Annotated in this window: 105 protein-coding genes, 1 tRNA gene and 5 pseudogenes (2 of these 111 running past the window's edge); 58 read left to right on the forward strand and 53 right to left on the reverse strand. The window is 68.1% G+C overall.

All coding sequences use genetic code 11. From position 1 onward, the window contains the following. A protein-coding gene (locus NQV17_RS10490) for a sodium:proton antiporter (protein WP_257772044.1) crosses the window boundary here: on the reverse strand, window positions 1-1,111 show its 5' portion. The gene continues 212 nt to the left of window position 1, outside the view; only the first 1,111 of its 1,323 coding nucleotides appear in the window; its start codon is at window positions 1,109-1,111; its stop codon lies beyond the left edge, outside the window. A 42-nt stretch (window positions 1,112-1,153) separates the two neighbouring features. Next, window positions 1,154-1,510, reverse strand: a complete 357-nt coding sequence (locus tag NQV17_RS10495; protein WP_044843392.1) for a DUF3175 domain-containing protein — start codon at window positions 1,508-1,510, stop codon at window positions 1,154-1,156. A gap of 149 nt (window positions 1,511-1,659) precedes the next feature. Here NQV17_RS10495 and NQV17_RS10500 point away from each other — a divergent pair, with 149 nt between their 5' ends. From NQV17_RS10500 to NQV17_RS10520, 5 genes are all read left to right on the forward strand, one after another. Then, a complete protein-coding gene (locus NQV17_RS10500; RefSeq protein WP_257772048.1) occupies window positions 1,660-2,220 on the forward strand; it encodes a hypothetical protein in 561 nt (186 codons plus the stop codon). Between the two features lie 88 nt (window positions 2,221-2,308). Beyond that, window positions 2,309-2,674 (forward strand): DUF3022 domain-containing protein, encoded by a 366-nt coding sequence (locus NQV17_RS10505; RefSeq protein WP_257772050.1) that lies wholly within the window; start codon window positions 2,309-2,311, stop codon window positions 2,672-2,674. 323 nt (window positions 2,675-2,997) lie between these two features. Further along, window positions 2,998-3,546, forward strand: coding sequence for a type 1 glutamine amidotransferase domain-containing protein (locus NQV17_RS10510; RefSeq protein ID WP_044843395.1), 549 nt, complete (start codon window positions 2,998-3,000; stop codon window positions 3,544-3,546). Between the two features lie 3 nt (window positions 3,547-3,549). Next, complete coding sequence (locus NQV17_RS10515; RefSeq protein WP_044843396.1) at window positions 3,550-3,891, forward strand: DUF1488 domain-containing protein; 342 nt, start codon at window positions 3,550-3,552, stop codon at window positions 3,889-3,891. A gap of 274 nt (window positions 3,892-4,165) precedes the next feature. Next, a complete protein-coding gene (locus tag NQV17_RS10520) occupies window positions 4,166-4,390 on the forward strand; it encodes a hypothetical protein (RefSeq protein ID WP_257772054.1) in 225 nt (74 codons plus the stop codon). 16 nt (window positions 4,391-4,406) lie between these two features. Here NQV17_RS10520 and NQV17_RS10525 read toward each other — a convergent pair whose 3' ends face one another. Further along, window positions 4,407-5,657 carry a phosphatidylserine decarboxylase family protein gene (locus tag NQV17_RS10525; RefSeq protein ID WP_257772056.1) on the reverse strand — a complete coding sequence of 417 codons (1,251 nt, stop codon included), beginning with the start codon at window positions 5,655-5,657 and terminating at the stop codon, window positions 4,407-4,409. 119 nt (window positions 5,658-5,776) lie between these two features. Between NQV17_RS10525 and NQV17_RS10530 the strand changes: the two genes are divergently transcribed. From NQV17_RS10530 to arsN2, 6 genes are all read left to right on the forward strand, one after another. Next, on the forward strand, window positions 5,777-6,028 hold the full coding sequence (locus tag NQV17_RS10530) for a hypothetical protein (protein ID WP_257772058.1): 252 nt from the start codon (window positions 5,777-5,779) through the stop codon (window positions 6,026-6,028). Window positions 6,029-6,099: 71 nt separating this feature from the next. Then, window positions 6,100-6,435 carry a helix-turn-helix transcriptional regulator gene (locus NQV17_RS10535; protein WP_257772060.1) on the forward strand — a complete coding sequence of 112 codons (336 nt, stop codon included), beginning with the start codon at window positions 6,100-6,102 and terminating at the stop codon, window positions 6,433-6,435. Window positions 6,436-6,457: 22 nt separating this feature from the next. Next, window positions 6,458-6,952, forward strand: coding sequence for an arsenate reductase ArsC (locus NQV17_RS10540; protein WP_257772062.1), 495 nt, complete (start codon window positions 6,458-6,460; stop codon window positions 6,950-6,952). A 67-nt stretch (window positions 6,953-7,019) separates the two neighbouring features. Beyond that, window positions 7,020-8,090 carry an ACR3 family arsenite efflux transporter gene (arsB, locus tag NQV17_RS10545; protein WP_257772064.1) on the forward strand — a complete coding sequence of 357 codons (1,071 nt, stop codon included), beginning with the start codon at window positions 7,020-7,022 and terminating at the stop codon, window positions 8,088-8,090. Between the two features lie 20 nt (window positions 8,091-8,110). Continuing rightward, window positions 8,111-8,833, forward strand: coding sequence for an arsenical resistance protein ArsH (gene arsH / locus NQV17_RS10550; RefSeq protein WP_124528718.1), 723 nt, complete (start codon window positions 8,111-8,113; stop codon window positions 8,831-8,833). 39 nt (window positions 8,834-8,872) lie between these two features. Further along, on the forward strand, window positions 8,873-9,301 hold the full coding sequence (arsN2, locus tag NQV17_RS10555; protein WP_257772068.1) for an arsenic resistance N-acetyltransferase ArsN2: 429 nt from the start codon (window positions 8,873-8,875) through the stop codon (window positions 9,299-9,301). Window positions 9,302-9,373: 72 nt separating this feature from the next. On the opposite strand, the gene treY is transcribed toward arsN2, so the two are convergent. The 12 genes from treY to NQV17_RS10615 form a co-directional block, all read right to left on the reverse strand. Beyond that, a complete protein-coding gene (gene treY / locus NQV17_RS10560) occupies window positions 9,374-12,142 on the reverse strand; it encodes a malto-oligosyltrehalose synthase (protein WP_257772070.1) in 2,769 nt (922 codons plus the stop codon). Then, window positions 12,139-14,475 carry a 4-alpha-glucanotransferase gene (gene malQ, locus NQV17_RS10565; protein WP_257772072.1) on the reverse strand — a complete coding sequence of 779 codons (2,337 nt, stop codon included), beginning with the start codon at window positions 14,473-14,475 and terminating at the stop codon, window positions 12,139-12,141. The genes treY and malQ overlap by 4 nt, the downstream gene beginning before the upstream one ends. Further along, window positions 14,472-16,361, reverse strand: coding sequence for a malto-oligosyltrehalose trehalohydrolase (treZ, locus tag NQV17_RS10570; protein WP_257772074.1), 1,890 nt, complete (start codon window positions 16,359-16,361; stop codon window positions 14,472-14,474). The genes malQ and treZ overlap by 4 nt, the downstream gene beginning before the upstream one ends. Before the next feature lie 9 nt (window positions 16,362-16,370). Beyond that, window positions 16,371-18,485, reverse strand: a complete 2,115-nt coding sequence (gene glgX, locus NQV17_RS10575) for a glycogen debranching protein GlgX (RefSeq protein WP_257772076.1) — start codon at window positions 18,483-18,485, stop codon at window positions 16,371-16,373. Window positions 18,486-18,517: 32 nt separating this feature from the next. Further along, complete coding sequence (gene glgB, locus NQV17_RS10580) at window positions 18,518-20,719, reverse strand: 1,4-alpha-glucan branching protein GlgB (protein WP_257772078.1); 2,202 nt, start codon at window positions 20,717-20,719, stop codon at window positions 18,518-18,520. Continuing rightward, window positions 20,716-24,126 (reverse strand): maltose alpha-D-glucosyltransferase, encoded by a 3,411-nt coding sequence (gene treS / locus NQV17_RS10585; protein ID WP_257772378.1) that lies wholly within the window; start codon window positions 24,124-24,126, stop codon window positions 20,716-20,718. The genes glgB and treS overlap by 4 nt, the downstream gene beginning before the upstream one ends. Further along, entirely contained in the window at window positions 24,126-27,518 is a 3,393-nt protein-coding gene (locus NQV17_RS10590) for a maltotransferase domain-containing protein (RefSeq protein WP_257772080.1), read from the reverse strand. The genes treS and NQV17_RS10590 overlap by 1 nt, the downstream gene beginning before the upstream one ends. Window positions 27,519-27,702: 184 nt before the next feature. Beyond that, entirely contained in the window at window positions 27,703-28,191 is a 489-nt protein-coding gene (locus NQV17_RS10595; RefSeq protein ID WP_257772082.1) for a phage protein NinX family protein, read from the reverse strand. Between the two features lie 12 nt (window positions 28,192-28,203). Then, the gene (locus NQV17_RS10600) at window positions 28,204-29,019 is read right to left on the reverse strand and encodes an endonuclease/exonuclease/phosphatase family protein (RefSeq protein ID WP_257772084.1); all 816 of its coding nucleotides are present in this window, start codon (window positions 29,017-29,019) and stop codon (window positions 28,204-28,206) included. After that, entirely contained in the window at window positions 29,010-31,232 is a 2,223-nt protein-coding gene (locus NQV17_RS10605) for a VTT domain-containing protein (RefSeq protein WP_257772086.1), read from the reverse strand. Before NQV17_RS10605 ends, NQV17_RS10600 begins: the two co-directional genes overlap by 10 nt. Further along, window positions 31,229-31,567, reverse strand: a complete 339-nt coding sequence (locus NQV17_RS10610; protein WP_257772088.1) for a hypothetical protein — start codon at window positions 31,565-31,567, stop codon at window positions 31,229-31,231. The genes NQV17_RS10605 and NQV17_RS10610 overlap by 4 nt, the downstream gene beginning before the upstream one ends. After that, entirely contained in the window at window positions 31,564-32,259 is a 696-nt protein-coding gene (locus tag NQV17_RS10615; RefSeq protein WP_044843417.1) for an MgtC/SapB family protein, read from the reverse strand. The genes NQV17_RS10610 and NQV17_RS10615 overlap by 4 nt, the downstream gene beginning before the upstream one ends. A gap of 179 nt (window positions 32,260-32,438) precedes the next feature. Between NQV17_RS10615 and NQV17_RS10620 the strand changes: the two genes are divergently transcribed. Next, window positions 32,439-32,681 carry a DUF6566 family protein gene (locus tag NQV17_RS10620; RefSeq protein WP_044843418.1) on the forward strand — a complete coding sequence of 81 codons (243 nt, stop codon included), beginning with the start codon at window positions 32,439-32,441 and terminating at the stop codon, window positions 32,679-32,681. Between the two features lie 163 nt (window positions 32,682-32,844). Here NQV17_RS10620 and NQV17_RS10625 read toward each other — a convergent pair whose 3' ends face one another. Continuing rightward, entirely contained in the window at window positions 32,845-33,519 is a 675-nt protein-coding gene (locus NQV17_RS10625; protein WP_044843419.1) for an HAD family hydrolase, read from the reverse strand. A 201-nt stretch (window positions 33,520-33,720) separates the two neighbouring features. Here NQV17_RS10625 and NQV17_RS10630 point away from each other — a divergent pair, with 201 nt between their 5' ends. From NQV17_RS10630 to NQV17_RS10635, 3 genes are all read left to right on the forward strand, one after another. After that, a complete protein-coding gene (locus tag NQV17_RS10630; RefSeq protein ID WP_044843420.1) occupies window positions 33,721-34,905 on the forward strand; it encodes a sugar transporter in 1,185 nt (394 codons plus the stop codon). 272 nt (window positions 34,906-35,177) lie between these two features. Continuing rightward, the gene (locus NQV17_RS38040; protein ID WP_135801138.1) at window positions 35,178-35,501 is read left to right on the forward strand and encodes a polymorphic toxin type 22 domain-containing protein; all 324 of its coding nucleotides are present in this window, start codon (window positions 35,178-35,180) and stop codon (window positions 35,499-35,501) included. Window positions 35,502-35,688: 187 nt separating this feature from the next. Continuing rightward, on the forward strand, window positions 35,689-37,449 hold the full coding sequence (locus tag NQV17_RS10635; protein WP_257772379.1) for a ShlB/FhaC/HecB family hemolysin secretion/activation protein: 1,761 nt from the start codon (window positions 35,689-35,691) through the stop codon (window positions 37,447-37,449). Window positions 37,450-37,635: 186 nt separating this feature from the next. On the opposite strand, the gene NQV17_RS10640 is transcribed toward NQV17_RS10635, so the two are convergent. From NQV17_RS10640 to NQV17_RS10650, 3 genes are all read right to left on the reverse strand, one after another. Then, on the reverse strand, window positions 37,636-38,901 hold the full coding sequence (locus tag NQV17_RS10640) for a helix-turn-helix domain-containing protein (RefSeq protein ID WP_257772094.1): 1,266 nt from the start codon (window positions 38,899-38,901) through the stop codon (window positions 37,636-37,638). A 184-nt stretch (window positions 38,902-39,085) separates the two neighbouring features. Continuing rightward, window positions 39,086-40,213: an NAD(P)-dependent alcohol dehydrogenase gene (locus NQV17_RS10645; protein WP_257772096.1), complete on the reverse strand. Its 1,128-nt coding sequence runs from the start codon at window positions 40,211-40,213 to the stop codon at window positions 39,086-39,088. A 14-nt stretch (window positions 40,214-40,227) separates the two neighbouring features. Then, the gene (locus NQV17_RS10650; protein WP_257772098.1) at window positions 40,228-41,700 is read right to left on the reverse strand and encodes a benzaldehyde dehydrogenase; all 1,473 of its coding nucleotides are present in this window, start codon (window positions 41,698-41,700) and stop codon (window positions 40,228-40,230) included. An 830-nt stretch (window positions 41,701-42,530) separates the two neighbouring features. Here NQV17_RS10650 and NQV17_RS10655 point away from each other — a divergent pair. The 4 genes from NQV17_RS10655 to NQV17_RS10670 all read left to right on the forward strand — a co-directional run bounded on the left by NQV17_RS10655 (window position 42,531) and on the right by NQV17_RS10670 (window position 48,608). Further along, complete coding sequence (locus NQV17_RS10655; RefSeq protein WP_257772100.1) at window positions 42,531-45,311, forward strand: type VI secretion system Vgr family protein; 2,781 nt, start codon at window positions 42,531-42,533, stop codon at window positions 45,309-45,311. 82 nt (window positions 45,312-45,393) lie between these two features. Further along, window positions 45,394-47,247 (forward strand): GPI inositol-deacylase, encoded by a 1,854-nt coding sequence (locus NQV17_RS10660; RefSeq protein WP_257772102.1) that lies wholly within the window; start codon window positions 45,394-45,396, stop codon window positions 47,245-47,247. A gap of 98 nt (window positions 47,248-47,345) precedes the next feature. Next, the gene (locus NQV17_RS10665) at window positions 47,346-48,305 is read left to right on the forward strand and encodes a T6SS immunity protein Tli4 family protein (RefSeq protein WP_257772104.1); all 960 of its coding nucleotides are present in this window, start codon (window positions 47,346-47,348) and stop codon (window positions 48,303-48,305) included. Between the two features lie 15 nt (window positions 48,306-48,320). Continuing rightward, window positions 48,321-48,608 (forward strand): PAAR domain-containing protein, encoded by a 288-nt coding sequence (locus tag NQV17_RS10670; RefSeq protein WP_257772106.1) that lies wholly within the window; start codon window positions 48,321-48,323, stop codon window positions 48,606-48,608. A gap of 80 nt (window positions 48,609-48,688) precedes the next feature. Here the strand turns inward: NQV17_RS10670 and NQV17_RS38045 are convergent. After that, a pseudogene (locus NQV17_RS38045) lies at window positions 48,689-49,081 on the reverse strand (transposase); the annotation flags it as partial. Between NQV17_RS38045 and NQV17_RS10680 the strand changes: the two are divergent. Beyond that, window positions 49,001-49,653: pseudogene (locus tag NQV17_RS10680) on the forward strand (transposase); the annotation flags it as partial. The pseudogenes NQV17_RS38045 and NQV17_RS10680 overlap by 81 nt on opposite strands. A gap of 108 nt (window positions 49,654-49,761) precedes the next feature. Here the strand turns inward: NQV17_RS10680 and NQV17_RS10685 are convergent. After that, window positions 49,762-50,019 (reverse strand): hypothetical protein, encoded by a 258-nt coding sequence (locus NQV17_RS10685; protein ID WP_257772108.1) that lies wholly within the window; start codon window positions 50,017-50,019, stop codon window positions 49,762-49,764. A gap of 1,124 nt (window positions 50,020-51,143) precedes the next feature. On the opposite strand from NQV17_RS10685, the gene NQV17_RS10690 reads away from it, so the two are divergent. From NQV17_RS10690 to NQV17_RS10730, 9 genes and pseudogenes are all read left to right on the forward strand, one after another. Then, window positions 51,144-52,280: a muconate/chloromuconate family cycloisomerase gene (locus tag NQV17_RS10690; protein WP_257772110.1), complete on the forward strand. Its 1,137-nt coding sequence runs from the start codon at window positions 51,144-51,146 to the stop codon at window positions 52,278-52,280. A 45-nt stretch (window positions 52,281-52,325) separates the two neighbouring features. After that, window positions 52,326-52,616 (forward strand): muconolactone Delta-isomerase, encoded by a 291-nt coding sequence (gene catC, locus NQV17_RS10695; RefSeq protein WP_044843427.1) that lies wholly within the window; start codon window positions 52,326-52,328, stop codon window positions 52,614-52,616. 74 nt (window positions 52,617-52,690) lie between these two features. Further along, window positions 52,691-53,635 carry a catechol 1,2-dioxygenase gene (catA, locus tag NQV17_RS10700; RefSeq protein WP_257772113.1) on the forward strand — a complete coding sequence of 315 codons (945 nt, stop codon included), beginning with the start codon at window positions 52,691-52,693 and terminating at the stop codon, window positions 53,633-53,635. Window positions 53,636-53,751: 116 nt separating this feature from the next. Then, window positions 53,752-55,110 (forward strand): Rieske 2Fe-2S domain-containing protein, encoded by a 1,359-nt coding sequence (locus NQV17_RS10705; RefSeq protein WP_257772115.1) that lies wholly within the window; start codon window positions 53,752-53,754, stop codon window positions 55,108-55,110. Further along, window positions 55,107-55,595, forward strand: a complete 489-nt coding sequence (gene benB, locus NQV17_RS10710; RefSeq protein WP_044843430.1) for a benzoate 1,2-dioxygenase small subunit — start codon at window positions 55,107-55,109, stop codon at window positions 55,593-55,595. Before NQV17_RS10705 ends, benB begins: the two co-directional genes overlap by 4 nt. Window positions 55,596-55,634: 39 nt before the next feature. Next, window positions 55,635-56,657, forward strand: a complete 1,023-nt coding sequence (gene benC / locus NQV17_RS10715; protein ID WP_124891871.1) for a benzoate 1,2-dioxygenase electron transfer component BenC — start codon at window positions 55,635-55,637, stop codon at window positions 56,655-56,657. Beyond that, window positions 56,654-57,430, forward strand: a complete 777-nt coding sequence (benD, locus tag NQV17_RS10720; protein WP_257772123.1) for a benzoate diol dehydrogenase BenD — start codon at window positions 56,654-56,656, stop codon at window positions 57,428-57,430. Before benC ends, benD begins: the two co-directional genes overlap by 4 nt. A gap of 119 nt (window positions 57,431-57,549) precedes the next feature. Continuing rightward, the gene (locus tag NQV17_RS10725) at window positions 57,550-57,948 is read left to right on the forward strand and encodes a RidA family protein (protein WP_257772125.1); all 399 of its coding nucleotides are present in this window, start codon (window positions 57,550-57,552) and stop codon (window positions 57,946-57,948) included. A gap of 80 nt (window positions 57,949-58,028) precedes the next feature. Continuing rightward, window positions 58,029-58,208 (forward strand): annotated as a pseudogene (locus tag NQV17_RS10730) (4-hydroxybenzoate transporter); the annotation flags it as partial. Between the two features lie 44 nt (window positions 58,209-58,252). Here NQV17_RS10730 and NQV17_RS10735 read toward each other — a convergent pair. Genes NQV17_RS10735 through coxB form a run of 4 tightly spaced genes read right to left on the reverse strand, consistent with a single transcriptional unit; the run spans window position 58,253 to window position 63,972 of the window. After that, the gene (locus tag NQV17_RS10735) at window positions 58,253-59,857 is read right to left on the reverse strand and encodes a cytochrome c (RefSeq protein ID WP_257772127.1); all 1,605 of its coding nucleotides are present in this window, start codon (window positions 59,855-59,857) and stop codon (window positions 58,253-58,255) included. Continuing rightward, complete coding sequence (locus NQV17_RS10740) at window positions 59,848-60,249, reverse strand: cytochrome C oxidase subunit I (RefSeq protein ID WP_257772129.1); 402 nt, start codon at window positions 60,247-60,249, stop codon at window positions 59,848-59,850. Before NQV17_RS10740 ends, NQV17_RS10735 begins: the two co-directional genes overlap by 10 nt. Continuing rightward, a complete protein-coding gene (ctaD, locus tag NQV17_RS10745; protein WP_257772131.1) occupies window positions 60,246-62,885 on the reverse strand; it encodes a cytochrome c oxidase subunit I in 2,640 nt (879 codons plus the stop codon). The genes NQV17_RS10740 and ctaD overlap by 4 nt, the downstream gene beginning before the upstream one ends. A gap of 13 nt (window positions 62,886-62,898) precedes the next feature. Continuing rightward, window positions 62,899-63,972, reverse strand: coding sequence for a cytochrome c oxidase subunit II (gene coxB / locus NQV17_RS10750; protein ID WP_257772133.1), 1,074 nt, complete (start codon window positions 63,970-63,972; stop codon window positions 62,899-62,901). Between the two features lie 250 nt (window positions 63,973-64,222). On the opposite strand from coxB, the gene NQV17_RS10755 reads away from it, so the two are divergent. Further along, window positions 64,223-64,468 carry an SDR family NAD(P)-dependent oxidoreductase gene (locus NQV17_RS10755; protein WP_257772135.1) on the forward strand — a complete coding sequence of 82 codons (246 nt, stop codon included), beginning with the start codon at window positions 64,223-64,225 and terminating at the stop codon, window positions 64,466-64,468. A gap of 5 nt (window positions 64,469-64,473) precedes the next feature. Beyond that, on the forward strand, window positions 64,474-66,249 hold the full coding sequence (locus NQV17_RS10760) for a glycoside hydrolase family 15 protein (protein ID WP_257772138.1): 1,776 nt from the start codon (window positions 64,474-64,476) through the stop codon (window positions 66,247-66,249). Window positions 66,250-66,323: 74 nt separating this feature from the next. On the opposite strand, the gene NQV17_RS10765 is transcribed toward NQV17_RS10760, so the two are convergent. After that, window positions 66,324-68,150 (reverse strand): thiamine pyrophosphate-requiring protein, encoded by a 1,827-nt coding sequence (locus NQV17_RS10765; protein ID WP_257772140.1) that lies wholly within the window; start codon window positions 68,148-68,150, stop codon window positions 66,324-66,326. A 189-nt stretch (window positions 68,151-68,339) separates the two neighbouring features. Here NQV17_RS10765 and NQV17_RS10770 point away from each other — a divergent pair, with 189 nt between their 5' ends. The 3 genes from NQV17_RS10770 to NQV17_RS10780 all read left to right on the forward strand — a co-directional run bounded on the left by NQV17_RS10770 (window position 68,340) and on the right by NQV17_RS10780 (window position 70,328). Continuing rightward, complete coding sequence (locus NQV17_RS10770; RefSeq protein WP_257772142.1) at window positions 68,340-68,735, forward strand: DUF305 domain-containing protein; 396 nt, start codon at window positions 68,340-68,342, stop codon at window positions 68,733-68,735. A 511-nt stretch (window positions 68,736-69,246) separates the two neighbouring features. Beyond that, the gene (locus NQV17_RS10775) at window positions 69,247-69,729 is read left to right on the forward strand and encodes a BON domain-containing protein (protein ID WP_044843441.1); all 483 of its coding nucleotides are present in this window, start codon (window positions 69,247-69,249) and stop codon (window positions 69,727-69,729) included. 113 nt (window positions 69,730-69,842) lie between these two features. Then, complete coding sequence (locus NQV17_RS10780) at window positions 69,843-70,328, forward strand: DUF1641 domain-containing protein (protein WP_257772144.1); 486 nt, start codon at window positions 69,843-69,845, stop codon at window positions 70,326-70,328. Window positions 70,329-70,421: 93 nt separating this feature from the next. Here NQV17_RS10780 and NQV17_RS10785 read toward each other — a convergent pair whose 3' ends face one another. The 3 genes from NQV17_RS10785 to NQV17_RS10795 all read right to left on the reverse strand — a co-directional run bounded on the left by NQV17_RS10785 (window position 70,422) and on the right by NQV17_RS10795 (window position 71,749). Next, complete coding sequence (locus NQV17_RS10785) at window positions 70,422-70,976, reverse strand: GNAT family N-acetyltransferase (RefSeq protein ID WP_257772146.1); 555 nt, start codon at window positions 70,974-70,976, stop codon at window positions 70,422-70,424. Window positions 70,977-71,188: 212 nt separating this feature from the next. After that, the gene (locus tag NQV17_RS10790) at window positions 71,189-71,410 is read right to left on the reverse strand and encodes a hypothetical protein (RefSeq protein ID WP_257772148.1); all 222 of its coding nucleotides are present in this window, start codon (window positions 71,408-71,410) and stop codon (window positions 71,189-71,191) included. 75 nt (window positions 71,411-71,485) lie between these two features. Then, entirely contained in the window at window positions 71,486-71,749 is a 264-nt protein-coding gene (locus tag NQV17_RS10795; protein ID WP_257772150.1) for an HPr family phosphocarrier protein, read from the reverse strand. Between the two features lie 365 nt (window positions 71,750-72,114). On the opposite strand from NQV17_RS10795, the gene NQV17_RS10800 reads away from it, so the two are divergent. Both NQV17_RS10800 and NQV17_RS10805 read left to right on the forward strand, forming a co-directional pair. Continuing rightward, window positions 72,115-72,459, forward strand: coding sequence for a zinc ribbon domain-containing protein YjdM (locus NQV17_RS10800; RefSeq protein WP_044843445.1), 345 nt, complete (start codon window positions 72,115-72,117; stop codon window positions 72,457-72,459). Between the two features lie 46 nt (window positions 72,460-72,505). Beyond that, a complete protein-coding gene (locus NQV17_RS10805) occupies window positions 72,506-73,342 on the forward strand; it encodes a spermidine synthase (RefSeq protein WP_257772155.1) in 837 nt (278 codons plus the stop codon). A 22-nt stretch (window positions 73,343-73,364) separates the two neighbouring features. On the opposite strand, the gene NQV17_RS10810 is transcribed toward NQV17_RS10805, so the two are convergent. After that, window positions 73,365-73,550: a ribbon-helix-helix protein, CopG family gene (locus NQV17_RS10810; protein ID WP_044843447.1), complete on the reverse strand. Its 186-nt coding sequence runs from the start codon at window positions 73,548-73,550 to the stop codon at window positions 73,365-73,367. 373 nt (window positions 73,551-73,923) lie between these two features. Here NQV17_RS10810 and NQV17_RS10815 point away from each other — a divergent pair, with 373 nt between their 5' ends. Then, window positions 73,924-74,274 (forward strand): hypothetical protein, encoded by a 351-nt coding sequence (locus tag NQV17_RS10815; protein ID WP_257772158.1) that lies wholly within the window; start codon window positions 73,924-73,926, stop codon window positions 74,272-74,274. Then, window positions 74,271-74,483, forward strand: a complete 213-nt coding sequence (locus tag NQV17_RS10820; protein WP_044843449.1) for a DUF2909 domain-containing protein — start codon at window positions 74,271-74,273, stop codon at window positions 74,481-74,483. Before NQV17_RS10815 ends, NQV17_RS10820 begins: the two co-directional genes overlap by 4 nt. Window positions 74,484-74,693: 210 nt before the next feature. Here NQV17_RS10820 and NQV17_RS10825 read toward each other — a convergent pair whose 3' ends face one another. From NQV17_RS10825 to hyfB, 7 genes are all read right to left on the reverse strand, one after another. Further along, entirely contained in the window at window positions 74,694-74,891 is a 198-nt protein-coding gene (locus NQV17_RS10825; RefSeq protein ID WP_257772380.1) for a DUF2970 domain-containing protein, read from the reverse strand. Window positions 74,892-75,092: 201 nt separating this feature from the next. Beyond that, window positions 75,093-75,608, reverse strand: coding sequence for an NADH-quinone oxidoreductase subunit B family protein (locus tag NQV17_RS10830; RefSeq protein ID WP_044843451.1), 516 nt, complete (start codon window positions 75,606-75,608; stop codon window positions 75,093-75,095). Beyond that, complete coding sequence (locus NQV17_RS10835; RefSeq protein ID WP_257772164.1) at window positions 75,608-77,170, reverse strand: NADH-quinone oxidoreductase subunit C; 1,563 nt, start codon at window positions 77,168-77,170, stop codon at window positions 75,608-75,610. Before NQV17_RS10835 ends, NQV17_RS10830 begins: the two co-directional genes overlap by 1 nt. Window positions 77,171-77,173: 3 nt before the next feature. After that, the gene (locus tag NQV17_RS10840; protein WP_257772166.1) at window positions 77,174-78,637 is read right to left on the reverse strand and encodes a hydrogenase 4 subunit F; all 1,464 of its coding nucleotides are present in this window, start codon (window positions 78,635-78,637) and stop codon (window positions 77,174-77,176) included. Beyond that, window positions 78,630-79,289, reverse strand: coding sequence for a formate hydrogenlyase (locus tag NQV17_RS10845; protein ID WP_044843454.1), 660 nt, complete (start codon window positions 79,287-79,289; stop codon window positions 78,630-78,632). Before NQV17_RS10845 ends, NQV17_RS10840 begins: the two co-directional genes overlap by 8 nt. After that, window positions 79,290-80,240, reverse strand: a complete 951-nt coding sequence (locus tag NQV17_RS10850; protein ID WP_044843455.1) for a respiratory chain complex I subunit 1 family protein — start codon at window positions 80,238-80,240, stop codon at window positions 79,290-79,292. Then, window positions 80,234-82,237, reverse strand: a complete 2,004-nt coding sequence (hyfB, locus tag NQV17_RS10855) for a hydrogenase 4 subunit B (RefSeq protein WP_257772170.1) — start codon at window positions 82,235-82,237, stop codon at window positions 80,234-80,236. The genes NQV17_RS10850 and hyfB overlap by 7 nt, the downstream gene beginning before the upstream one ends. A 246-nt stretch (window positions 82,238-82,483) precedes the next feature. Here hyfB and NQV17_RS10860 point away from each other — a divergent pair, with 246 nt between their 5' ends. Continuing rightward, complete coding sequence (locus tag NQV17_RS10860; RefSeq protein ID WP_044843457.1) at window positions 82,484-83,251, forward strand: YoaK family protein; 768 nt, start codon at window positions 82,484-82,486, stop codon at window positions 83,249-83,251. A 168-nt stretch (window positions 83,252-83,419) separates the two neighbouring features. Then, entirely contained in the window at window positions 83,420-83,617 is a 198-nt protein-coding gene (locus NQV17_RS10865) for a ribbon-helix-helix protein, CopG family (RefSeq protein ID WP_044843458.1), read from the forward strand. 321 nt (window positions 83,618-83,938) lie between these two features. Here the strand turns inward: NQV17_RS10865 and NQV17_RS10875 are convergent. Continuing rightward, window positions 83,939-84,250: pseudogene (locus tag NQV17_RS10875) on the reverse strand (alkylphosphonate utilization protein). Between the two features lie 249 nt (window positions 84,251-84,499). Between NQV17_RS10875 and NQV17_RS10880 the strand changes: the two are divergent. From NQV17_RS10880 to NQV17_RS10905, 6 genes are all read left to right on the forward strand, one after another. Further along, window positions 84,500-84,946 carry a hypothetical protein gene (locus NQV17_RS10880; protein ID WP_257772173.1) on the forward strand — a complete coding sequence of 149 codons (447 nt, stop codon included), beginning with the start codon at window positions 84,500-84,502 and terminating at the stop codon, window positions 84,944-84,946. Window positions 84,947-84,981: 35 nt separating this feature from the next. After that, the gene (locus NQV17_RS10885; RefSeq protein ID WP_124485845.1) at window positions 84,982-85,245 is read left to right on the forward strand and encodes an HPr family phosphocarrier protein; all 264 of its coding nucleotides are present in this window, start codon (window positions 84,982-84,984) and stop codon (window positions 85,243-85,245) included. Between the two features lie 5 nt (window positions 85,246-85,250). Further along, window positions 85,251-86,063, forward strand: coding sequence for a fused MFS/spermidine synthase (locus NQV17_RS10890; protein WP_124485846.1), 813 nt, complete (start codon window positions 85,251-85,253; stop codon window positions 86,061-86,063). Between the two features lie 49 nt (window positions 86,064-86,112). Further along, window positions 86,113-86,334 carry a hypothetical protein gene (locus tag NQV17_RS10895; RefSeq protein WP_082088431.1) on the forward strand — a complete coding sequence of 74 codons (222 nt, stop codon included), beginning with the start codon at window positions 86,113-86,115 and terminating at the stop codon, window positions 86,332-86,334. Between the two features lie 182 nt (window positions 86,335-86,516). Beyond that, the gene (locus tag NQV17_RS10900; protein WP_257772177.1) at window positions 86,517-86,996 is read left to right on the forward strand and encodes a hypothetical protein; all 480 of its coding nucleotides are present in this window, start codon (window positions 86,517-86,519) and stop codon (window positions 86,994-86,996) included. 96 nt (window positions 86,997-87,092) lie between these two features. After that, the gene (locus NQV17_RS10905) at window positions 87,093-87,515 is read left to right on the forward strand and encodes an ACT domain-containing protein (protein ID WP_257772179.1); all 423 of its coding nucleotides are present in this window, start codon (window positions 87,093-87,095) and stop codon (window positions 87,513-87,515) included. A gap of 541 nt (window positions 87,516-88,056) precedes the next feature. Here NQV17_RS10905 and NQV17_RS10910 read toward each other — a convergent pair. From NQV17_RS10910 to NQV17_RS10930, 5 genes are all read right to left on the reverse strand, one after another. Continuing rightward, window positions 88,057-88,130, reverse strand: a tRNA-OTHER gene (locus tag NQV17_RS10910). Between the two features lie 47 nt (window positions 88,131-88,177). Further along, a complete protein-coding gene (locus NQV17_RS10915) occupies window positions 88,178-88,741 on the reverse strand; it encodes an Hsp20/alpha crystallin family protein (protein ID WP_257772181.1) in 564 nt (187 codons plus the stop codon). A 50-nt stretch (window positions 88,742-88,791) separates the two neighbouring features. After that, entirely contained in the window at window positions 88,792-89,073 is a 282-nt protein-coding gene (locus NQV17_RS10920) for a DUF6566 family protein (RefSeq protein ID WP_257772183.1), read from the reverse strand. A gap of 81 nt (window positions 89,074-89,154) precedes the next feature. Next, complete coding sequence (locus NQV17_RS10925) at window positions 89,155-89,562, reverse strand: Hsp20/alpha crystallin family protein (RefSeq protein WP_044843463.1); 408 nt, start codon at window positions 89,560-89,562, stop codon at window positions 89,155-89,157. Window positions 89,563-89,577: 15 nt separating this feature from the next. Then, the gene (locus NQV17_RS10930) at window positions 89,578-90,018 is read right to left on the reverse strand and encodes an Hsp20/alpha crystallin family protein (protein ID WP_124528629.1); all 441 of its coding nucleotides are present in this window, start codon (window positions 90,016-90,018) and stop codon (window positions 89,578-89,580) included. 249 nt (window positions 90,019-90,267) lie between these two features. Here NQV17_RS10930 and NQV17_RS10935 point away from each other — a divergent pair, with 249 nt between their 5' ends. Next, complete coding sequence (locus NQV17_RS10935; protein ID WP_257772187.1) at window positions 90,268-90,651, forward strand: hypothetical protein; 384 nt, start codon at window positions 90,268-90,270, stop codon at window positions 90,649-90,651. Between the two features lie 174 nt (window positions 90,652-90,825). Here NQV17_RS10935 and NQV17_RS10940 read toward each other — a convergent pair whose 3' ends face one another. Together NQV17_RS10940 and NQV17_RS10945 are read right to left on the reverse strand one after the other, a co-directional pair. Beyond that, window positions 90,826-92,130 (reverse strand): HipA domain-containing protein, encoded by a 1,305-nt coding sequence (locus NQV17_RS10940; protein ID WP_257772381.1) that lies wholly within the window; start codon window positions 92,128-92,130, stop codon window positions 90,826-90,828. Beyond that, a complete protein-coding gene (locus NQV17_RS10945; RefSeq protein WP_257772189.1) occupies window positions 92,120-92,404 on the reverse strand; it encodes a helix-turn-helix domain-containing protein in 285 nt (94 codons plus the stop codon). Before NQV17_RS10945 ends, NQV17_RS10940 begins: the two co-directional genes overlap by 11 nt. A gap of 383 nt (window positions 92,405-92,787) precedes the next feature. Here NQV17_RS10945 and NQV17_RS10950 point away from each other — a divergent pair, with 383 nt between their 5' ends. Further along, entirely contained in the window at window positions 92,788-93,498 is a 711-nt protein-coding gene (locus NQV17_RS10950; protein ID WP_257772191.1) for an MgtC/SapB family protein, read from the forward strand. Between the two features lie 89 nt (window positions 93,499-93,587). On the opposite strand, the gene NQV17_RS10955 is transcribed toward NQV17_RS10950, so the two are convergent. Next, window positions 93,588-95,777 (reverse strand): ATP-binding protein, encoded by a 2,190-nt coding sequence (locus NQV17_RS10955; RefSeq protein ID WP_257772193.1) that lies wholly within the window; start codon window positions 95,775-95,777, stop codon window positions 93,588-93,590. A gap of 361 nt (window positions 95,778-96,138) precedes the next feature. Between NQV17_RS10955 and NQV17_RS10960 the strand changes: the two genes are divergently transcribed. From NQV17_RS10960 to NQV17_RS10985, 6 genes are all read left to right on the forward strand, one after another. Then, window positions 96,139-97,068, forward strand: a complete 930-nt coding sequence (locus NQV17_RS10960; RefSeq protein ID WP_257772195.1) for a TauD/TfdA family dioxygenase — start codon at window positions 96,139-96,141, stop codon at window positions 97,066-97,068. A gap of 43 nt (window positions 97,069-97,111) precedes the next feature. After that, window positions 97,112-98,167: an ABC transporter substrate-binding protein gene (locus NQV17_RS10965; protein ID WP_257772197.1), complete on the forward strand. Its 1,056-nt coding sequence runs from the start codon at window positions 97,112-97,114 to the stop codon at window positions 98,165-98,167. 127 nt (window positions 98,168-98,294) lie between these two features. Next, window positions 98,295-99,236, forward strand: coding sequence for an ABC transporter ATP-binding protein (locus NQV17_RS10970; RefSeq protein ID WP_257772199.1), 942 nt, complete (start codon window positions 98,295-98,297; stop codon window positions 99,234-99,236). Beyond that, window positions 99,233-100,120 carry an ABC transporter permease gene (locus NQV17_RS10975; RefSeq protein WP_124485860.1) on the forward strand — a complete coding sequence of 296 codons (888 nt, stop codon included), beginning with the start codon at window positions 99,233-99,235 and terminating at the stop codon, window positions 100,118-100,120. The genes NQV17_RS10970 and NQV17_RS10975 overlap by 4 nt, the downstream gene beginning before the upstream one ends. A gap of 170 nt (window positions 100,121-100,290) precedes the next feature. Then, window positions 100,291-101,508, forward strand: a complete 1,218-nt coding sequence (locus tag NQV17_RS10980) for an acyl-CoA dehydrogenase family protein (protein ID WP_257772204.1) — start codon at window positions 100,291-100,293, stop codon at window positions 101,506-101,508. Window positions 101,509-101,547: 39 nt separating this feature from the next. Next, window positions 101,548-102,912: an LLM class flavin-dependent oxidoreductase gene (locus tag NQV17_RS10985; protein WP_257772207.1), complete on the forward strand. Its 1,365-nt coding sequence runs from the start codon at window positions 101,548-101,550 to the stop codon at window positions 102,910-102,912. 2 nt (window positions 102,913-102,914) lie between these two features. Here the strand turns inward: NQV17_RS10985 and NQV17_RS10990 are convergent, their stop codons facing one another. The 3 genes from NQV17_RS10990 to soxC all read right to left on the reverse strand — a co-directional run bounded on the left by NQV17_RS10990 (window position 102,915) and on the right by soxC (window position 106,024). Beyond that, window positions 102,915-104,114: an LLM class flavin-dependent oxidoreductase gene (locus NQV17_RS10990; protein ID WP_257772209.1), complete on the reverse strand. Its 1,200-nt coding sequence runs from the start codon at window positions 104,112-104,114 to the stop codon at window positions 102,915-102,917. Window positions 104,115-104,223: 109 nt separating this feature from the next. Continuing rightward, on the reverse strand, window positions 104,224-104,772 hold the full coding sequence (locus NQV17_RS10995) for a c-type cytochrome (protein ID WP_257772211.1): 549 nt from the start codon (window positions 104,770-104,772) through the stop codon (window positions 104,224-104,226). Beyond that, entirely contained in the window at window positions 104,765-106,024 is a 1,260-nt protein-coding gene (gene soxC / locus NQV17_RS11000) for a sulfite dehydrogenase (protein WP_257772213.1), read from the reverse strand. The genes NQV17_RS10995 and soxC overlap by 8 nt, the downstream gene beginning before the upstream one ends. On the opposite strand from soxC, the gene NQV17_RS11005 reads away from it, so the two are divergent. Then, window positions 106,023-106,175 carry a hypothetical protein gene (locus NQV17_RS11005; RefSeq protein WP_257772215.1) on the forward strand — a complete coding sequence of 51 codons (153 nt, stop codon included), beginning with the start codon at window positions 106,023-106,025 and terminating at the stop codon, window positions 106,173-106,175. The genes soxC and NQV17_RS11005 overlap by 2 nt on opposite strands. Here NQV17_RS11005 and NQV17_RS11010 read toward each other — a convergent pair. After that, window positions 106,150-107,334, reverse strand: coding sequence for a porin (locus NQV17_RS11010; RefSeq protein ID WP_257772217.1), 1,185 nt, complete (start codon window positions 107,332-107,334; stop codon window positions 106,150-106,152). The two genes, NQV17_RS11005 and NQV17_RS11010, sit on opposite strands and share 26 nt — an antisense overlap. Window positions 107,335-107,812: 478 nt before the next feature. Here NQV17_RS11010 and NQV17_RS11015 point away from each other — a divergent pair, with 478 nt between their 5' ends. Then, on the forward strand, window positions 107,813-108,157 hold the full coding sequence (locus NQV17_RS11015; protein WP_257772219.1) for a DUF3088 domain-containing protein: 345 nt from the start codon (window positions 107,813-107,815) through the stop codon (window positions 108,155-108,157). A 67-nt stretch (window positions 108,158-108,224) separates the two neighbouring features. Then, a complete protein-coding gene (locus tag NQV17_RS11020) occupies window positions 108,225-109,223 on the forward strand; it encodes an ABC transporter substrate-binding protein (protein WP_257772221.1) in 999 nt (332 codons plus the stop codon). A 50-nt stretch (window positions 109,224-109,273) separates the two neighbouring features. Here NQV17_RS11020 and NQV17_RS11025 read toward each other — a convergent pair whose 3' ends face one another. Continuing rightward, window positions 109,274-109,594 carry a hypothetical protein gene (locus NQV17_RS11025; protein WP_257772223.1) on the reverse strand — a complete coding sequence of 107 codons (321 nt, stop codon included), beginning with the start codon at window positions 109,592-109,594 and terminating at the stop codon, window positions 109,274-109,276. Between the two features lie 303 nt (window positions 109,595-109,897). Between NQV17_RS11025 and NQV17_RS11030 the strand changes: the two genes are divergently transcribed. After that, window positions 109,898-110,668, forward strand: coding sequence for a class I SAM-dependent methyltransferase (locus tag NQV17_RS11030; RefSeq protein ID WP_257772225.1), 771 nt, complete (start codon window positions 109,898-109,900; stop codon window positions 110,666-110,668). Here the strand turns inward: NQV17_RS11030 and NQV17_RS11035 are convergent. Further along, window positions 110,665-110,964 carry a hypothetical protein gene (locus NQV17_RS11035; RefSeq protein WP_257772227.1) on the reverse strand — a complete coding sequence of 100 codons (300 nt, stop codon included), beginning with the start codon at window positions 110,962-110,964 and terminating at the stop codon, window positions 110,665-110,667. The genes NQV17_RS11030 and NQV17_RS11035 overlap by 4 nt on opposite strands. Before the next feature lie 176 nt (window positions 110,965-111,140). Beyond that, window positions 111,141-111,289, reverse strand: a pseudogene (phaZ, locus tag NQV17_RS11040) (polyhydroxyalkanoate depolymerase) (its annotated part continues 1,060 nt past the right edge of the window); the annotation flags it as partial.

Consider the following 111,289-nt stretch of genomic DNA (forward strand, 5'->3'; position numbering starts at 1 on the left):
GCGTCGCGCGCGAGCCGGCGAGCGCCGGCAGCACCGCGAGCGGCCGCACGGCGACGAACAGCCCGACGGCGAGCGCGGCCGAGCCCCACGTGAAGAGCGGCGTCGTCAGCGTGGCGAGCACGCCGCCGATCATCGTCATCACGAGCGCCTCGGCGATCCGCTCGAGCTCGATCGTGAAGTCGAGCACCGATTCGGTCATGAACGCATGCGCCTTCTCCGGATGCTTCTCGGTCGCGACCACGTCTTCCGAATCGATCCTGCCGATCACTTCGCGCGGCCGGCGGTCACCGCTCGCGCGATGCTCGACGCGGCGCATCGCGACGCCCGCGGCGAACGTCGCGATGAAGCCGAACGTATGCGCGAGCTGCGCGGCACCGAACGACAGCACGATCAACGCGAGCGCGAAGAAGCCTTCGAAGCCGAGTGCCTGCGCATGACGGGTGCGCAGCCAGCCGATCGCCGTGGTGGTCGCCGCGCCGAGCATGCCGCCGATCGCGGCGGCGCCCGCGATGCCCCACAGCGCGGCCAGTGCGAACGTGCCCGACAGCGGCGGCGGCCCGTGCGGAGCATCGGACGCGCCGCACAGCGCGAGGCCCGCGAGCGCGAACGGCAGCGCGATGCCGTCGTTCAGCCCGCCTTCGCCGGACAGCGCGAAGCGCACCAGGTCGCGGTCGCCGGGATCATGCACCTGCACGTCGTGCGCGAGCACCGGGTCGGTCGGCGCGAGGATCGCCGCGAGCAGCAGCGCGGGGCCCCAGCCGAGCCCGAGCGTCAGTACCGCGCAGCCGGCGAGCAGCGGCACCGTGACGATCATCGCGAGCAGGCCGAGCCGGCACGGCACGCGCCACAGCGGGTCGGACAGCGGCACGCGCAGCCGCAGCCCGATCGCGAACAGCGATACCAGCAGTGCGACCTCGACGATCTCGCGCAGCAGCGGCGCGTCGCGCTGGATGTCGAGATGCAGGAGCCCGGCGCCGGACGGGCCGAGCGCGACACCGAGAGCAAGATAGATCATCGCGCTGCTGCACGGCAGATGACGCAGCGCCGACGTCACGATGCCCATGCCCATCAGCACCGCGCCGATGATCAGATACCACAGCGTTTCATGCATGCGGGCAGGCCGGGCAGGTCGACGGCGAACCGGCGGGGGCCGTCACGGCTTGCGGCCGAACGCCTCGCGCAGTTTGCGCTTCGCGCGTTCGAGCGTCGCGCGGCGCGTTTTCGGCAGGTTGCGGCCCGCGCGGTTCACGTAGAAGTTCAGCATCGACATCGCCGACTGGAACGGCGTCCCCTTGCGGCGGCGGCTGTGTTCGGCCGAGCGCTTGAGCGACGCGGCGATCTTGCCCGGGTCGTCGGACTTGAAGATCTCGGGCTCGATGTCGAGCGCATCGCTTCTTTGCATGACATCGGCGGACCAGCGCTTGCGGTGCTGCGGATCGTTGCTGCGCGCACGGCCCGGGCGGCGCGTCGCGCGTTTGCCGTGCGGATGGGAAGCGGAAGCTGAGGGCATGGCAGGGCTCTCCCTATGAAATCGGGATGGATCGCGGGTCTTGGGTATGGCCGCAATTCGCGTGCCGCCTATCGGTGGCGGCACGGGCCTTGCTGAATCGAAGGCGCAGGCCATTCCACTACGGCGGTTCCATTGAGGGAGAGCGCTCCATGAACCCAGCATCCGAATCGAAATCTGCCGCGCGCCGGATCCTCGCGTGCGCGGCCGTCGCGCTCGTCGCGGCCGCACCGGCCGCGTGGGCACAGAACTCGCAGCGTTCCGACGAGGGCACCGGTGCGCCGATCCTGTCGCCGCCGGACGCGTCGGCGCAGGGCAGCGGCGGCAACTTGTCGAACGGCAATACGGCGGCGCCGCCGCCCGCGACCCGCATGCAGGCGCCGCGCGGCACGGGTTCGCGCCGTCAACCGGACGTGCGCACCAAGCCCGGCGGCACGACCGGCGGCATGACAGGCGCCGGGACCGGCAGCATGGGCGGCGGCGCGACCGGCGGCACCGGAATGGGTAGCACAGGCAGCGGTACCGGTAGCACCGGAATGGGCACCCCCGGTACGGGCAGCACCGGTACGAGCGGTGCCGGCGGCAGCGCGGGCATGGGCGGTGCCGGTGCGGCCCCGGGCGGAACTGGCGCGGGCGCCGGCAATAGCCGCTTGCCGGGGGCGACCGGCTCGGGCGGTGGCAGCACGGGCAGCGCGGGTTCGAGCGGCTATTGACGATCACGGCGTCGCGCCGGCGCCCGGCGCGGCGCGCTGGCGGCGCTGCCCGCGAGGCCGGCCTGCCGCCACTACGCAGGAGGACAACATGCAAGCGAATTCCCGGATCTCGCTCGACGACGATGCGCTGGACGCCGACGCCGCCGAGACCGAGGGTCTCGATACGACGGTTCATGTCGACGTCGCGACCGGCAGGATCATGTTTCATGCGGCGTGGGCGCTCGCGCCCGATGCGCCGCGCGATACCGCGCGGCACGCGGTCGTGCTCGCGCTCGACTGCGACACGATGGAGCGCTATGCGGACCTCGACGAGGCCGCGCGGATGCGCGTGCACGCGATGCTGCACGACAGCGTGCAGGCCACGCTCGACGCGCTGCCCGACGTCACCGAAGACCTGACGCTGACGATCGAGCTGACCGACGCGATGCTCGACGCCGCGCGTCACCTGCAGTGAGCGCGGCGGACCGGCACCGGCCGGCGGCGGGTACGTCCCCGCATGCAGGCCGCCGGTCGGCTGCCGCCGGCAGCCGTCGGCGTCGCAGGCGTCGCGTTACATCCCGTTGAAATCTTTGCAGGCGCCGCGCGGCGTTATCCAATGGGCGGCGCACGCATCACGCCACGGCGCGCGGGCGCGCCGCCAACCGCCGATCGCGGGTCCGATCCCTTCAAGCGGCACCCCCGCGGGCCGCCATCCCGGTGGGCGCGGCACGCCGATTGCTGCAGACCGGTACGACAGATACGGCACATGCGGTGCCACAACACGACAGGGAGCGATCCATGATCGGCAAGCTGGATCATTGCAAGGTAGCGATACTCGCGGTCGACGGCTTCGAGGAAGCCGAGCTCGTCGAACCGCAGCGCGCGCTGACGGCAGAGGGCGCGCAGGTCGACGTGATTTCGCAGAAGCGCGGCGAGATCCAGGGGTTCAGGCACGTCGACAAGGGCGATCGCGTGAAGGTCGACCGCACGTTCGACGATGCGCGCGAAGGCGATTACGACGCGGTCGTGCTGCCGGGCGGCGTGGTCAACGGCGACGCGATCCGGATGCTGCCGGCCGCGCGCGAATTCGTGACCGCGGCCGTCGGCGCGGGCAAGCCGATTGCCGCGATCTGTCACGGCGGCTGGCTGCTCGTGTCGTCCGGGCTGGTGGACGGCCGCACGATGACGAGCTGGCCGAGCCTGCAGGACGACATCCGCAACGCGGGCGGCAAGTGGGTCGACCAGGAGGTCGTGCGCGACGGCAACCTGATCACGAGCCGCAAGCCCGCCGACCTGCCCGCATTCAACGGCGCGCTGGTGCAGTGCCTCGCGTCGCGGGGGCCCTGAGCGATGCCGGCCGAACCCGTTCGTCACGTGACGCTGACCGACGCGCCGCCCGAGTTCGACGGCGCGGCGCTGCTGATGCGTTTCGTCGTCGAGGTCGACGGAAAGCCGCAAACCTGCACGATCACGGTCGAAGCGCTCGAGGATCATTTCGGCGCGCGCTCCGCGCTCGAAGCCGACTTGCGCGACGCGTTCGAGCGCGGCCGCGCACGCATCGAGGCCGCGTGCGCGGACGTGCTGGTCGACGGCAAGGGCGGCGTGGAACTCCACAGCGGCTACTTCCGCGTGCGCGACAAGGCGGCGGGCAAAACCGCCCGCGCCGGGATGTTCCGTTCGCGGAAGTCGTGAGCCGTGCGGCGCATGCCGCTGCCGTGCCGCGGTGCGCCCGTGCCGTTCCATTCGCACCATGGGGCTCCATTACACGCCGTTGAAAACTTTGCAGCGGCGCCCGGGCGGCTTCAAGTGACACATCGCGCCGCGCGCCGGCCGGGCGCGGGGCGGCTTCGTCCCAAATACTGGCACGCTCCCTGCATGTTTCCCGAGATCGCGGCGCACGCTTCGCGCCTGCGCCGGCGCGATGCCATCGTCGTATCGCGTCAAGCCGTCAAATGGGGGAGACAACATGCTGACCGCACATGAATTTGCCGCACTATTCCTGGTCCATCGCGCGCCGGAACAGATCCAGGCCGACCGCGAAGATATCGTCTCGTTGGTGGAACAACACCTGATCGAGATGCGCGCCGACGCATCGGGCGCGAGCCGGCTCGCGCTGACGCCGGACGGGCTGTCGATCGTGCAGCGCATGCTGCGGCACGCCGGGCGCGGGTTCGGCAGTGCCGACGTGTGATGCCGCAGCGCGCGGCTCAGTGCGCGATCGCGACCGGCGCGTTGACCTGCACGGCCGGCGTATCGCCGTCGAACGGCGGCGCGCACTGGAAGCGGTCGATCACGCCCGGTTCGAACAGCAGGCAGCAGGTCGAGCCGCCGTACTGGAAATAGCCGATCTCGTCGCCCTTGTCGATCCGCTGCCCCGGCACGACCTCGATCACGCACGACGACACGTCGCCCATCCCGACGAACACCGCGGCTACCGTCCCGATCCCCGGATCGTCGCAGTCGATCGCGACCACCGCGCGCGCGGCGACGGCCGTCATGTAGCCCTGCGAGTCGTTGAGCCCGGCCGGGTCCGGGCCTTCCGCTTCCGCGACCGAGTAGTAGGTGCCGTCGACCCGGTACGCGTGCGTGACGGTGCCGCGCACCGGCGCGTGCCAGCGGTGATAGTTGTACGCGCTCAGATACGCCTGGTAGAGGTCGCCGCCGACGAAGCGCTCGGCGAGCGGCAGCCGCGCGGGCGTGAAGATGTCGCGCAACGAATACGGCTGCCCCTTGATCCAGAACCTGTCGCGGATCTTCACGCTGGATTCGGTGTGATACGGCGCGGCCTCGCACGCACTGACGATCACGTGCGGATCGTCCGGCGCCGCGACCGGCCGCGCATCCGCGCGAAAGCGCCGCGTGAAGAAGTCGTTCCACGAGTCGAAGCCCCAGTACGGCTGGTCCTCGCGATACTGGAACTGCGACAGGCCGAGGCGCGTGCGCGCGGCATCGCAGAACCAGCCGTCGGGCGGCGACGTGTCGAGATGCGCGCGCGAATGCGGGCCGCCGAGGAAGTCGCACCACACGTTCAGCACCTGCTTCAGGTGCGCGTTGACCGCCGCGTCGCGAAACACCGCATGGCCCGACGGCATGCACATCGGCCAGTCGAGAAACGCGTTCAGCGGGCACACGACCAGGCTCGTTTCGCTGAACGGCGGCGTGTAGGTCATCAGGTGGTCGATCACGGTCATCAGTTCGCCGATCGATGCGTAGCCGAGCATGCGGCCCGCTTCGAGCGCCTCGTCGATCGCGCGGGTGAGGCTCATGCGCAGCACCGCGTGGTCGTCGAACAGCCGCGCGAGTGCCTGCACGGCCGGCGTGCGCAGCTGTTCGCCGGCCTGCGCGCGCGCTGCGTTCGCGATGTTGGCGCGGTACCCGGCCATCTGCGATTCCTCGCGGGCCATCCATTCGCCGAGACGGTGACGCGTTGCGGGCGGCGTGCTGCGGTCGATCGGCATGGTCGGCTCCGGAAAGGGTTGGGTACGAAACGGGGGAGCAAGGCGCTTGCCCGACAGGCGGCACCCGAATTGCTGCGCGTTTCGACGAAGGTCTCTTTCAATGAGCCGGGAGGGCACACATGAACGCAGCTTCGAATGCGCGACAGACCCAGGACGCGGCGTCGACCGACGAGCGCCGCGGCAGCGAACAGCGGACCGTCGCACCGACCCGCACGCGGGCGCGCGTGCGCGCGGCGACTTCCCGCGACGGCACGCGGCGAAACGAACGCAGCAGCGGGAACGGGCCGGTGGCGCCGACCCGCAAGGAAGATGCGGGCGAGCCGCAGTGGGAGGATGACGGCGGCGCGATGCCGCCCGAAGAATGGTCGTGACGGTGTGACGCGCGGCGGCGGGATGCGATGCATTCCTGCCATCGTTTCCACATTTCGAGTATTATCGAAAAATGGAAACGAACCAGACCATCGCCGCGCTGGCGGCACTCGCGCATGAGTCGCGCCTTGCCGTCTTCCGCGCGCTCGTGCAGGCCGGCCCGTCTGGCTTGCCGGCCGGGCAAATCGCGACGCTGCTCGACGTGCCGCCGTCGTCGCTGTCGTTTCATCTGAAGGAACTGGCCCATGCGCAGCTCGTCACGAGCCGCCAGGAAGGCCGCTTCGTGTTCTATTGCGCGAACTTCGCGACGATGAACGGGCTGATCGGCTACCTCACCGAGAACTGCTGCGGCGGCAATCCGTGCACGCCGGCGTCCGCCTGTTCGACTTCCTGCTCCGACCAAACCTGAGCATGCATTCACCCGCCCGCCGATGACCACCAACGTCCTGATTCTCTGTACCCACAACTCCGCGCGCAGCGTGCTTGCGGAGGGAATGCTCAACCACTGGGCCGGGAAACTCGGCCGCGACGTGCGCGCCTACAGCGCCGGCAGCGCGCCGAGCGGCCGGCTCAATCCGTTCGCGCTGGATGCGCTCACGCGCGCCGGTGTCGACGTCACCGGATACCGCAGCAAGAGCTGGGACGAATTCGTCGGCGACGGCGCGCCGCACCTGCGCATCGTCATCACGGTATGCGACAGCGCGGCCGCGGAGGCCTGCCCGTACTGGCCCGGCAGCCCGGTGAAAGTGCATTGGGGCTACGCCGATCCGTCGAACGCCGCGGGCGGCGATGCCGGCAAGCGGCTCGCGTTCGAACTGACGCGCGAGGCGCTCGGCTACCGGATGCTGCAACTGCTGGCGCTGCCGCTCGAGCGCATGAGCGACGCCGAACTGCAGGCGGCGTTGACCGCCATCTCGCGAAACTGAGCGCTCGCACGGCGGCGCGCGTGAACCGGCGCGCCGCGTGCGTTGCTCCCGCACGGAATCCTCTTCGATGAACACGTCCAACGCGATCCCGCCTCGCCATGCCATTGCGAAGCCCGCGATCAATTTCTTCGAACGCTACCTGACGGTCTGGGTCGCGCTGTGCATCGTCGCCGGCATCGCGCTCGGCCAAGTGCTGCCCGGCCTGTTCCAGCAGATCGGCCGCATGGAGTACGCGCAGGTCAATCTGCCGGTCGGGCTGCTGATCTGGGTGATGATCGTGCCGATGCTGGTCAAGGTTGACTTCGGGGCGTTGCATGAAGTGCGTCAGCACGTCAAAGGCATCGGCGTCACGCTCGTCGTGAACTGGCTGGTCAAGCCGTTCTCGATGGCGTTTCTCGGCTGGCTGTTCATCCGGCATCTGTTCGCGCCGATGCTGCCGGCGGACCAGCTCGACAGCTACATCGCCGGTTTGATCCTGCTGGCCGCCGCGCCGTGCACGGCGATGGTGTTCGTGTGGAGCCGGCTGACCGGCGGCGATCCGCTGTTCACGCTGTCGCAGGTCGCGCTGAACGACAGCATCATGGTGATCGCGTTCGCGCCGCTGGTCGGGCTGCTGCTGGGGATGTCCGCGATTACCGTGCCGTGGGCGACGCTGCTCACGTCGGTCGTGCTCTACATCGTGATTCCGGTGATCCTCGCGCAGATCTGGCGCAAGGTGTTGCTCGCGAACGGGCAAGCTGCGTTCGACGCCGCGATGACGAAAATCGGCCCGTGGTCGATCGCCGCGCTGCTGGCCACGCTCGTGCTGCTGTTCGCGTTCCAGGGCGAAGCGATCCTGAAGCAGCCGCTGGTGATCGCGCTGCTCGCGGTGCCGATCCTGATCCAGGTGTTCTTCAACTCCGCGCTCGCATACTGGCTTAATCGTGCCGTGGGCGAGAAGCACAACATTGCATGCCCGTCGGCGCTGATCGGCGCGTCCAACTTCTTCGAGCTGGCTGTCGCGGCCGCGATCAGCCTGTTCGGTTTCCATTCCGGCGCGGCGCTCGCGACCGTCGTCGGCGTGCTGATCGAAGTGCCGGTCATGCTGCTGGTGGTGCGCATCGTGAACCGGTCGAAGGGCTGGTACGAGCGCACTTGAGCAAACCACGGAATCCATCCATGACCGACCGACTGACCGACCTGCCGCAACTCGACGCCGAACTCTTTCGCGTACCGGACGCGAGCCGCTTGCGGCCGGCGTCGCCGTCGACGCATCCGCCGCGTTTCCTGCTGCTGTACGGCTCGCTGCGCGAGCGTTCGTTCAGCCGCCTGCTGGTCGAGGAGGCCGAGCGCCTGCTCACGGCGATGGGCGCCGAGGTGCGCGTGTTCAATCCGAGCGGCCTGCCGTTGCCCGACGATGCGCCCGAAAGTCACCCGAAGGTGGTCGAATTGCGCGAGCTGGTAATGTGGTCGGAGGGGATGGTCTGGTGCTCGCCGGAACGACATGGCGCGATGACCGGCATCATGAAGTCGCAGATCGACTGGATTCCGCTGTCGGTCGGCGCGGTGCGGCCGACGCAGGGCAAGACGCTCGCGGTGATGCAGGTCAGCGGCGGCTCGCAGTCGTTCAATGCGGTGAACCAGATGCGCGTGCTCGGACGCTGGATGCGCATGCTGACGATCCCGAACCAGTCGTCGGTGGCCAAGGCGTTCATGGAATTCGACGAAGCGGGGCGGATGAAGCCGTCGGCCTATTTCGATCGCGTCGTCGACGTGATGGAGGAACTGGTCAAGTTCACGCTGCTGACGCGCGACATCGGCCCGTATCTGGTCGACCGGTACAGCGAACGGAAGGAAAGCGCGGAGGCGTTGTCGAAGCGGGTGAATCAGCGGGGGATTTGAACCGTACGGGTACCGCCCATTCAATCGGGAATCGATGTCATGCAACTTCGTTCTGCAGCGTTATCCGACCTGGCCGCGATCGAGGCATTGCTTCGCGCGTCGAACCTGCCGACTGCGGGTGTCGCGGAGCATCTGGAAAACTTCATCGTGCTCGCCGATCCGCCCGCGTTGACCGGATGCGGCGGTATGGAATACCACGAAGATTTCGCGCTGATCCGGTCGATCGTCGTCGCACCGCGCGCGCAAGGGAGCGGCGTCGGCCGCGCAATCGTTGCGCGGCTGATCGCGACGTGCCGCGCACGCTCGGTCCATGCGATCGGGTTGCTGACGACGACCGCGGAGGACTATTTCGCCGGTTTTGGTTTCGTGCGCGTCGCCCGCGAGGATGTACCGCGCGCGTTGCTGGCGTCCAGCCAGTTTCAAGGCGTGTGTCCGGACGCTGCCACTGCCATGTTGTTGGCGTGTTGAGCGGAAATGCTGGAACGCGGTGAGATGGTTCACCTCGGGGCGCCGACCGTCTTTGCACAAATCCGATTACCGCTACCGGCTCATCGTATCGGCTGCCACCAGCGCCGCGACCGGCAACGCGGCAAGACAGCGATCGAGCCGCAGCATGCCGTCCGGCGCCTCGATTTCGCTCCCGTCGTTCAGCCAGTCGAGCCACCGCTCGCTCGCGCCGCGCGGCAACACGATCGCGGTATCGCCCCATTCCGCAGGCGCGATGCGCGGCACCCCCGGCACTTCGCCGAGCAACCGGCATGCGAGCCGCGTCACGACGACCACGACCGTCGCCGTCGCGTCGCAGCGCGCGAGCGCGAGCGCATGCCGCCCGAGCCTGCCGCGCACGCGCAGCGGCACATACGCGCCATCCGAGAACGTCGCCGGCCAGCGGGCGCGCAGCGCGAGCATCCGCTCGACGAGCGCGCGCTTCACGCGTGCGTCGGGCCAGTCCCGCAGGTACGCGGCGACCGGTTCGTCGACCCGCTCGGCCGCGAGCTGCGCGAACGGCACGTCGCGCCGGTTGTCCGGATCGACGAGCGAGTGATCCCATGACTCGGTACCTTGATACAGATCGGGCACACCCGGCGACGCGATCCGCAGCGCCGCCTGCGCGAGGCTGTTGACGACACCGGCCGGCGCGATCCGTGCGACGAACCCATGCAGCCGGTGCACGAAATCGCCCGCGCCATGCGGCGTCAGGATCGCGCGGACGAACCGTTCGCAATCGCGCTCGTAGTCCGCGTCGGGTGCGAGCCAGTCCGTATGCTGTTTCGCTTCGCGCAGCGCCTTCGTCTGCCAGCGCACCACGCGTTCGGCAAGCGTCGCCAGCCCGTGCGCATCGTCGGGCGCGAGCGCCGGCGGCCAGCAGCCGACGAGCGTCTGGTACAGCAGCGCTTCCGCAGCCGGCCCCGGCGCCCACGCGAGATCGCGATGCGCACCGCCGCGCCGCGGCTGGTTCAGCGCGGACCAGTCGAGCGACACCGCACGCCACAGGTCCGGTGCTTCACTGAGCACCGCGAGCCGCGCACGCGCATCTTCGCCGCGCTTGTGATCGTGGGTCGCGGTCGCGACGAGCGTATGCGGAACGGTGCGCGCGCGACGGCGGTTGCGTGCATGGAACGCCCCGCGCGACAGACTGAAATCGCCCGCATCGGCACCGACCTCGTTGCGCGACAGCAGCCGGCCGTAGCGATAGTTGGCGGTATCCTCGACGCCCTTCGCGGCGAGCGGCGCGGTGAGCTGAGCGAACGCGACGCGCGCCGCGTGCAGCGCCTCGGCATCCGCGCGCGGCGCGCGCAGGCCCGGCAGCCCGAGCCAGCCGGCGACGCGATCGAGCGCGTAGCGGTCGGACGGATCGATCGTCGCGCACGCCGCGTCGTACGCGTGCGCCAGCACGCGACGATCGGCGCCGGTCGACTCGTTGCCGGGTGTCGGGTACATCCGGTACACGGGAAGGTGCACGGCGAGTTCGCCCAGCACGCGCTGGATCGCGATCCGGCTGAGGTCGCGCGTCGCGGGGGCCGCGCGCGCAATGCGGTGCAACGCCCGCGCGATACGTTCGTGCTCGCCGGCGAGCTGCCGCTTCAGCACGCGCCGCTTGCCGGCCACCGCCTCCTGCGCGAACGACCGTGCCGATCCCGACACGGCCGCCCAGTGCGCGGCGAGCGGCGCCGCGCCAGCCGGATCATGCAGCAGCGCGGCGACGTCGTTCATGAAGTCGTAGCCGGTCGTGCCGTCGACACGCCAGTCTTCACGCAGCGTCTCGCCCGGCGCGAGGATCTTCTCGACGACGAGGTAGGGCCGCTCGTCGCGCTGCGCGGCGAGCCGCGCGTGCAGGCGGCGGCAGTACGCGCCCGGGTCGGCGAGGCCGTCGACGTGATCGACGCGCAGGCCGTCGAGGCAGCCGGCCGCATGAAGCGCCAGCGGCAGCGCGTGCACCGCGTCGAACACCGCGTCGTCCTCGACGCGCACGGCCGCGAGGGTCGCGATGTCGAAGAAGCGCCGCCAGTTCAGCTCGTCGGCGGCCGTGCGCCACCACGCGAGCCGATAGTGCTGGCGTTCGAGCAATCGATGCAGGCACGCGCGCGAGCGTGCGCGGCGCGGATCGGCGCCGCGCAGTATCGCGTCGAACGCATGCGGGCCCTGGGCGGCGGCGTAGTCGCGCAGTGCCGTATGCGCGTCCGCGAGGCGCGCGCTGCCGCGCACCGGCGCGGCGGCGAACCGTTCGGCGAGCGCGTTCAGGTCCGCACGGTTGGCGATGCGCAGGATCTCGGCGTAGGTCGCGGCGGCGACCGGCAGCGTCCTGCCCGCGCATGCGATGAAGAAACGCCCGCTCGACGGTTCGGCGCCGAGCGCGACGTCGCCGGCGGCGAGCGCGTCGCCGTAGGGCGCGCCGAGGCAGGGCAGCAGCACCTTGCCGTGGAGCGTCGCGTCAGGCGGATGCCAGTCGATGTCGAAGTAGCGCGCGTACGGGCTCGCCGGCCCCCATTCGAGCACGTCGTTCCACCAGCCGTTCGATACGCCGCCGACGCCCATGTGGTTCGGCACGATGTCGGCGATCACGCCGAGGCCGCGGGCGCGCAACGCGTCGACGAGGCGGCGGAAGCCGGCTGCGCCGCCGAGTTCCGCGCTGATCGTGTGATGGTCGACGGTGTCGTAGCCGTGCAGCGAACCGGGCTCGGCCGTCGTGATCGGCGACAGGTACAGGTGGCTCACGCCGAGCCGCGCGAAATAGTCGGCGTGCGCGGCCGCGTCGTCGAACGTGAAGCCGGCGTGCAGTTGCAGTCGCAGGGTCGCGCGCGGAATCATACGTCCTGCTCCCGGGCGCGGCGTGCGCGCTCGAGCGCCGCGATGCGTCTGCGTACGTCGGCGTCGAACAGCGCGTCGACCGCGCGCGGCAGCCGGCGCAGCCAGTTCGGATGGCCGCGCGGCGGGCCGGGGAGATTCGGTTGGGCTTCCAGTGCGAGCAGATCCTCGAGCGGCACGATCGCGAGCGGCGACGGGCTGCGCGCGACATACGCGAGGATTGCATCGACGGGTGGCGTGTCGGCAGGCGGTACCGGATCACCGGGCGGCGCGCAGCCCGCTTGCTGCAACGCGCGCCATAGTGCCGCGCGCTCGGTCGCGCGTTCGGCCCGGGCCGCAGTGAGGGCGAGGTCGGGGGCGGGCGGCGGCGTGTCGCGTTTGGCGGGCGCGCCGTGACCGACATCCTTGGCGGGATGCTGGTCACGCAAAGCAGGTTTGTTTCGTTCGTCACGTCCCGCTCCGTGTCCGGGCGCGCCGTGACCGATGTTGTCACCGACATTGCGCGCACTCGCGATGCGTTGCGATTGGCCGCTCCCGTCGTCGGTGCGTGCATGCTTGACGGCATCGGCATCGGCATCGGCATCGGCATCGGCATCGGCATCGGCATCGGCATCGCCTACACCCCGCCGCCACTCGAGATCGACACCACGCCACCAACCCGCCACGGTCGGCAGATCGTGCGTCGACGTCATCGCGATCGAGTCGCGCTCCCACGCCGACGGCGGCCGAAACGCACCATCCGCCTCACGCTCGAACCACAGCACGCGCATTCCCGCGATCCCCCGCGCGCCGAGCCGCTCGCGAAACCCGGCCGGCACCGTGCCGAGATCCTCGCCGATCGCGACCGCGCGATGCCGTGCCGCCTCCAGCGCGACCAGCCGCACGAGATCGTCGAGCGGATAGTGCAAGTACGCGCCGTCGCGCGGCGATCCGCCGTCCGGCACGATCCACATCCGCGCGAAGCCGAGCACGTGGTCGATACGGACCCCGCCCGCCTGCGCGAAGGCCGCGCGCAACAGGTCGACGAACGGCGCGAAGCCGGTCGCGCGCAGCGCGGCGGGCGTCCACGTCGTCACGCCCCAGGCCTGGCCGTCCGCATTGAACAGGTCGGGCGGCGCGCCGACCGACACGCCGCGCAGCAGCGTCGTGCCGTGCGCCCACGCGTCGCTGCCCGCGCGATCGGAGCCGACCGCGAGATCGGCGATCAGCCCGATCGCCATCCCGGCCTCGCGCGCCGCATGCTGCGCGTTGCCGAGCGCGTCCGACGCGCACCATTGCAGGAACGCGTGGAACGCGATCGTCTCGGCATGCGCGTGTGCGAAGGCGTCGACCTCGGCCGAGGCCGGCATGCGCCACGGCGCGGGCCATTGCCGCCAGTCCGCACCGATTCCGTGTTCGATGCAGAACGCCTGCAGCGCGTCGAAGCGCGCGTGTGCGTCGAGCGCCGCGCCGCCCGCCGCACGAAACTGCTCGAACGCGTCGCGCAACGGCCCGCCGTTCGCGCGCCACGCATCGAAGCACGCGCGCAAGCGGCGCAGCTTCAGCGGCAGCACGTGCGGCCAGTCGATCAGCGGCGTATCGGGCGCGGGAGCGCCATGTGCCGCCGCGCCGTGCATCCGCTGCACGATATCGGCCCCCGGCACCGCGTCGCAGTCGAGATACGCGACGTTGTGCCAGCGCCGCGACGACGGCGAATACGGGCTGTCGTGCTCGGGCAGCGCCGGATAGCCGGCATGCGTCGGGCTGATCGCGACCGCGTGCGCGCCGTGCCGCGCCGCGTGCGCGGCGAGGCCGGCGAGCGCGGTGTAGTCGCCCGCGCCGTCGTCACCCGTGCGGCGCAGGCTGTACAACTGGGCCGCGATGCCCCAGCGGCGCTGCGTACCCGCCACGCCGACGTCGCCAATGAACGGCCGCATACGCGGCGGCGCGATGGCGAGCCCGATGCGTTGCTCGCCGATCTCGAGCGCGTGATAGCCGGGCACCGTGAGCGGCGGCAGTGCGCCGGATTCGCCCGCGCCGGCCACGCGAGCGTCGACGTGCTCGCCCGTTTCGAGCGCGATCCGGAAGCGCGCGCCCGGCGGCGCGACGTTGCGCGGGAGCGTCAGCGGCACGCCGGCGTCGCCGGTGACGACCTGCGGCATTGCGTCCCGGCCATCGGTCAGCGCGGCCGCGCTGTCGACCCGCTCGATCGGCGTGCCGCATGGCCAGCCGAGCGCATCGACGAGCGCGACGAGCGCGTCGTCGCCCACCCGCCGCGCGACGCCGCCCGCGTCGATCCAGTCGGGCGCCAGCCCGGCCGCACGCGCGAGGTCGGCGATCGGTACGTCGGTCGTCATTGCCGTGTGTGCCCGTTCGTGCGGTGATGGAGCGCGTCGCGGTTGACCGCGCCGTCGCGCCACGCGATGCAGGTGCGCGCGGGCAGCCGCCGGTCGGCCAGCCGGTCGCGCGCGCGCGGCGGCGTCTCGAACACGATCTTGCCGACCGGCAGCATCGGCAGCAGCGCGTCGCGCGAGCCGGGATTGAATGCGAGCGTGAGCGTGCTGCCGTCGCCGAGCCGCCAGCGCGCGACGAGCGCCTCCGCGTTGCCGTCGCTGTCGCGGTTGCCGATGCCGATAGCGGACAGCAGCTCGACGCCGAGCGCGCGGGCGCCCGGCAGGTGCGGCGTCACGAGCGCCGCGCGCACGGCCAGCGCGCTGCGGTAGAAGCGCCGCCACGCGTCGGCGTCGGGCCACGTGTCCGCACCGGCATGACCGGGCGACGAGCGCATGAACGTGCCGACGTCGTTCGGATCGGGAATCGCGTCGCGATGCGCGGGATCGGCGAACGCGGAAAACGCGGCGAACTCGCGGCGCCGGCCTTCGCGCACCGCGTCGGCGAGCGCGCCGCGATAGTCGGTGAAGAACTGGAACGGCTGCGTGCTGCCGACTTCCTCGCCCATGAACAGCAGCGGCACCTGCGGCGCGAGCAGCATCAGGGCAGTTGCCGCGCGCACCGCGTCGTCGTTCGCGAGCGCGCGCAGCCGCTCGCCGAAGGCGCGGTTGCCGATCTGGTCGTGGTTCTGCAGGAACGTGACGAACGCGGTCGGCGGCAGGTGCGCGCTCGGCTCGCCGCGCGGCGCGCCGTCGTGCAGCGGCGACGGCTCGCCCTGGTACGCGAACCCTTCGCCGAGCGTGCGCGCGAGATGGCGCAGCGGCGCATCGGCGTACGCGCGGTAGTAGCCTTCGCGCTCGCCGGTGAGCAGCACGTGCGCGCTGTTGTGGAAGTCGTCGTTCCACTGCGCGTCGAAACCGCCGGGGCCGAGCAGGCTCGCCCGATTGCGCTCGTCCTCGAGCACCAGATGCACGTGGCGCGCATCGCCCGCATACGCGCGCACGCGGCGGGCGAGCTCGCGCAGCCATGCATCGTCGTCGATCGCATGCGCGGCGTCGATGCGCAGGCCGTCGAAGCGGAATTCGTCGAGCCAGTACAGCGCGTTGTCGATGAAGAACGCGCTCGTCTGCGCACGCGAGAAGTCGATCGCGGGCCCCCAGGCGGTCTGCCGGTCCGCGCGGAAAAATCCCGGTGCATAGCGCGGCAGCAGGTTGCCTTCGGGGCCGAAGTGGTTGTAGACGACGTCGAGCAGCACCTGCAGCCCGAGCCCGTGCGCGGCGTCGACGAGTGCCTTCAGTTCCTCGGGCCGTCCGTACGACGCAGCGGGCGCGAACGGCAGCACGCCGTCGTAGCCCCAGTTGCGCGCGCCCGGGAACGCGTTGACGGGCATCAGCTCGATCGCGGTCACGCCGAGCGCGGCAAGCTCGGCCAGGCGCCGTTCGACGTTCGCGTAGCCGCCGCATGCGCCGACGTGCAGTTCGTACAGTACCGTCTCGTGCCACGGCCGCCCGCGCCACGCGTCGTTGCGCCAGCGGTACGCGGCCGGGTCGACGACCTGGCTCGGGCCGTGCACGTCATGCGGCTGGAAGCGCGATGCGGGATCGGGTGCCGCGAGACCGTCGTCGAGCAGGAAGCGGTACAGCGTGCCGGGACCGCACGGCGCGACGACCTCGAACCAGCCGTCCCCGGCCGGCAGCATCGCGACGCGCCGTTCGCCGTGCAGTTCGACCGCGGCCGTGCGGCTCGCGGGCGCCCACAACCGGAAGCGCGTGTGTTCCGCGTCGAGGCAGGTCGCGCCGAACGACGACGCGAATGTGTGCGTGCCGGGCGGATGGGCGGTGCGTGACGTCATGGCGGCTCCTCACGAGGGCGGGGCGGGTGGCACGGCCGCGACGGCGATCACGGCCGCGTGCGCGGCGACGTCGAGGCCGGCGTCAGGCCAGCCGCGCGGGCCGCCGTCGGGCGACGCGGTGTCGAGCAGCACGCGATAGTCGAGCACGGGGGCGGGCAACTTGAACGTGATGACGTGGGTCGACGCATTCAGCATCACGAGCAGCGCCTCGGTGCGCCCGGTGCGGCCGGTGCCGACGCGCCGCATCGTCAGCGCGCGACGCTCGCCGTCCTCCCATGCGGGCACGCTCAGCGGGTCGCCGCGCTCGTCGAACCAGTCGATCTCGCGCATGCCCGGCGCACCGTCGCGGTCGCCGGACGGATAGCGCGGCGCCGACATCAGCGGATACATGCGCCGCAGCGCGGCGAGCCGCGACACGAAGCGCGTCATCTGCGCGCCTTCGTCGCTGTGCGCGAGATCCCAGTCGAGCCAGGACAGTTCGTTGTCCTGGCAATACGCGTTGTTGTTGCCGTGCTGCGTCCTGCCGAATTCGTCGCCGGCCACGAGCATCGGCGTGCCGAGTGCGGTAAACAGCGTGGCGAGCATCGAGCGGGCGACCCGCGCGCGCAGGTCGCGGATCGACGCGTCGTCGGTGGCGCCTTCGACGCCCCAGTTCGCGCTGCAGTTGTCGCCGTGGCCGTCGTGGTTGTCCTCGCCGTTCGCTTCGTTGTGCTTGTCCGCATACGACACGAGATCGGCGAGCGTGAAGCCGTCGTGCGCGGTGATGAAGTTGACCGACGCCCAGGTGCGGCGCCGGTGATGATTGAACAGGTCGGCCGAGCCCGCGAGCCGCGCGGCGAGTTCCGGGCGCTGCCCGGCGTCGCCGCGCCAGAAGCGCCGCACGGTGTCGCGAAAGCGGTCGTTCCATTCGGCGAAGCCGGGCGGGTGGCGGCCCAGCTGATAGCCGCCGGGGCCGAGATCCCACGGCTCGGTGATCAGCTTGCGCTGCGCGAGCAGCGGGTCCTGCCGTAGCGCGTCGAAGAAACCCGCGCCCGGCTCGAAGCCATGATCCTCGCGGCCGAGCGTCACGCCGAGATCGAAGCGAAAGCCGTCGACGTTGAACGCGCTCGCCCAGTAGCGCAGCGAATCCATCACCATCTGCACGACGCGCGGATGCGACAGGTTCAGCGTGTTGCCGCAGCCGGTCTCGTCGACGTGGTAGCGCGGGTCGTCCGGCCGCAGCCGGTAGTAGCTCGCGTTGTCGAGGCCGCGCCACGACAGCGTCGGGCCGAGCTCGTTGCCTTCGCACGTGTGGTTGTAGACGACGTCGAGCACGACTTCGATGCCGGCCGCGTGCAGCTGCCGGATCGCGATGCGCATCTCGTCGAGCCGCCGCGTCGACAGGTAGGCCGGCTCCGGCGCGAAGAACGCGGCCGTGTCGTAGCCCCAGTAGTTGCGCAGCCCGCGGTTCACGAGCGCGCGCTGCTGCAGGAACGCGTGCACCGGCAGCAGCTCGACCGTCGTCACGCCGATCGACAGCAGGTGATCGATGAACGCCGGATGCGCGAGCGACGCGAACGTTCCGCGCTCCGGCGCGCGCAACCCGGCGCGGCGCATCGATGCGCCGCGCACGTGGGCCTCGTAGATCACGGTGCTGCGCCACGGCACGTTGGGGCGCCGGTCCATGCTCCAGTCGAACGCCTCGTCGACCACCACGGCCTTCGGCATCGCGGGCGCCGAGTCGCGGCGGTCCATCGACAGGTCCGCGCGGTTCGAATGCACGCGATAGCCGAACAGCGCGTCGGACCAGCGAAAGTGGCCGACCAGCTTGCGCGCGTACGGGTCGAGCAGCAGCTTGGTCGGATTGAAGCGATGGCCGTGCTGCGGCTGGTACGGGCCGTCCGCGCGAAAGCCGTACACGGTGCCCGGATGCGCGTTCGGCAGGTAGCCGTGCCACACCTCGTCGGTGCATTCGGGCAGGTCGAGGCGCGCGAGCTCCTTGCGGCCGGTCGGGTCGAACACGCACAGCTGGATACGCTGCGCATGCGCGGAAAACACCGCGAAGTTGGTGCCGAGGCCGTCCCAGGCCGCGCCGAGCGGATGGCAGCGGCCGGGTTCGAGACGGGCGGGCAGGGCGGTCGGCATGGGGATCGTCTCCGTGTCGAGGGCGCCGGGTGTCAGGCCGGGCTCAGCCACAGCGTCGCGAGCGGCGGCAGGCGCAAGGTGGCCGACCACGACACGCCGTGTGCGGGGATCTCCTCCGTCCACACGGTCCCGTCGTTGCCGGCATTCGTGCCGCCGTACACGGCGGCATCGGTGTTCATCAGTTCACGCCACTGCCCGGGCGCGGGCAGGCCGACGCGATAGCCGGCACGCGGCACCGGCGTGAAGTTGCAGACCGCGACGACGAGCCGCCCGGTGTCGTCGCGGCGCGCGAATGCGAACACGCTGTTGTCGCGATCGTCGCCGATCAGCCACGCGAAGCCGGCCGCATCGCAATCGAGCGCATGCAGCGCCGGTTCGGCCGCGTACGCGCGGTTCAGGTCGCGCACGAGCCGCTGCACGCCGCGATGCGCGGGCGCGTCGAGCAGGTCCCAGTGCGGCGTCGCGTCGTGCGCGAACTCGGCCCATTGCGCGAATTCGCTGCCCATGAACAGCAGCTTCTTGCCCGGATGCGCCCACATGAAGCCGAAGTACGCGCGCAGCGTCGCGAGCCGCTGCCACGCGTCGCCGGGCATCTTCGCGGCGAGCGAACCCTTGCCGTGCACGACCTCGTCGTGCGACAGCGGCAGCACGAAGCGCTCGGAGAACGCATACACGAGCCCGAACGTCATCCGGTCGTGGTGATAGCGGCGATGGATCGGATCCTCGCGCAGATACGCGAGCGTGTCGTGCATCCAGCCCATGTTCCACTTGAAGTCGAAGCCGAGCCCGCCGTCGCGGGTCGCCGCGGTGACGCCCGGCCACGCGGTCGATTCCTCCGCGAAGGTGACGATGCCCGGCGGCGCGAGCGCACCATGCAGCGTGTCGTTCAGCGTGCGCAGGAACGCGACCGCTTCGAGGTTCTCGCGCCCGCCGTGGATGTTCGGCACCCATTCGCCTTCCCGGCGCGAGTAGTCGCGGTACAGCATCGACGCGACCGCGTCGACGCGGATCCCGTCGACGTGATAGCGGCGCGCCCACGCGAGCGCCGACGCGACGAGGAACGCGCCGACCTCGGTGCGCCCGAGGTTGAACACGCAGGTGTTCCAGTCGGGATGCATGCCCTCGCGCGGATCGGCGTGCTCGTACAGCGCGCTGCCGTCGAACTGAGCGAGGCCGTGCGGATCGTTCGGGAAATGCGCGGGCACCCAGTCGACGATCACGCCGATGCCGGCCGCGTGCGCGCGGTCGACGAAGCGCGCGAAGCCGTCGACCGGCCCGAAGCGCGCCGACGGCGCGAACTGCGCGAGCGGCTGGTAGCCCCACGAGCCGCCGAACGGGTACTCGGAAATCGGCATGAACTCGACGTGCGTGAAGCCCATGCCGCGCACGTACGGGATCAGCCGCTCGGCGAGTTCGTCCCAGGTCGAACTGCGGTCCATTTCCTCGGGCACGCGCTGCCACGATTCCGGATGCACCTCGTAGATCGACCACGGCACCCGAAAGCGACGATCCGGATGCGGCCGCGCGTGAATCCAGCCGTCGTCATGCCATGCGAACGCGTCGAGCGCCGCCGTGTCGGCGACGACCGATGCAGTGCGCGGCGGCGCTTCGGTCGCGCGCGCGCACGGATCGGCCTTGTGCGGCAGCACGCGGCCGTCGCTCGCGCACAGCTCGTACTTGTAGTGCTCGCCGGCGCCGATGTCCGGCACGAACAGTTCCCACACGCCCCACGGGCGCCGCAGCCGCATCGGATGACGGCGGCCGTCCCAGGTGTTGAAGTCGCCGACCACCGACACGCGCAGCGCGTTCGGCGCCCATACCGCGAAGCGCACGCCGTCGATGCCGTCGACGCGCGTGGGCGTCGCCCCGAGGCACTCGAGCACGGCGGCCGGGTCGCCGGCCGCGAAGCGCGCGAGCGCCGCGTCGTCGAGCAGCGTGCCGAACGCATACGCATCGTCGGTCACCTGCCGCGTATCGGGCCACTCGATCGCGAGCCGGTAGTGGCCGTCGCGTGCGATCGTCCCGGCGAAGCAGCCGGCTTCGTCGACGCACGCGAGCGTGCCGAGTTCGTCGCCGTCGGGCGTCACCGCGCGCACGCGCCGCGCGCCGGGCAGCAGCGCGCGCACGACGGTCCGCCCGGCTTCCCCGTGCGGGCCGAGGCACGCGAACGGGTCCGGATGGCGCCCGGCGAGCAGCGCATCGATATCGTGGCGGTCGAACAGCGTGTCGGTCATCGGGTGCCTCCGTCGTCGGGTTCACCGTGCGTGTCGAGCAGGCGTTCGACGAGCGCGGCGAGCCCGCCGACCGGCACGCCGAGCCAGTCGGGGCGGTTCGCGGCTTCGTAGCACAGCTCGTACGACGCCTTGTCGATCAGGAACAACGCGAGCAGGCGATCGGCATAACGCGGGTCGACGAAGCGTTCGGGCGCCTGCTCGGCGGCCGCGCGATAGCATTCGACGAAGCGGTCGGCGGCGGCCTGCCCGAAGCGGTCGAACAGCGCGCGCTTGCGGCCGGCCGCCTGCGGCGGCGCCTTCTCGATCACGAACTGCGCGGCCGCGCTCACGTACGACAGCGAGCGCAGGAAGCCGGCCACGTCGCGCAGCGGATGCGACTTCGCGCGGCGCCGCTCCAGCGGGCGCGCGGGCTCGCCCTCGAAGTCGATCAGCAGCGCATCGCCCTGCACGTCGAGCACCTGGCCGAGATGGAAATCGCCGTGGATCCGCGTGCATTGCGCGTCGAGGGTGCGCGGCACCAGTTCGCCGAGCGCCTGCACGGCCGCGTCGCGCGACGCGAGCAGCGTGTCCGCGGCGGCCCGCTCGGCGGGGGCCAGCGTATCGAGCCGCGTGCCCAGCACGTCGAGCGCGTGCTCGAACGACGCGATCGCATCGCTGCGCCAGTGATCGACGCGTGCCGGGGTCGCGCGCTCCGGCGCGAACGCCGGGTCGTCGGACGGCTGCGCGAGCGCGACGTGCAACTGGCCGAGCCGCGTGCCGACGATCCCCGCGAACGCCGCGTAGCCGAGCAGCGCGTCCGGTTCCTCGCCGGACTCCGTCGCGTCGCCTTCGTCGACGGCCGGCAGCGCGAGCTCGTCGACCGCACGTCTCAGGAAGTCGAACGAACGCGTCCACGCGTCGCCCTGGTTGTCGACGTAGCGCTGCAGGATCGCGACCGTATGCGGCGTGCCGTCCGGATCGACGTGCACGACTTCGCCGGCGAGCGTCGCGGTGTTCGCATAGCCGATCCGCGTCAGGTGGCGGCTCATCTCCGCTTCCGGATGGATCCCGTGCGCGACCTTGCGCACCAGCTTCAGCACGATCGCATCGCCGATCACGAGCGAGCTGTTGCTCTGCTCGGCCGCGAGCCAGCGCACTTCGGCGTCGTCGCCGGGATCGAGCGCGGCGAGCGCCTGCTCGGGCAGGAAGTCGAGGCGGCCACCGTCGGAAGTCGGCACCGTCGCGCCGTCGCGCAGCTTGCGCAGCATCCCGCGCGCGAACGACGGCAGCGCAAACGCGTCGGTCAGGTAACCGACGGTATGGCCGCGCCGCACGCGCGCGAGCGCGAGCTGCGCGAACAGCGGCTGCGACGTCTCGCCGCCCCACGCGGCGGCCAGCGGCACGACGTAGCGTTCGACCCCGCCGTCGCTCGCGGATACCCATGCTTCCGCGTACTGGAACGGCTCGTCCGGCATCGGCGTGACGACGTTCAGCCACGCGTCGCCGATCTTGCGGTCCTTCGACGCGAACCAGCGCCGCCGCGCGAGCCACGACGCGAGCGCATCGTGCGCGAGCGCATGCAGCTGGCCGACGTCCGGCCGCGCGTCGCCGCGCCGCATCACGATCGTCACGTACTCGGGCAGCGGCTGCGCGTGCGGCTGCCGCCACGACGGCTCGCGGCCATGCTCGGACAGCACGAACCACAGGAACCCGTACGGCGGGAAGGTGAGGAGATACGGGAGCTGGCCGACCGGCGGAAACGGTGAATCCGACGTCATCTCGATCGGCACGCGGCCCGCGAATTCGGACAGGTCGAGTTCGACGGCCTGCGACGCGCGCGACAGGTTCGCGACGCACAGCACCGTCTCGTGGCCTTCGAGTTCGCGCAGGTAGGCGAGCACCTTGCGGTTCTCCGGGCGCAGGAAGCGGATCGTGCCGCGCCCGAACGACTGCGTCGCGCGGCGCGTCGACAGGATGCGGCGCGTCCAGTTCAGAAGCGAATGCGGGTCGCGCGTCTGCGCTTCCACGTTGATCGCGTCGTAGCCGTATAGCGAGCCCATCACGGGCGGCAGCACCAGCAGTTCCGGGTCCGCGCGCGAGAAGCCGCCGTTGCGATCGGACGACCATTGCATCGGCGTGCGCACGCCGTCGCGGTCGCCCAGGTGGATGTTGTCGCCCATCCCGAGTTCGTCGCCGTAGTAGATCACCGGCGTGCCGGGCATCGACAGCAGCAGCGAGTTGATCAGTTCGATGCGGCGCCGGTCGCGCTCCATCAGCGGCGCGAGGCGGCGCCGGATGCCGAGATTGATCCGCGCGCGCCGGTCGCTCGCATAGGTCTGCCACAGCAGGTCGCGCTCCGAATCGGTGACCATCTCGAGCGTCAGCTCGTCGTGATTGCGCAGGAACACGGCCCACTGGTTGCTCGGTGCGAGCGCCGGCGTCTGCCGCATGATGTCGACGATCGGGAAGCGGTCCTCGCTCGCGATCGACATGTAGATGCGCGGCATCAGCGGAAAGTGGAACGCCATGTGGCATTCGTCCTCGTTGCCGAAGTATTCCTGCACGTCCTCCGGCCACTGGTTCGCCTCCGCGAGCAGCATCCGGTTCGGGTACTCGGCGTCGATCGTCGCGCGGATCCGCTTCAGGATCGCATGCGTCTCGGGCAGGTTCTCGTTGTTGGTGCCTTCGCGCTCGACCAGGTACGGCACCGCGTCGAGCCGCAGCCCGTCGATGCCGAGGTCGAGCCAGAAGCGCATCACCTGGATCACCTCGCGCACCACGGCCGGGTTGTCGAAGTTGAGGTCCGGCTGGTGCGAGTAGAAGCGGTGCCAGTAGTACTGGCCGGCGATCGGGTCGTGGGTCCAGTTCGACGTTTCGGTATCGAGGAAGATGATCCGCGTGCCCGCGTATTTCGTGTCGGTGTCGGACCACACGTAGTAGTCGCGATGCATCGAGCCCGGTTTCGCGCGCCGCGCGCGCTGGAACCACGGGTGCTGGTCCGACGTGTGGTTGATCACGAGCTCGGCGATCACGCGGATGCCGCGTGCGTGCGCTTCGCGGATGAAGCGCCGCACGTCGGCGAGCGTGCCGTAGTCGGGATGCACGTCGCGGTAGTCGGCGATGTCGTAGCCGTCGTCGCGGCGTGGCGACGGGTAGAACGGCAGCAGCCAGATGGTGTCGACGCCGAGCTCGGCGATGTAGTCGAGCTTCGCGATCAGGCCGGGGAAGTCGCCGATCCCGTCGTTGTTCGAGTCGTAGAACGACTTCACGTGCACCTGGTAGATGATCGCGTCCTTGTACCACAGCGGATCGTCCGCGCAGAGCGCGGGCGCGCGGCGCCGCGCACGGCGCCGGCGCGGCGTGCCGGCCGGGGCGAGCGACGGGAACTGCGCGCGCCGCACGTCGTCGAGGGAGTCTTCGCGTTTCATCATGCGTGTGCTCCGGAAGGGCCCCGGGCACCGCCCGGGTCGGGCGCCGCCGCTCGCGCGGCGCCGGGAGACGGCGCGAGCCGCCAGATCGCATAGGGCCGCACGTGCGGGTCGAGCGACACGTACTGGCGATGCCCGCGCCAGGTTTCGGCGCGCGCGGCGTCCTGTTCGAGCGCATCGAGCGGTTCGCCGTCGACGAGCCCGAGGCCGCGCCACAGTGACGCATCGAGCGTGAAGTTCGCGGCCTGCGGATGCCACGGGTCGAGGCTGATCGCGACCGCGACGACGCTGTCGTGCGCGGGCGTCGCCTTCACGAACACGAGCACCTGGTCGTTGTCCGCGTCGGCGAACGTGAGGCCGAGGTGGGTCTGCAGCGCCGGATGCTCGCGCCGCGCGCGGTTCAGCCGCGCGACTTCGCCGCCGATGTGGGCGGCCTTGGCCCAGTCGCGCGCGCGCAGCTCGTATTTCTCCGCGTCCGCGTATTCCTCGCTGTCGGGCAGCGGTGCCGATTCGCCGATTTCGAACCCCGAGTACAGGCCCCACGAGCCGGCGAGCGTCGCGGCGAGCGCCGCGCGGATCACGAACTGCGAGCGCGGCGCGTTCTGCAGGTGGCGCGGATTGATGTCGGGCGTGTTCACGAAGAAGTTCGGCCGGAAGAACTCGCGCGCGGGACCGGCGCTCAGCTCGGTCAGGTAGTCGATGAATTCGCGCTTCGTCTCGCGCCACGTGAAGTACGTATACGACTGCGAGAAGCCGATCTTCGCGAGCCGGTACATCATCCCGGGCCGCGTGAACGCCTCCGACAGGAACACGACGTCCGGATGCTTGCCGCGCACGTCCGCGATCATCCATGCCCAGAACGGCAGCGGCTTCGTGTGCGGGTTGTCGACGCGGAAGATCCGCACGCCGGCTTCGACCCAGAACAACACCACGTCACGCAGCGCGAGCCACAGGTCGGGCAGCGCGTCGGGCGCATAGAAGTCGGGATTCACGATGTCCTGGTAGCGCTTCGGCGGATTTTCCGCATAGCGCAGCGAGCCGTCGGGCCGCCATGCGAACCAGCCCGGATGGGCGGCGAGCCACGGATGGTCGGGCGAGCACTGGATCGCGAAATCCAGCGCGATTTCGAGCCCCTGCGCGCGCGCCGCATCGATCAGCGCGCGGAACGACGCGAGCGTGCCGAGCTGCGGATGCACGGCCGTGTGGCCGCCGTCCGGCGAGCCGATCGCGTACGGGCTGCCGACGTCGTCGGGGCCGGCCTTCAGCGTGTTGTTGCGGCCCTTGCGCGCGGTCGTGCCGATCGGGTGGATCGGCGGGAAATACAGCACGTCGAAGCCCATGTCGCGAATGCGCGGCAGTTGCGCGATCACGTCGTCAAAGGTGCCGTGCCGGTGCGGGTCGTTGCTCGCCGAGCGCGGGAACAGCTCGTACCAGCTGGAAAAGCGTGCGGCGCGACGCTCGACCTCGACCGGGTAGACGGTCTCGTCGTGCGTGACGAACGGCCGGTAGCGCAGCGCCGCGTAGGCGTCGGCGAGCGCGGGTTCGCCGAGTAGTGCGAGACGGCGTTCGTGCGACGCGTCGTCGAAGTCGGCCGCCAGCCGTTCCATCTGCCGGAACGCGTGCGGACCGTCCGGCGCGGCGCGCTTCAGCGCGGTCGCGAGCAGCAGCTGCGCCTCGCGCACCTCCAGCGTCACGTCCTGGCCGGCCGCGCGCTTCTTCGCGATGTCGGTGACGAGCGAGGCCCAGTCGTCGCGCCACGCGATCACGCGGAACGCGTGGCGGCCGAGCCGGTCGAGCGCGATGCGCGCGTGCCAGCGGTCGTTCGGTTCCTCGACGAACGGCACTTCGCGCCAGTCCTCTTCGTCGTCCGCGCGCCACTGCAGCGCGGCCGCGAGATGCGCATGGCCGTCGGTGAAGATCGATGCGTGCACAACCAGCGTTTCGCCGATCACGCGCTTGATCGCGAAGCGGCCGCCGTCGACCGCCGGCTCGACGCGTTCGATCGCGATCCGGTCGGCCGCGAGCGCGGCGGACAGCGCGGCGCGCTCGTCCGCGGCGCCGGCGCGCGTGGTCGCGGGCGGCGCGCGCCGCGCGTCGAGCAGCGCGTAGCCGCCGGGTTCGAGCGTGAAGGCGGCCAGCGCGACCGGTGGATGCGCGTGCGTGCCCGCCGGCGTCGCGACCTGCGTGAAGCCGCCCGGCACACCGGGCAGGATCGTCGCCGGATCGACCGGCGCGTCGGCATCGAGAGCGGGATTCAGCGCGACCAGCAGTGCCGTGTCGTCGTGCTCGAGCGACGGGCCCATGCCGCGCAGCAGCGCGGTCGCGGCCGCGCCGGGCGCGCTCAGTTGCGCGATTTCGCCGCGCCCGGCCGCAAGCGGCGTCGCGCGGCGCCACGCATTCGCGTCGGCAATCGCGCCGGACAGGTCGAAGCGCGCGACGTCGAACGCGGCGCGATAGCGCGCGGCGTCCGCATCGCGCACCATCAGCGGCAGCGCGATGCCGCGCTCGAAGCCCATCGGCACGAGCCAGCCGGTGCCGAGCGCAGCCGCGGTCCACAGCGCGCGGTGGTACGCGCGGGCGAGCGTCTCGTCCGGCGCGTCGTGCCAGTCGTCGGCAAGACGCGGGCCGTCGAAGGCGTCGGGAAACGCGATCGGCGAGCCGATGCGGCGCAGCAGCCGGTGCTCGTCCGCAAACCACGGCGAGCGCAGATCCCACCAGCGTACCGACGAGAACACCGCGTCGAAGCCGGCTCCCTCGAGTTGCGCGAGCGCGTCGCGTGCATGGCCGGGCACGCCGGCCAGCACCGCGACGTCCGGGCGCGCGCGCCGCAACGCCGCGCGCCAGCCGGGCCACCACGCGGCCGGCAGGTGATGCGGCGCGTCGATCAGGAAGCCGGCCGCGCCGGCATCCGCGAACGCGGCGAGATGCGCGCACCACCACGCGGCGAGCGCGTCGTGCGTCGCGTCGTCGCCGACCCGCGCATGGGCGACGTCGAGTTCATGCGCGCCGCAGCGTGGATCGATCAGCGCGTCGTCGTGCGCGCGCTCGGCGTACCAGTCCGGATGCTCGGCGCGCAGCGGATTGTCGCGCGCGATGCGGTCGGGCACGACTTCGAGCAGCACTCGCAGCCCGTGGCCGTGCGCGAGCTGGGCGAGCCGCGAGAAGGTTTCGAGCGCGCCGGCGCGCGTCGCGAACGTCGCGGCCGGCCGGTGGAAGTCGGCGACGTGGCGCGGAAAACCCGCGACGCTGGCGGCCCAGAAGCCGCCGATCAGCACGTGATCGAAGCCCATGCCGGCGATGTGCGCGAACGTGTCGGGCCACGCGTCGAGCGGGCCGACGAGGCGCGCGTCGCAGAAGTAGAGGTGGGGAGCGAAGGGCGGGGTGGCGTTCATGGATGGCGGGTCCGGGCGGCGGCGAACGGTAACGGTCGTGCGCCGCAACCCGCGTGCCTGCGGTGCGGCGCCCGGCGCGGCAACGCGCGGGCGGGATGCCGGGGGCGGCCCCTTGTCCTTTTTACATGAACGCGGGAGGGTCACTGCATCGCATGCATGGCCCATGCCCGGGCCTCCGGCGTCGTCACATGCGCGGAATCGAGCGAATGTCCGAACTGTCGCCGGCGGCCGGATCGTCGTCCGTTTCGGGAAGCGGCGCACCGGGGTCGTAGCGCACCGGTGCGCCGCGCTCGATCCGGTGCGGAAACGGCGGCGGGGTATCGACCTCGTCGCCGAAGCGCGCGCGCACGAACGCGCGCAGCAACGCGGTGCGCGCGTCGGGCGCGCGTGCCGCGCAGGTCGACGGGCCGTCGATGAAGCACGCGTCGCATTCGACGCCGTCGCCGCGCCGCGCGATCCGCAGGTCGCCGACGCGATCGAGCACCGCCCCCGCGTCGGCCCACGACGCCGACGGCGCGAAATGCGCGTCGAGGCGCCGCAACGCATCGCACGCGGCGGTCACGATCACCTGCGGCTCGACGGCCGTGAAGTACAGCGTGTTTTCGTCGTCCGCGCACAGTGCGCGCGCGCACCAGTAGTCGAGGGCCGTTCCGTCGAGTTCGTCGGTTCGCATGGGCTTGCTCCGTCAGGTTTCGTCGGCGCGGTGTGCGTCGCACGCAGGCGGTGTGCCGGGCGCGGAGCGCGCACGCATGCGCGCGACGAGCGGGTAATGATCCGACGCGCGCCGGGCCAGCATGCTGCGATGCACGGTCACGTCGACCAGCAACTCGCCCGGATGGATCCAGATCCGGTCGAGCGAGAACACCGGGTACAGCGTCGGGAACGTGCGCGGCGCCGGCGCGCGGCGGAACCGCGTGACCAGCGCCTGCAGCGCGCGGCCGCGCACGAACCATTCGTTGATGTCGCCCATCAGGATCACCGGCATCGCACCGGTGTCGAAGGCGGCAAGCAGCCGCTGCACCTGCGCGCTGCGTTCGTTCGCCGACAGCCCGAGATGGGTCGCGACCACGCGCAGCGTGCCGGCGCCGCAGTCGATGTCCGCATCGAGCGCGCCGCGCGGCTCGCGCGGGTGGAACGACAGGTCGAGCGTGCGCGCGGCGCGGATCGGGCAGCGCGACAGCACCGCGTTGCCGTAGCGGCGCTCCGGCGTGTCGATGGTCGGGCCGGCCACCGCGTGCATGCCGGTCGCGTCGCGCAGGTGCGCGAGCACGTCGGGCGCGCGCGCGCCGCCGAGCGGCACTTCCTGCAGCGCGATCACGTCCGCGTCGAGCTCGTGGATCACCGCCGCGATTCGATCGGCCGCGCGCGCGGGCCACGCACCGTAGCCGCCGCGGATGTTGTACGTCGCAATGCGCAGGTCGCGTCCGCCCGGCGCGGCGGCGGGCGCGCCGTCCGACGTGACGATGTCCGGCGGCGGGGCCGGCTGCCGGCTCAGCGCCATCGTCGCAGCACCCTGACGAGCAGCACCGACACGCCGACCAGCGCGATGCCGATCGCCGCGAGCCACGCAAATGCGCCGGGGCCCGGATGGCGGAACGCGGCGGTCAGCTGGTGCGCGAACGTGACCGTCAGCAAGATGCCCGGCAGCATCCCGATCGCGGTGCCGACCAGGAAGTCGCGCAGGCCGATGTGCGATGCGCCGGCGACCAGGTTCACGATCGTAAACGGCGCGATCGGCAACAGCCGCAGCACGGCCATCGCAACCACGCCGCGCCGGCCGATGTGTTCGCTGAGCCGGTTCGCGCGCGCGCCGGCGAATCGGCGCACCGCGTCGCGCCCGAGCCAGCGGCCGATCCCGTAGGTCGCGGCGGCGGCCGTCAGCGTGCCGACGGCCGCGTAAGCGAAGCCCGGCCACGCGCCGAACACGAGCCCCGTCGCGGCAATCAGCAGCGTGATCGGCACCGACAGCGTCGCCGCGACCACGTAGCCGGCCAGCAGCAGGGCGGGCGCGCCCGGCAGCGCCGCGGCGCGGGCCGCCGCCTGCGCGAGCGCCGCGACGTTCAGCGCCTTGCCGAGCGGCGAGAAGCGCCACGCGAACGCGAGCGCGGCGATCAGCAGCACGGCCGCGCCGAGCGCGAGGAAGCGCGCGGTCAGCGGGCGATGCTGCTCGCGCGGCAGGAATTCGCGGACGAACCGGTCCGGCTCGATCGGCTGCTCGGGGTCGAGCCGCGCGCTGACCGGCACCAACGCGTCGAGCTGCGGCGTCACGACCGGGTCGAGCACGCGCAGCGTGCGGCCCGGTTTCGCGCGCAGCCGGTCGAGCGCGGCGTTCGGCCGCTCGGCTTGCGCGAACGCAGCGGCGACGGTGGCCGGCGGCGTGCCGAGATGTTCGGCCAGCAGGCGGTCGCGCAGGCCGGCGATCGCGGTGCGGATGCGCGGCTCGCCCGCCGCGACGAGCGCGATGCAGCATTCGGTGTCGAGCACCATCGACCGGTTGTTCAGGTTCGCGCTGCCGATCACGATGCATTCGTCGTCGACGACGAGGATCTTGCTGTGCACGTTCACGCATGCGTCGCCGAGGCCGTCGACATGCGGGTACAGCAGCCGGTAGCGGCCGAAGCGGTCGGCGGACTTGAGCGTGTCGTGCAGCCGCGCGCGCAGCACGCCCATCGTCGCTTCCTGCAGCCAGCCGCTCTGCACGCGGGGCGCCACGACCGTCACGTCCGGCCCGTGCGGGTCGGCCAGTCGCGCGGACAACGTTTCGCGCACCACGGCCGCGGTGAAATACTGGTTCTCGATGTACAGGTGGCGCCGCGCGGCGCGAATCGTGTCCTCGACGAGCGCGCGCACCTGTTGCACCGGCTCGCGGTCGCGGTGGCGCGGCGCCGTGTACGCGATGCCGAGCCGCACGTGGCTCACGTCGACGCGCGCGCCGGGCGGCCACGGATCGACGTCTTCGTCACGCTCGAGATGGCGCCGCGCGCGGATCGCGATCGGACGCCCGCATGCATTGCGCCAGCGCGTGCGCGCCTGCTCGCCGATCGCGGCGGCCGCGTCGCCGTCGAACATCGCCTGCACGTCGTGAAACGGGCCGTACGGCATGCCGCGGGCGTCACGGCGGCGCGGATCGTCGGCCGCGTGCGCGGGCGTATCCCAGCGCTCGCGCGTCAGGTCGAGCCCGCCGACGAACGCGAGCCGGTCGTCGATCACGACGAGTTTCTGGTGATGCGACGCGCCGCGCGGATGGGTGTCGTCGAGGCGGAACCGGATGCCGCGATGCGCGCGCCATGCGGCGCGATAGACGGGCGGCCAGTCGCGCTCCAGCGCGTAGATCATCGCGAAGTCCCACGCGAGCACGTAGATGCGCAGGTTGTGGCGCGCGGTCGCGAGCGCGTGCAGGAACGCGCCGAGCGTGTCGGGCAGGCCGTCGCCGGCGGCGTCGGCCGGCGCGAGGCGCATCCGGCTGTCGACGTCCCAGCCGACGATGAACACCGTATGGCGCGCCCGCCGCAGCGCGGCGCGCAGCGTCGCGAAATACGCGGCGCCGTCCACCAGCATCGCGAAGCGGTCCGCGCCGCGGATCGTGTCGCAGTTGCGTCCGCATTCGAGCAGGCCGTGTCGCACCGGTTCGGCCGTGCGCGAGGCGGCGGCCGCCGTGTCGTCGGGGCCCGCCGTCGCGACGGTGGCGCGCGGCATGCGGTCCGGCGCGATCATCGGGCGTCGACGTCCCCGCCGCCGCCGATGCGTTGCAGCAGCGCGTCGCAACGTGCGCGCAGCGCCTGCAGTTCGGGCGAACCGGCGTCGAGCCGGACGCGTTCGCCGCGCTCGGGTTCGCCGTACGCGGCCACGATTTCGTAGATGCCTTGCGCGATCGTCGCGGACGCGTTCGCGATCCGGATCCGGTCGAGCCAGCCGCAGTCGGCGTGATGGCACGCGAGCCACGCGCGCAGCGCGCCGACTACCTGGCTGGTGGTGAGCCAGGTGCCGCCGCGCATGCGCGCGGCCAGCTGGCTCGATACGAGATAGGAAAGCAGGTCGGTCTGGGTCACGCGAAACTCCTTGACGAGGTGTCGGGACTGCAGGTCCGCACGCCGGCGATGCCTTGCAGGGATTCGCAGATCGCCGCAAATTCCGCGCCGCTCGTGCGCGAGAACGATATCGAGATGTCGTCGGTGTCCGGATCGTCGTCGGACTGCTGGACGATGAACCGCTTCACGCGCACGCGGCCCGCGCCGAGCGTGTCGTGCAGGACGCCGAGCGTCAGGCCGCCGCGCTCGACGACGAGCCGCAGCGTGCGCTGCTGCCGCTGCGCGATGAAGCGGCGCTCGAGCGGCTTCACGCCCGCCAGGATCGCGAGCACGATCGCCGTCGCGCCGATCGACGCGACGTACATGCCGCCGCCCGCGGCCAGGCCGACGCCGGCCACCGCCCACAGGCTCGCGGCCGTCGTCAGCCCGCGCACGACTTCGCCGCGCAGCAGGATCGAGCCGGCGCCGAGAAAGCCGATGCCCGAGACCACCTGGGCCGCGACCCGCGACGGATCGAGCACGACGCCGTATTGCCCGCGCACGTCCTCGAAGCCGAAGGTGGAGACGAGCATCACGAGGGCCGAGCCGACGCACACCAGCATGTGCGTACGCAACCCGGCGGCCCAGTTCAGCCGTTCGCGTTCGAGCCCGATCACGCTGCCGAGCAGCGCGGCGAGCAGCAGGCGTCCGACGAGTTCGATATGGCCGATCATCGCGGCCTCCTTTGTTGTCTGGCGGACCGGAGCGGTTCGATACCGGGCACGAACGCAAGACACGTGCCGGGGTGGCCGATAGCGGGCACGGCGCGTGCGCGCGGGGCCGACGGCGCGCGCGGCGGTCATGCGGCGCGCATTTTTTGCATCGCCATCGCAGATAAGTACAGGAGGCCAGGATGCAACATCAACAGGACGCACAGGTTCGCGACCCGTATCGCGGCCACGAGATTCGCGTATGGGCGCGACGCAACGCGCGCGGCGCGTGGGGCGACGAGGTGCAGGTCTATGTCGACGGTGCCCGCATCGAGCTGATCGTGCCGGAGCCGGCCGGCTCCGAATGGTCGACGCAGGAGGAGGCGCTGCGCGCGGGCGTCGAGCGCGGGCGTTATCTGATCGACAAGCGGGTCGATGACGATTGATTCGGGGCGAATCGAATCGAATCGATTCGACCGACCCGACCCGATTCGATCAACAGGGCGCGTGTGCGCGGCTCGGCGCTTTCGTGACTGCATGCCGACGCCGCGCGCGCCGGGCGACGCGTCTTAAATGCTGCGCGCGACCGGATCCGCTAACGCGACCGGTCTATGGCCGTGCCGCGATCTCGTCGAGATGCCAGAGCAGATCCGCCGGATCGTCGTACACGCGCAGCGCCCCCGCGCGTTCCAGCTCGTCGCTGCCGTAACCGCCCGACAGCAGCCCGACGCCCAGCGCGCGGCAGCGGCTCGCGGCGAGCATGTCCCAGATGCTGTCGCCGACCACCACCGTGTGCTCGATCGGCACGTTCAGCTTCGCGGCGGCCGTCAGGAACAGGTCGGGATCCGGCTTCGCATACTTGACCTGGTCGCGCGTGACGACCACGTTCTTCGCCGGATCGACACCGAGCGCCTCGAGGTTGATGGCGGCCGTTTCCATCCGCCCGCTGGTCGCGATCGCCCAGCGGATGCCCGCGTTCGACAGCGCGGCCAGCAGCTCGCGCGCGCCCGGCAGCGGCCGTACCTGTGCGCGCAGCCGCTGGTACGCGGCCGCGTGCAGCCGCGCGAGCCGCTCGACGCGCTCGGCGTCGATGTCGCCGGCCGTCTCGCGCAGCAGCTGGTTCAGGAACAGGCCGCCGCTCATCCCGATCTTGCGGTGGATGCGCCATACCGACAGCTCGATGCCTTCGGCATCGAGCGCTTCCTTCCACGCGAGCACGTGCTGATAGACGCTGTCGACGAGCGTGCCGTCGAGATCGAACAGAAACGACGTTTCAATGCGCATGTGAATCTCCCGGCCCGATGACGTTCGGGCAAATCGTCCGTGAAATGTCCTTCGACGCATTATCGGCGCGCGGCCGTGTCATCGCCATGTCCCGGCGGCGCGGCCCGCCGCGGCATGTCATGTGCCGCTGGTACAATCGCGCCGATGCGCCGGGCCGGCTGCCCGCGCCGCACGCGCCCCCAACCTTCGTCGAATTCCCGTATGGCAACCCCGGACGCCGTCAGTTCCGAGCAGTCGTGGTGGGGCGTCCTGGCCCTGGCCCTTGCTGCCTTCATCTTCAATACCACCGAGTTCGTGCCTGTCGCGCTGCTGAGCGCGATCGGCGACAGCCTGCGGATGCCGCCGACCGACGTCGGCCTGATGCTGACGATTTACGCGTGGGCCGTCGCTGTCGTGTCGCTGCCGCTCACGTTCGTCACGCGCCACGTCGAGCGCCGCAAGCTGCTGAGCTGTGCGCTGCTGGTGTTCGTCGGCAGCCATGTCGTGACCGGCGTCGCATGGAATTTCACGGTGCTGATGATCGGCCGGCTCGGCATCGCGTGCGCGCACGCGGTGTTCTGGTCGATTTCCGTTCCGCTGGCCGTGCGGCTCGCGCCGAGCGACCGGAAAAGCCGCGCGCTCAGCCTGCTCGCGATGGGCACGGCGATCGCGATGGTCGCCGGCATTCCGCTCGGGCGCGTGATCGGCGAGGCGCTCGGCTGGCGCGTGACGTTCCTCGTGATTGGCGGCGCGGCGGCCGTCGCGCTGCTGATGCTGCGCATGACGCTGCCGGTGCTGCCGAGCCAGGGCGCCGGATCGCTTTCCAGCATTGGCGCGTTTCTCAGGAAGCCGGCGCTCGTGGCGCTGTATGCGATCACCGTGCTGGTCGTATCCGCGCACTTCACGTCGTACACGTACATCGAGCCGTTCGTGCAGAGCGTCAATCATGCGAGCAGCAGCCGGATTACCTACGTGCTGATCCTGTTCGGCGTGGCCGGCATGCCGGCCGCGCTCTGCTTCAATCGCGTGTTTCCGGAACGGCCGGCCGATTTTTTGCTTGCGTCGATCATCGCGCTGTCGGCCTGTCTGCTGATCCTGTTCCCGAGCGCGCTGAACATCGTCACGCTGTCGGTTCACACGCTGGTGTGGGGCGGGGCGATCGTCTGCTTCGGGCTCGCGATGCAGGCGTGGGTGCTGAAGCTGGCGCCGGAGGCGACCGATCTCGCGGTGTCGATCTTTTCCGGGCTGTACAACGTCGGGATCGGTGCCGGTGCGTTGCTCGGCAACCATATCGCCGGGGATTTCGGCCTGCCGTGGATCGGCACGTTCGGCGGCGTGGTCGGGATCTTCTCGGCCGGGATTGCCTGGGCCGCGTTGCGGCTGCATGAGCGGCGGGCGTTGGCGTAGCCGCCGCTGGAGCGGCGGGGGCGGCGATCGTGCCGCCGGCGCGTTGCGCTGATCGCTGCGGCCGCGTCAATACACAGGATGCTTACCGGCACGCGATGCGGCCGGTCACGATGCCGCGCCCGCTGGACGCCTTCAGCCTCAAACTCGATCGTTGTCCGACTTCAGGCTCGCGTGCTTGGCATGCATGATTTCGCGTGGCGCCGCACGTGCACGCCGATCTGCCTCCATGCGTTCCCTGATGCTGCGATGCGTGAGCGGAAAATCGCGCGGTTGTGGCGCGCAGCACAACATACGTATCTGGAGGGGTCACCCAAGCTAATCCTCGTTCGATTACGACGATGCCTGGTATTGTCGGGACGTTGGGATGGATATGGGGCGCCCATGACGCTACCTCAACTAATTCGTTTATGACCGGCGACGCAACTCAGGCATATTTGTCCGTACCGACGCCGTTTGATGTGAATGCATTTATTGCGATAACACATTCCTATGGCGGAAGCACTGCGCTTGAGCTTGGAATCGCGTCGCCTGGGAAAATCTCCTTTGGCGTCTCGCCATTTAGTCATGCCGTCCCTTTGAATAACCCGAAGAAATAGGAATTTATATGGTCGCGCCAGGTGGTCCGGACGAAGAGACATGGTCCAAAATGAGCAAGAGTTCCCGTAGAAATTACTGGATTGTTGTGGCTGCATTTTGGATGATTTTCGCGGGATTGTTGATTAAGAAGTATATATTTGACTGATCGGCAATCAAGATTGCCGATCAAATATAAGTGATTTAATAATAACAATTGTTAAGCGGCTGACGGTGTTACAGATCACGGCCTTGTTATCGCTCGGGGTTCACGCACAGCAGGCACCCACCGCAGAAGATCGAGCTGCCGCCGCACGTGTGAACGCGGAACAGGATCGACAGGCGCAGCAGCAACGCGACGCGCAGCAGCGCGACGCCGCGCTTCGTGTCCGTTCCGTGCGATCGGAAGTGCCGCGCGTCGAAACTTATCCGACGTTGCCGAGCGAACAGCCGTGTTGCCGTATTGACCGCTTTGCGCTCGACGTGCCGGATTCGTTTCCCGATGCCGCGAAGTCGGCCGGTGCGTCCGCGCTGCCGATGGATCGCTTCGCCTTCGCGCGCGAATGGCTCGGCCACTACGCGGGCCAGTGTGTCGGTAAGCAAGGCGTCGATACGATCGTCAAGGCGTTGTCTCGGGAAATCTTGGCGCGCGGCTACATCACGACGCGCGTGTTGCTGCCGGAACAGGAGTTGGCGACCGGCACGCTGAAGCTTGCGTTGATTCCGGGCGTGATTCGGCACGTCCGCTTCGCCGACGAGAAATTGCGCGGCACGTGGAAGACTGCGTTCCCGACCGGTGACGGCGAAGTGCTGAACCTGCGCGACCTTGAGCAAGGTCTGGAGCAAATGAAGCGCGTCAGCAGCCAGGACGTATCGATGCAAATCGTTCCCGCTGACCAACCGGGCCAAAGTGATGTGGTGCTGGACGTGAAGCGCGGCAAACCGTGGACCGTCGTCGCATCGATCGACAATTCAGGCACGCGCGCGACAGGCAAACTGCAGGGCAATCTGTCGATTGGCATCGATAACCCTTTGGGCCTGAACGACGTGTTCAACGTCGGCGTCAGTCAAGACCTCGAATTCGGCGACAAGCGCCTCGGGTCGCACGGCTGGAACGGCTTCTATTCGATTCCGTGGGGCTACTGGACCGCCACGGTTGCGGCGTACACGAACACCTACTATCAACAGATTGCCGGCGTGAACCAGACGTTCGTCGCGAGCGGCAATTCGAAGACGCTGGATTTCAAATTGGCGCGCGTGCTGCTGCGCAGTCAGAACGATGTGTTCGGTGGGTATGTCCGCCTGTCGCGTCGCTTCGGCGAAAGCTTCATCGAAGATACGGAAATCACGCAGCAACGCCGCAACACAACCGTCATCGAATTCGGCCTGACCGATCGTCACTACTTCGATGGCGCACAGTTCGACGGCACGCTCGCTTATCGCCAGGGTGTCGGCGGCCTCGGCGCGCGGGACGACATACTCGCGGCCGGTGGTGGCCCGACCTACCGCTACAAGATGGCGGTGGTGGATGCGAATCTGTCGGTTCCGTTTGCGATCGCCAAGCAGCCGTTCCGCTACGTGACGAGCATTCACGGCCAGTACACGGGCAATACGCTGTATTACATCGATGACTTGACCATCGGTAGCCGCTACACGGTGCGCGGTTTCGACGGTGAAACGATGTTGGCGGCAGCACGTGGCCTGTATTGGCGCAACGAGTTGCAAATGCCGATCGGCCAAACGGGCCAAGCGATTTACGCCGGGCTGGACTATGGCCGCGTGTGGGGCACGCAGCCGGTCGCGCTAGTCGGAACGCAGCTTGCCGGCGCGGTGATCGGCGTCAAGGGCAGCGTCGGGACGCGCTTCGGGGGATTCGGCTATGACCTGTTCGCAGGAACGCCGATCTACAAGCCGTCCGGTTTTCCAACGGCCCGGGTAACGCTCGGGTTCCAGGTGACGGCGCAGTTTTGATAACGACGCGACGGAGCCGCCCGGCGCGGCGCGGACCGGACGACGCCGGCGAGGACCCGGAACCGACGGTGTTTCCGACCGCGGGGATCGAGCAGTCTTGTCCGCGAGTCACGAACAGTGTGCCCGCTGCCCGCGCGTCTTCGCGATACCGTGCTCAGCGACAACCTTAATGCGCGACGTGCAACCTCACGAATTCCCGAGGGTTCCGCATTTCTTGGTCAACGACGACCGACGGAGTGACATCTTCACTTCGCAAACGGGGGCGACTTCATTTTGGTCTACGCGATGCGGCCCGCCAGTCCTGAGCCCCGCCGCATCGAGCCGCCTGAGCTTCGCATAAAGCGTCGTGCGTGAAATACCGAGCTGCCGCGCGGCCGCCGACACATTGCCATCGTGCTCGCCGAGCGCCCGGCGGATCGCGTCGAGCGACTGTTCGTGCAGGCTCGCCTGAGGGCTGGCGGCCGGCGCCGCATTGCACACGTCGGCGGCTTCTTCGAGCACATCGGCGTCGCGCGCCATCGTCCCCCGATCGAGCGGCGCACGCACCGTGCGCACCCATACGTGGCTACCATCGTCCCGCGCGATCCGTTGCGGCGTGCGCGCCGGCGTCAGCAGGCGGCGCTGTTGCGCGGGCGTCGCACCGGGAAACAGTTGGCGGAGATCGACCGGCGCGACCGGCCCTTCGGGCGCGAGGTCGAGCATCTGGCGCGCGAGCCGGCTCACCGCGCGCACGCGGCCCGCTTCGTCGAGCGCGACGACCCCAGCGAGCGGCGTGCCGAGCCAGCGCGGATCGTATTGCACCTGCAGCAGATGGCAGTCGCGCAGCATCGCATACAGCCGCTGCTCGGCGGACAACGCCGCATGCCGGAACTGCTCGCGCAGCTGCATGACGTTGCGCCGGCCGATGCCGGTGATGTCGAGCGCGCCGATCACTTCGCCGTCGAAGCCGACCAGCGGCACCGCGAGACAGAACACCCGCGAAAACTCGTCGAGATAGTGCTGCGCGCCCGCAACGACGGCCTCCGTGCCGTCGTGAATCACGCAGCTCGGCGCGGTCGTGCCGATGTTCGGTTCGACGATCCGGCGGCCGGCGACGATCGGTGTCAGCAGCGTGTCGTCGCATTGCGGGCTGCGCCGCGCATGGATGATCGTGCCGCGCGGATTGACGCAGAAGATCGTCCACTCGCTGCCGCCGAACGCGGCCCACAGCTGCTCGATCTCCTGCGCGACGCAGCGTAGCAGCCGCCGGTCCGCGCGCGGTTCGTCGAACTCGCGCTGCATTTCGTAGCGGGCGGTTTGCCACGGCCGGAGCCCGGCGTCGCGCGAACGCAGCCACGAGCGCGCGACGCTGGCCGGCAATGCCGTTTCCGGCAGCGGCTCGCCCGCCGCGAAGCGGGCGCGGAGCCGGTCGAGGTCGACCGGCCGTGCAAGGGATTCGGGGGCCGTCTTCACGCTGCGCTCCATTTGGGGGTCGAGTGTCCGGGGCCGGGCGTGGCGGCCCGGCGTGTCGCGCGAATGCGTAATATAGCCCGGCGCCCGAAGCGCGGTATTTTCCCGACAGGGGCGCCGCCGATCGCAGTCCGATCGCAGCCCGATAGCCACGATGGCCACCGATGGCCGGCGGCGCCCCCCGCGCTCAATGCGGCAAACGCAGGATCGGCTTGAGCGTGATGCCTTTGCTGCTGTCTTCCGCCGCCTGGTTGATCTGGTCGAGCGGATAGAACTTCACCAGCCGGTCGAACGGAAACCGTCCTTGCAGATACAGCTGCACGAGCTGCGGAATGAACGTCTGCGGCACGCTGTCGCCTTCGACGATGCCGCGGATCGTGTGGCCGCCGAGCAGCAGGCTGTTCACGTCGAACTCGGCCTTGGTGCCGAGCTTCGGCGCGCCGACCACGCCCATCGTGCCGCGCGAGCCGAGCGCATCGATCCCTTGCGACAGCACGGCCGGCAATCCGGTCGACTCGAGCGCGTCGTCGACGCCACCGCCGGTGATCTCGCGGATCGCGTCGACGACGTCGACTTCCTTGCTGTTGATCGCGTGCGTCGCGCCGAGCTCCAGCGCCAGCGCGAGCCGCGACGGCACGATGTCGACGGCGATGATGGTGGTGGCGCCCGCGACGCGCGCGGCCATCACGGCACTCATGCCGACCGCGCCGGCACCGAAGCTCGCGAAGCAGCTGCCCGTGCGTACCGCGAGCGAATTGATCACCGCCCCCGCGCCGGTCTGGATCCCGCAACCGAGCGGCCCGAGCAGTTCGAGCGGCGCCTGCGTCGGCACCTTGATCGCGTTGTTCTCGCGGGCGAGCGCGTAGCTCGCCAACGACGACTGCGCGAAGAAATGATCGTGCAGCGGTTGCCCGGCTGCGTCGCGGATCGCGGTTTGTCCGTCGGTGTCGGCGCCGCCGAAGTTCAGCCCGAAGAACTGCCGGCAATACGCGCCGTGACCGCCGACGCACGACGCGCAGTGGCCGCACGCGCCGTAGGTGAGCACGACGTGGTCGCCCGCGGCGAGCGTCTTCACGTTCGGGCCGACCGCCTCGACCACGCCGGCGCCTTCATGACCGAGCACCGCCGGCAGCGGCACCGGGTAGTACTGGTCGCGCACGATCAGGTCGGTGTGGCACAGGCCCGTCGCGACGACGCGCACCAGCACCTCGTCGCCGCGCGGCGCCCGGATCCGGGCGGATTCGATCGAGAAGGGCGCGCCGGCGGCACGTGCGACGGCCGCGGTGACGGCGCGCGTATCGTTTTCGGTGTACATGGTCGGTCTCCTCGTCAAAGCGGGTAAAGCGGCGCTTCACCCTTGATCGTCAGCCACTGCCACTGCGTGAATTCTTCCCAGTTCGCGCTGCCGCCGATGCTCGAGCCGTTGCCCGATGCGCCCACGCCGCCGAACGGGTTGATCACTTCGTCGTTGACCGTCTGGTCGTTGATGTGCAGCAGCCCGGTGTTCAAGCGCTCACCGATCCTGAGCGCGCGACCGACGTCGGCGGACAGGATCGCCATCGACAGCCCGTATTCTGTCCGGTTCGCGAGCGCGATCGCCTCGTCGTCCGTATCGAACGGCACGACGATCGCGACCGGCCCGAAGATCTCCTCGTCGAATGCCGGATTGCCCGGCGCGACGCCGCTCAGCACGGTCGGCTCGAAGAACAGGTCGCGATGGCCGCCGCCCGTCTCGACGCGTGCGCCGGCCCGACGGGCCGCGTCGACCACGCTCGCCGCATGATCGCGCTGCGCGGCGTTGATCAGCGGGCCGAGGCCGACGTCCGCGGTCGCGGGGTCGCCGACGCGCAGGCTTTGGGCCTTCTCGACGAGCTTCGCGACGAAGCGGTCGTGAATCGCGCGCTGCACGAGCACGCGGCCGGTCGCCATGCAGATCTGGCCTTGATGCAGATACGCGCCCCATGCGGTATTGGCGACGGCGCGGTCGAGATCGGCGTCGTCGAGCACCATCAGCGAGTTCTTGCCGCCGAGTTCGAGCGACACCTTTTTCAGGTGGCGGCCCGCCGCTTCGCCGACCTTGCGCCCGGCCGCGGTCGAGCCGGTGAACTGGATCATCGCGACGTGCGGATCGGCGACCAGCGCCGCACCGGCCGCGCCGTCGCCGGGCAGCACGTGCAGCACGCCTTCGGGCAGGCCGGCGAGCTCGAACACGCGCGCGAGCGCGACGCCGCCGCATACGGCCGTGCGCGGATCGGGTTTCAGCACGACTGCGTTGCCGAGCGCGAGCGCCGGTGCGACCGCGCGCATCGCGAGGTACAGCGGGAAGTTGAACGGCGAGATCACGCCGACCACGCCGCGCGGGCGGCGGCGCGCGAGCGACAGCCGGCCGGCCGCCGACGGCAGCACTTCGCCGGCCGCGCGCGACGGCAGTCCGGCTGCTTCGTGCAGCGCCTTGATCGTGACGGAGGTTTCGAACGACGCCTTCGCGCGCGTCGAGCCGCTTTCGCGCACGAGCCAGTCGACGATCGCATCGAAGTGCGTTTCGGCGACGGTTGCCGCGCGACGCAGGACCGCTGCGCGTTCGTCGTAGGGCAGGGCGAACCAGGCGGGCTGCGCGCGATGGGCGGCGGCCGATGCGTCGGCGATTGTCCCGGCATCCGCGAGACCGATGCGGCCGAGTGTGTTGCCCGTTGCGGGTTCGATCACGTTGGCCGTGTGCGGGCTTGCGTTCCAGCGGCCGGTGAAGGTCTTGCCGCGCCAGATGTCGGCGTCGAACAGTGCGGTGTTGCTGCTGCTATCCATGTAGTCTCCTCACGAAATTCCGATCGGCCGGAGCGGGCGTTGCGCCGCCCGACCGGCATGCGCGCGAGGGTAGGCGGGTGAGGAGAAGCGGGGCTATACGGGTTTATTCCCACCCGGCGCGGCCGCGCGGATCGGTGGGTGGCTGCGATTCGGTGTGCGGAAATTGAACAGTCGGTGCGGGGATTGTTGGTGCAGTAGGAGCTGCGCCGTGTCTGACCACGCTCGTCGTGCGAATCAGTGCCAAGACCTGCGCTCATGTTTTTCCGGATCGGCAGTTACCGACTGCGGATTCAACCGGTCGATGCAACGAATTGATGAAAGCACCCATTCGGCGGAGTTCTATTTGGGTGAAACTGATCGGCCTAATTGCGGAGTGTGTGGCAGTTGCTTCCATGCACCGCCAGTGCGCTCGTAAAAATGAGGACACAGCAAATGGTCACAATCTTTGCTCCGCTCTACGACCTGCTGAAGTTCCATTCGCCCTCGGAAGACGATTCGCAGAAAGCAAGGAGATCACGCGCTGGGGCAACCGCGACAAAGCCCAGTGGGGCAAGATGGGACCCTGAACCAGAATTCGTCCAGAATTTCGCAAAGACGGTGTGGCGACGTCGTGTTTGTGGGTTCGATCGAGTATGAAATATCGTCAAATGCGTGCGATATCATATTGGTGATTTGATACGATGTTTGGCGTATCAATGGGATGAGCGTCGTTCTCCGTCGCCTACATTTTCCCAACAATGATTTCGATACAGTGAGAGCGACGTGATCACCGGTCCGGACGTTCTTGCCTCCGTGGCCGTGCGGGGTATCTGAGAGGAAGGAAGAACAAAATGGAAGCCAGGGCATCCTCGGTCGGGGAGCTGTCGTCGAGCGGTCTTTTTGACGCTTTTCACCGGGGCATTTTGCAGAATGATCGGCTGCTGAAACTCGATACGCCCCTGGGCGCGAATACCCTCGTTGCATTACGTGCCGAGGGGTATGCAAAAATAGGGCGCGATTATCGGTGGACTATCGATGTAGCGTCGATGCGCACCGATCTTGCGCTTCTGTCGTTGATGCATCAGCCCGTCACGTTGTGGATTCAGCAGGAAACCGCGCCATTCGCTGAGTCGACCTACCTTCCCGTCCACGGCTTTGTACACCGTATCGGGATGCTGGGTGCAGATGGTGGCCTGGCTGTCTACCAGCTGGAGATCTCGTCGGCTTTGCACTTCCTCGGGCATACCCGCGACGATCATTTTTGGCTCGAAAAGGATGCACGGGAGATTCTGGCGAATGTGTTCGACCGATATCCGCAGCTGCAAGGTCTCTATCGATTCGACACCGTCAGCACCCCGCGGGTGCGCTCGTATTGCAGACAGGCAGAGTCCGACCTGAATTTCGTCCATCGGCTGCTCGAGGATGAGGGTTGGTATTTTTACTGGGAGCACGCGACCACCCAGTCAGGGGAGCCATCGAAGACGACCCTGGTCATCGTCGACCGTCTTTCCTCGCTACCCCAGCCAAAGGATGCGACCTATACCCGCGGCAACGCGAGCAATGAAAGCAATGGCGTAGCGCAATGGGCAGCTATCCAGACGCTCCAAAGCGTGCGTTATACAACGCGTTCATTCGACTACAAGCGCCCGAATTACGACTTCGAGGCAGTTAGCGAAATCGAGTCGACGACCTACGAGATCGAGCAGCGTCGACAACGTGAAACGCAAAGCATCCCGACGGTGCCAATGGAGGTCTTCGAATCGACGCCGTATGGGTATCCCACCACGGATGCCGGTGGATCTCGCGCGCAATTGCATACGCAGGCCTGGGATGCACAGGCATTGCGCTACGCGGCAGTCGCCGGATTGCGTTGGATCGACGCTGGGAGGCGTTTCGTGCTGCACGACCACCCCCGGCATTCGAACCCGGACGCCAAGCACCGCGAGTTCGTCGCGATCGAAGCGCGATGGCTCGTCGAAAATAATGTGCCTATCGCTCGCCAGGGAGCTGCTTTCCCGCACAGTTTGCAGCGGCGAGTTTCCGACGCAAAAGCAGTTCGCGGGAGCGATTTCCAGTCGCCGCCACACCCGGCCGACGGCGAAACTGGATTCTTCGTCGTGGACGTCGAAGCTCAACCCACGACTATCGAATATCGGAGCCCGTTCGAGCACCGCAAACCAATCATGCATATCGAGCATGCGATCGTGGTGGCGCCAGAGGGGGAAGAAGCTTGGGCCGACGAATCGAATCGAATTCGCGTGCGGCACGCATGGGATCGCCAGAGTCCTGCAGGGGCTTTCAATACATCGCCGTTGCTGTTGTCGTTGCAGTCCGACACTGGGAATTCGTACGGCTCCGTACACGTTCCGCGCGCGGGCGAATGGGTGGCGATTAGCCACTGGGGCGGCGATTGTGATCGCCCGTTCGTGCTTGGACGGCTCAATGGCGGTACGACTCCAGCGCCTTGGCATACGAATGTGTTGCTATCGGGTTTTCAGTCGAGTGGGTTCGGCGGTACGGGTGCTTTCAACTCGTTCGTTCACGACGACTCAACCAATCAAGGCGCGACGCGACTGACCTCCTTCACGGGTTCAAGCTACAGCTCGTTCCATCAGGGATATCTGATCAGCCACGACCGGAACAAGCGTGGGCGTTACCTTGGTGCCGGTTTCCGGATTCACACCGACGACTACGGCGCGGTACGAGCGAACCGCGGCCTTTATTTGAGTACGCATGCCAAATCGCACGACGCAGAGCAGCTCGACGTCGTTGAGGCGAGGGATCAGCTGACGCGATCGGGCATGCTTGTTGAATCGCTATCAAGCGCCAGCGCGACGGCGCAGGCCGAGTCGCTGGAGGGAAGTCAAGACACTCTGAAAGCCGTAGCCAAGGCCACAGAGCATCCCGTTTCAGGACAAACGTCAGGGGGTAGGACCGATGGCGGCGGAACAGGGGAGGCCAACGGATTCGCCACCCCGATCATCATGATGGCCACGCCAGCCGATATCGGATTAACGTCCCGACAGTCGACTAGCATCGCAGCGGATCGACACATCAATCTGACCAGCGGTGAACACACTCACCTTGCCACGGGCAAATCCCTCATCGTTGCGGCCGCAGAAAAGATCAGCCTGTTTGTGCAAAAGGCGGGGATGAAACTGTTCGCTGCAAAGGGCAAGGTCGAAATTGCTGCGCAAAGCGACGCGTTGAGCCTGTTCGCCGATCGCGACGTAACGGTTACCAGCAATCAAGGTAGAGTCGTAATCGAGGCGAAGCAGGAGCTGATTCTGAAGTGTGGTGGCTCGTACATTCGCATCACCGCGGAAGGTATCGAAGACGGCTCGCGAGGACCTCGTACGATCAAATCGGCCTCATTCAGTCGTCAAGGTCCGAGCTCGATCGCTGAACACATGAACAGCTTGCCTAAGACTGCGTTCAACGACCCCTATGTGCTTCGCCACTCGATCACAGGTGAAGTGCTCAAGAATCACCCGTACGAGTTCGTACGGAGCGATGGAACAGTCATCAAAGGCGTGACGGATGAACTCGGTAAGACTTCGGTGCAGAAGAACGTGGACGTCGAGACGATGACTGTGCGTGTGTTGCCTCGCACGCTCAACGACGTCGGCTAGCGGTCCGAATCGTGGATCGCGTCAATCGCCATCAGCACATCTTGAATCTCTCCGATCAACCGCAGTAATCGTAGGTACCGGTATGGGTCCGAACAATTCCGGCAGCAACAACGCAGCGAAGCAATCCGATACGGTCGTCATTCAAGGGCAGCACGAGCCAGGCGGTGGGTCGTCCGCAAAGGTGACGTTAACGCCGGATGCCAACAAATGCACTAAAGAGTTTCATTGCGACCCGCGGCCACCTATCCCGGTGATTTTTATTCCCGGGGTGATGGGCTCCCTGCTAATCAACAGAAATACCGGGCAGGAGATTTGGAATCCGCCGAATAAAACCAACCGCGCTGCGATAGCATTCGGTTGGAATGGATACTTCTCAGATGCGTCGGAGCGCGAAACAAAGTACGACACATCGTCGGCAGTCGTCTCCACGCTCGGCGCGATCGTGACGACGGGTTGCGATCTGACGGCCGACGAAGCGCGAAGGCGAGGTTGGGGATCGGTCCATTCGAAGAGTTACCATGGATCGCTCGCTTGGCTTGAGCGCGAGCTCAACCACCCGATGAAGGCGGGAAAGCTCCTTGGCGCCTGGGCAAGCGGTGACCCGAAAGGTGAAGACTTCACTTTGAATCCGGTCATCGGGACAGCGCCATCGAGCTACGGCGCGAATGGTCCGGGTATCGACCCGCTTAAGGTCGACTCGGATGAATTTAAGAAGTTCTGCCAGTACCGATATCCGGTGTATGCGATCGGCTACAACTGGTTGCAATCGAATCTGCTGTCGGCCGAAGACGCTGTGAAGGGCGTTGACTATGTCGATCAGAAAACCCACAAGAAATACCATTTGATGGGCATCAAGGAGATCTGCGCCGAGAACAAAGTAAAGAAGGCAATCATCATCACCCACTCCATGGGGGGGCTCGTCGCCCGCATGGCTTCAGTGATAGCGGGTTACGACGACTTGATGTACGGCGTGATCCACGGGGCGCAGCCAGCGACTGGTGCGCCGTTGGCCGCACGACGGTTTCGCGCCGGCGCTGAAGGGGAGGGCGCAATCCTCAATAAGGTACTCGTGGGGCGCAACGCGCCGGAATTCACGGCGATCACGGTCAATGCACCCGGGCCGTTGGAGCTCCTTCCGATGCCCGACTATCACGACTATGAACCATGGTGGGTTGTTCGCGACATGAAGCGACAGGAAGTACTCGCGCTGCCGAAGAAGAACGACACGCTGAAGTTGTTCACGTCACAGGCGTGGTACGGCCTGGTCCCCAACCAGTCCGACGCAATGCTCGATCCTGCTGGAATTGCCAAACAGCGCCTGCAAACGACTCAGCCTGGCATGACGCTGCAGAAGAACTTTCTGACGACAATGCAGGACGTGGTTGACCGCCAGCATCAACTGATAAACAACTATCATCCGAACACCTTTGCCTTCTACGGTAACGGTCCCTTGCGACGGTCGAGCGAGGTTGACCCGACAAAGGGCGGTACAGCCAAGGCTCCTACCAAGCAGGAGACCACCGCACCAGCGGATAAGCTGCTCACCTTCGGCCGAATCTATTGGCGTGGTGACTTCCCAGCAGGTACGACCGAAGAGGACCTGATGAAGGCCGAACTCTTGAGCGACGACCAGAAGGGCCAGGTCCGTATCCGCGTCAAGGGGCTTGTCTGTACACTCTTTGCGGAGATCATGGATCCCAATTTTCCGCAGGAGCGAGGCTTGATCTTTGGGGATGGCACGGTGCCGAGCTGGTCTGGGGAATCCGTCGCACGTGGCTTGAAGGCCGGTGTCCCTGGCGAAAAGGCGAAGGGTGTGCAGATCGCCTTCACGCAGAACGGGTTTGATCACCAAGGCTGCTTCGGGCATCCGTGGGCGAAGTGGGCCACACTCTATAGTATGGTCAAGGTCGCAAAATCGATCGACGTTCCCGTATGACAACATTAAACCAGTTCACAAATCGAATCGCAGTCGCGCTCGTGGCCTTCTCGGTAGGGATGGCCGCGTGCTCGAAGAGTAATCCGTCGGAGTTGCCTATGACCACCCCCGTGATGCATGACACCCGCCCGTGGTGTATTGGCCGTTTCGTTGTCGACCTTCCCCATGATGCAGAGGTGTACAACCAAGAATATAAGTACATGGGGTACTCGATCGATGTAGCGAAGAACGTAGGTCAACAGGAATTCGGACGGAGAGTAGAGGCGCGCGAGCACGAGCTGAAGACCAAGCTGCGGGTTGATCCGCATAATTCCTTCTCGCCTTCGAAGACACCGTGGCTCCATCAGGCGGTACAGCCCAGTGACTACTCGCGTCTCTTTGTTTTCGGGCGATACGACGTCCCGCCCGCCGAGCTCTCATACGACGTGGAAGGGTACGCGTGGTCGCACGACACGCAATTCACCCTGAAGAACAAGTTCGGCGATGGCTATGACCAGAGCGCGGTCCAGAATGCGTCCGAGATCCTGCGAAATATTCGTCCGCGTGATGAAGGCGACGTGCCGAACGATGGCGCATTTTGCTTTAACGGCGGCCTGATCGGCGGCAAGCAACTTCCGGCTTTCGATGCGACTGTCGCGGCCGGTCTTGTCCCGGGGCGACCGTCTAATCTGATCGTGAAGCTGCGCGAATCTGTTGCTGCCGATCAGAAGGCGTCGCTGTTGAGCGGGCTTTCGGAATTTGAGGCTCAGCTGAAGCCGTACGCGGGGCACTATAAAATATTGCGAAAGGGCAAGCGTCAAGTCGCCGGCATTCAAGCCGAGGAAATTCTCGTCGACATCCATGAAGATGGCGTCCAGAAGTACCAGTTCTATCTGTTGGCGGCCGGGGTAGAGGGAGATCCATCAAAACCGCACACCGCCATTCAATTGTTGTTCGGCGCGGAACCTGACGCGGTGAATCCCGCCTCCGTGACGGCGTCACCAGTGAACGAGGAACAGGCCGTCCAGGCGTGGGATACGGTCCTGAACAGCTTCCACTATCGTGGTGCAGCGAAGTAAGGAGGACGTGGAGGAATGCCGCGCTATGACATTGTGAAGGGCGATCTGACAACCGTTGGCGGAGTGGTGCAGGGCGGGGATGGGGCAGACCTGATAAATGGTCGCGAGCAAGCCTACGAACATGATCCCGTCTTTTGTCCAGTCTGCAAAACCGTCGGGAAAATCGCGTGCGATGGCCCGCGGATTTCCACCACTGGTCCCGATGGCCGGCAGGCAGCGCTCAGTGACGATCTTTGCATCTGTCTTTGTACTCCGCCACCACGTCTGGTCGCCTCGCAAACGACGTCGTGTAGCGACACTTAACGTACCGCAAAAGACATGAATCTGATCACTCAACTCCCCGACCGCACCACTCATGACCTGCGGCGGGATTTTGTAGCCATTCAGGCAGTGAGTCTCGCGTCGATATTATCGGAATCCAGCCAGGCTAGACGGACCGTGGCCGGCGGTTGGTAGCGATGAGCGCTGTGGGGCCGGCGCTCGTTATAGAACTGCCTCCAGCGTTCGATGATCACCTTGGCCTCGGCGCGGCTGCGGAGCCATTCGCCGTTTAGCAATTCGTCTCGCAGTTCGCCGTTGAAGCTTTCGACGAATCCGTTTTGCCATGGACTGCCAGGCGCAATGAAGGCCGGACCGATTGCAGCGTCTCGCAGCCAACGCATGACCTTGGCAGCGGTAAATTCGGCGCCGTTGCCCTCGCCGAGTTCGCTGCCGTACTGGCTCAACGTCCCGACTGCGAGCGCTTCGTGCGTCCGTTGAGCGATCCCGCACAGCAGGATTTGGTGGCTCTAGTCACCCGGCGACGCCAGCTCGTGGCCATGCAACTCTCCGAGCGTCAGCGCCCTGCGCCAGGCTCGCCCGGTCACGCACCCGAGCATCCAGAGGCTGCTCGAGGCGATCGCTTGTCAGCTTGAGGATGTCGACGCCAAGATGCTCAGTCACATTGAGCGGCACCGCGCCGTCATGTCCGAGCTATTGCAAGACGTGCCTGACATCGGTCGCGTCTCCGCGACGACCATGATTGCCGAATTGCCTGAACTGGGTCATCTCAATCGACGCCAAATCTGTGCTTTGGTCGGCGTGGCACCCCTATGCGAAGGATTCTGGCTCCAGCAGGGACCGTAGGCGCATCGCCGGCGGGCGCTTCGAGGTGCGGCGCGCGCTATACATGGCAACCCTCACCGCGACTCGTTTCAACCCGGCCGTTCGCGCTTTCTACGAACGTTTGGTGGCCGCTGGCAAATTTAAGAAGGTGGCCTTGATCGCCTGTATGCGCAAGCTCATCACCCACCTCAATGCCATCGTCCGTTACCACCTAAATGCTCAAAATCCACCCCTCACTGGTTGACATTCAACACGGTTACTCAGGTCACTACGAGGGGCGGTCGTTCCGAGACACATACGTTGACTTCTAACGTATGTGCGTACGCCATATAAATGGGATTTCTCTACAGGACTACGCCAAAGCCGATGGCAGCGAGCTTCCGTCCTCGAATGTTCCGAGAAGCCTGCGCGCTTCTTTCAATAGGCGCTCAATTTGGACGAAAGGTAAATTTTTCTCAAATAGGGAAACCTCCAGCGAATTTTTGGCATCGCTGCGAAATACTTCGGCAACAACCTTTCCATTGTCGTTCAAGAGTTCGAGTCCGAGTCCGTCGCGCAAGACGTCTGATGCCGTTTGAAGTCGAAATTCCCTACTTACATTTCCGGTCATGAGGACTGGTCCTTAAAGTGTCGACGACGTGGGACGTGCCGTCCAACGGCCGCTTCGGGCCGTACGTGGAAATTCGCCCATCAGCCCGATTGAAGGTTGGCTACGCAATCGTTGAACGCCTGTGCGAAATGCGGATTGGATAAATCGATACCGACACGCGCTAGCGAAAGCAACAATTGTTCGACGCCTTCAACGACCCTACGATGCGTCCGTTTTCAATGGGATCGCTGAAGCTGGGGAGCGCTTCCGGCAAGTCGGAGTCGATACTTGCGATTCCGTCTTCAACCCTGAGATCGATTCCGAACGGTAGCAAGAACTCTCGAGTCTTGTTCATATCTGGATCTCCACGTCGTCTGCTGCCTTATTGTCGACGATCTCGGGACCCCCGTCGACTGACCGTGGTTGGCCGATTGCGGGCGTGTGCCGATATCATAGAAAACTTGCGCTGTCGTCGGTTGCGCTCTTGGCCGCTCGGTCCCGTCAAGGAGCTTGCTTGCGATCAGAGTCGCACCTTGCCTTCGGCTTGCCACACGCCGCAAACAGAGAGTTAGTGAGCGTCGAGCGCTTCCTGCCGGAAATTCTTGAGCAAGCCGGGCCACGCGGTTCGCGCAACCCCACGTGCTCATGCTGACGTCCATAGGCAACGTAACACCTGAATGTCGCGGCATCGCGCCTCCTGCAGCAGCTACGGCGTGTACTGTCAGCTTCTGGTGGATGAGGAGCCTCTGCGTCGGGCGTCGATATCCGCGTACCGATGTTTTTCGTTCCTCCGCAGAAACCAACGCCGAAGCCGAAGACCGGACGGCCAACCTCGCGTGTTTCCCCTCAGGAAAACCCTGATCGGCTCAGGCAGCCCACCGGTTTTCAGCCGATTTTCCCCCACCGAAAGCAGCCGCACCGCACCCCCGCCCAAGCAACACCCGGGACACGCAAGACCGCGCTCCAGCAAGCCTCTCAGCCCGGATACCTAGCCAAAAAAGGTATGGTGCGCCGCAATATCCTGCGCATTCAAGCGATTTTCAATACCTCCAAGGTATCAAAAAGCGAGACCAAAAGTATTGGACGCTCCATTTCCCCGCCGCGTATAAATCCGTCCCATGAACTCCCCACACGCAGCGTGCCCCATGTCCCCAGTCACCATCGAACGCATTGAAACCCGCCTCGTCGACCTGCCGACGATCCGTCCGCACAAGCTGTCGGTCGCCACGATGCACGGCCAGACGCTGATGCTGGTGAAGGTGACGTGCAGCGACGGCGTGACGGGCCTCGGCGAAGGCACGACGATCGCCGGGATGGCCTACGGCCCGGAAAGCCCGGAGGCGATGAAGCTCGCGATCGACGCGTATCTCGCACCCGCGATCATCGGCAAGGATGCGACGCGCATCCAGACGCTGATGGCGTTCCTCGGCAAGCTCGCGAAGGTCAATCATTTCGCGAAGAGCGCGCTCGAAACCGCGCTGCTCGACGCGCACGGCAAGCGCCTCGGCGTGCCGGTCAGCGAACTGCTAGGCGGCCGCCGGCGCGATCGCCTGCCGGTCGCGTGGACGCTCGCATCGGGCAACACCGCGACCGATATCGCCGAAGCCGAACGGATGCTCGACCTGCGCCGCCACAACGTGTTCAAGCTGAAGATCGGCGCGAAGGCGCTCGACGCGGACATCCGGCACGTGGCCGAGATCAAGCGGGCGGTTGGCGAGCGCGCCTCGGTGCGCGTCGACGTGAACATGGCATGGAGCGAGACGCAGGCCGCGCGCGCGATTCCGGCGCTGGCCGATGCCGGCTGCGAACTGGTCGAGCAGCCGGTCGCGTCGGCCGCGGCGCTCGCACGGCTGATGCGCCGCTTCCCGGTCGCGCTGATGGCCGACGAAATCCTGCAGGGCCCGGACAGCGCATTCGAGATCGCGAAGCAGCACGGCGCGGACGTGTTCGCGATCAAGATCGAGCAAAGCGGCGGCCTGTTCGCGGCGCAACGCGTCGCGGCGATCGCGGACGCGGCCGGCATCGAGCTGTACGGCGGCACGATGCTCGAAGGCGCGTTCAGCACGGTGGCGTCCGCGCATCTGTTCGCGAGCTTCGCGAACCTGCAGTGGGGCACCGAACTGTTCGGACCGCTACTGATTACCGAAGAGATTCTCGCGACCCCGCTCGACTACAGCGATTTCGAGCTGACCGTGCCGAGCGGCCCGGGCCTCGGCATCGAACTCGACGAAGCGAAGGTCGCACGCTTCACCCGCGACGGGCTGACGAAAGTCGCCCGCTGACCCGCTAATACCCGCGACAACCCGCTCACGTACCAGGACATCACGATGCTTTTCCACGTACGCATGGACGTCAACCTCCCGGCCGACCTGCCGGCCGCGGTGGCCGACGAGATCAAGACCCGCGAGAAGGCGTACTCGCAGGAGCTGCAACGCAGCGGCAAGTGGCGCCACATCTGGCGCATCGCCGGCGAATACGCGAACTACAGCGTGTTCGACGTGTCGGGCAACGCCGAGCTGCACGAGATCCTGACCGGCCTGCCGCTGTTCCCGTACATGAAGATTTCGGTGACGCCGTTGTGTCGCCACCCGTCGTCGATACACGACGGCGACGTTTGAGCCACGGAGCCGCCGCTTCCGCAACGGCGAGTACCCCGGGTCACCTTTCCCCAAATACACGTGGAGACACCATCATGAGCGTCAAAGTTTTCGAAACCAAGGAAGTGCAGGATCTGCTGAAGGCCGCGTCGAACGCGGGCGCGAACGGCGCGAACGGCGGCGACGCGCGCACGCAGCAGATCGTGCTGCGGCTGCTCGGCGACCTGTTCAAGGCGATCGACGACCTCGACATCACGCCCGACGAAGTGTGGGCCGGCGTGAACTACCTGAACAAGCTCGGCCAGGACGGCGAAGCGGCGCTGCTCGCGGCCGGCCTCGGCCTCGAGAAGTATCTCGACATCCGGATGGACGCCGAGGACGAGGCGATCGGCCTCGACGGCGGCACGCCGCGCACGATCGAAGGCCCGCTGTACGTCGCCGGCGCGCCGGTGCGCGACGGCGTCGCGAAGATCGACCTCGATGCGGACGAAGGCGCCGGCCCGCTCGTGATCCACGGCACCGTGAAGGATCTCGACGGCAAGCCGGTGGCCGGCGCGCTGGTCGAGTGCTGGCACGCGAACTCGCACGGCTTCTATTCGCACTTCGACCCGACCGGCGCGCAGAGCGAGTTCAACCTGCGCGGCGCGGTGAAGACGGGCGCGGACGGCAAGTACGAGTTCCGCACGCTGATGCCGGTCGGCTACGGCTGCCCGTCGCAGGGCGCGACGCAGCAGCTGCTCGACCGCCTCGGCCGCCACGGCAACCGCCCGGCGCACGTGCACTTCTTCGTGACGAGCGACGGCCACCGCAAGCTGACGACCCAGTTCAACATCGACGGCGATCCGCTGATCTGGGACGACTTCGCGTATGCGACCCGCGAGGAGCTGATCCCGCCCGTCGCCGGCAAGACCGGCGGCGCTGCGCTCGGGCTGAAGGCCGACGCGTACCAGGACATCGAGTTCGACTTCGTCCTGACGCCGCGCGTCGAGGGCAAGGACAACCAGATCGTCGAACGCCTGCGCGCTTCCGCCACGGCATAACCGCCCGACGGCCCGGCGGCGCGTAGGCGCCGCCGCCGGCCGGGCTCCCGCGAGATTCAATCGATACCGATGCGAGCGTGCTTGCAGGACCCGGCACGCGCACAGGAGGAACCAACATGTCCGCCACGATCGACCCCACCACCGAACTGGACCGCCTGCTCGCCACCGCCGTGCAGGACGACAAGGAGGCCGGCATCTTCCGCTGCCGCCGCGACATCTTCACGAACGAGGCGCTGTACGAGCTCGAGATGAAGCACATCTTCGAGCGCAACTGGGTGTACCTCGCGCACGAAAGCCAGATCCCGAACAACAACGATTACTACACGACATGGATCGGCCGCCAGCCGGTCGTCATCACGCGCGACAAGACCGGCGAGCTGCACGCGGTGATCAATGCGTGCGCGCACAAGGGCGCGATGCTGTGCCGCCGCAAGCACGGCAACAAGGGCAGCTTCACGTGCCCGTTCCACGGCTGGACCTTCTCGAACACCGGCAAGCTGCTGAAGGTGAAGGACGAGAAGACGACCGAGTATCCGGTGCAGTTCAACACGCACGGCTCGCACGACCTGAAGAAGGTCGCGCGCTTCCAGAACTATCGCGGCTTCCTGTTCGGCAGCCTCAGCGACGACGTGCTGCCGCTCGAGGACTACCTCGGCGAGGCGCGCGTGATCATCGACCAGATCGTCGACCAGGCGCCGAACGGCCTCGAAGTGTTGCGCGGCAACTCCTCCTACATCTACGAAGGCAACTGGAAGATGCAGATGGAGAACGGCTGCGACGGCTATCACGTGAGCACCGTGCACTGGAACTACGCGGCGACGATGGGGCGCCGCAAGGAGGACGGCACCAAGGCCGTCGACGCGAACAGCTGGAGCAAGTCGGTCGCGGGCGTGTACGGCTTCGACCACGGCCACATCCTGCTGTGGACCAAGACGATGAACCCCGAAGTGCGGCCCGTGTACCAGCACCGCGACGAGATCAAGGCGCGCGTGGGCGACGTGCAGGCCGACTTCATCGTGAACCAGACGCGCAACCTGTGCGTGTATCCGAACGTGTTCCTGATGGACCAGTTCAGCACGCAGATCCGCGTGGTGCGCCCGCTCGGCGTCGACAAGACCGAAGTCAGCATCTTCTGCTTCGCGCCGAAGGGCGAGAGCGACGCCGATCGCGAGACGCGGATCCGCCAGTACGAGGACTTCTTCAACGTGAGCGGCATGGGTACGGCCGACGACCTCGAGGAGTTCCGCGCGTGCCAGGCCGGCTACGCGGGCATCACGGCGATGTGGAACGACCTGTCGCGCGGCGCGCCGCTGTGGATCGACGGGCCGGACGAGAACGCGAAACGGATGGGGCTGAACCCGCGCATGTCGGGCGAGCGCAGCGAGGACGAAGGGCTGTTCGTGTGCCAGCACGAACACTGGGTGCACGTGATGCGCGATGCACTGAAGCAGGAACGCGGGGAGGTGGAAGCATGAACATCGATTACCGGACCATCTGCGCGGCGCTGTATCGCGAAGCGCGCCTGCTCGACGACCGCGAGTGGGACGCGTGGCTCACCTGCTACACGGAAGACGTCACGTACTGGATGCCCGCGTGGGACGACGACGACCGGCCGACCGACGATCCGCACAGCCAGATCTCGCTGATGTACTACGCGGATCGCGGCGGCCTAGAGGATCGCGTGTTCCGGATCAAGACCGAGCGCAGCGGCGCGTCGACGCCCGAGCCGCGCACCAGCCACAACGTGACGAACGTCGAGGTGCTGGCCGAGCGCGACGGCGAGGTGGACGTGCGCTACAACTTCCACACGCTGAACCACCGCTACCGCGTGACCGATCACTTCTTCGGCACGATGTTCGTCACGTTGCGCCAGGTGGGCGACGCGCTGCTGATCTCGAACAAGAAGATCGTGCTGAAGAACGACTACATCCGGCAGGTGCTCGACGTGTACCACGTCTGACGCCGATTGTTTCGACCAGTAACACAGGGAGACGAGGTCATGTCCACCTACAAGATTGCACTGAACTTCGAGGACGGGGTCACCCGTTTCATCGACTGCAAGGCCGGCGAGAAGGTGCTCGACGCCGCGTTCCGCGCGAAGATCAACCTCCCGATGGACTGCTCCGACGGCGTGTGCGGCACCTGCAAGTGCCGCGCCGAAAGCGGCAGCTACGACCTCGGCGACGACTACATCGACGACGCGCTCACCGAGGACGAGAAGGACGGCGGCCTCGTGCTGACGTGCCAGATGGTGCCGCAAAGCGATTGCGTGATCGCGGTGCCGAGCTCGTCGGTCGCGTGCAAGACGGGCCACAGCGCGTTTGCCGCGACCGTGACGAAGGTCGACCAGCACAACGACGCGGCGATCGTGCTCGAACTCGACGTCGACACGGCCGCACCGGTGTTCCTGCCGGGCCAGTACGTGAACATCGGCGTGCCGGGCAGCGGCCAGCACCGCTCGTACTCGTTCTCGTCCGCGCCGGGCGACACGAAGGTCGGATTCCTGATCAAGAAGATTCCGGGCGGCGTGATGAGCACGTGGCTCGAATCGGCCAAACCGGGCGACACGCTCGAACTGAACGGGCCGCTCGGCAGCTTCTACCTGCGCGACGTCGCGCGGCCGCTGCTGTTCCTCGCGGGCGGCACGGGTCTCGCGCCGTTCCTGTCGATGCTCGAGGTGCTCGCGCGCAGCGGTTCGCAGCAGAAGGTGCACCTGATCTACGGCGTGACGCGCGATCTCGACCTCGTGCTGGTCGACGCGATCGAAGCGTATGCGGCGAAGCTGCCGAACTTCAGCTTTGCGACGGTCGTCGCCGATGCGGCGTCGAGTCACGAACGCAAGGGCTGGGTCACGCAGCACATTCCGGCCGATGCGCTGAACGACGGCGATGTGGACGTCTATCTGTGCGGCCCGCCGCCGATGGTCGACGCGGTGCGCCAGTACTTCGACGATCAAGGCGTGAAGCCCAACAGCTTCCACTACGAGAAGTTCACCCCGAACGTGACGGCAAAGGCGGCATGACCATGCAACGATTCTCCGGAAAGGTCGTCGTCGTCACCGGCGCCGCACAGGGCATCGGCCGTGGCGTCGCGCTGCGCGCGGCGGACGAGGGCGGCCGGGTGCTGTTCGTCGACCGTGCGGACTTCGTGGCCGAGGTGGCCGCCGAAGCGCCGGGCGGCAACACGGCAGGCTTCGTCGCCGATCTCGAGACCTACGACGGCGCGCGCGCGGCGATGGCGTGCGCGGTCGCGACATTCGGCCGGATCGACGTGCTGATCAACGGCGTCGGCGGCGCGATCCGGATGCGGCCGTTCGCCGAGTTCGAACCCGAGCAGATCGACGCCGAAATCCGCCGCTCGCTGATGCCGACGCTCTACAGCTGCCACGCGGTGCTGCCGCACTTGCTGGCCGCGGGCGGCGGCACGATCGTCAACGTATCGTCGAACGCGACGCGCGGGATTCGCCGCGTGCCGTACTCGGCGGCGAAAGGCGGCGTCAATGCGCTGACGGCGGCGCTCGCGATGGAATACGCGGAGCACAACATCCGCGTGGTCGCGACCGCGCCGGGCGGCACCACGGCGCCGCCGCGCCGCGTGCCGCGCAATGCGGCCGGCGACAACGCGCAGGAGCAGGCGTGGATGGCCGAAGCGGTGCGGCAGGTGACCGATTCGACGTTCTTCAAGCGCTACGGCACGCTCGACGAACAGATCGCGCCGATCCTGTTCCTCGCGTCGGACGAGGCGAGCTACATCACCGGCACGGTGCTGCCGGTCGCGGGCGGCGATACGGGTTGAGCGGTGCGCTTCTCCCGACACGTGCGCGCCGCAGCCCGCAGCCCGGCGTGCGCGCGAACGACCATCCAACAACCATCCAACAACCGGCCGGCCCCGACACGCCGGCCCCGGAGACACTCATGCCCAAACGCGAAGCGATCATCCCCGCCGGAATGGAAGCCGTGTACGAAAAAATCGGCTACGCGCCGGCGATCAAGGTTGGCGATACCGTCTACGTATCCGGCCAGATCGGCCGCGATGCCGCGATGCAGCTCGTCGAAGGCCGCGAGGCGCAAATCGTGCAGGCGTTCGAGAACCTGAAGCGGGTGCTCGAGGCGGCCGGCGCATCGCTCGACGACGTGGTCGACCTGACGACCTTCCACACCGACATGCGCGACCTGCCGCTCTTCATGGAGGTACGCGACCGCTATTTGCATGCGCATCCGCGGCCCGCGTGGACCGCGGTCGGCGCGCACATGCTCGGCGGCTCGCCCGGTTACATCGTCGAGATCAAGGCGGTTGCGGTGCTGGGCGACTGATTTCCGGCAGATTTAGTCAGTACTGGAAAACGATAAATGGATCGCCCCCGCAACGACGGGTCGATCCTGGATGCGCTTCCATGACCGCTGCTTCCGTTCGCTCGATTCCCGCGCTGATCGACGACGCGCCGCTCGGCGCATTGCAGATTCGCGTACTCGCGCTGTGCGTGCTGATCGCGCTGCTCGACGGCTTCGACACGCAGGCGATCGCGTTTACCGGCCCGGCGATCCTCGCGTCGTTCTCTGACCCGCCGACGGCCGGTGGCGCATGCCGCGGCTCGCCAGAAGGCGGCGATCCCGCGGTTCAGCGGTGGATCGCCGCCCGCAACCGCCTCACGTCCTGCTCCGACACCGGTGCGGCGCGATTGCCCCACGCGCCGCGCACATAGCTGACCACCGCGGCGATCTCGCTGCTGGTCAGCGCGCCGCGCATCGCCGGCATCCGCTGCACGGGCCCGTGCGTGCCGGGCGCCGGCCGTGCGCCTTCGACGACGATCCGGATCGCGCTCGTCGGGTCGGCCGCGAGCACCGCGGAATTGCCGGCGAGCGGCGGCCCGCGCTCGGCCACGCCCGCGCCGCCGGCGCCGTGGCAACGCGCACAGAATCCTGCATACACGCCGGCTCCCGGCGCCTGCTGGCCGCCTTCCGGCCGCGGCCCGGCGGCCGTCAGCCGCGGGACGCCGACGCCGAGCGGATTCGTCGCGGCGGTCGGTTGCGCGGGCAACGACTTCAGGTACACGGCGATCGCGTGGCGGTCCGCATCCGTCAGCCGCGCGGTGCTCTCCGCGACGACCGGTGCCATCGCGCCGAACACCGCGCCGCGCACCGCATGGCCGCTGCGCAGGAACGCGGCGAGGTCGTCGGTGGTCCAGCGCCCGAGGCCGTCCGCTTCGGCGCCGGTCAGGTTCGGCGCGAACCAGTGATCGTTGATGCCGCCGGTCAGGAACGCGGGGCTGCGCTCGTCGTAGCCTCGCTCGTTGTAGGCCGGGCCGCGCGGCGTATGGCACGCGCCACAGTGGCCGAGCCCCTGCACGAGATACGCGCCGCGATTCCATTGCGCCGATTGCGCCGGCTGCGGCACGAAGCGGTCGCGGTTCGCGAACGCGAGGCTCCATAGCGCGAGCGCCCAGCGCTGGTTGAACGGAAACGGCAGTTGCGTGAGCTTCGCAGCGTTCGCGGACGGCGCCACGCCGCGCATGAAATACGCATACAGCGCGCGCACGTCGTCGTCGGTCATGCGCGCGAACGACGGGTACGGCATCGCGGGATACAGCCGGCTGCCGTCCGCGCGCACGCCGCGCCGCAGCGCGTCGTCGAACTGCCGCAGCGTGTAGTCGCCGATGCCGTGCGCCGTGTCCGGCGTGATGTTCGGCGCATAGATCGGTCCGAACGGGGAATTCACCGGCTGGCCGCCCGCGTACGGCGTGTGATCGGCCGCGTCGTGGCAGGCCGCGCAGTCGCCGGCGAACGCGAGATAGCGGCCGCGCGCGATGGTCGCGGCGTCGGCGCTCGCGGCGGCGGCGGCGACGACCGGGCGACGGGCGGCGGCCGCCGCGGACGCTGCGTCGCGCGGCGTGGCGGACGCCCCCGACGATGCCGAATCCGACGCCGTCGCATCGCGCGACCGCGACAGCCGCCGATCGCTTTCCACCCGCGCCGACATCGACGCCCCGGCATCGGCTGCCGCGAGAATCTTCACGAACCGCCAGCCCGATGCGGGCTCGGCTGCTTCGGCCGCCGACGCGGCATCGGCCGTATCGCCGGCGGACATCGCGTGGTCGTCCCGCTGCATGTCGCATGCGGCGAGCACGGCGCACGCGGCGAGCGCAACGCCGGCGCCGCGCCCCGGAACGAGACGCGCCGAGCGCGAAACGATCGAAGCGAACGCAGCGAACGAGATCAGCGCCATGGACTGCACGGCCCCAGGAAAGCGGTGACGATCCCCGTGAACATGAGACCGATCACGAACCCGAGCGCGGCGAGCATCCCGCAGCGCGCGAGGAATCGCGTGCTGTCGTCGCGCGTCGCGGCCTGCACATCGGCGTCATGCCGGCGTTGCCAGGTGCGCACGAGCCACGTGGCGAAGACGGCCGCCATCGCGAACGCGCACGCGGCGATCAGCGCGAGCCACACGCCGACGTGCGCCCAGCGCGGCGCCGCCTGCGCGACGCCGAGCGGATAGCAGGCGGTCGACGCGAGCGTTTCGGACGCGAGCATCTGCGCGAACCACAGCGCGGGCGCGCCGACCAGGCCGGCCGCGATCGCGAGCAAGGGCGTCCACGAGCGTCGCGCGCCGTTCATCCCGGGCTCCTGAGCCAGTACGGCGACACGTACAGCGCGGTGAAGATGAACAGCCACACGATGTCGACGAAGTGCCAGTAGAGCCCGCCGACCGTCAGCGCGACGCGTCGCTCGCGGCCGAAGAAGCCGGCGGCGGTCCACCCGGCGAGCAGCGCGAGGATCACGAGGCCAGCCAGCACGTGTGCGAGATGGAAGCCGGTGATCGTGAAGTACAGGCTGCCGTACAGATGCGCGGTCGGGCCGTACGCGTGGTCGCGCCACTCGTGCAGTTGCACGAGCGCGAACGCGACGCCGAGCAAGAGCGCGACGGCGAGCGCGGCCACCGCGCGGGCCTGCCTGCCGGCCCGCACCGCGCGCTCGGCGAGCCACACGAACCCGCTGCTCGACAGCAGCACGACCGTATTCCCGGCCGCGAGCCCGAGCTTCGGCATCCCTTCGGGCGGCCACGGCGCGGCCGCTTGCGACTGCAGGTAGAAATAGCAGAACAGCAGGTAGCCGAACAGTCCAGCCTCGGTGACGATCAGCGTGATGACGCCCCACCAGCCGCCTGCGCGTTCGCCGTAACTGCCGACCGGCAACGGCTCGACGCACGCGGCCGGCGCGCCGGGCGGCACCGCGGCCGACGGCAGCTGTTCCGGATCCAGCCCGGCGGCCGCCGACGGCGCCTGCGTGGTATCGCGGGCCGCGAGGCGCGCGCGCTGCCCGAGCGTGCGGCGCGGCCACAGCCACACGGCGGTGGCGATCGCGCAGCCGGCGACGGCCGCGCAGACGAGCGTCGGCGAGCGCGCCAGCATCGCGGCGCACACCGCGGTCGCGAGCAGCGCGAGCACGAACGGCACGCTGCTGTCTTCGGGCATCTTCAGGATCGCGCTCGGCGTCGCCGCGAGCGGCGTGACCGCGAGCGCCTCGCGCCCGTCCGCGAGCCGGTAGCCGACCTGCACGCTGGTGCGCTTCGCGTCGTCGCGCGTTTCCCACAGCGGGTGCCGCGACGCCACGAGCGGCAGCACCGCGAAGTTGTACACGGGCGCGGGCGACGCGACCGACCATTCGAGCCCGGCCGCGCCCCATGGATTGCCGCCGGCGCGCGCGCCGCGCCGCGCGCTGACGAGCGCGTTGACGACGAACATCACGATCCCGATGCCGAACACGAACGAGCCGATCGTCGTCAGCAGGTTCGACGTGTCCCAGCCCATTCCGGACGGATAGGTATAGATGCGGCGCGGCATCCCGAGCAGCCCGGAGACGTGCATCGGAAAGAAGCCGAGGTTGAAGCCGACCAGCACCACCCAGAACGTCAGGTGTCCGAAGCGCTCGTTCATCATCCGCCCGGTGAATTTCGGGAACCAGTACGTGAGCCCGCCGAGCACCGGGAACACGTTGATGCCGAGCAGCACGTAATGCAGGTGCGCGACGACGAAATACGTGTCGGTCAGCTGCCAGTCGAGCGGCACCGCGGCCGTCATCACGCCGGACACGCCGCCGATCACGAACATCAGCACGAAGCCCGCGAAATACAGGAACGGCGTGCGGAACACCGGGCGGCCGGTCCAGATCGTCGCGAGCCATGCGAACACCGCGACCGCGCTCGGGATCGAGATGAGCATGCTCGCCGCGCCGAAGAACGCGAGGGCGAGCGGCGCGATGCCGGTCGCGAACATGTGGTGGACCCACACCTCGAAGCCGATCAGCATCGTCGCCACCGTCGATACCGCGACGGCCTCGTACGCGACGAGCGGGCGGCGGCAGAAGGTCGGCAGCGCGTCCGACACGATCCCCATCGCGGGCAGCACGACCACGTACACCCACGGGTGCGCGAACATCCAGAACAGGTGCTGCCACAACAGCGGCCGCCCGCCGTTCGCGACGTCGAAGAAGTGCGTGCCGGCGTTTCGGTCGAGCCACAGCAGCAGGAACGCGAGGCTCACGGACGGCACCGCAACGAGGTTCGCGACCGATGCGGTGAGCGTGCCCCACACGATGATCGGCAGCCGGTCGATCGACATCCCGTGCGCGCGCATCCGCAGCAGCGTGACGACGAAGTTCGCGGCGCCGCCGGTCGTCGAGATGCCGAGCAGGATCATGCCGAGCGCATAGATGTCGATGTTCGCGCCGGCGCTGTAGTCGAGCGACGTGAGCGGCACGTAATTGAACCAGCCGCCGTCCGGCACCGCGCCGAGCGGGAAGCTCGCATACAGGAACAGCCCGGCGAACAGGAACGCCCAGTACGAGAATGCGTTCAGGCGCGGGAACGCCATGTCGCGCGAGCCGAGCATCAGCGGCCACAGATAGTTCGCGAAGCCGGACAGCACCGGCAGCGCGTACAGGAAGATCATCGTGACGCCGTGCATCGTGAACAGGGCGTCGTACTGCGCGGGCGAGAGCAGCGTCGCGTTCGGCCGCGCGAGCTGGATGCGCATCACGAGCGCCTCGACGCCGCCGAGCAGCAGGAACGCGAACGCGGTGACGATGTAGCGCAGCCCGATGCGCTTGTGGTCGACCGTGCCGAGCCAGCCGCGCCAGCCGGGTTCCGATTCCCACAGGCCGGCCAGTTCGCGCTCGTGCGCGGAGCCGGGCGGCGCTTCGCCGAGGTCCGGCACGCGGCTGAGCGGGGCGGGCGGGTCGCGGGCAACGGCCATCGTCATCCTCCGTTCAGTGCAGCGTCGCGAGATACGCGGCGAGATCGTCGGCGTCGCGCGGCGCGAGCGCGAACGACGGCATCAGCGTCTGCGGCTTGATCTGCTGCGCTTGCGCGAGCCAGCGCCGCAGGTTGTCGGGCGTGTTGTCGAGCGTGCCGGCCGCGAGCAGCCGGCGCGACCCGAGATGCGACAGGTCGGGGCCCGCGTCGCCCGTCGCGTCGGTGCCACGTACGGCATGGCAGCCCGCGCAGCGCGCGGCGAACAGGTGCTGGCCGCGCTGCTCGGCGCCGGCCACCGGGGCAGGCGCTGGCTGCCGCTGCGCGGCGAGCCACGCGCGAAACGCATCGGGCGGCTCGGCCACGACCTCGAACGCCATGTGCGCGTGCTGCGCGCCGCAGTATTGCGAGCACTGTCCGCGATAGACGCCCGGCCGGTCGGCCTGCAGCCACTGGTGATTCGTCTGGCCCGGGATCGTCTGCGTCTTGCCGGCCAGTTGCGGAACCCAGAACGCATGGATCACGTCCGCACTCTTCAGTTCGACCGCGACGGGTTCCCCGACCGGGATGTGGATCTCGTTCGCGGTGACGAACGCGGCGCCGCCCGCGTCGTCCGGATAGCGCACGGCCCACCACCAGTCGCGCGCGGTGACGACGATCGTGAGCGTGGGCGGACGCGGCGGCGCTGCAACCGCGCCGAGCACGCGCAGCATGTAGACCAGCGCACCGAACAGCAGGACGATCGAGATCGCGGAGCCGACCGTCACGATCGCGAACCCGCTGCCGTGACCGCCGCCCGCCGGTGCGCGGCGGCGAAACATCGCGATCAGCAGCAGCACTGCGATCGTCGCGCAGACGAACGTGCACAGCGCGAGCAAGGCCCAGCCGAGCACGAGCACCGGATCTGCAGCGGGGCCGGCAGCATGCGCGACGTACGCGAGCGGCAGCGGGCCGGCGGGTGACGCCGAAGCGCCGGCTGCACGTGCTGCCCGCGGCGCGACGACGCACGCGGCCGCGGCGATGCCCGCAATACCGGCGATATCGGCAATATCGGCAATGCGGCACGCATTCATGAACGGCGGGACGAGCAACGGCGACTCCTTGCCGGATCCGGCAGCGTGACGACAAACCGTTCGCGGCGGAGCAAGTTCCGTGCGCGGACGGCGCGTAGGCGAGGCGCCCGGCGTTGTGCACGCAACGTGCAGCGCGTTACAGCCGGCTTGTAAATCGGGCGACGGTTCGTCGTTGGGCGTCCGGATGCCGCGGCCCGCGCGATATCCGGCACGCAGTTTGCTACGCCGATCGTGTTCCGGCCGGCAACCCCGGGAATGTCTCGGCGGCGTGCTGGCCACCGCGAACAAACAGGAGGAATCGACCGTGAGGACCGTCGCGATTACGAGTGCGAGTGCCGGGGGCGGCCGGGCCGCCACTCACGCGTTCGCGCGACGCGGTGCCAAGGTCGCGCTGCCCGCCCGCGATCCGCGCGCGCTGCACGACATCGCGTGCGAAGTGCACGAATATGGCGTCGGGGCGCCGCCGATCGCCGTCGACGTCAGCGTCGCCGCCGCGCGCAAGCTGAACCGGTGAGCGCGATGCTAATCGAGGACTACGCGCTGATCGGCGACGGCCGCAGTGCCGCACTCGTCGCGCTCGACGGCAGCATCGACTGGCTGTGCTGGCCGGACTTCGATTCGCCGCCATGCTTTGCCGCACTCGTCGGCACGCCGGACAACGGCCGCTTCCGCATCGGACCGCGCGAGCCGGGAGCCCGCGCGACGCGCTGCTACCTGCCCGGCAGCGCGGTGCTCGAAACGACGTTCGAGACGTCGTCCGGCTGCGTCGTCGTGATCGACTGGATGAACTGGGCGGCGCCCGACCCGTGCCTGATCCGCAGCGTGCGCGGCGAGCGCGGCACGGTCGAACTCGACGTCGATCTCGGCGTGCGCTTCGACTACGGCCACGCGCTGCCGTGGTGCCGGCGGCTCGGCCGGCGCTGGCGGATGATGACGGGCGGCGACGCGATGTGGCTCGATACCGACGCGCACCTCGACGTGCGGGACGACCGGCTCGTCGGCACGCAGCGGATCGCCGCGGGCGAGCGCGCGGATTTCTGCATCAGCTATGCGCGTTCATATGACCGGCCGCCGCCCTTGCCGGATGCGTACGCGTCGCTGCGCGACACGCTGGCGTCCTGGCGCGCCTGGTCGACGTGCAATACGGCGCAAGGCCCGCATCGCGACGCGATCGAGCGCGCGCTGATCACGGTGAAGCTGCTGTCGAGCGTGCGCACCGGCGGCATCGTCGCGGCGCCGACGAGCTCGCTGCCCGAATCCTTCGGCGGCATGCGCAACTGGGACTACCGGTACTGCTGGCTGCGCGACGCGAGCTTCACGCTGCGCGCGCTGGTGCGCTGCGGCTACCGCGACGAGGCGGCGCGCTGGCGCGACTGGCTGGTGCGCGCGATCGCCGATCATCCGGCGCAATTGCAGGTGCTGTACGCGGCCGACGGCGGCCGGCGGGCGGACGAATGGGAAGCCGCACACCTGGCCGGTTACGAAGGCGCGCGGCCGGTGCGCTTCGGCAACGCGGCGGCCGAACAGCTGCAGCTCGACGTGTACGGCGAAGTGCTGGCCGCGCTGTACCAGGCGCGCCGGCACGGGCTGCCGCCCGACGACGACGCGTGGATGCTCGAGCGGCGGCTGCTCGCGCATCTCGCGACGATCTGGCGCGAGCCGGACGAGGGGATCTGGGAAGTGCGCAGCGGCCGGCACCCGTTCACGTCGTCGAAGGTGATGGTATGGGCGGCCGTCGAAAGCGCGTGCCGTTCCGCGCACGCGTTCGATCATCACGCGCCGCTCGACGCGTGGCGGCGCTGGGCCGACACCGTGCATGCGGACGTTCTCGCGCGCGGCTACCACGCGAAACTCGGCCGCTTCGTCGACCGCTACGACGGTGACGGGCTCGACGTGAGCCTGCTGCTGATTCCGCTGACGGGGATGCTCGACGCGTCCGACCCGCGCGTCGCGGCGACGGTCGCCGCGATCGAGCGCGAGCTGGTCGAGGACGGCCTGCCGTTCCGTTATCGCCCGCCGCGCTTCGACGATGGTTGCGAGGGCAACGAGGGGGCGTTCGTCGCGGCCGGCTTCTGGCTGGTGCAGGTGTACCGGATGCAGGGACGCGACGCCGACGCGCACGCGCTGTTCGAGCGGCTGCTCGGCCTGCGCAACGACGTCGGTCTGCTGGCCGAGGAGTACGACGTGAAGGCGCGGCGCATGTGCGGGAATTTCCCGTTCGCGCTCGCGCAGGTCGGCCTGGTCAACGCGGCGCTCGCGCTGCAGGATGGCGGCGACGACGTCGACATCGGCTGACCCACCGCGCTGCGCCGCGCCGCACGCGACGGGGCGGCACGACACGCGCACCGCGCCGTCCCGCCCGTGATGCGCTACGACTGGCTGGTCCCGCCCTGGCCACCGTGTTCGCCGTTGCCCGGCAGCACGGCCGACAGAACCTGCCGCGCGGTCTCGACGATCACGTTCGCCTCGCGCGCGTCGCCCTTCACCAGCGTTTGCGCGAAGTGCTTCGCCTGCTGCAGCGTCACGTGCGGCGGCAGCGGCGGCACTTCCGGATCGCTCTTGACCTCGAGCACGACCGGACGGTCGGACGCGAGCGCCTCGTCCCACGCGGCGCCGAGCTGCTCCGGGTCGTCGACGTAGATGCCCTTCAACCCGAGCAGCGTCGCGAAGCGGTAGTACGGCACATCCGGAATCTGCTGCGATGCGTCGAACTTCGGGTCGCCTTCCATCACGCGCTGCTCCCACGTGACCTGGTTCAGGTCCTCGTTGTTCAGCACCATGCAGATCCAGCGCGGATCGGGCCATTGCCGCCAGTACTTCGCGACGGTGATCAGCTCGGCCATGTTGTTCATCTGCATCGCGCCGTCGCCGACCATCGCGATCACGGGGCGCGCCGGGTGCGCGAACTTGGCGGCGATCGCATACGGCACGGCGGCGCCCATCGACGCAAGCCCGCCGGACAGCGAGCCCATCATCCCGCGCCGCATCATCAGGTCGCGCGCATACCAGTTTGCGCAGGAGCCCGAATCGCTCGTCAGGATCACGTCGTCGGGCAGCCGTGGCGACAGTTCGGTGAACGCGCGCTGCGGATTCACGCCGCGACCGGGGCTCGCCTTCGCGGCCGCGCGTGCCGCGAGCGTGTCGTGCCAGTCCGTATTCCATTTCGCGATCCGGTCGCGCCAGCCGGTGTCGTCCCGTTCCTTCAGCAGGGGCAGCAGCGCGCGCAACGTCTCGGCGCTGTCGCCGACGAGGTTGACCTCCATCGGGTAGCGCAGGCTCAGCATGTCGGCCTTCAGGTCGATCTGCACGCCGCGTGCCTCGCCTTCCTTCGGCAGGAATTCCGAATAAGGGAAACCGGAGCCCACGACGAGCAGCGTATCGCATTCGCTCATCAGCTCGTAGCTCGGCCGGGTGCCGAGCAGCCCGATCGCGCCGGTCACCCACGGCAGGTCGTCGGGCAGCGCCGCCTTGCCGAGCAGCGCCTTCGCCGCGCCTGCGCCGAGGCGGTCGGCCACCGCGATCACCTCGTCGGTCGCACGCAGCGCGCCCGCGCCGACCAGCATCGCGACCCGCTTGCCGGCATTGAGCACGTCGGCCGCGCGCTGCAGGTCGTCGGGATAGGGCACCACCTTCGGCGGCGTGTAGCCGATCCCCGAATGCACGGTGCCGTGCGCGCGCTTCGGCGGCGTGTAGTCGAGCGTCTGGAGGTCGTTCGGCAGCACCAGCGCGGTGACCGTGCGCGCGCCGAGCGCGATGCGCACCGCGCGGTCGACCAGGTGGCGCACCTGGCCCGGCACGACGGCAAGCTGGACGAATGCGCCCGCAACGTCCTTGAACAGCGCCGGCAGGTCGACTTCCTGCTGGTAGTGGCCGCCGAGCGCCGCGCGCGCCTGCTGGCCGACGATCGCGAGCACCGGCATGTGGTCGAGCCGCGCGTCGTACAGGCCGGTCACGAGGTGCGTGGCGCCGGGGCCCGAGGTCGCGACGCACACGCCGAGCTCGCCTGTAAATTTTGCATGCGCGGACGCCATGAAGGCGGCCATCTCCTCGTGGCGCGCCTGGACGAACGCGATCTTGCCCTCGGCCCGGCCGAGCGCGCCGAAGAAGCCGTCGATGCCATCGCCCGGGTAGCCGTAGATGCGGCGCACGCCCCAGTCATGCAGCCGTTCGACGATGAAATCCGCCACTGTCGCCATGCCGTTTCTCCTTGGTTCGGGATGAGCCGATGCGCCGCGCGCGGGCGATCGCCGTGCGCGGCGTTGCCGGTGCGTCGCGCAATGCGCGTGCCGTGCGGGCGTGCCGGCTGCGTCGGGTACGGGCGTTGCAGGCAGGCGTTGCACGCGAAGAGCAGGCAACCGACCGTTCAATTCCCGAGGAGCCGTGACATGGATGCATTCACCCGCCGCCCGGTGCGTGCGGCCCGGCACTGCGCCGCCTGCGTACTGCTGGTCGCCGCCGCGGCAGCCGTATCGCCGGCCGGGGGCCAATTGCGCCCGCCCGACACCGTGACCGTTCCCGACACCTCGACCCAGGCGTACAAGCGCGCCGACCGCAGGATGATGGATGCGATGGAGGGCGCGCGTTATTCCGGCGACGCCGATCGCGATTTCGTGTCGCAGATGGCGCCGCATCACCAGGGTGCGATCGACATGGCACGGGTCGAGCTGAAGTACGGCAAGGACCCGACGCTGCGGCAGCTCGCGAGCCGCATCGTCGCCGCGCAGCGCGACGAGATCGCGTTGATGGAGCGCTGGCAGAAGATGCACGGCGCGACGCCGTGAGCGCCGGCCATCACGCGGTTGAGCGGGCGCGGTCGGTCGTGTCGCGGCGGGCCGCATCCGAGCAGGGGGCGTGGGCATGACCGTCGGCGGATGCCGCATGCCCGCGGTCAGGACCCGGCGGGTGATCCTACAATTGCAACTAACGGTCAGTCACATGCCCGCCCGCGACACGGACACGCACGCGCGGCGGCAACGCACGTCGCCCGACGCTCACGCATGAACCGGCTGGCAGGCCGCGGCCGGCTCGTGTACCGCGCCATTCGAGGCGCGTCAACGACGCATGCCGCGGTTTTCGCCCCCGGCACCGTGCATGGCCGACGGTGCTCGCCGGTCGCGGAATTTTCAAGCGCTTGTCATTTCGATCGCCCCGTCGCAGAGTAAGCCACGCGGCCCGGATGCCGCACCGGCGTGCGTGCAACGCCGCCGCCGCGGCGGCGTTGCGGCGAGGAACGGCACATGCTGCACGTGTCGGCGAAGCCCGGCTGTCCCGGGTATCGACCACGGTGCTCCCATGACTTCCAGAACACGCTCGAACAACCCGTTGTTGAATCTCGCGGTGGCCGTCGCGTGCGGCGCGGCGGCGATGTATTTCCTCGATCCGGCGTCGGGCCGGCGGCGGCGCGCGTACGTGCGCGACAAGGCCGCCGCGGGCCGCCACGGCGTGGTCGACTACGCGAATACGCAGGCGAAGCGCGCGGCCGACCATGCGCGCGGCGCGATCGCGGGGCTGCGCGCCGACTGGCTCGCCGGCGACGCGGACGACGCACTGGTCACCGAACGCGTGCGTGCCGCGCTGGGCCATCTGGTCGGGCGTCCGCGCGACGTCGACGTGACCGTCGAGCACGGGCACGTGCGCCTGAGCGGGCAGGTGGAAGAAGCGGAACGGCATGCCGTCGTCGACGGCGTGGCCGCGCTGCGCGGCGTGCAGACCGTCGAGGACGCGATGGGCGCACGCAGCGAATACAAGGCGCCGCCCGGCGGCCCGACGCACTGACGGCGACATCGGCTGCGCGCCGGCGGGCGCGGTGAACGAAGCACGACACGAATCCGGCGCACGCGTGGCGGCCGCAACGTCCGTCACGCCGCGCCTCATCCGGAGAACCGCTGATGACCGATCGTCCCTATTCCGCCACGACGCCCCCGGCACCGGAGCCCGACGCGCACCACGCGCTCGAAAGCCTGCTCGGCAGCCTCCATCGGCACGGCTTCCTGCGCTTCGCGAACGAGGTCGTCAGCGCGAATGCGCAGATGGCCGAGACGTTCGTCGGCGCGTTCGACAAGCCCGGCGTGCAAAGCGGCATGCAGAACCTCGCGGCACTCGTGACGGCGCTGTCGCGCATTCCGCCCGAGCAGTTCGGCAAGGCCGTGTTCGCGGCCGCCGACGCGCTGCATCACATCGGCGCGTGGAAGCCGTCCGAGCACGAGCACGTCGCGCCGGGCGTGCGCGGCGCGTACCGGCTGCTGCACGACGAAGCGCTGTGGGATGCGCTGACGCCGCTGCTCGAAGGCCTGAAGGTATTCGCGCAAGGCCTTGCGCGCGAGCCGGAGAATCCGGCGTCGTCCGCGCTCGGCGACAAGCCGGCGGACACGTGACGGCGGCGGGCGCACCGACCCGCGGCATGCAAGGGTTGTGCTGGCTCGCGATCGTTGCGCGTTCCGTCGTCGGCAGCGACGGCGGCATCGTGCCTAGCGGCACGCGCGCGAAAACAGCAGCGAATCGGCGTCGTTGAAGCGGATCCGCACCGGATCGGCATACCCGGCCTTCTGCGCGACGCGGATCGACGCGACGTTGGTCGGTGCGATCAGGCACACGCTGCGTTCGAACCGGTTCTGCGCATCGAGCCAGCCGAGCGCATGCGCCAGCGCCTCGGTCGCATAGCCCTTGCCGTGCGCCCAGCTCGCGAGCGCCCAGCCGGCTTCCGGCACGCCGCGAATCGGCGGCTCGACCGCGCGGTGGAAGTCGGCAAAGCCGAGATCGCCGACATAGCGGCCCGACGCCTTCTCGCGGATCGCCCAGTAGCCATAGCCGAGCAGCGGCCACAGCCCGCGATACGCGAGCAGCCGCATCCACGAGTCGCGCGGCGCCGACGGCTTGCCGTTGAAGATGTGCTCGACGACGGTCGGCTCGGTCCACATCGCGGCGAGCGCGTCGAAGTCGCCGAGCGGATGGCCTTCGAGGATCAGGCGGGGCGTGTCGAGAACCGGCGGGGACGTGACGGGCGGCAGGGCGCGGGAGGTCATCGGGCGTTCCATGAGGAAAGGAAGGCGAAGGCGGCACGGTGCGCCGCGCTTGGGTCCCGTACGATACCGCGGAAACCGCGGCGCGGCCGCAAATCCCCGCCGGCAGCGGGGCATGCGAATCGCATCGCCGGGATGGCCGTCGCCCGACGGGGGGCGGCACGAGATGGCGGCCGCGTGACGGCAGCGCGCCCGTGCCGGCCGTGTCCTGTTTCCTACTTCCGGCTTTTCAGGAAGCTGCGCCCGTGCGCGGTGATCGATGCGCCGGAACGGCCATGCGCGGCATGGCTGACGAAGCCCGCGCCGACGAGTTCCTGCTCGACCGACCAGCCGAGCGCCGGCGCATCGCGGCCGTAGCGCACGTCGGCGAGGCGCTCGAGCGCCCAGAGCGCGGACGCGGACAGGTTGGGGGGATTGGACGTGACGTTGTCGTTCATCGCTTCCTCGGGGACGGGTGATTCAGGGTGAACGGCACGAGGCCGTGGGATCGGGCGACGCGGCGCGCGGCGGCGTCAGTCCGCCTGCAGCAACGGCAGCAGCGCCTGGAGCGCGGCTTCCTCGTCGGGGCCGGTGGCAAGCATCTGCGCGGACGTGCCGCCATGCATCTGCAGCGCCGCGATGGCCGTTGCGTCCTTCGCGCTGCCGCTGAGCCCGTTGGCGAGCAGCAGGATCTCGCTTTCGAAGCGGTGTGCCGCCGCGACGATCGCGTCGCGGGACGCGGCCGCACGGCCGCGGTTCCATGCGGGGCCGATTTCAACGTAGACGACGGTTGCCACGTGCGGATCAGCCTCGGGGAAAATCGCCGGAACGGCGTGCAATGGCCGGCCGGCAGCACGGCGCGAACGCGCGGCGCGCGGCTTCCCGACGGGGCGCCGCGCGCCGTGCATCGGGTGCCGGTGCGGCATTCATCTCGAACATGTCGACATCCTCAGCGAAACCGCCATCAAGTCCGGCGAATGATCGAAAGGTGACGATTATAATACGGCAACTAGATTATGTGTATTGCATTATAATGTCGTGTGCGCGTCGCGCTGCCCTGTCGATCCGTGGACGCAGCAGTACGCGCGCGGTCCGGGCCACGTGCTTGCGTGCCCGGTATTTTTTTTCGATTGACCTGAACCCCCACCGAATGGAAGCTGCAATGAACGCCGCCCCCGCCTGCCCGCAATGCGCGATGGAAAACACCTACCCGGACGGCACGCTTTACGTGTGCGCGGACTGCGGCCATGAATGGTCGGCCGGCGCCGGCGCCGAAGCGGGCGACGAACCGGCGGGCGACGTCGTCAAGGACGCGAACGGCAACGTGCTGTCGGACGGCGATTCCGTCGTGCTGATCAAGGATTTGCGCGTGAAGGGTTCGTCGATCACGCTGAAGATGGGCACCAAGGTGAAGAGCATCCGTCTCGTCGGCGGCGATCACGAAGTCGATTGCAAGACCGACATGGGCGGCTTCATGCTGAAGGCCTGCTACCTGAAGAAGGTATGACCGCACGCGGTGCGACCGACGCGCCGATCAACCGGGCCTGCCGAACATGAGCGAGGATCGAGCGTCCTATGACGCATTCCTGCAGTTCCTGGCGATGCCGTTGAACGACGGCCGGCCGTTCGTGCTCGAGACGAAGCACGCAGTGTCGCTGCACTTCGACCACTTCGGCACGCAGAGCTTCATGTCGCTGCACGATCCGGTCAGGCTCGAACTCGGTTATACGCGCGTGATGATGGGTTTCCTGCTGCTGCAGCCGGTGCCGGCTCGCATCTGCATGATCGGGCTCGGCGGCGGATCGCTCGCGAAATACTGCTATCGGCACCTGCCCGACACGGCGATCGACGCGGTCGAGATCAACCCGGACGTGATCGCGCTGCGCGACGTGTTCAGGATTCCGCAGGACGACGCGCGCTTCGCGGTGGTCTGCGCGGACGGCGCCGACTACGTGGCAAGGCCGGAGGTCCGGGCGGACGTGATCCTGCACGACGCGTTCGTCGCCGACGGCATGCCGGGCAGTTGCACGGGCGTGGCCTTTCTCGACGCATGCCGTGCGCGGCTGAGCGAAACGGGCGTGCTCGCGATCAACTTCATGGACGACGATCCGGCGTTGCCGCGGCATCTCGAGCAACTGCGCGCGGTGTTCGACGATTCGTATGCGCTGGTGCCGTGCGGCGACGACAACAACTTCATCGCGTTCGCGTGGAAGAACGGCAACCCGTTGCCGTCGCTGCGGATCCTGCTCGAACGCGCGCTCGGGTTCGGTTCGGCCGGCGCGCTCAAGCTGTCGTCCACCGCCCGGCGCATGAAGGCCGGGGAGGGCATCGATCCCGCGCGGCTCGTCTGGCGCGCGCGCGAACATGCGCGGTGGGAGATCTGCGCGTGACGTCGCCGGGGTTCGGCGGGGCTTACTTCACCCGCTTGCCGAGCGTGCTCTTCGTCTTGTACGTGACGCCGTGTTTGTCGAGATACTCGCGGATCAACTGACGCACGACTTGCGACGGCGTGAGATCCTGCTCCGCGCAGAGCAGGTCGAACGCTTCTTTCTTCGCGGGGTCGATCAGGACGGTCAGGCGGGCGGTTTTCGTTTCCATCGTGATGGTGGGCGCGGTCGATATGTTAATCAAATTATAATCCATCCGTTTTCGCCGCTCTGTCCGAATGTGCGATTGCGGTGTGCGAGCGAACTCGCGACACCGGCGTTCGCGCGATGAGAACGGAACGTCGATCACGCGGCAAACATGATAACCAGATTATCATGCCCTGTTGGCCGTATGGGGCTTTAAGTACAATGTCGGACGTGGCTGCCGGCGCCGGGCTGCCCAAGCGGCGCCGGCGTTTGCGCGATGGGTGCCGGCCGCTTCCGTTTCCATGCGGCCCGTGCGGGCCGTCACCGCGGCGCTGCCTGGCCGTTGCTTCGCCATTACTACACGCCGCTCCGCTACACGCCACTCCGATATCCGCCTCATGACCCCGATCAAGTTCGTTCTCCGCTATACGGCGATTCCGTTTGCAGCCATCGTGGCCGTCGTGGTGTGGGCCGTCGTGCCGTCGTCGAAAGAGATCGACGCGCGGCAATATGCCGCGCTGTCGCGCGGATACGCGAGCTTTCCGCTACCGTTTCGGCATGAGATATCGGAAGCGATGGAGCAGGGCCGGATCAGCGATCGGCATTACCAGACGCTCGTGCGCGATTCGCTGGGCAATGGCGTGGCGCTGGACTGGCCGGCGTCGGGCGTCGCCGACGTCGCTGCCGAGCGGCAAAGGCTGACCGAACTGCTGAAGACCGATTCGGGTCTGGAGGAACACAAACAATGAAGATTGCGCTGGTTTCGGCGGCTTTCGTGATGATTATCGGAAGCCTGGTTTTCGCGTTGTATTTCATGAATCACGACCGTGGCGGAAGCAAGCGGATGGCGTGGTCGCTGGCGGCGCGCGTCGGGTTGTCGATCACGCTGTTCCTGTCGCTGCTGATCGCATACCGGCTCGGGTGGATCGAACCGACGGGGCTGCCGATCGGGCGGTGATGCGCGGCATTCGGACGCGCGTCGACCGGCGCGCCGGGCGCCGGTGATCTGGATCGTCGATGCGATACGGGAGAAGGGAGAACCGGCCGATCGAGCCGGGCGACCCGATCGCACCGGGCCTGCCGATCTTCACGTCGTAGCGATCGGGCATGCGCGCGACCTGGCCGGTGCGTTGCCGTGGCGAGCGCGCGCATTCGTGGCGGCGAACCGTCAACCCACGACCAGATGCACGACAATCAGCAGCAGCGCAATGAATACGCCAAGCGCAACGAACGCGGCAATGACTACCGCGAACGGGTTGAGTTGCGTGGCATCCGCTTCGAGATTCTTTCGTTTGTTGACGCCGAGAAACGCCAGGAAGACCGCGCGGAACGCCCGAACGATCTGGTCTTTACCTTTTTCAGTCATACAGTTTTCCTTCGCCTCAATAAAAGTTGCAGGGATACCGATACCGCGCGTCGCGACGCGCGTGAGCATCCCGTTTCCGTTTGCACGCGGATCGTTTGATTGCTTTGCGCCGGCCCCGGCTTGCGTTCGAACGAGACGACGCCACGGATCCGGATATCCGCGCCTCATCGCCCGCCTGAAGGATTGCCGCGGGCATCCGCTTCAGGCTCCGCGTGATCGGCAGGCGGTCAGGATGCCGCGCAGCAAATCGACCGGAGGGGGCGGGCATCCGGGGATGGTCACGTCGACGGGCAGCACCGACGAAACGGGGCCGCACACCGCATAGCTGTCGGCAAAGATGCCGCCCGTGCATGCGCACTCGCCGGCCGCGACGACGAGTTTCGGCGCCGGCGTGGCGTCGTACGCGGCAAGCACGGCGGCCTTCATGTTCAGCGTGACGGGGCCGGTCACGAGCAGCAGGTCCGCATGGCGCGGGCTGGCGACGAATTTGATCCCGAGCCCTTCGATGTTGTAGTACGGGTTGTTCAGCGCGTGGATCTCCAGCTCGCAACCGTTGCACGAACCCGCGTCGATCTGCCGGATGCACAAGGCGCGGCCGAGGAGGTCGAGTATGTCCTGACGAATCTGCTGCGCCTCGTGTCGCCACGCGGCTTCGGTGGCCGGCACGGGTTCGTCGGGAAAGTCGGTGCGCGCGAATTGACGGATGAGTTGCCACATCAGAGATCGTGCCCCGCGTAGTTCAGGTTGAACGACTTGTTGATCAGCGGGAAATCGGGAACGATGTTGCCGATGATCGCGTGCTCGAGCGCCGGCCAGTTCTGCCAGGACGGATCGTGGCAATGGCAGCGCGCGATGGCATCGCCCGATGCCGTCTCGAGCGCGACGAACACGTCGCCGCGCCAGCCCTCCACCCAGCCGATGCCCGCGGATGGCGCCGCCGCGGGCATGACGGCGACGGCGATCGGCCCCTCCGGAAGATTCGCGAGCAGGACAGTCATCAGGCGCAGCGATTCGTCGATTTCGGCAAACCGCACGGCGACTCGCGCCGCAACGTCGCCGCGCGCATCGCTTGCGGCCTGGACGGCCAGGTCGTGGTACGGGGCCGCCCGCAGGTTCGCGCGCACGTCGAAGCTCTGGCCGCTGGCGCGGGCGGCCATGCCGCGCACGCCGAAATGCGCGACGACGTCGGCACTCAGGCGGCCGGTGCCGAGAAACCGGTCCTGCAGCCCGGACTGGTCCTCGTAGATCTTGCGCATCACGTGCACGTCGCGTGCAATGCGTTCGCACTGTTCGGCGAGGATCGCCGCGTCTTCCGGATCGATGTCGACGGCCAGCCCGCCCGGCACGATCCGGTCCATCAGGTAGCGATGCCCGAAGACGCCGCCGTTGGTCCGGATCCAGTTCTCCTTGAGCCGCGAGAACTGCGCGAGACCGAACGCGAATCCGGCATCGTTGCCGAGCGCGCCGAGGTCGCCGAGGTGATTGGCGATGCGCTCGCGCTCGAGCAGGAGGGCGCGGAGCACCAGCGCACGCGCCGGCACGGCCGTGCCGCAGGCCTGCTCGAGCGCCATGCAATAAGCCCACGAGAACGCGACGGTCGAGTCGCCGGCGATCCGGCCCGCAACGCGATGGCCGTTCGATGCGGCCGTCCGTTCGAACAGCCGTTCGACGCCGCGATGCACATAGCCGAGCCGTTCCTCGAGCCGCAGCACCTTTTCGCCGACGACGGAAAACCGGAAATGGCCCGGTTCGATGATGCCGGCGTGAATCGGCCCGACCGCGATTTCGTGCACGCCGTCGCCGGCAACCTGCACGAACGGATAATCCGCCTCGTTCGATTCGAATCGCTCGATGCCGGTTGCCTGCTTCTGCAGCGGAAAGTAGTCGTCGGGCCAGTTGCCGTGATCGAGCCACGGGCGCGTGTCGCGCGCATCGCGCGCGCGCAGGCCGGTCAGGTCGAAAATGGCGCGCTGCATCCGCGTCGCGGCGGGAAACACGCCCGCGAGATCGGGATAGTCGCCGTCGGCCCGCGGTTCCGGCCCGGTCGCGAGACGTACCCACAGGACGCCGTCGTCGCATTCGTACGCCGCATTGACCGAAAATACGCGCGCGCGCGTTTCGCCGCCCCACATCGCGACGAGCCGGCTTCGTTCGCTCCGCGCGGCATGCGCGATGTCGAGCCAGCGCGGTTCGTCCACGTCAACCACGGCAGCCGGAACCTGGCCTGCCGCGTGCCGCAGGCGCGTCGAGCCGTCCGCCTGAATCAAGTCGAGTCGCATCGTTCACCCTGCCAGCATCGTCGCCGCCTGGCGGTACCACATGGCCAGGTAAGGCGGCACGTACAGGCCCAGCATCAGGCCGAGTCCCAGATGCACGAACACCGGCAGCAGCGCCGGCCGGTGTTCGAGCGGCGTCGCCGTCGTCGTTTCGCCGAACACCATCCGCTGCACGCGCGCGAAGATCGCCGCGAACGCGACGGCGAGCCCGAGCAGCAGCAACGGCGCGGTCCACGGGAGCGTGTTCATGGCCGTCGTCAGGATCAGGAATTCGCTCGCGAACACGCCGAACGGCGGCAGGCCGAGAATCGCAAGCGTGCCGAGCATCATGGCCCAGCCGACCGTCGGGCTGACCTGCAGCAGCCCGCGAATGCCGTCGATCGCCTGCGTGCCGGCCTTCTGCGCGGCGTGGCCGACCGCGAAGAAGATCGCCGACTTGACGAGGGAATGGACCGTCATGTGCAGCAGCCCGGCGAACGTCGCGATCGGGCCGCCGAGCCCGAATGCGAACGTCATCAAGCCCATATGCTCGATCGACGAGTACGAGAACAGGCGCTTCACGTCCTTCTGCCGGAACAGCGAGAACGACGCGATCAGGACCGACACGAGCCCGAACCCGACCAGCAGCCGCCCCGGCAGGCCATTGCCGAGCGCGCCGTCGGCCAGCACCTTGCAGCGAAGCACCGCATACAGCGCCACGTTCAGCAGCAGGCCGGACAGCACCGCCGAAATCGGCGTCGGACCTTCGGCGTGCGCGTCCGGCAGCCAGCTGTGCATCGGCACGAGGCCGACCTTGGTCCCGTAGCCGACCAGCAGAAACACGAAGGCGATCGACACGATCGTCGGGTCGAGCTGCGTCCTGACGGCGGCCAGGCTCGTCCACAGCAGCGCGTCGCCGTCGGTGAGCTGCCGGCTCGCGGCGAGGTACAGCAGGATCGTGCCGAACAGCGCCTGGGCGATGCCCACGCCGCACAGGATGAAGTACTTCCATGCGGCTTCGAGGCTCGCGGCGGTTCGGTAGACGCTGACGAGCAACACGGTGGCGAGCGTGGCGGCTTCCATGGCGACCCACAGCACGCCGACGTTGTCGGTCAGCAGCGCGAGCAGCATCGCGAACATGAAGAGCTGATACATGCTGTGATAGAGCCGCATCCGCGCGGCCGTCATCCGGCCGCGGGCTTCCTCGATCTGCATGTAGGGCCGGGAAAACAGCGAGGTCGTCCAGCCGACGAACGCCGTGAGCGCAACCAGATAGACATTCAGCGGATCGACGAAGAACGCGCGTCCGAATGCGAACGACGGACCGTGCTCGACGGTGCGCGCGGCAAGCACCAGCGTCGCTGCGAACGTCAGGAAGCTGAAGCCGACGTTCAGATGGCGCGCGACCCGGCTCGGCCGCACGCAGGCGAGGCACGCGGCGCCCGCGAGCGGCAGCCCGAGCACGGCGAGCACGACGTGGGCGTCATTCATCTTTGAGTTTCTCGAGGTGATGGATGTCCAGGCTGTCGAACTGCTCGCGAATCTGGAACATGAAGACGCCCAGAATCAGGATGCCGATCAGCACGTCGAGCCCGATGCCGAGCTCGACGATCATCGGCATGCCGTTGGTCGCGGCCGCCGCCGCGAAGAACAGCCCGTTTTCCATCGACAGGAAGCCGATCACCTGTGGAATGGCCTTGGCGCGCGTGATCATCGCCATGAACGACAGCAGCACGCACGCGAGCGCAATGCCGAGCGTGCCGCGCGCGACCGAGGTCGCGAGCTGGCTGATCGGCGCGGCGACATTGAACGCGACGATCACGAGGACGATGCCGATCAGCAGCGTGGTCGGGATGTTGATGAGCGGTTCGACGTCGGTCTTGACGTCGAGCCTGCGCACGAGCCGATACAGGAACCACGGGATCACGCCGACCTTCAGCACGAGCGTCAGCCCGGCGGACACATACAGGTGCACGTCGGCCGTGACGAAGCCGAGGATCAGGTTCGCCGACACGAGCGCGACGCCCTGCAGCGTATAGAGATGGATCAGGGACAGGATCCGGCGCTGGCTCAGCATCGCGAACGACAGCATCAGCAGCACGGCCGCGAGGAAATTGATCAGTTGTGTCGCGTAGGCGTGCATTCATGCCCCCAGCAGCAGGTGGACGAGCATGCCGATCACGGCCAGCAGAAAGGCCGTGGCCAGGAATTCCGGTACCCGGAAGATGCGCATCTTCGCGTTGGCCGTTTCGACCACGGCGAGCGCGACACCGCCTGCCGTCAGCTTGATGAAGAGCACCGGCACCGCCAGCAGCAGCGCGACGGGATCGCCCGCATTCGCGATGCCCCAGGGCACGAACAACGCGAGACCGATGCACGAATACGCGAACAGCTTGAGGCTTGCCGCCCATTCCATCAACGCAAGGTGCCGCCCCGAATATTCGAGGATCAGCGCCTCGTGGATCATCGTGAGCTCGAGGTGGGTGGTCGGATTGTCGACCGGCAGCCGCGCATTTTCGGCCAGCGCGACCAGCGTGAACGCGATGCCGGCGAACGCCAGGCTCGGATAGATCGTGAGCTCGCCGCGGCCGAGCGTCGCGACGATGCTCGTCAGCAGCGTCGACTGCGTAATCAGCGAGGCCGACAGGAGCACCATCAGCAGGGCCGGCTCCGCGAGGAAGCCGATCAGCATTTCGCGTCGCGCGCCGAGCGTGCCGAACGCCGTGCCGACGTCCATCGCCGCGAGCGACAGCGCGACGCGCGCGAGCGCGAACAGGCCGACGAGCGCGATCGCATCGGCCGCGGGCGACAGCGGCAATTCGGTCGACAGGGTCGGCACGATCGCGCACGCGAGCGTCATGGCGGCCCAGACGACATACGGCGCGCCGCGGAACACGGGGCTCGCGCCGTGCGCGATGACCGATTCCTTGTTGAACAGCTTGTGGAGCATCCGGTACGGCTGCCAGATGGACGGCGCGCGCCGGTTCTGAAGCCAGGCGCGGCATTGGTTGACCCAGCCCGTGAGCAATGGCGCGGCCGCGATCGCTATCACAATTTCGAGAGTCTGCGAGATGACGCCGGACAGGGTTACCATCGTCTCACCAACATCAGCAGCACGATCAGCACGACGAAACTGTAGGTCAGGTAAACCGCGATCTTGCCCGTCTGCAGGCGGCCCGCCCAGTCGGCGCTGCGTTGCGTGAGCGCCGCGATGCGCGCGTAGAGCGCGGACCAGGTTCGATCGGTCACCGACACCCGGTAGGCCGGCCGGGTGTCGAACGGCGACGGCAATTGCCGCTCGATGTGCAGCAGCGGTGCGAAGATTTCGCGGATCGGCTGCCCGAATCCCTCCGCCGTATCCTGCATGCGCGCGGTCGTGAACGGGAAGCCGCAGCCCCACGGGGCCGCGCGGCGCAGCCGGCCGTGATAGAAACGCCGCACCAGCACCCACGCGAGCCCGCAGCAGGCGATGAAGAACAGCATGAACGCCGCCGGCATGTAGCTCGCGCGAGCGGCCGACACGGGCGCGAACAGCAGCCAGCCATGATTGTCCGCGCCGACGCCGGCGCCGACCAGCGTGTGCGTCACGCGATCCAGCAGCTTGACGAACTGGGCGGGCATCAGCCCGAGCAGCACGCTGGCGGCCGCGAACCAGCAGAACGCGAGCCGTTCCCACGTGTTCGCATCGCGGGCGCGGTTCAGCTTCGCTTCTCTCGGTTGCCCGAGGAACACGATGCCGAAGAACTTGACCATCGTGTAGCCGGCCAGCGCGGCCGACATCGCGATCAGCGCGGCGGCGATCGGCACCGTCATGGCGAGCACCGAATCCGGCAACCGCGGCGCGAACAGAAAGCCCTGCAGCAGCAGCCACTCGGCCACGAAACCGCTCAGCGGCGGCAGGCCCGCGCTGGCCGCGACGCCCGCGAGCACGGCCCACGCGGTCCACGGCATGAAGCGGATCAGTCCGCCGAGCCTGCCGAGGTTGCGCTCGCCGGTGGCGTGGAGCACGGCGCCCGTGCCCAGGAACAGCAGGCTCTTGAACGCCGCATGCGCAACGATCTGGTACAGCATCGCGGTCAGCGCGAGCGCGGACAGGTTCGTCATCCCGTACGCGCGAAACAGCACCGCGAGACCGAGCGCGACGGTCATCAGGCCGACGTTGTCGATCGACGAATAGGCGAGCAGGCGCTTCATGTCGACCTGGATGGTGCTGAACACCACGCCGAGCAGCGCGGTGCCGAGCCCCAGCATCAGCAGCAGCACGCCCCACCACGCAATCTGCACGTGCAACAGGTCGAACAGCACGCGCAGCAGGCCGTACAGGCCGACTTTCAGCACGAATCCGCTGAGGAGCGCCGAGACCGGCGACGGCGCCGCGGGGTGCGCCTCCGGCAGCCACACATGCAGCGGGAAGATCCCCGCCTTCGCGCCGAACCCGACGAGCGCGAACAGGAAGGCGAACGACGCGGGCAACGCATCCAGAGACTGCGCGCGCAGGTTGGCGAAGGTGTAGTCGCCGGTGCGCGCCTGCAGAATGCCGAAGCAGAGCAGCAGCGCCAGCGCGCCGACGTGCGAGATCAGGAAATACAGGTAACCGGCCCGGCGGATCTCGCCGATCCGGTGGTTGGTCATGACGAGAAACGTCGCGGACAGCGTCAGCGTCTCCCAGGCGACCATGAATACATAGGCGTCGTCGGCGATCAACACCAGCGCGATGCTTGCGACGCAGACGTGGTATTCGAAGCAGATCAGCCCGGGCGCGGATCCTTCGCCCTTGCGGAAATAGCCGGCTGAAAAGGCGCCGATCCCGGTGCTGACGAGGCCGAGCACGAACAGGAAATAGCCGGACAGGCGATCGAGACGCAGATGAAAGGGCAGGCCGGGAAGCCCGATCGGCAGCACCGCGGCAGACGGTTCGGCAAGGATGCCCGCGAGGCCCGCCGCGCCGACGAGCAGCCCGGCCAGCGCGCCGAGCGGAAAGAGGCCGTGGGCAACCAGTCGCGTGCGGCGCAGCGCCCCGAGCCCCAGCGTGCCGACCGCGAGCCACGCGGCCACGGCCAGCAGGACGAAATGGACCGGCACGGGTGCCATCCGGAATGTCTCCAGTACGCTCGGGTTGGACGAGGTGGTTGGAACGGCCGCGTCTTCCGCGACCTGATCCTGTCCGCATTATGACACCGAAAGACGAATCGGGATAACAAGGTATGATAATGCGGTTATCATGAAAGTCTCATGGCTCCCTGGCTGGAACGGGCGACCGTGGCGGTGTGCCGCGGCGCGCCGGGCTCCGCTCGGGGCGTCGTCGTCTCCCGATCCGGGCGAATGAGGGAAGATCCTATGCCAGCGCAGTACTTCCGAAGCCTGACGGGAAAACACCGCAGCGCGGCCGCGAACCGCCAGCTCGGGTTTTCGCTTGCCTTCGTCGCCGGCGCGACCAACGCCGGCGGTTTCCTCGCGGTCAAGCAATACACGTCGCACATGAGCGGGATCGTGTCGGCGATCGCGGATCAGACCGCGCTCGGCGACATCCGGCTCGTGCTGGCCGGGGTGGGTTCGCTCGCGTCGTTTCTGGTGGGCGCCGGCTGCTCGGCCGTGCTCGTCAACTGGGGGCGGCGCCGTGGCCTGCAGAGTCAGTACGTGCTGCCGCTGCTGGTCGAAGCGGCGCTGCTGCTCCTGTTCGGGCTGCTCGGCAGCCATCTCGCGCTGTGGGAAGCGTTCTTCATGCCGGTCACGGTGATCCTGCTGTGCTTCATCATGGGGCTGCAAAACGCGATGATCACCAAGCTGTCGGGGGCGGAAATCCGCACGACGCACATGACGGGCATCGTGACGGACCTCGGCATCGAACTCGGCAAGCTCTTTTACTGGAATCGTTCGAGTGCCGACGTGCACGCGCAGACGGTGATCGCGAACCGCGCGAAGCTCAGGATTCACGCGACGATGCTGGCGTCGTTCTTCGTCGGGGGGCTGGCCGGCGCAATCGGCTTCAAGCATGTCGGCTACGTGTCGACCGTGCCGCTGGCCGCGGCACTCGTCACGCTGGCGATCGTGCCCGTCGTCGACGACGTGCTCGACTATCTCTATCGGCTTGACCGCCGGTCGTGAGCCGGCACGAGGTGAAACGAAACCCGACTGCGCGTTGGCGGCGGCGGATTCTGCTTGGGGTGCTGTCGCCGAGCCCGGGCCAAACGCGCGTGCCGAATGCTTTCGGGCGCGGTACGCAAGGGCCGATGCATTATAATTAAATTAGCATATCGCCGACTCTGCCCTGCAATGGAAACGAAAACCGCACGCTTGACCATCCTGATCGATCCCGCCAAGAAAGAGGCGTTCGACATGCTCTGCGCGGAGCAGGACCTGACGCCGTCGCAAGTCGTGCGGCAGTTGATTCGCGAGTATCTCGAACAACACGGCGTGAGCTACAAGACGAAAAGCGCGCTCGGCAAACGGGTGAAGCGAAGCGCGGACTGAGTTCGCGAGCCGCCTGGACGTCGATTTCCCGGTGCGCATGCCGTGCGCATGCCAGGAGGGTCGTATGGGCATCCCTCCGTGTCACGTACTTCGTGCGATCCGCACGGATCACCTTGAACCGGGCATCGTCCGCAGGAGTCCTGAATACTTCGTGTAGCGCGATCATGTCCGGATTGATTTCGATCGCGTCGATGGTCACGCCGGGCGGATTCCGATAATCCCGCTCCATGCCCGATCAATCCGGGTAGACATGTTGTCGGCGGGGAGCGCGTGCAGCGAACTGCAACGACAAGCGGGTTCGCCGTAGGTAAGCGCGCGGCGTCACGCTTCCCGGCGAAAGCACGCCGTGAGCACGAAGCTGCCCGCGTCGGTCTTGCCGTCGATCTCGTGATCGCCGCCGACGATCCGGATGCTTTTTACCTTGGCGCCCATTCTCAGCGTGATCGATGAACCCTTCACGCGCGGATCCTTGATCGGCGCGACCACGCCCCCGTCCGACAGCACATTGCCGTTCGCGTCCTTGGCGACTCGCCCGGCCGATTCGTCAGCGGATTCGATGCCGGCGCCCGCCGATCATTCATGACCTCAGTCCGCGCACAGATGCAGTGTGCCGTTCGGGCAGGTGTATTCCATTGCGCATTGCGGGCAGGCGGGGGCACGTTCGCGGCTTCCATGGAACGGATTCGAGCCGGTCGGCGGCAAAAGGCGGACGGATACCTGCCTTGCCGGAACGGGCGCCGTGCCGTCGGCTCGCAGGCGGGCCGACCAAGGGGCGGGCGCACACAACATTATAATGAAATACACATTCGATGAATGCTGTCTTATAATTCAGCCTTGCCGCCGATCGCCGGAATTGAGGGCGGATTCGCGGAGGTAGCCGACATGTTCGATCTGGATGGGATGCTGCTGTTGCCCGATCGGCGGCCCATATCCCTGCCGGAGGTCGCGGGGAGCCGGGGGCTTGTCGTGGTGGGCGTCGGGCGCGGCGGCGAGCGCGGCTTCCAGATGGTCCACCGCTTCCATGATGTGGGCGAGCGGCTCGCGGCAGCCGGTATTCATCTGGCCTTCGTCTATCCGCGGGAATCGGCTCGGCATGTGATGGATCCCATCTCGGTGGCCAGTGCGCGGTTCCGGCACCACCCGCGCCTGCTGCTCGATGCGGATGGCTGCTGTTTCGCGCAGGGCGTGCCGCCTCGATTGCTCCGTGCCGAGTATCTGAGCGGCGCAATGCAGCGTCTCGCCGGTTTCGAAATCGACGTGCGCAACGCGGCATGGGAAACCGAGTTCCAGGCGTTCCTGATGGCCTGCCGGATCGGCCCGTCCCACTGAATACCAGCATCCCTCTCACGCCACACGCGAGGAACATGGCAACCGTCGTTTATTTCGAAGCAGGTCCCGCCTGGAGCCGGAACGGTGCGACCGCCGTGCGCGATGCGCTCGTGGTCACGGCGCGCCGTTTCGACAGCGACATCCTGCTGATCGCCAATGGGCGGCGCGGGAATGCCAAGGACGGCATGGCCATGTCATCGCTGCAGGTGCGTCGCGGCACGTCCGCGCAAGTCCTTGCAAGCGGCCCGGACGAAGAGGCGGCGCTTCGTGCGCTCTTGCCCTTGCTTCAAGAGGGCTGACCCGCGTGCCGCCTGTCGATTTTCCGTTCCTGGGCCTGCGCGCGGCTTCCCCGGCCGAGATTGCCGACAAGCCGATCGTCGTGGAAAACGAGCACCTCGTCTCGCTGTGCTTCGACGGCCGTGGCATGCAAAGCACGATGCTGCGGGAGGCTCCGGACGCGCTCGCACTCGGCTATACGCGCACGATGATGGGGTTCCTGCTGTTTCAGCCGGAACCCGCGCATGTGGGCTTGATCGGGCTCGGCGGCGGTTCGCTCGTGAAGTATTGCTATCGGAACCTGCCGAACACCCGTCTCACGGCAATCGAAATCAATCCGGAAGTGATCGCGCTTCGCGACCGGTTCCACGTTCCACCCGACGACGCACGACTGACGATCATCTGCGCGGACGCGGCGCGGCACCTGTCGACGACCGCGCACACATTCGATGCGCTGTTGCAGGATGGTTTCAATGCGGATGGCGCGCCGTCCGAGCTCTGCAGCGCAGCCTTCTACGATACCTGTCGCGCGCGACTGAACGACGACGGCGTGCTCGTCGTCAATCTGCTCGGCGACGATCCGCGACTCGGTGATTGTCTCGCGAGGCTGCGTGAGACGTTCGGCCCTTCCGTCGCAATCGCACCGGCGGAAGACGGTGCGGGCAACGTGATCGCCTTCGCCTGGAAGAGCGACGCACCGCTGCCGTCGCTCGAGGCACTCATCGAACGTGCGGATCGGCACTGCGGCCACCACGGCATCGACCTCGTCGATGCCGCCGTGCGCATCGAGGTCGGCGCCCGTTACGACTGGACGCGCCTGAGTGCGTGCCTTGCCGATTGAGTCCGATACATGCGGCACCCTTGATCATGATCAAACACCTGGAGACGCCATGAGCGATAACGAAGCTTCGACCGTTCCGACCATCTCGGCATCCGCGATCTGGGCGCTGGAGCGCCTTGCCGATATTCGTTACGGTCGCGATACACCCGCACTTGGCTGGTCCATTACCCGCGAGCTCATCGGCGCAGGATTCGTGCGCTATCCGACGAACGGCCGCGGAAGCGTCTCGATCACGGCAGCCGGACAGACGTTCCTGAAGAACCGGAAATAGTTCTGGCCGGCGTCGCTCGCGAACCGCACGTCGCGTCGATCCGGACATCCATGCCGGGTCGTTCATGTCATGGGCGGTGCGTTCGACAGGGGAAGCGTCCACGCGCCAGGGTGCGGCTGCGAATTGCGGTGGCGCGCGAAGATGAGCAAGCGTGCCGCTGCGGACATGACGAAAGGCTGAACGTGCTTTCCTACCTGCGGTTACTTTTTGCGCGACGCAAATTTCGCCGGCTTCCCGCGATTCGTTTTCAATCGGTGCCGATCGATCTGGGCATCGACGGTGTGCCGCATTCGGGTTGGGAAGTCGCGATACTCGCGGCATCCGGCGGTATCGTCGGCGGGGCGACATACAGCCTGGCGCCGCGAACCGATCGGGTGTATGTCCATCGACTGGAAATTCTCCCGCCGATGAGGCGCCGCGGCTACGGTCTCGCCTTCCTGTCGTATCTGCATCGAACGTACCAGTTGCCCATTACTCCCATCGACGACGGGCCCGAGGCCCGGTCGTTCTGGCGCGCCGCGCGATCCTTTCAATCCGGAGCATGGCGGGTTACGTCCGGACAATCATCCGACGAGTTCCGCGACGCGCTGCTTCGATGGCGGCATCGGCAGGCGGTCATGCTCGGCTTGCGTCCCCCGTCGGCAAAATCATCGGATTCCTAGGCGAACCTGCATGACGCCGTTCGCACGAGCGGCCTTGCTCGCCGGTCATGCGCGACATAGATTGTCTTCATCGAGGTCCGACTTTTTGGAGGGGCCATGGAACTGCTCGTGGAACGCGTTGACGTCTGGGCGGCCACCATCGAGGACAAGCCGGGCGGTCTTGCACGCGTGCTGAACGCGTTGCGGGATGCCGGCGTGGATTTGCAATTCATTGTCGCCCGGCGCACCCAGGAAGCACCCGGCAAAGGGGTGGTATTCGTCGCGCCGCTGCAGGGAGATCGGGAGACTCGTGCCGCCACGCAGGCGGGATTCAGTCCTAGCTCGAGCCTGCACTCGATCCGTGTGATGGGGCTGGACCAGATGGGGATCATCGCGGAGCTGACCCAGAAACTGTCGGACGGCGGGATCAATCTCCGCGGCGTATCCGCCGCCGTGCTCGGCTCGCAGTTCATTGCCTATCTAGCGCTCGACTCGCTGGCCGACGCCGAGCAGGCGACAGACATCCTGCAAAGGCCCTGAATTGCCGCTTCAGTCGACTGCCGGGTGAGGCGGGGTGCCTTTCACGGCTGAATCTCGCGTGCGTTGCATCGGGCGTGCGGCGTGGTCTGCCCCGATCTTCGACCGGGTGAGGCCGCCGCGGAATATCGACGGCCAATCGATTGCGGCATGCGCGCGGGCGACGCGCCGCAGCGGCGCTTCGTTCGCGTGATTCGCCGCGTACGTCTGCCGTGTTCCTGTGTCTTCGCGTGCCTTCGCGTTTCGTCATGCCGTGTGCGGCAAACACGGGCGAGCGGGCAGGGGGATCGAATTGCCCGGCGTATTTCTTCGTGTTCGAGTTTTAAGGAAAAACAGATGCATTGTGATAAGAATACTTATCCTGTCTTATCCATTCAGCATCGCCCATTCCCCCGCTTGTCGCTTTCGTTCGCTGGTCACCTCAGGCGGGAACTCGCAGCCGTCCCTTCCACGTCGGCTGGCTGACCGTCATCCATGGCTTCGTCGCGTTCGTCGCCCATCGCAAGCCGCGTTTGTCGGGTGGCAGCGGATTTTCGGTTTCATGCGGGCCGCACCGGATTCGAACCAGTGACCAACGGACAAAAAAGTCGGCTGCTCCACCCACTGAGCCAACGGCCCGGTTCGTCCGATACCCGCCCGCCACCACGGCACTTTTCGTGTTTGCCCTAGCGGATATCGATCGTGCGACTCACGGTCTGCGTCGGCTCCGACTTTGGCACGGTCAACGTGAGTACACCGTTGTCGAACTTTGCCAACGTACGATCGGGGTCGGCGTATTCCGGCATCGGGATCGTGCGCATGAAGCTTCCATGGGCGCGCTCCAGCCGGTAACAGCCGTTTTCCTCGCTGCGTACGTCCTGCTTTTTCTCTCCGCGCAGCACGATTGCCCCGTCCTCGATGCTCACCTTCAGATCTTCGCGCGCTATTCCGGGCAGTTCGGCGGTCACGCGCAGCACCGGTCCTTCATCGACGACGTCGATGCGCGCCTGGAAGCGCGATGAACTGAAGTCGCCGAACCATCGTTCGAGCGCGCCACGGCCTGCGAGCGGGTCATGAAAGAATTCCTCCACCGCACGCCACGGCTCACGTGAGAACAGTCGCGGAATGTCGGGCCACGCGGCCCGCCACTGTTCGGTTGTCGGCGGGTTTTCCGGGCCTTCTCCGTCGGACTTGCGGGCAGTTCCGCGAAGGAACTTGAAGGGGTTCCACTTCTTCGGATCGGTATTCATGGCGTCCTCCGATTCAGCTTCAATCCGTTTCGAGCGTGGCGGCCAGCCCATCAGGCAGCAAGCGTGCCCCGAGCCTCGACTGCGCCGGGCACGCCGCGATCGATCGGTTGCACCGCGAACTCGAGCGCATCGCGCTGCGCTTCGGCCGCGCTCGTCCAGCGCTCGCCGAAACGCGGCAGATGCCAGTCGGCCAGCACCTCATCGTTCCGTTCGATCCGGACGATGGCGATGTAGCCTTCCGGTGCGGACATGCGTGTCGCGATCCGTCGCACGGGCACGGTGCGGACCAGCACCGCATGCCCTTTCCAGGACTCCTCAGCGACATCGGACACCGGTACCTCCCGCTCCTGGTTCGCGACGGGCGGCGGCGCTTCCCCCGCCGCCCATCTTTCCGACCGGCCGTTGCCGCAGGGTCAGCCGGTCCTGACTTCGATGCGCCGTGGGCGAGCCTCGTCGCGACGCGGGATCGTCAGCTTCAACACCCCGTCCTGGAGGCTTGCCTCGATCTTCGACGTATCGAAGTCCGGTGACAGCGTGAACGTCCTCGCGAAGTGCGGCTCCCGGACCTCGGCATGCTGCAGGCGCAGATTGGCCGGCGTCGGCACCACCGCCTCGGCCTCGATCGAGAGGCTGCTGTCGTGAACCTTGACGTCCAGCTTGTCCTTCGTCACGCCGGGCAGATCTGCCCACAGTGTGACGCCCTGGTTGCTCTCGTAGATGTCGACGGCCGGGGTGAGGGTGATCCGGCGCGTGGCCTGTTCCGCGTCGCGGCGCGTGACTGCGGACGGGTCGCGTTCAGCCAGTTTGGTCATGTCGTTCATGATCGGCTCCTGGAGTTACTGGACAGTGATGGCGCGTGGCTTGGACGACTCGCGCTTGCCGATGCTGATCGACAGGCAGCCATTTTCGTAGCGCGCCTGGACCTTGTCGGGATCGGCGGTGTCGGGCAGCTCGATGACGCGCCGGAAGGCGCCGACGAAGCGCTCCTGCGCATACGTACGCGTCTCGCTTTCAGTGTCGGGTTGCGTCGATTTGCGTTCGCCGCTGAGGGTCAGCAGGCCCTTGTCGATCGATACGTCGAGTTCGGCGGCGCTGACGCCCGGGGCGAAGGCGACGATCTCGATCGACTCGTCCGTCGCGCCGATGTTGATCTGAGGAAATGCGCCGAGCCGGCTCGCGCGGATGCTGGACGGGAAACCGCCGAAGAGTTGCGCCATCTGCTGCTGCAGGCGGTCGAACTCGCTGAAGAGATCGGTTCCGAAGTAAAGATCGCTCATGATCGTATCCTCCTGGATGGCAATCGGGAGGCGAACGGGCCTACGCGCTCCAGTTCGCCTGCCGGACTGCCGGCAAACAAATCGAAACACGCAGCGCGCGGGATGAAACGGTTCGCGCGTCTGCCTGAGCGAAACTCAAGATAGGCACTCTGCGGAAAATTTCAAGGGGCGGCGGCAGATTTTTGCACTTGAAATTTCGGTGCTGGAACCTATCATCGCAGCGGCTTGGAACTGCATGCGGAGGACGCCATGGAATTCGATACGGACTGGCTTACGCTGGGCAGGCATCGTATCCGGCTGCGCTCGACGAAGGGCTTTCCGACCGAGACGATGCGCACGGTGACCGAGGTCGTCAGGCTCGCGATCGACAACAACATGAGCGCGCGGGCGCGACTTGTCGAGATCGTCTGCCGGCAGGAACAGACCTACGACGTGCTGGTCGGCACGACAATGGCGGAGGACAAGGCTTGTGCACCGCAACTTGAAGCCGCGGTCGCGGTCGTGCTGGGCCTGTTGCCCGACCAGATCAAGATCACGGTCACCCCGGTCACGCAAAAGGAGGTCGATCTGCACTTCGGCGTGTACGAGCGGATGCTGTCGGAGAAGCTGAGTTCGACGCCGCCGATCCGCTGACCGAGCGGTTCGGCACCCTGCCGTGCGGCCGGCGCAGGTTGGCGTCTCCTGATATGCCGGCGCGCGGCGGGCACGGCGGCAACGATCGCGGAATGAGGCACCGGACCGACGCCGGACGTCGTATCGCCGATTCACCTGAACCGGCGCGCCCATGTGCATGCTTCATGTCCGTTCTCAATCGCGCGTCGGCCGAAGCGCGCGCCCCATCTCCGCGATCGGCATCGCCGCGATCGAATTCAGCAGCCGCGTCTCGCCGGCGTCCGGGCGGGCGATTGCCCGCACTTCCTCGAGCGTCTGCGCGACATGGCGATCGAGCGGTTCGAGAAAGCGCTGCAACTCGCTTGCCGCCGCTTTCTCCCTGAGCCCGAGCGCCTGACCGAACGCGATCAGCGCGGCCGCATCGATCTCGACAAGCCGCGTCGCGTTGCCGAGCGGCATCGTCAATTCGCAGTGCGGCCAGTGATCGCCGCGATGGTCGGGGCGGTGCGTCGGCGTGTGATACACGACCGTGCTGACGATGTCGTAGAACGGCGCGAGCCGGTAGCCGCGCGCGTCGACGAAGAACGACAGGTTCTTCAGGTGCGCGTCGGCATTGCCGACCACCACGTTGAACACGGTCCAGCGGAACACCGACAGGCGCGCCAGCGCGCGCGTGCTGGTGCGCTCGATCGCACGGGCGAGCTCCTGCGCGTTCGCGCGCTGGTACTTGAAGCCGCGGTCGTAGTTGAGCAACTGCATCGCGTCGATCGTATGCACGCGTGCGGCCGGCGCCGACGCGACGTCGCGGTCGAACCGGTCGATCACGTAGCACGCGGACGGCGCGCGCAGGAAGTGCACGTCGGGGACGTCGAGCCCCATCTTCTTCGCGAGCTTCATGCAGAAGAATTCGTTGATCGCCGAGTGCGGGTAGCCGGCCGCGCGCATGTCCGGCTTGAGGAGGTGCATCGACGGCTCGCTGCCGACCGGCTCGTACAGCGCGTAGTCGGGTGCATCGCCGCGCAGCACCAGCAGCAGTTTCTGCTGCGCGCCGGCCGCCGACATGCGCTTGGGCGCGGTGGCCGTCAGCGCGCGCTCGGGCATCGCCCGGATCCGGCGTTCGAGCTCGTCGAGCGGCAGCGGCTGCAGGCTGCCGGGCGCTTCCCGTTCGCCGTCGGCCAGCAGCGTCAGCGCGCCGGCCGATTCGCGCCCGAAGTACGCGAGCAGGCCCCACGCGTCGGCGGCGTCGACCTTCGCCTCGCGTGCGAGCGAGGTGCGCATGCCTTCCTCGGGCAGCAGGTTGTCGAAGAACCACTGGACCGGGCGATCGGTCGACGTGTCGGTGAAAGCGCCGGCGCGCAGCGCGAACGCCGGGGACAGCGGATAGGCGGCCGGGGACGCGAGCCATTGCGGGTCGTACGCGAACGACCAGATGCCCTTGTCGTCGGTCAACGTGCCCATGCGCACGCCGTTGGCGGACGCGATCAGCGTTCTAGCCGCAATGGCTGCTCCTGCGACGTTGCGCGGCCTTCAGCGCGGTGGCCTCCGAAATCTCGACCGACGACTCGGCGTACAGGCGCACGCCCAGTTCGCCGAGCAGCAGCATGACCTTGCCGATTTGCGCGGTCGGCTTTCCGCCTTCCACCTGGCTGATGAATTTCGGCGACAACCCGGTCGCGTTCGCGAGTTCGTCGCGCGTGAACCCCTGCTGGAGCCGCGCCGCGCGGATGAGGTGGGCGAGCGCGCCGATCGTGTCGACGGACTGGGACTCCGACATGACGTTCTCCGTGCTTCGTATCTGATCGGGAACAGTATTGCACAACTTGTCGGCATGGGCAGCATTTCGTATCCGTACAGGAACGGAGTGGCGAGCCCGGGAGCCGGTGCGTCGTTTCGTACCCGATCGGGTACCGGGAGGCGCGGAAGCGTGACGCAGGCGATTTTCGTATCCGAACGGATGCGGAGAAGGACGGGACCGTGACGGCGGCCCGGTCGCATGCGCGTGCGACGACTGAGCGGTCAGGGCGCTAGCCGTGCGCGCGGCGACACGCCGACACGGTGACACGCGCGCGAGCCGGGCCCGAACCTTGCGCCCCGCAAGCGTCGTCCCGCGGCCACGCCGCGACGCATCACGCAAGAAGATTTGCAGGGAGGGCGCGCATGGAGCCGATGCCGGTCGTACTTCAGTGGGATGCGGTCCTCGTCAGGATCGTCCTTGCGCTCGTCGCGGGCGGGCTGATCGGCCTCGATCGCAGCGAATCCGGCAAGACGGCAGGGCTGCGCACGACGATCTTCGTGTGTCTCGCCGCGTGCCTGGCGATGCTGCAGGTCAATGCGCTGCTGCTGCAGGCCGGCAAGCCGCAGGACGGGTTCTCGGTGCTCGACCCGATGCGCCTGCCGCTCGGCATCCTGACCGGCATGGGCTTCATCGGCGGCGGCGCGATCCTGCATCGCGACGGCCTCGTATCCGGCGTGACGACGGCCGCGACGCTGTGGTTCGTCACGGTCGTCGGACTGTGCATCGGCGGCGGCCAGCTGTCGCTCGGCGCGCTCGGGCTCGTGCTGGGCCTCCTGGTCGTCTGGCCGCTGCGGTTTGTCGAGCAGCGCGTGCGCAGCGTCAGGACTGCGCTGGTCACGATCGAGTACGAACTCGGCTCGACGGCGCGCGAGCGCCTGACGACCGGGCTGCACAATGCGGGCTTCGCGTGCCGCACGCGCGGTTTTCGCGAAACGGCCGCGCGTGCGTTGCGCGAGGAAGAACTGCTCGTGAAGTGGCGCGAACCGGCCGACGCCGATGCGATGCTGCGTCAACTGATCCGGATCGTCGAATCGGCCGGCCTGACGTCGATCCGCTGTTCCGCGGAGAACTGAGCCGCACGGCGCTTGCCGGAACGTCGGCGGGTTGCGTGCCTCATGCCGCATTCGGCATTCAGGATTCAGCATTCAGGATCCGGCAGCGTTCAGCGTCCGGCTTCCGCACCGGCGCCGTCGTGCGCATCGCCGTTCGTCCCCGGCCGGCTCATCGCGAGATGGAGCGCGGCCGGGTCGACCGGTTTCACGAAATGCTGCAGAAACCCGGTCGCGAGACAGCGTTCGCGATCCGCGTTGCGGCCATAGCCGGTCAGCGCGAGAAAGATGCACGGCGTGACCTCGTTGATCGCCTTCAGCCGCCGCAGCAGCTCGTAGCCGTCCATCACCGGCAGCCCGATGTCGAGGATCGCGACGTCGGGACGGTAGGCGCGGTACGCGGCCAGTGCGGTGACCGGGTCGTGCACGACGGCGACCTCGTGACCGGCCTCGCGCAGCCATTGCGCGAGCGTCGATGCGGCATCCTCGTTGTCGTCGACCAGCATCACGCGCCGGCCGGCGCGGCCCGGCGCCAGGTCGCGGATACCGGGCGGCGGCTGCGGCACGGTGACCGCCACCGTTTTCGGCCGGTATTCGGGCAGCGTGATCGTAAACGTGCTGCCGCAGCCGGGGCCGGCGCTGTCCGCGCGCACCGTGCCGCCGTGCAGCGTCACGAGGCTGCGCACGAGCGCAAGGCCGATGCCGAGGCCGCCATGCGCCTGTTTCGCTTCGCCGTCGAGCCGGTAGAACGGCTCGAAGATGCTGTCGAGGCGATCGCGCGGAATGCCGGCGCCGTTGTCGCACACCTCGACGATCGCGGTGTCGTCCGCGCCGCGCGCCGCGCGCAGCGTGATGTCCCCGCCCGGCAGCGTGTATTTCGCCGCGTTGGTCAGCAGGTTCGCGACGGCCTGCGACAGCCGCACCGGGTCGCCGTGGCAGCGCGCGTCCGGATCGGCGTCGACCTGCAGGCGGTGGCGGCGCTGCTCGAGCAGCGGGCTCGCGATCTCGACCGCGCGGTCGGCGATGTCGGCGAGCCGCACGGCCTCCTTCTTCAGCGTGATCTTGCCGCGCGTGATGCGCGACACGTCGAGCAGGTCGTCGATCAGCCGGACCATGTGATCGAGCTGGCGCTGGATGATCGCGATCTCGTTCGGCGTCGCGTGGCCGTCGCGGTTGCGGATCAGCTCCAGCGCGAGCGAGATCGGCGTCAGCGGATTGCGCAGCTCATGGCCGAGCACCGCGAGAAACTGGTCCTTGGCCTGATTCGCGTCGCGCAGCTCGCCCAGCAGCCGGTCGCGCTCCGCGTTCGCGGCGACGAGCTTCTCGCGCGCGGCGACGTGCTCGGTCACCTCGACCGCACTGACGATCACGCCCAGCCCGTCCGCGAGCGGCTGCGGATTGAAATGCAGCCGGTACACGCGGGCGCCGTCCGGCTCGGGCCGGTCGCGGTGCTCGCCGATCGTCGTCGAGCAGCCCTGTGCGCGGGCGGCTTCCAGCGCGCGCACGATCGCGGGCGCATCGCCGCCGGGCAGCACCGCCGTCAGCGGCTGGTCGACGATGTCGGTCCGGCCGCACAAGGCCGAGAAGCGGTGATTCGCGAGCACGATCCGGTGCTCGGGGCCCGACAGCAGCGCGATCGGCAACGGCGCGTGCATCAGGACGCCGTTGCGTTGCCGTTCGGCGTCCTCGCGGCGGCGGATCTCGTCGCTCAGCGCGCGCGAGCGCTGCTGCGACAGTGCCAGCGTCAGATGCAGCCCGCTTTCGTCGTCGCGCAGCGATGCGGCGGGCAGGATGCGGCGGTGCAGCGCGCATACGTGGCGAAACGTCTCCGACTGCCCGGCGCTCGTAAACGCATCGTGCGGATAGCTGCAGTAGAGCGAGAAGCGGTATCGCTCGATCAGCTCGTTCCATAGCGCTTCCACCCGCAGCGCCGCGGCGTAGCGGTTGTGCGCGCGCAGCAGCGCGACCATTTCGCCGAACGCATGCACGGGCCGGCCGGCGCGGACCGCCGCTTCGACGATCGTGCCGATCGAGCGGCGAAAGCGCGCGGGGTCGGGCAGGTCGCCATTCATGAAGCTGTCGAGCAGCGCGTGCGCGCTCGACATGAAGAGGCGGCTGCGGGCCGCGCCGCCGGCCGATGCACCGAGCGTGTGCAGGCGTTCGTGCACCGCCGCGAGGCAGGCGGGCCGCGCGATCACGATCGCGCTGCCGCCGGCGCGCAGCGCGTCGGCCGCAAACACGGCGACTTCCGACATGAGCTGCGCGTCGGACTCGTGGAACCGGACGAAGTGATCGGCCCGCATCGGTGCCGATTCCAGCAGGGGAGGGACAGTTTTCATCGCTCACGACCAGGCAATGCCGTTGGCGGCCGGCGATGCCGTGCCGCGGCCATAACCGGGCCGGCGCGCAAGCTGCGTGCCGCACCCGCGCCCATGCGCGGCGACGCCGCGGCATCGGCGCGGCCCACGCGGGCGGTGCCGGACGGCGCTGCATTTGTAAATACTGCAGAAGGCGCGCGCGGGGTGGCGGACGCCCGCCCGCCGGCCCCGCCGTCCGAGCAGCGATCTTTATCGCTGCAGCAGATAAACGTATCCGAATCGCTTCGTTGACGCAGCGCGGCGCGCGCTCGTAGATTCGCATCTTTACCGAATCAAGGGCTGTATCGTGACGACTCCCGCCATCCGCGCCGCAGTATCGACGCCCGCCGGCCATCGGCCCGCCTTGCCGCCGGAGGCCGGCACGCAGCGATTCGACATCGTCCCGTTCGATGCGCCGCTCGGCGCCGAAATCGTCGGCATCGACCTGTCGCAACCGCTCGGCGCCGCCGATTTCGCGCGCATCCATCGCGCGCATCTCGACCATCACGTGCTGGTGTTTCGCGACCAGCGCATCACGCCGGCCGAACACATCGCGTTCAGCCGCCGCTTCGGCCCGCTGCAGATCCACGTGCTGCACCAGTTCGCGCTGGCCGGGCATCCGGAAGTGCTGATCGTGTCGAACATCGTCGAGAACGGCAAGCCGATCGGGCTCGGCGACGCCGGCCATTTCTGGCACTCCGACCTGTCGTACAAGGAAAAGCCGAGCCTCGGCTCGCTGCTGCATGCGCAGGAGCTGCCGGCCGAGGGCGGCGACACGCTGTTCGCGAACATGCATCTCGCGTGGGACACGCTGCCCGCGCACCTGCGCCGCGCGATCGAAGGGCGGCGTGCCGAGCACACGTATCTCGCCCGCTATGCGGAGCTGCAGGCGCGCAGCCCGTGGCGGCCGAACCTGTCGGCCGAGCAGATCGCGCAGGTCGAAGCGGTGGTGCATCCGGTCGTGCGCACGCATCCCGAAACGGGCCGCAAGGCATTGTTCGTCAGCGAGCATTTCACGACGCGCATCGTCGATCTGCCCGAAGACGAAAGCCGCGCGCTGCTCGACGAACTGTTCGCGCACAGCGTGCGTGCGGAGCATCTGTATCGGCACTACTGGCGCGAGCACGACCTCGTGTTCTGGGACAACCGCTCGCTGATGCATCTCGCGGCCGGCACGCCCGACCATCTGCGCCGCAAGCTGTACCGCACCACGATCGAAGGTGACGCGCCGTTCTGAACGGCACGTCCTGGTTCGCCGCCTCATTCTCACTGGAGTTCCGATGTCGTTTCCGCTTTCGCCGGCCCTGCGCCGCACGACCCTGGCCGCGCGCCGCGCACTGGCCGCCACGCTCACCGCCGCGCTCGCACTGGCCGCCGCCGGCACGCCGCAAGCCGCGCACGCGGAAGGCCGCATCCGCATCGCCGAGCAGTTCGGCGTCGTCTACCTGATGCTGAACGTCGCGCGCGACCAGCAACTGATCGAGAAGGAAGGGCGCAAGGCCGGCCTCGACATCAAGGTCGACTGGGTGCGCCTGTCGGGCGGCGCGGCCGTGAACGACGCGCTGCTGTCGGGCGCGGTCGACGTCGCCGGCGCGGGCGTCGGGCCGCTGCTGACCGTGTGGGATCGCACGCGCGGCCGGCAGAACGTGAAGGGCGTCGCGTCGCTCGGCAATTTTCCGTACTACCTCGTCAGCAGCAACCCGAACGTGAAGACGATCGCCGACCTGGGCGCGAAGGACCGCATCGCGGTGCCGGCCGTCGGCGTGTCGGTGCAGTCGCGCGTGCTGCAGTACGCGGCCGCGAAGCAGTGGGGCGACAAGCAGTTCGACAAGCTCGATCCGCTCACGCAGGCGATCCCGCATCCCGACGCGACGGCCGCGATTCTCGCGAACAGCAACGTGATCACGGGCCACTTCGGCAATCCGCCGTTCCAGGAGCAGGAACTCGCGGGCAATCCGAACGCGCACATCGTGCTGAATTCCTACGACGTGCTCGGCGGCCCGAGCTCCGCGACGGTGCTGTACGCGACGGAGAAATTCCGCGACGAGAACCCGAAGACGTACCGCGCGTTCGTCGCCGCGCTCGCCGACGCCGCGCGCCAGATCGCGGCCGATCCCGAGCGCGCGGTCGATACCTATATCCGCGTGAACGGCTCGAAGACCGATCGCGCGTTGCTGCTGAAGATCCTGCGCAATCCGCAGGTGCAGTTCAAGACGGCCCCGGAGAACACGCTGAAGCTCGCGCAGTTCATGTATCGCACCGGCGCGATCCGCAACGAGCCGAAGTCGTGGCGCGACTACTTCTTCGACGATCCGGCGACGGCCGGCGGCAGCTGAGCGGCTGCGGCGCTGCGGCGCCGCGATCGACGCTTATGCGTCGACGCGGTTTCGATATGTGCAATCGTTGGTTGGGCCGCGCGCGGTGCCGCCGTATGTTGATGCTTTACCCGCAAGAGTTTCGATCGTGAACGCCACTTCTCCCCGAATCGGGCTGCCGCCGTACGCGGCGCGCGGTGCCGCCGCGCCGGCCGCCCAACCCGTCACCGACACCCGCGCCGCGAGCAGCCCTGCATCCGCGTCCGAGCCGGCCGGCGCGCACAGCGAGCGCCTGCTGGCGATCGATCGCGTGAGCCTCGAATACCGGAGCGGCGCGCGGATCGTGCGCGCGACCCATCAGGTCAGCTTCGACGTGTACGGCAGCGACCGTTTCGTGCTGCTCGGCCCGTCGGGGTGCGGCAAGTCCACGTTGCTGAAGGCGATCGCCGGCTTCATCGAACCCGTGTCGGGCTCGATCGCGCTCGACGGCCGGCCCGTGCAAGGGCCGGGCCCCGACCGCATCGTCGTGTTCCAGGAATTCGACCAGTTGCCGCCGTGGAAGACGGTCGTCGAGAACGTCGCGTTTCCGCTGCGTGCGGCCGCGAAGCTGTCGCGCGCCGAAGCACGCGAGCGCGCGCTGCACTATCTCGACAAGGTCGGCCTCGGTGCGTTCGCCGATGCCTATCCGCACACGCTGTCCGGCGGCATGAAGCAGCGCGTCGCGATCGCGCGTGCGCTGGCGATGCAGCCGCGCGTGCTGCTGATGGACGAACCGTTCGCCGCGCTCGACGCGCTCACGCGCCGCAAGATGCAGGAGGAACTGCTGCGCCTGTGGGACGAGTTCCGCTTCACGCTGCTGTTCGTCACGCATTCGATCGAGGAGGCGCTCGTCGTCGGCAACCGGATCCTGCTGCTGTCGCCGCATCCGGGCCGCGTGCGCGCGGAGCTCAACAGTCACGACCATTCGCTCGACAGCGTCGGCAGCGGCGACTTCCGCGAGCGCGTCGCGTGCATTCATCATCTGCTGTTCGATACCGACGTCGCGGACGAAACGCGGGCCGCACCGGCCACGGAGGGCATCGCATCATGAGCACGATCGATCCGGTCCTGCCGCCGCTGCCGCCCGTACGCGCCGAATACGTGCGCGCGCTCGACCCGCCGCCCGACGCCGAACGTGCGGCGCCCGCACCGCTGTGGCGCCGCATCGTCGGCGCGAGCGGGTTTCGCCGCGCGGTCATCGCACTCGTGCTGATCGCTACCTGGGAAATCGTCGCGCGCATCGTCGCGAACGACCTGCTCGTGCCGACCTTCGGCGCGACGCTGGCCGCGTTCGTGCAGGGCATCGCGTCGGGCGAACTGCTGGTGAAGACGGGCATCTCGATGTCGGTGCTGCTGCGCGGCTATGCGCTCGGCGTATTGCTCGCGTTCGTGCTGACTTCGCTCGCGGTGTCGACGCGCATCGGCCGCGACGTGCTGTCGATGCTCACGTCGATGTTCAATCCGCTGCCGTCGATCGCGTTGCTGCCGATCGCGCTGCTGTGGTTCGGGCTCGGCACCGGCAGCCTGCTGTTCGTGCTGGTGCACGCGGTGCTCTGGCCGCTCGCGCTCAGCATGTACACGGGGTTCGCCGGCGTGCCGGCCACGCTGAAGATGGCCGGGCGCAACTACGGCCTCACCGGCCTGCGCCAGATCGCGCTGATTCTCGTGCCGGCCGCGCTGCCGTCGATCCTGTCGGGGCTGCGCGTCGGCTGGGCGTTCGCGTGGCGCACGCTGATCGCGGCCGAACTCGTGTTCGGCGCGAGCGCGGGGCAGGGCGGGCTCGGCTGGTACATCTTCCAGAACCGCAACGAGCTGTATACCGACCGCGTGTTTGCGGGCCTCGCGGCCGTCATCGTGATCGGCCTGCTCGTCGAGCATCTCGTGTTCGATACGCTCGAACGCGTGACGGTGCGCCGCTGGGGCATCCCGCACTGACCGTATCGATGTGCGTGCGCATTCCCGGCGCACGCATAACCAAAGCTGAAATCGGTTTTTCACGCGCACCGGATGCGTCCCTATACTTTTCGGTGCTGCCTGCGGGCTGCGGCGACGGCCTGCGCAATCGTGCGGCGGGCCGTCGCTTTTCGACGATGAGGAACCGCTGCATGAATGCCCGTCATGGTGCCGAACCGCACGACGCGTTGCGCGTCGCGCTCGCCGCACTGCCCGAACTCGCGACGGCGATCGGGCGCGACGCCGCGCAACGCGAGGCGCGTCGCGAACTGCCGTTCGAAGGCTTCGCACTCTTTCGCCGTTCCGCGCTCGGCGTGCTGAGGATTCCGGTCGAACGCGGCGGCCTGGGCGGCACGCTGGTCGACCTGTTCGAGACAATCGCGACGCTCGCGGCCGCCGATTCGAATCTCGCGCACGCGCTGCGCATCCACTACGACCTGACCGAGACGCTGCGGCTGTCGCCGCGCACGCCGTTCAACGACGTGCAGCTCGAGCGCGCGCTGGCCGGCGCGATCTTCGGCGGCGCGTCGACCGAGCGCGGCACGTCGCGGCCGGGCGAGAACACGACCGTGCTGCGCCGCGACGGCGCGCACCATCGCGTGACGGGCCGCAAATACTATTCGACCGGCACCGCGTTTGCCGATTTCGCGCGCATCAACGTGGAGAACGAGCAGGGCGACGCGCTCGCCGTGATCATCCCGGTCGCGCGCGACGGCGTGCAGGTGCTCGACGACTGGGACGGCATGGGCCAGCGCATGACCGCGAGCGGCAGCCTGTTGCTGCACGACGTGCAGGTATTCGCGGACGAAGTCGCGGCCCGCGACGGCTCGACGCTCGTCGGCCGCCATTGCGGCGCGCTGCGGCAGCTTCATCTCGTCGCGACGGGCGCGGGCATCGTGCGCAACGTGGCGGCCGACGCGCGCCGCTACGTGCTCAAGCATGGCCGGCCGGTGCTGCACAGCCCGGCGGCGAGCGCGCGCGACGATCATTTCATCCAGCAGATCGTCGGCGAGCTGTCGGCGCACAGCCATGCGATCGACGCGCTCGTGCGCGACAACGCGCGTGCGCTCGACCGCTCCGCGGACGCGATCGAGGCCGGCGCGGCGGACGCGCACGAACGCGTGCTCGACAGCGCGCTCGCGACCGCGCGCACGCAGCTGATCGTCGGCAAGCTCGCGCTGTACGCGGCCGAACGGCTGTTCGAAGTGGGCGGCGCGTCGGCGACCGCGCGCGTGCACAACCTCGACCGGCACTGGCGCAACCTGCGCACGATCTTCAGCCACAACCCGCTGCTGCACAAGGCGCGGGTGATCGGCGACTACGACCTGAACGGCGTGACCACGCACCTGACCGAAGGACGCGTGTTCTGATTCCGCTGCGCCCGCAGCCCACTTTCCGGGAGCTCCCCGATGACGACCCGCACCGGCCACCTGCACCTCGGCGCGTTCCTGTATCCGACCGGCCATCACATCGCCGCGTGGCGCCATCCCGGCTCGCAGGCGGACGCCGGTGTCGACTTTCGTCATTACGTGCGGCTCGCGCAGGCGGCCGAGGCCGCGAAGTTCGACCTCGTGTTCCTCGCGGACGGCGTCGGCACGCGCGGCGACGACGTCGAATTCCTGAGCCGCACCGCGCACAGCTACGTCGCGCAGTTCGAGCCGCTGACGCTGCTGTCGGCACTCGCGGCCGTCACTGAACGCATCGGCCTCGTCGGCACCGCGTCGACGAGCTTCAACGAGCCGTTCCACATCGCACGCAAGTTCGCGTCGCTCGACCACATCAGCGGCGGCCGCGCCGGATGGAACCTCGTCACGTCGTCGAGCGCGCACGAAGCGCGCAACTTCAACCGCGATGCGCATTTCGATCACGGCGAACGCTATGCGCGCGCGGAGGAATTCGCCGACGTCGTGCGCGGACTGTGGGACAGCTGGGACGACGACGCGTTCGTGCGCGACCGTGCCAGCGGCCGCTTCTTCGACCCGGACAAGCGCCACGTGCTCGCTCATCGCGGCCGCTTCTTCCGGGTGGACGGGCCGCTGAACGTGCCGCGCGCGCCGCAGGGGCAGCCGGTGATCGTGCAGGCCGGCTCGTCGGCGGCCGGCACGCGGCTGGCCGCGCGCACGGCCGAGGTGATCTTCACCGCGCAGCAGACGCTCGACGACGCGGTCGCGTTCTACGCGGACGTGAAGGGGCAGCTCGCCGCGTTCGGCCGCGACCCCGACACGCTGAAGATCATGCCCGGCGTCTTTCCGGTGGTCGGTCGCACCGAGAGCGAGGCGAAGGAGAAGTTCGACGCGCTGCAGGCGCTGATCGACCCGAAGGTCGGGCTCGCGCTCGTGTCGGGCCTGACCGGCGGCGTCGACCTGTCCGCCTATCCGCTCGACGGCCCGATCCCGCAGCTGCCGGAAACGAATGCGAGCAAGAGCCGGCAGACGCTGACGCTCGAGCTCGCGCGCCGCGAGAACCTGACGATCCGCGAGCTGTACCTGCGCATCGCGGGCGCGCGCGGTCACTGGCAGCTCGTCGGCACGCCGGAGCAGATCGTCGATGCGCTAGAGGAACGGTTCGTGCATTACGGCGCGGACGGCTACAACGTGATGGCGCCGACCCTGCCCGGCGGCCTCGACGATTTCATCGCGCTCGTGCTGCCCGAATTGCGTCGTCGCGGGCTGTTCCGCAGCGACTACGCCGGCAGCACGCTGCGCGATCACCTCGGGTTGCGGCGGCCCGCGGCGCGGCGCGCGTCGGCCGTGCCCGGCGCCGCGGCGGCCTGAGTTCAGCGCCGCAGGCCGGCGTCGCGCAGCAGCGGCAGCACGCGTGCGCCGAAGAAGTCGAGATCCGGCCTGAAGTCGTAGAAGCTCAACTGGATGCCGTCGATACCCGCGCGATGCAGCCGCACGATGTAGTCGGCGACTTCCTCGGGCGAGCCCGTGATCGAGATGTTGCCGCCGATCGCACGCGCGGCCGCCTGCGCGCGTTGTTCGAAGCCGCCGCGCCACGCATGGGCGTCGCTGTCGAAGCGGTGGAAGCTGCCTTCGTCCGCATGCGCGACGATCGCGTCGCGGTACGCGCGCGCCTCGGCCGCCGTCTCGCGGCAGATCACGAGCGGATTGAGCAGCGTGCGGATCGTCCTGCCGCGCGCGGCGGCGGCCGCCTTCACGCGGGCCGTATGCGCGGGCAGCGCGTCCAGCGCGAGATCGACGTCCGGGCCGGCCGGGCTCGTGACGAACACGATGTCCGAATAGCGGGCCGCGAAATCGATGCCGGCGTCGGAGCCGGTCGCGTTGATCAGCAGCGGGCGGCCGTAGCGCGGCTTCGGCGTGACGAACGCGCCGGAGAGCCGCCAGCTCGACAGCACGGGCGCATAGCTGAAGTTGTCCGGCTGGGCCCACAGCTGGCTGACCGCGTCGACGAACTCGGCGGCCATCTCGTAACGACGGTCGTGCTCGATCCGGTTCCAGCCGAACATCTCGTGTTCGATCGCGCGGTGGCCGGTCACGACGTTGATGCCCCAGCGTCCGCGCGAGATGTGATCGAGCGTCGCCGTGAACTTCGCGAAATGCAGCGGATGCCACGGCCCGTAGAGCACGTGGCTCGTCGCGACGAGGATGATCCGCTCGGTGCGCGCGGTGAGCGCCGCGAGCGTCATGAACGAGTCGAGCGCCTGGCCGTCGAACACGCCGCCGTAGCCGCCTTTCGGCAACCACTGCGACAGCGCGAACACGAAATCGAAGCCGAGCGCCTCGGCGCGCGCGACCAGGTCGGCGTTGTAGTCGAACGTCCAGTCGGTCGAGCGCGGCAGCGTCGAGGCGCTCCAGCCGCCGGCCTGGATCGGCAGGAACAGCCCGAGCATCAGCGGCTGCGCGAGCACGCGTGACGCGGGGCTGTCGGGGAAATCGGCCGGCGAACGGACGTCGACGAACGGCGACGCCACGAGCGGCGCGTCGGCCCGGGCCGCGGCGGATGTGTCGGTCAAGGTTGGCTCCCTGCGCGGCGCGCTGGCGCCGAACGAAAAAATCCGGCACGCGATACCGGCAGTCTTGTCGGGCCGTTCTGCGTCGTGCCGGCCGGTGGATCGCGTCGCGTCACAGTCGTCCCGGCCGCGGGTCGGGCACGAAGCCGTCGCGGTTCGGCATCCTGACGCGCGGCAGCGTGCGCGCGTCGAGCGTCGTGTCGTCCGGCACGATGCCGTTCAGGTGCAGCACGTAGGCCGTGACCGCATAGACTTCGTCCGCGCTCAGCGATTGCGGCGCGTTGTACGGCATCGCGCGGCGGATGTAGTCGAACAGCGTCGTCGCATACGGCCAGTAGCTGCCGACCGTCTTTTTCGGCTTCGCGCCGGCCAGCGAGCCAAGGCCGCCGACGAGCGGATCGCCGACGCCACCCTGGCCGCCGGCACCGTGGCACATCGCGCACTTGTCGGCGAACACGTGCGCGCCGCGCGCGACCGTGCCCGCGCCGGGCGGCAGGCCGCTGCCGTCGGGCGCGACGTCGATGTCCCATGCGGCGAACGCCGCGCGGTCGACCGGCTGACCGAGGCCGAAGCCGGCACCGAACGCGGGTAGCGCAGATAACGTGAGTGCGCCCGACACGACCGCGCACGACGCGAGCCGACGCACGATCGTGTTACGCATTGCGCACCTCCCCGTCCGCGCCGACGCGCCAGTTCTGGATGCCGTTGTAGTGGTATTGGGAATTGACGCCGCGCGCGGCGACGAGCGCGTCGCGGGTCGGCTGCACGTAGCCCGTTTCGTCGGTCGCGCGGCTTTGCAGGTCGGCGGGCTCGCCGTTCCAGACCCAGTCGGCTTCGAAGCGCGTCAGCGCGCGATCGCGCACGTCGCCCGCGAGCCGCGCGGCGCGCCAGGTGCGGCCGCCGTCGGTCGAGACGTCGACCGCGCGCACCCGGCCGCGCCCCGACCACGCATAGCCGCTGATCGGGTAGTAGCCGCGCGAGGCGAGCCGGTGGCCGGCCGACGGGCGCGTGATCACCGATTTCGCGTCCATCTCGAACACGAACTGGCGGGCGCAGCCGTTCGGCAGCAGGCTCGTGTACTTCGACGTTTCCTCGCGCGTCATCTCCGGCGCGCGCACGAGCTTCAGCCGCCGCAGCCACTTGATGTTCGTGTTGCCTTCGAAGCCCGGCACGATCAGCCGCACCGGGTAGCCGTTCTCGGGGCGCAGCCGCTCGCCGTTCTGCGCATAGACGACGAGCGCGCGTTCGAGAATCCGGTCGAGCGGCAGGCTGCGCGTCATCGCCGCGCCGTCCGCGCCTTCGGCGAGCAGCCACTGCGCGGCCGGATCGACGCCCGTTTCGTCGAGCAGCGTCGACAGCCGCACGCCCGTCCATTCGCAGCACGACAGCAATCCGTGCGTGAACTGGACGGGCAGGCCGCTCGGGCCGTTCCATTCGCTGCCGGTATTGCCCGAGCATTCGAGGAAGTGGATCCGCGATTCGGACGGAAAGCGCAGCAGGTCGTCGAGCGTGAAGCTGCGCGGCTCGCGCACGAGACCGTGCACGACGACGCGGTGGCGTTGCGCATCGATATCGGGCACGCCCGCGTGATGGCGCTCGTAGACGAGGCCATTCGGTGTGATGTCGCCGAACAGGTCGGCGAGCGGCGTCATCGACGAGCCGGAGCCAGGCAACGCCGGCGTGCGCGCGCTGCGACGGATGACGTCGCGTTCGTGCGCGCCCGGCAGGCCATACGGCGGCGACAGCAGCGGCGCGCCAGGCGTGCGCGTCCACGGCGGCACGTCCAGCGGTGCGAGCGGCTGGCCCGCGAGCGCGCCGCCGGCCGGCAGCATCGCGGCGGCCCAGCCGCCGGCGAGCTGGCGCAGCGCCGCGCGTCGGCCGGCGCGGCGTGGGCGGGAAGGAGAGTCGGTCATGAGAGAAGCCGTGCCGCGCGCGGCGCGGCAGCATCCGGAAAAACGGATATTCTCGGCAACCGGGCGCGACGCGGCAAACAACGATTCCCGCTTTGCTTATCGCGCCGCGCCGGCTGCGCGAACGCTCAGAACTTCACGCGCAGCCCGCTGACGAACGCGAGCTGCCGATTCGTCGACGATGCGCTGCCGATGTTCGAGATCGCCGCGATCCGGCGATAGCCACCGGACGTCGCGGTGCTCGCATCGCCCGCGGCCAGCTGGTAGATGCCGGACAGGTAAATGTCGGTGCGCTTCGACAACGCATAGTCGAACCCGAGCGTGAACTGGTGCCAGCGCGGCTTCAGCGTCTGGCCGCCAGTGCCCGGCAAGCCGCTCGCGCGTCCGTCGGTGAACGTGTAGACGCCGATCAGCGTCGCCGCCGGCGTGATCTGGTAGCGCCCGTTCACGTCGTAGTTGTTGAACTTGCGCGACGAGCCGTCGACATAGTCGAGCTGCGTGTGGCTCCACGCGAAGCCGAGCGTCGCGCGGCCGAGCGCGTAGTTCGCGCCCGCGACGCCGATCTGCTGCTTGCGCACGCCGCCGTTCAGCCCGTAGAAGAACGCGCCGCTGTAGTCGTTGCCGGTCGTCGTGGTCGCGCCGCCCACCGCGCCGCTCGTGTTCGACGTCGCGTTCGGGTGGTTGAGCCGCATGTAGCCGGCGCCCGCCGACAGCGGGCCGTTCACGTAGTTCGCCGACACGCCCCATGCGTTGTTGTTCGAGAAGCCGGTACCCGCGCCGCCGTTCGCCTGGTTGCTGAACGCGTACAGCGCGTCGACGGTGAAACCGGCGATCGTCGCGCTGCGGAACTTCACCGCGTTGTTGATCCGGAAGCTCTGGTTCAGGTTGTCGTTGTCGCCGACATGGGTGGCCGGCGACCAGAAACCGGACCCCGCGTACTGCGCGACGAGATCGGTGATCGGCTCGTACTGGCGGCCGAACGTCAGCGTGCCGAGGTCGGCCTTGCTCAGGCCCACGTACGCGGAGCGGCCGAACAGGCGGCCGCCCTGGCCGAGCCCGCCGTCGCTCGGCCGGAAGCCGCTTTCGAGCGTGAACACGGCCGCCAGGCCGCCGCCGAGATCCTCGCTGCCTTTCAGGCCCCAGCGGCTGCCGCTCAGCTTGCCGCTCGTCTGCTGGATGTTGCTCGCGCCACCCTGGCTGTTCGTATAGGCAAAGCCGGCGTCGACGACGCCGTACAGCGTGACGGAACTCTGCGCATGCGCGCCGATGGAACCGATCGAAACCAAACCCAGGACTACCGACTTCTTGATCATGAATAACCTCTTTTTTATGGGTGAATCTGCGAGGATCACGATGCTATTGACGTCGGTGCGGTCGACGAACGTTCGATCCGTGGTTTGCAATTCGCTGCGCGAGCGAATTGCAATGCGTGCCGCTGCACGCTCGCCGCGTGCGCCGCGATCGCGTCCGGCACGCGCGCTGCGGCGGACGTATCGGCATGGATGGCGAACATCGCGCGACGGCCATGCGCGGTCGTGCGCATATCGATCGATGAAATCGTTGGATATCGCGACGAGATCCGTTCGGATGACGATGTTTTTATGCAACGCGTCTCTGTGAGACGAGCGGCCGATGCGGTAGGCACACCTGCATATCGATTCCGCAAAACGTTGGTAGGGCCGCGCGATGCAAGGCAGTAGAGTCGGGCATCCGGCCGCGAGCCGGCCAGCGCCGGGCGCAGCGCACGCTGCGTGCAGCCCGGTGGAACCACGAATATGGGAGCCGTGTGAAATGAGTCGGGATGTGTTGTTTCTGCTGGAACCGGGCTTTGCCGATCCGAAGTATCCGGGCCGACACTTCGTCTGTCCTCACGGACTGGCGATCGAAGGCCTGCTTGCGAGCGCGCCCGACCGGGCCGGCCGCCTCGACGTGCGCCGGGTCGGTTTCGAACGGCCGCGGCACGCGGTGATCGACGTGCTCGACGACGCGCATCAAGGCCTGCCGGTGCTCGTGCTCGGTAGCGCGCAACCGGCGCCGGACGACGCGCAAGCGCTCGGCACGACGCGCTTCGTCACCGACCCGCGCCGCATCCTCGATCTGCTCGCCGAGCGCCACGGTTTTCCTTCGCTGCATTGACGCACGCCGGCCGTCGAGCACGGCGGCTTCCTTTTTCCCTTTACCGTTCAATCGACAGGAGTATCCGATGGCGTCAACTTCGGCGGCACGCCGCCGCCTGCTGCTCGCCGGCGCCGCGATCGCGGCGGGCCCCGTGGTCGCGCGGGTCGCGCTTGCCGCGCCGACCGTCAACGCCGATCTTGCCGGCACCACGCTGCGCGTCGCGACCTACAAGGGCGGCTGGCGCGCGCTGCTGCAGGCGGCCGGCCTGAGCGACACGCCGTACCGGATCGAGTGGCGCGAACTCAACAACGGCGTGCTGCACATCGAGGCGCTGAACGCGGATGCGCTCGACATCGGCTCGGGCAGCGAGATTCCCGCGGTGTTCGCCGCACGCCAGAAGGCCAGCGTCCGGTTCATCTCGCGTACGCGGGAGGATCTGAACAACCAGGTCACGCTCGCGCGCAAGGACACGCCGATCCTTGGCATCGCGGACCTGAAGGGCAAGCGCGTCGGCTACGTGCGCGCGACGACGTCGCACTATTTCCTGTACCGGCAGCTCGCGGAGGCCGGCCTCGGTTTCGATGACATCCATCCGATCAACCTGTCGCCGGCCGACGGGTTGTCCGCGTACGACCGCGGCGACCTCGACGCGTGGGCGATCTACGGCTACAACGGCCAGCTCGCGCGCAACCGTTACGGGGCGCGCGTGCTGAAGACGGGCAAGGGCTATCTGTCCGGCAATTTCCCGATCTATGCGAACCCGCGCACGCTGGACGACCCGCGCCGGCGCGCGGCGACCGGCGATCTGCTGCTGCGGTTCCAGCGCGCGTATGCGTGGGCGAACGGGCATTTCGGCGCCTATGCGCGCGCGCAGAACAGCGAGACGCGCGTGCCGGTTGCCGATCTCGAGGCGATGTTCGCGCAGCGCAGCGACGACTACGCACTGCTGCCCGTCACGCCTGACGTGATCGCGCAGCATCAACGAGTCGCGGACGTATTCGCGCGAATCGGCGTGCTGGATGGGCCGGCCAACGTCGCGCCGTTCTGGGATACGTCGTTCAACGCGCTGGTGGCGTCGGCGTGATGCGCGACCGGCGCTTCAAACGCCGGTAGGTGACTGTCGCGCGGATCGAATCAGGCGAACGTCGTCGCGACCATGATGCCGAACACCAGGCCGAGCGCGATGCCGGTCAGCCGGCCGTAGATCGACGCGCGCACATTGTCGTCCAGCTCGAACGGCGAGCGCTTGTGCTTCCATACGGTGCTGAATGCCAGCGGGCGGGTCAGCAGCACGGTGCACGCGATCAGTACCGGCGTCGCGACGAGCATCGCGATGCGCGGCCCGGTCCAGTCGACGCCATGCATCATCAGCGAAACGAGCACGGCGAGCGGCACCTCGACGCACAGGCCGAGCAGCGAGCCGCCGACGAAGGAGTCTCCTGGTGATTGGAACATGGTCGGTCCGTCCGTTCGAATGAAAGCCGCGCCCGTTTTCGCGCCGCTGAAAATGGTGACCGCGGTCCTTGCTGAAGCCCATGGTCGATCGTGTGGCCGGATGTTAAGGCAAATTGTCGACCGGTTGTCGGCTATTCAAGCTATTTAACAAATGTTCGCTGGAAACCGGGTATCTTGCGCGGATCGGGACGATTCGCCGCGGTAGCCGTCGGCCACGCCGTTCCGGCAGACGGCGCCGGGGCGCCGGGGCGACGTGACCGAGCGGGTGGCGCGGACGCTTGAAGCCAACCAGGGGACTGCAACATGATTGATATTCCGGCCAACCATCCGGCGACGATCGCCTGCAAGGTGTGCGGTGCCGACGCGGACATCTGCGGCGTGGTCGATTTCTCGCGCTGCGGCGCCGACATGATTGCCGGAAAAAAGGTCGATCCGTTCGTGGGCGTGCCGATCTACTACTACGCGTGCCGGCAATGCGGATTCACGTGTACGCCGGCCTTCGACCGCTGGACGCACGACGATTTCGCGCGTCACGTGTACAACGACGACTACGCGCGCCACGATCCGGAGTATCTCGAGCATCGTCCGCAGCAGCACGCCGACCTGATCTGCACGAGCTTTCCGTCGATGCGCGAGACCCGCATTCTCGATTTCGGCTCGGGGCTCGGGCTGCTGGAACAGAAGTTGTCCGCGCGCGGCTTCGCGGATGTGACTTCGTATGATCCGTTCAGCCATCCCGTCGCGCCGCAGGGGCAGTTCGATTCGATCCTGTCGTTCGAGGTCTTCGAGCATCATCCGGATCCTCGCAGCCTGTTCGCCGACATCATCCGCTACCGGGCGCCTGCCGGCGCACTGCTGTTCCAGACGTCCCTGATCACGCCGGAGATCCTGGCGCGCGGGATCGAGCAATGGTGGTACTGCGTGCCGCGCAACGGGCATATTTCGTTCTATACGAGCCAGGCGCTGACGCTGCTGGCGACGCGGCATGGGCTTGAGTTCGGCTCGTTCAGCCCGGAACTGCACGTGGTTTTCGATCGCGCGGCGGCGCCGCGGTGGCTTGCGAAATTCTTTTAGCGAAAGGGGCGCATCGCGTCGATCGCGACATCGGCCGCGCGTTCGTCCTGGAAACGATCGATCACCCCGAACTGGAAACCGCGCACCGACACACCCGGCCACGAAGGCGTGAGGCCGGTCACGTTCACGCCTCCCGGCGTGTAGGCGGCCTGGCCGCGGTTGTGAAGCCACGCGGCACTCGCATGGACCATCATCCGCTTCGACACATCGTATTCGCATGCCGCGCTGAACTGGTCGGCATCGTCGTCGCCCGCAGTTCCACGTGCTGAAGACGCACGCCGGATTTCACGCAGCAAGCGAACGAACCGCCGCGGGAAAGCCGCCCCGGGTGAAGCCGGGGGCGATGCGGCGCTGTGCTTGATGCCGGTCACGGGAGACGCCGGGGCACCGCGTCCGGCGAGCGTGCGTCATCGGAATGAACGGGGGCGGATGGGCACACGACCGTTCCGCACCGGGTTGAAGGCGCATCACGCCGCGCACGCGGCAGCAAGCGGCGTTCGGCCCGGGCGAACGCCGCTTGCAGCACCGGATGCACGTCGGCGTGCCAGTGATCGCCGGTAAAGAGTCCGTAGTGGTCGCAATCGTCGATGTCGACGCGTCGCCGGGCATCCGCCGCGAGGC

This window comes from Burkholderia sp. SCN-KJ, from assembly GCF_024656005.1.
Classification (GTDB): Bacteria; Pseudomonadota; Gammaproteobacteria; order Burkholderiales; family Burkholderiaceae; genus Burkholderia.

What these genes read in the sequence shown, in the direction of transcription:
- arsH (WP_124528718.1), top strand. Translation starts at nt 8,111, where the DNA reads ATGACCGACCGACTGACCGACCTGCCGCAACTCGACGCCGAACTCTTT.
- catA (WP_257772113.1), top strand. Translation starts at nt 52,691, where the DNA reads ATGAGCGTCAAAGTTTTCGAAACCAAGGAAGTGCAGGATCTGCTGAAG.
- NQV17_RS10670 (WP_257772106.1), top strand. Translation starts at nt 48,321, where the DNA reads ATGCCGCGCTATGACATTGTGAAGGGCGATCTGACAACCGTTGGCGGA.
- malQ (WP_257772072.1), bottom strand. Translation starts at nt 14,475, where the DNA reads ATGACGACCGACGTACCGATCGCCGACCTCGCGCGTGCGGCCGGGCTG.
- NQV17_RS10740 (WP_257772129.1), bottom strand. Translation starts at nt 60,249, where the DNA reads ATGAACGGCGCGCGACGCTCGTGGACGCCCTTGCTCGCGATCGCGGCC.
- NQV17_RS10685 (WP_257772108.1), bottom strand. Translation starts at nt 50,019, where the DNA reads ATGACCGGAAATGTAAGTAGGGAATTTCGACTTCAAACGGCATCAGAC.
- NQV17_RS10905 (WP_257772179.1), top strand. Translation starts at nt 87,093, where the DNA reads ATGGAACTGCTCGTGGAACGCGTTGACGTCTGGGCGGCCACCATCGAG.
- treZ (WP_257772074.1), bottom strand. Translation starts at nt 16,361, where the DNA reads ATGACGTCACGCACCGCCCATCCGCCCGGCACGCACACATTCGCGTCG.
- NQV17_RS10515 (WP_044843396.1), top strand. Translation starts at nt 3,550, where the DNA reads ATGCCGGCCGAACCCGTTCGTCACGTGACGCTGACCGACGCGCCGCCC.
- NQV17_RS10615 (WP_044843417.1), bottom strand. Translation starts at nt 32,259, where the DNA reads ATGATCGGCCATATCGAACTCGTCGGACGCCTGCTGCTCGCCGCGCTG.
- NQV17_RS10590 (WP_257772080.1), bottom strand. Translation starts at nt 27,518, where the DNA reads ATGAACGCCACCCCGCCCTTCGCTCCCCACCTCTACTTCTGCGACGCG.
- NQV17_RS10510 (WP_044843395.1), top strand. Translation starts at nt 2,998, where the DNA reads ATGATCGGCAAGCTGGATCATTGCAAGGTAGCGATACTCGCGGTCGAC.
- treY (WP_257772070.1), bottom strand. Translation starts at nt 12,142, where the DNA reads ATGATTCCGCGCGCGACCCTGCGACTGCAACTGCACGCCGGCTTCACG.
- NQV17_RS10650 (WP_257772098.1), bottom strand. Translation starts at nt 41,700, where the DNA reads ATGGATAGCAGCAGCAACACCGCACTGTTCGACGCCGACATCTGGCGC.
- NQV17_RS10645 (WP_257772096.1), bottom strand. Translation starts at nt 40,213, where the DNA reads ATGTACACCGAAAACGATACGCGCGCCGTCACCGCGGCCGTCGCACGT.
- glgX (WP_257772076.1), bottom strand. Translation starts at nt 18,485, where the DNA reads ATGCCGACCGCCCTGCCCGCCCGTCTCGAACCCGGCCGCTGCCATCCG.
- NQV17_RS10935 (WP_257772187.1), top strand. Translation starts at nt 90,268, where the DNA reads ATGGAATTCGATACGGACTGGCTTACGCTGGGCAGGCATCGTATCCGG.
- NQV17_RS10785 (WP_257772146.1), bottom strand. Translation starts at nt 70,976, where the DNA reads ATGACCTCCCGCGCCCTGCCGCCCGTCACGTCCCCGCCGGTTCTCGAC.
- NQV17_RS11025 (WP_257772223.1), bottom strand. Translation starts at nt 109,594, where the DNA reads ATGTTCCAATCACCAGGAGACTCCTTCGTCGGCGGCTCGCTGCTCGGC.
- NQV17_RS10505 (WP_257772050.1), top strand. Translation starts at nt 2,309, where the DNA reads ATGCAAGCGAATTCCCGGATCTCGCTCGACGACGATGCGCTGGACGCC.
- NQV17_RS10825 (WP_257772380.1), bottom strand. Translation starts at nt 74,891, where the DNA reads ATGACTGAAAAAGGTAAAGACCAGATCGTTCGGGCGTTCCGCGCGGTC.
- NQV17_RS10530 (WP_257772058.1), top strand. Translation starts at nt 5,777, where the DNA reads ATGAACGCAGCTTCGAATGCGCGACAGACCCAGGACGCGGCGTCGACC.
- hyfB (WP_257772170.1), bottom strand. Translation starts at nt 82,237, where the DNA reads ATGGCACCCGTGCCGGTCCATTTCGTCCTGCTGGCCGTGGCCGCGTGG.
- NQV17_RS10630 (WP_044843420.1), top strand. Translation starts at nt 33,721, where the DNA reads ATGGCAACCCCGGACGCCGTCAGTTCCGAGCAGTCGTGGTGGGGCGTC.
- NQV17_RS10525 (WP_257772056.1), bottom strand. Translation starts at nt 5,657, where the DNA reads ATGCCGATCGACCGCAGCACGCCGCCCGCAACGCGTCACCGTCTCGGC.
- catC (WP_044843427.1), top strand. Translation starts at nt 52,326, where the DNA reads ATGCTTTTCCACGTACGCATGGACGTCAACCTCCCGGCCGACCTGCCG.
- benC (WP_124891871.1), top strand. Translation starts at nt 55,635, where the DNA reads ATGTCCACCTACAAGATTGCACTGAACTTCGAGGACGGGGTCACCCGT.
- NQV17_RS10865 (WP_044843458.1), top strand. Translation starts at nt 83,420, where the DNA reads ATGGAAACGAAAACCGCACGCTTGACCATCCTGATCGATCCCGCCAAG.
- NQV17_RS10845 (WP_044843454.1), bottom strand. Translation starts at nt 79,289, where the DNA reads ATGCACGCCTACGCGACACAACTGATCAATTTCCTCGCGGCCGTGCTG.
- NQV17_RS10520 (WP_257772054.1), top strand. Translation starts at nt 4,166, where the DNA reads ATGCTGACCGCACATGAATTTGCCGCACTATTCCTGGTCCATCGCGCG.
- NQV17_RS10835 (WP_257772164.1), bottom strand. Translation starts at nt 77,170, where the DNA reads ATGCGACTCGACTTGATTCAGGCGGACGGCTCGACGCGCCTGCGGCAC.
- NQV17_RS10760 (WP_257772138.1), top strand. Translation starts at nt 64,474, where the DNA reads ATGCTAATCGAGGACTACGCGCTGATCGGCGACGGCCGCAGTGCCGCA.
- ctaD (WP_257772131.1), bottom strand. Translation starts at nt 62,885, where the DNA reads ATGGCCGTTGCCCGCGACCCGCCCGCCCCGCTCAGCCGCGTGCCGGAC.
- NQV17_RS10915 (WP_257772181.1), bottom strand. Translation starts at nt 88,741, where the DNA reads ATGAATACCGATCCGAAGAAGTGGAACCCCTTCAAGTTCCTTCGCGGA.
- benD (WP_257772123.1), top strand. Translation starts at nt 56,654, where the DNA reads ATGACCATGCAACGATTCTCCGGAAAGGTCGTCGTCGTCACCGGCGCC.
- NQV17_RS10945 (WP_257772189.1), bottom strand. Translation starts at nt 92,404, where the DNA reads ATGTCGGAGTCCCAGTCCGTCGACACGATCGGCGCGCTCGCCCACCTC.
- arsN2 (WP_257772068.1), top strand. Translation starts at nt 8,873, where the DNA reads ATGCAACTTCGTTCTGCAGCGTTATCCGACCTGGCCGCGATCGAGGCA.
- NQV17_RS10500 (WP_257772048.1), top strand. Translation starts at nt 1,660, where the DNA reads ATGAACCCAGCATCCGAATCGAAATCTGCCGCGCGCCGGATCCTCGCG.
- soxC (WP_257772213.1), bottom strand. Translation starts at nt 106,024, where the DNA reads ATGACCGACTCTCCTTCCCGCCCACGCCGCGCCGGCCGACGCGCGGCG.
- NQV17_RS10965 (WP_257772197.1), top strand. Translation starts at nt 97,112, where the DNA reads ATGTCGTTTCCGCTTTCGCCGGCCCTGCGCCGCACGACCCTGGCCGCG.
- NQV17_RS11015 (WP_257772219.1), top strand. Translation starts at nt 107,813, where the DNA reads ATGAGTCGGGATGTGTTGTTTCTGCTGGAACCGGGCTTTGCCGATCCG.
- NQV17_RS10815 (WP_257772158.1), top strand. Translation starts at nt 73,924, where the DNA reads ATGACCCCGATCAAGTTCGTTCTCCGCTATACGGCGATTCCGTTTGCA.
- NQV17_RS10820 (WP_044843449.1), top strand. Translation starts at nt 74,271, where the DNA reads ATGAAGATTGCGCTGGTTTCGGCGGCTTTCGTGATGATTATCGGAAGC.
- NQV17_RS10850 (WP_044843455.1), bottom strand. Translation starts at nt 80,240, where the DNA reads ATGGTAACCCTGTCCGGCGTCATCTCGCAGACTCTCGAAATTGTGATA.
- NQV17_RS10540 (WP_257772062.1), top strand. Translation starts at nt 6,458, where the DNA reads ATGACCACCAACGTCCTGATTCTCTGTACCCACAACTCCGCGCGCAGC.
- NQV17_RS10735 (WP_257772127.1), bottom strand. Translation starts at nt 59,857, where the DNA reads ATGGCGCTGATCTCGTTCGCTGCGTTCGCTTCGATCGTTTCGCGCTCG.
- NQV17_RS10655 (WP_257772100.1), top strand. Translation starts at nt 42,531, where the DNA reads ATGGAAGCCAGGGCATCCTCGGTCGGGGAGCTGTCGTCGAGCGGTCTT.
- NQV17_RS10705 (WP_257772115.1), top strand. Translation starts at nt 53,752, where the DNA reads ATGTCCGCCACGATCGACCCCACCACCGAACTGGACCGCCTGCTCGCC.
- NQV17_RS11005 (WP_257772215.1), top strand. Translation starts at nt 106,023, where the DNA reads ATGAGAGAAGCCGTGCCGCGCGCGGCGCGGCAGCATCCGGAAAAACGG.
- NQV17_RS10625 (WP_044843419.1), bottom strand. Translation starts at nt 33,519, where the DNA reads ATGCGCATTGAAACGTCGTTTCTGTTCGATCTCGACGGCACGCTCGTC.
- NQV17_RS10830 (WP_044843451.1), bottom strand. Translation starts at nt 75,608, where the DNA reads ATGTGGCAACTCATCCGTCAATTCGCGCGCACCGACTTTCCCGACGAA.
- NQV17_RS10975 (WP_124485860.1), top strand. Translation starts at nt 99,233, where the DNA reads ATGAGCACGATCGATCCGGTCCTGCCGCCGCTGCCGCCCGTACGCGCC.
- NQV17_RS10950 (WP_257772191.1), top strand. Translation starts at nt 92,788, where the DNA reads ATGGAGCCGATGCCGGTCGTACTTCAGTGGGATGCGGTCCTCGTCAGG.
- NQV17_RS10810 (WP_044843447.1), bottom strand. Translation starts at nt 73,550, where the DNA reads ATGGAAACGAAAACCGCCCGCCTGACCGTCCTGATCGACCCCGCGAAG.
- NQV17_RS10765 (WP_257772140.1), bottom strand. Translation starts at nt 68,150, where the DNA reads ATGGCGACAGTGGCGGATTTCATCGTCGAACGGCTGCATGACTGGGGC.
- NQV17_RS10800 (WP_044843445.1), top strand. Translation starts at nt 72,115, where the DNA reads ATGAACGCCGCCCCCGCCTGCCCGCAATGCGCGATGGAAAACACCTAC.
- NQV17_RS10535 (WP_257772060.1), top strand. Translation starts at nt 6,100, where the DNA reads ATGGAAACGAACCAGACCATCGCCGCGCTGGCGGCACTCGCGCATGAG.
- NQV17_RS10775 (WP_044843441.1), top strand. Translation starts at nt 69,247, where the DNA reads ATGACTTCCAGAACACGCTCGAACAACCCGTTGTTGAATCTCGCGGTG.
- NQV17_RS10840 (WP_257772166.1), bottom strand. Translation starts at nt 78,637, where the DNA reads ATGAATGACGCCCACGTCGTGCTCGCCGTGCTCGGGCTGCCGCTCGCG.
- NQV17_RS10925 (WP_044843463.1), bottom strand. Translation starts at nt 89,562, where the DNA reads ATGAACGACATGACCAAACTGGCTGAACGCGACCCGTCCGCAGTCACG.
- NQV17_RS11030 (WP_257772225.1), top strand. Translation starts at nt 109,898, where the DNA reads ATGATTGATATTCCGGCCAACCATCCGGCGACGATCGCCTGCAAGGTG.
- NQV17_RS10665 (WP_257772104.1), top strand. Translation starts at nt 47,346, where the DNA reads ATGACCACCCCCGTGATGCATGACACCCGCCCGTGGTGTATTGGCCGT.
- NQV17_RS10780 (WP_257772144.1), top strand. Translation starts at nt 69,843, where the DNA reads ATGACCGATCGTCCCTATTCCGCCACGACGCCCCCGGCACCGGAGCCC.
- NQV17_RS10985 (WP_257772207.1), top strand. Translation starts at nt 101,548, where the DNA reads ATGACGACCCGCACCGGCCACCTGCACCTCGGCGCGTTCCTGTATCCG.
- NQV17_RS10995 (WP_257772211.1), bottom strand. Translation starts at nt 104,772, where the DNA reads ATGCGTAACACGATCGTGCGTCGGCTCGCGTCGTGCGCGGTCGTGTCG.
- NQV17_RS10895 (WP_082088431.1), top strand. Translation starts at nt 86,113, where the DNA reads ATGAGCGATAACGAAGCTTCGACCGTTCCGACCATCTCGGCATCCGCG.
- NQV17_RS10595 (WP_257772082.1), bottom strand. Translation starts at nt 28,191, where the DNA reads ATGCGAACCGACGAACTCGACGGAACGGCCCTCGACTACTGGTGCGCG.
- NQV17_RS10885 (WP_124485845.1), top strand. Translation starts at nt 84,982, where the DNA reads ATGGCAACCGTCGTTTATTTCGAAGCAGGTCCCGCCTGGAGCCGGAAC.
- NQV17_RS10725 (WP_257772125.1), top strand. Translation starts at nt 57,550, where the DNA reads ATGCCCAAACGCGAAGCGATCATCCCCGCCGGAATGGAAGCCGTGTAC.
- glgB (WP_257772078.1), bottom strand. Translation starts at nt 20,719, where the DNA reads ATGACCGACACGCTGTTCGACCGCCACGATATCGATGCGCTGCTCGCC.
- arsB (WP_257772064.1), top strand. Translation starts at nt 7,020, where the DNA reads ATGAACACGTCCAACGCGATCCCGCCTCGCCATGCCATTGCGAAGCCC.
- NQV17_RS11010 (WP_257772217.1), bottom strand. Translation starts at nt 107,334, where the DNA reads ATGATCAAGAAGTCGGTAGTCCTGGGTTTGGTTTCGATCGGTTCCATC.
- NQV17_RS10620 (WP_044843418.1), top strand. Translation starts at nt 32,439, where the DNA reads ATGCAACATCAACAGGACGCACAGGTTCGCGACCCGTATCGCGGCCAC.
- benB (WP_044843430.1), top strand. Translation starts at nt 55,107, where the DNA reads ATGAACATCGATTACCGGACCATCTGCGCGGCGCTGTATCGCGAAGCG.
- NQV17_RS10660 (WP_257772102.1), top strand. Translation starts at nt 45,394, where the DNA reads ATGGGTCCGAACAATTCCGGCAGCAACAACGCAGCGAAGCAATCCGAT.
- NQV17_RS10790 (WP_257772148.1), bottom strand. Translation starts at nt 71,410, where the DNA reads ATGAACGACAACGTCACGTCCAATCCCCCCAACCTGTCCGCGTCCGCG.
- NQV17_RS10930 (WP_124528629.1), bottom strand. Translation starts at nt 90,018, where the DNA reads ATGAGCGATCTTTACTTCGGAACCGATCTCTTCAGCGAGTTCGACCGC.
- NQV17_RS10860 (WP_044843457.1), top strand. Translation starts at nt 82,484, where the DNA reads ATGCCAGCGCAGTACTTCCGAAGCCTGACGGGAAAACACCGCAGCGCG.
- NQV17_RS11020 (WP_257772221.1), top strand. Translation starts at nt 108,225, where the DNA reads ATGGCGTCAACTTCGGCGGCACGCCGCCGCCTGCTGCTCGCCGGCGCC.
- NQV17_RS10600 (WP_257772084.1), bottom strand. Translation starts at nt 29,019, where the DNA reads ATGGCGCTGAGCCGGCAGCCGGCCCCGCCGCCGGACATCGTCACGTCG.
- NQV17_RS10770 (WP_257772142.1), top strand. Translation starts at nt 68,340, where the DNA reads ATGGATGCATTCACCCGCCGCCCGGTGCGTGCGGCCCGGCACTGCGCC.
- NQV17_RS10605 (WP_257772086.1), bottom strand. Translation starts at nt 31,232, where the DNA reads ATGATCGCGCCGGACCGCATGCCGCGCGCCACCGTCGCGACGGCGGGC.
- NQV17_RS10805 (WP_257772155.1), top strand. Translation starts at nt 72,506, where the DNA reads ATGAGCGAGGATCGAGCGTCCTATGACGCATTCCTGCAGTTCCTGGCG.
- NQV17_RS10495 (WP_044843392.1), bottom strand. Translation starts at nt 1,510, where the DNA reads ATGCCCTCAGCTTCCGCTTCCCATCCGCACGGCAAACGCGCGACGCGC.
- NQV17_RS10980 (WP_257772204.1), top strand. Translation starts at nt 100,291, where the DNA reads ATGAATGCCCGTCATGGTGCCGAACCGCACGACGCGTTGCGCGTCGCG.
- treS (WP_257772378.1), bottom strand. Translation starts at nt 24,126, where the DNA reads ATGAAACGCGAAGACTCCCTCGACGACGTGCGGCGCGCGCAGTTCCCG.
- NQV17_RS10880 (WP_257772173.1), top strand. Translation starts at nt 84,500, where the DNA reads ATGTTCGATCTGGATGGGATGCTGCTGTTGCCCGATCGGCGGCCCATA.
- NQV17_RS10690 (WP_257772110.1), top strand. Translation starts at nt 51,144, where the DNA reads ATGTCCCCAGTCACCATCGAACGCATTGAAACCCGCCTCGTCGACCTG.
- NQV17_RS10955 (WP_257772193.1), bottom strand. Translation starts at nt 95,777, where the DNA reads ATGCGGGCCGATCACTTCGTCCGGTTCCACGAGTCCGACGCGCAGCTC.